The following is a 115,343-nucleotide window of genomic DNA, read 5'->3' as shown; positions in this document are numbered from 1 at the left end:
GATCAAAAACACCGGTGCAATGGAAGGCGATGAAGTGGCACAGGTATATGTGAATTATCCCGCTGTAGAAAGGATGCCGTTGAAGGAATTAAAAGGTTTTAAAAGAGTACATGTAAATAAAGATGGCGAGCAAACGGTGCAATTTTATTTGCCTGTTGCCGACCTGCAAAAATGGGACCTGCAGCAAAAAAAATGGATGCTCTACCCCGGAGATTACCATATTACCATTGGCAGCAGTTCGCAGGATATTAAACTGAATGCAGTGATCAAAGTAAAACCAGGAATGAAATGAGAAAGCCGAAAAAGATGCTACAACCAGCTCTGCAACTTATTGCAGGTTGTATTTTTTTATTAACAGCCTGTAATAATAATGCAGATAAAAATGCAGCGCAGCAATTAACAGCTCCTGTTGATCTTACACAATATGTGGACCAGATGATCGGCACCGGGTTTCATGGCCATGTATTTGTGGGCGCCAATGTGCCCTTTGGTGCGGTGCAGCTGGGGCCGGTAAATATTTCAGAAGGCTGGGACTGGTGTTCGGGTTATCATTATTCCGATTCCACCATCATGGGATTTTCGCATACGCATCTCAGTGGCACAGGTATTGGCGACCTGGGTGATATTTCGTTGATGCCCGTAACAGGCAAACCTTCATTACAAAGAGGCGTTGCGGGAAAACCATCTTCCGGTTTTTATTCCCTGTTCTCGCATAATGAAGAAAAAACAGCACCTGGTTACTATTCCGTGCATTTAAAACGCTATGATATCAAGGCAGAACTTACCGCAACAGAAAGGGTGGGTTTTCATCAATACACATTCCCTGCATCCGATAGTGCAAAGATCATTTTCGATCTCATCAACGGCATTGGCTGGGATGCACCGGTAGAAGCATTCATTCAGAAACTGGATGATACCACCATTGCCGGTTATCGTTATTCAAAAGGATGGGCGGCCGATCAACGCATTTTCTTTACAGCAGTATTTTCTAAACCCATTAAAGAGTTTTCGGTATACGACAGTACTGTTTTAAAAGCGGGAGATTCCGTGCATACTAAAAAAGTAATGGCCATTGCATCGTTTATAACTGCTAAAGATGAAAAAGTAAAAGTTAAAGTGGGCATCTCACCCGTAAGTATGGAAAATGCGCTTAAAAATATCCATGCAGAAATACCGGGATGGGATTTTGAAAAAGTAGCAGCCAGTGCAAATACAGCCTGGAATACAGAACTGAATAAAATAAAAGTAGTGAGTAATGACACAGCCCGACTGCGCACTTTTTATACAGCGCTTTTTCATACCATGATAGCACCCTGTGTGTTCAATGATTTTAACGGCGATTACCTGGGAACAGATAAAAAAGTACACCGCAATGCATTTTTTACCAACCTCACCGTTTTTTCATTGTGGGATACTTACCGTGCCGCACACCCGCTTTTTACATTGTTCCAGCGGGAACGGGTGAGTGATATGATCAATTCCATGCTGGCCATATACCAACAACAAGGTAAATTACCCGTCTGGCACCTGGCAGGCAATGAAACCAACTGCATGCCGGGTTACAGTTCAGTACAGGTAATAGCAGATGCTTACCTGAAAGGCTTCCACGATTTTGATACCACGCTGGCATGGGAAGCAGTAAAAGCCACCGCCATGCAGGATGAAAGAGGCTTGCGTTTTGTAAAACAATTGGGTTATATACCCGCCGACAGCCTGGTGGAATCTGTATCAATGGGAATGGAATATGCCATAGCCGATTGGGGCATTGCACAAATGGCAAAGCGCATGGGCAAGAAAGAAGAGTATGAATATTTTAGTAAAAGAGCGGAGAACTATAAGAACTATTTTGATGCCACTACAAAATTTGTACGGGGCAGGGTAGGGCAAAATGCGTGGCGCACACCTTTCAGTCCTTTTATCACAAGACACATGAAAGATGATTTTTCCGAAGGCAATGCCTGGCAATATACCTGGCTGGCGCCGCAGGATGTGGAAGGATTGATCGCATTACTGGGAGGAGAAAAAGCATTCACAGAAAAACTGGATTCATTGTTTACCGTAAAAGGAGATATGGGCAAGGAAGCCTCCAATGATATTACCGGGTTGATCGGTCAGTATGCACATGGCAACGAGCCCAGCCATCATATTGCTTACCTGTACAGCTTTGCAGGCCAGCCCTGGAAAACGGCAGATAAAATAAGGTATATACTCGACAGCCTTTATTTTGATAAACCCAGCGGCCTTTGCGGCAACGAAGATGTGGGCCAGATGTCGGCCTGGTACGTACTCTCGTCATTGGGCATATACCAGGTAAATCCATCCAACGGCGTATTTGTATTGGGCAGCCCGGTAATGGATGAAGCAACCCTCAACTTCAACAATGGCAAAGCATTTCACATCACTGTAAAAAACAACAGCAAAACCAATAAATATATCCAGTCGGTAACATTAAACGGTACAGCATACACGAAATTATATTTATTGTATAAAGATATAATCAGTGGTGGGGAACTTTCCATCACCATGGGAGCATCACCATCCACCACCTGGGGAATTAATAAAGAAAGCTGGCCACATTCCACAATGCCGGAATAAGTTTACATTTATAAAAAATAAGCAGCATGGTAACCCGTAAACATTTTATAAAAAGCGCCGGCATACTCACAACAGGATTATTGCTAAAGAACGGTACTGTATTTGCCGGCCGTTTTCCTGACTTTGAAAGCAAACGCCCGGCCCTGGCCGACCGGCATTTCAGCAGCGACGCAGTGGAAGCCATAATCAACAGGTTGCAATCAGGACTGAAGAATAAAGAACTGGCCTGGCTGTTCAATAATTGTTTTCCCAATACGCTGGATACCACCGTTGACTTTTCTGTACAGCATGGCCGTCCCGACACTTACGTCATCACCGGCGATATTGATGCCATGTGGCTCCGCGACAGCACTGCACAGGTATGGCCTTACCTGGCGTTGATGAAAGAAGATAAAAAACTGCAGCAGTTGGTGGCAGGTGTTATCAACCGGCAGGTAAAATGTATACAGCTCGATCCTTATGCCAATGCTTTTTATAAGGATGGCAGCAAAATAAGTGAATGGAAAGCCACCGATGTAACCGATATGAAAGCGGGTATCCATGAACGTAAGTGGGAGATAGATTCACTTTGCTATCCTATCAGGCTGGCGCATCAATACTGGAGACTCACCGGCGATACAGCGCCCTTTGATGCACAGTGGAAGGAAACGATCCGTTTGATCGTAAAAACATTCAAAGAACAGCAGCGAAAAGAAAACCTGGGACCTTATCATTTTCAACGCAGAACGGACTGGGCCACTGATGGCGTGCCGCTGGTAGGCTATGGTTATCCTGCAAAGCCCAATGGATTGATATGTTCCACTTTCCGCCCCAGTGATGATGCAACCGTATTTTCTTACCTGGTCCCATCTAATTTCTTTGCGGTACAATCATTGCGGCAGGCAGCCGAAATGCTGAACAGTATTCAGCATGATGCGGCACTTGCAAACCAGTGTACTGCATTAGCCGACGAAGTAAGCAAAGCACTGCAGCAATACGCCACTACCACGCATCCCAAATTCGGGAAGATATACGCTTACGAGACCAATGGTTTCGGCAGCTATCACCTGATGGATGATGCCAATGTACCTTCCTTATTATCGATGCCTTACCTGGGTACCGCTGCAGCAACAGACCCCGTATATAAGAACACCCGTAAATTCGTGTTATCTACCGAAAATCCATTTTATTTTAAGGGTAGTATTGCAGAAGGTGTGGGTAGTCCGCATACCGGGTTAAACCTTATCTGGCCGATCGGCATTATTGTAAGAGCACTCACCAGCACCGATGATGCAGAGATAAAAAAATGCTTACAAACCTTAATAGCCACGCACAACGGAACAGGTTTTATGCACGAATCATTCGATCCCGGCGATCCAAAGAACTTTACCCGTAAATGGTTTGCCTGGGCCAACACGATCTTTGGAGAACTGGTGATGGAAACTTATTTGCGAAAGCCGGCGTTGCTCAATTCCTTATAATAAAATAGAAGAAATATCACCTGCCCTCAGCCGTGAGAACCATGCATAAAGGCAGGGTTATAAAAATTTGTGCATGCTGATTATTTTATTTTACATTTGTAGTGTTGTAATAGTTACTTACTGTTGCAATAACACCATCACAAAAAACCTCTGAGTCCTTTATAAAGTTGTTGCATTGATCGCTTTCCGGCATGGAGCATCCAACGTAACGGCTCCCGCACTTAACCAATGGATTTTTGATCAGTTTAAACCTTGGCCCGGAACACTCACCGGCGCTTATGCCTTCCTGGTAGATCATTATTTGTTTATTACTATCGAATTAGTAATAAGAATTAACAATTAAATTCTTTAACAATGATGAAAATTTTATTTTTTTCAGGCGCCATGTGCCTGTCATTTGCGGGCCATGCACTTACTACCTGGATAGGCCCTGCTACAATGAATGCCGCAGCCTATAATACCGCCGGTAACTGGTCACCCTCCGGTGTACCCGGTGCAAGCGAGGCCATCAATATCAACACAGCCGTAACAATTACAGGTGCAGTACCAATAGGCGCAAACAATGCTGTAAGTATTTTGGGCAGCGGTACCCTCACCATCAATACTGGTGTAACAGTTACCACAGGCGATCTTTCTGTTACAGGTGCATCCGGTGCAATTGTGAACAATGGTACATTGAATGCACACAATGTGACCTACGGAAATACTGCAGGCGCTGTAATTACCAATAACAGTACTATGAATTTTAATAACCTGAATGTGGGCAATGGTACCATTGCAGGAACATTCACCAACAATGGCAACATGGCTGTAGCAGTGAATATCCTGGTGGAAGAAGGAACGGTCAATAATGCAGGCGGCGCAGTTATAACAACCGCAGGTGTATCTCTTCAAAACGGCGGAACCATCATCAACAGTGGTAATCTTACCAGTAGCGGTACTACCTCCAACGCAAAGATCGACATCAGCAGCGGCGGCACATTTACCAATCAAAGTACAGGAAGCCTTACCATTGATATTGCAGCTTCCAGCGCTTATGCACTGGACGTATCGGGCAGTTTTACCAATACCGGTACTGTAAGTATTGGCCACAATCCTTACAATTCCGGCGCACAGGGAATAATCGACCGTAACACAGGTAATATCACTAATACCGGGTCCATCACCTTCCAGATAGATCCCGCCAATTGTGTGGTAACCGATAACCATGGTGCCAGTGGCAGCTTTAATACGGTGGCCGTAACGATCATATCAGGAAAAGCCTGCGGTATAACAGTATTACCGGTAAAATTGGTTTCCTTTACCGGCACTGTTGATAATAATTGCAAAATATCTCTTAACTGGAAAACAGGAGAGGAGATCAACAACAGTTATTTCGAGATACAACAGAGTGTAGATGCAGTACAATTCACAGCAATTGGCAGAACTGCATCCAAACAACTTTCTTCCGGAAGTGATTACCAGTTTGTATGCGATGCTGCTGATCGCGGCCTGCAGTATTACCGTTTGGCAATTGTTGATAATAACGGCTTAAGAACATACAGCAATACTGTGGAAGTAAATAAAACCTGTTCAAATACCACGGTAAGTGTCTATCCCAATCCGGTTACAGATGATCTTATTGTAAGGAATATTACAGCTGGTACAGTTATACGCATAATGAATACCAGGGGGCAGGTGGTTGTTGAAAGAACTGCCAGTGCTGTCAACGAAAAAATAAATATCCGGGATCTTTCAAAAGGGCTTTATATCATTGTTGCGGTTGACAAAAACACCGCCCAAAAAACAACTTTTAAAATAGTGAAGCGCTAAAAAAACATGAATGAAAATAAAAAGTACCGGCAGTTTGAAACCGGTACTTTTTTTATGCAACAGCATGCCGAAAATGTAACAAGGGGTTTTGTTGCTGCTTTTTTTTAATTGTTGTATATTTGCACCCCGATAAAGGACCGGTAGCTCAGTTGGATAGAGCATCAGCCTTCTAAGCTGAGGGTCATTGGTTCGAATCCAATCCGGTTCACAAAAAAGGAATACAGCCACATTGTATTCCTTTTTTATTTTCTTCCACTGCGTCAAACTAAAATAATTTTCTATATTTGCGTTCTGCAAACTTTCAAACTATGAAGTTTTAATTACACTTAAGGAGTTGTTGGCCGCATTATAAATGCTGGCCTGTTATTACTTTCCCCACATCCTTAAGTTATCGTTATCAATATTCCGGGGTTCATCAATTTTTACTATTTTAAATTTTTTATACAATGTCAGAAACAGTTGTAATAACTAAGAAAACATCCATTTTTAAACTATTTGTACAGGCAATAAAAGGCCATGCAACAGATTTTACTACGGGCAGCATCAACAAGGCCATTTTTTTACTGGCGGTGCCCATGATACTGGAAATGCTGCTGGAATCGCTGTTTGCAATAGTGGATATTTATTTTGTGAACAAAGTAGGTAATGCTGCGGTGTCAACAGTGGTGTTGACAGAAGGATCGCTTACCATCTTATATTCCGTGGCATGGGGACTTGCAATGGGCGTAACCGCGATGGTGGCAAGACGTGCCGGTGAAAAGAATTTTAAAGCAGCAGGTGATACCGCTGCACAAGCCATACTGGTAGCAACCGGTTTTTCCATACTCATCAGTTTAATAGGCATATTTTTTCCGAAGGAAGTGTTGGGCTTTATGGGCGCCTCCGCCGACCTGGTGAAAGATCATTATCATTTCACACAATTAATGCTGGGCGGCAACATCGTTATCATGCTGCTCTTTGTGAACAACGGTATTTTCAGGGGTATCGGCAATCCCAATATTGCCATGAAAAGTTTGTTACTGGCCAATGCGATCAACATTATCTTAGATCCATTACTGATAATGGGGGTTGGACCGTTTCCAAAAATGGGATTAATGGGGGCCGCGGTAGCCACCACTATCGGCAGGGCTTGTGGCGTACTGTACCAAATGTATTTTCTATTCAATGGAAAAGCATTGATCACCCTCGTAAAAAAACAATTTGTAGTAAACATTTCCGCAATCAAACAAATACTCAATACTTCTATCGGCGGCATGTTCCAGTTCATAGTAAACAGCTGCAGCTGGATATTTCTGATCAAGATCATTGCAGAATCAGGCGAAGCAGTAACCACCGGTTATGGCACGGCTATCCGTATCTGCATCTTTACTATTTTACCGGCGTTTGGCCTGGGCAATGCAGCAGCAACACTGGTAGGGCAGAACCTGGGGGCACAGCAACCGGACAGGGCCGAAAAATCTGTATGGCGCACTGCTTTTATAGCACTTTGTTTTTTTGCACTGGTGGCGGTGGTGTTCTTCTTTTTTGGAGAAACACTGATGCGTTTATTCACCAGCGATCCGGTAGCAGTACAGTCGGGTACAGAATGCCTGCACATATTGGCCATTGGCTATATTTTCTTTGCTTATGGAATGATCCTCACGCAATCCTTCAACGGGGCCGGCGATACCAAAACACCCACTTATATCAACCTGGTCGTGTTCTGGCTGTTGCAGATACCGATCGCCTATACGCTGTCCAAATATTTCAAAATGGGACCCACAGGTGTATATGCTGCCATTGGCATTTCAGAGTCCATCCTGGCCATCATCAGCATCATCATCTTTAAAAAAGGAAAGTGGAAAACTGTGAAAGTGTAAAAATCTTTTATATATGTAAAAGGGTAAAATTTATGTAGTCGATTTTTGCCTTTACATGAATTTAACATTATATTTGCTTATTGAGAAATGTAAACTTTAAATCAAAACAAAGGTTATGAAACTAAAACTAACGCTTATTCTATCACTCATTGTCTTATCTGTAAACATTTTCGCTCAAAAAACGGCCGCAACTAAAAAAGGGCAGCTTTTTGGCGTACACTTCGTACTCGTAGACTACAACAGCACCGGTGGTGTTAAACACCCGGGTTCCGGCAAAGGATACACAGCTGTAAGGGATATGAGTAAAGGTATTGGTTTTTCTTACTGGAAAGGTTTGACCTCAACCATCGATTTCTCAGCAAAACTGCAGGGTTTCCTGCACGATTACAATAATGAACTGGACAACAAGACCGGTGTAGGCGCCGAATTTGAACCTACCATCAACATCAGGCCAATGGGCGATAACGCTAAACTGGCTCCATTCCTTACTGCAGGTGCAGGCGTTGGATACTATGGTGGCGATTTCGGAGCATATATCCCGGCAGGTTTAGGTCTTCAGTTAAACTTCAGCAGCAGCACTTATTTTTTATTACAGGCACAATACAGATTTACACTTACCAAAAAAGTAGTTGGGGATAACCTGTTCTATTCTGTAGGAATTGCTCAAAACTTTTAAAACAAACTACACATGAAACGTACACTTACATTATTATTGGCTGCCGGGTTATTATCAACAGGAGCCAATGCACAAAGAAGCACCGATCCACCTGTGAAGGGTACGCTTTTTGGCATTCATTTTAACCTTGCTGATTATAAAGGTCCGAATGGTCTGAAACACCCGAGTACAGGAACAGTTTACAACCCCGTAAGGGATATGAGTAAAGGTATTTCCTTCTCCTACTGGAAAGGATTGACCTCTACCATCGATTTCTCAACCAAGTTGAATGCAATGTTGCATGACTACGATCTGATCCATTATGGTACCACTCAAAAAACCGAGATCGGTCTTGAGATCGAACCAACGATCAATATCCGTCCATACAAAGACAATACTTTATTCGCACCGTTCTTAACTGCCGGTGTGGGTGCAGGTTACTATACCAGCCACTTCGGCGCTTATGTACCTGCAGGTGTTGGTCTGCAATTGAACTTCAGCAGCATTACCTACCTGTTTGTACAGGCACAATACAAATTTGCATTAACCACCAAAACACTGGATGATCACCTGTTCTATTCTTTCGGTATTGCTGAAAATGTAGGCAAGAAGAAAGTAGTGGTATTACCTCCGCCACCGCCACCGGTAGTGGAAGCGCCTAAAGACAGGGATGGTGATGGTGTACTGGATGTGGATGATAAATGTCCTGATGTACCAGGTCTGGCTGCTTTACAGGGTTGCCCTGATAAAGACGGCGACGGCATCACTGATGCAGAAGATAAATGCCCGGATGTAAAAGGTCTGGCTAAATACCAGGGTTGTCCTATTCCTGATACCGATAAAGACGGTGTGAATGACGAACAGGATAAATGCGTAGACGTACCAGGTCTCGCACGCTACCAGGGTTGTCCAATACCTGATACTGATAAAGATGGTGTAAACGATGAAGAAGATAAATGTCCAAACGAAGCAGGTCCTGCATCAAACCACGGTTGCCCTGTAATTGCACAGGCCGTTATTGATAAGGTTAACTTCGCTGCAAAAAATATCTTCTTTGCAACAGGTAGCTCTAAACTGTTACCAAAATCTTTCAAATCACTGAATGATGTTGCCAAGATCTTAAATGACGACAACACATTGCAACTGGATATTGATGGCCACACTGATAATACGGGTGATGCCGCTAAAAACCAGACTTTGTCTGAAACAAGGGCTGCAGCTGTAAAAGCTTACCTTGTAAGCAAAGGTGTTAGCGAAAGCAAAATGACCTCTGCTGGTCATGGTTCTGATATGCCAGCCGCTGATAATAAAACTGCAGCAGGCCGTGCCAAGAACAGGAGAGTGGAATTGAAAGTTAGGAACTATTAATAACAGTCGATTTCTATAAAGAAAAAGGCCTTTGAAATTTCAAAGGCCTTTTTCTTCATTATTACTATTGAAAAAAGTTGATCAATTCATCTTTTCTTCCAGCTGCATGATCTTTTCAAAAACGACTTCGTATTCGCTGTTCATTTTATCCAGTTCGGCAGCCGCAGTTTTATAATCATTCTCTGTAACAACAAACTTTGTCCTGTCATTGTATATTTCAGGAGAAGCCAATGCATTTTCCAGTTCCGCTTTTTTCTTATTCAACTGGGCGATCTTTTCTTCCAGCTGCTGAAAACGGTTCTTTTGTTTCTGCAGTTCTTTCTTTAATTCTTTATCAATACCTGCCGGTGCATTATTAACAGGGGCAGCAACAGGCTTAACAGGTTCCTGCTTTTCCACCACTTCCTTCGCAGGTTTAGCTGTATTATTTTGTTTGGAAGATTCCGCTTTCTGTTGTGCAGCATCCGCTTTTTCTTTTCTTTCCTTCCAGTCTTCCCACTCAGCATAAGTGCCTTTAAATTCGCGGATCTTGTAATTATCAATATCCCATATCTTATTGGCAATACGGCTGATGAAATAGCGGTCATGGCTAACTAGTACTATGGTGCCTTCGTATTTATTCAATGCTTCCACCAAAAGATCCACTGAGTGAATATCCAAATGGTTCGTAGGTTCATCCAGCATTAAAAAATTGGCCTTGCTGGCAATCGTCTTCGCCAACGCAACCCTGGCTTTTTCACCACCACTTAAAACTTTGATCTTTTTCTCCACCGTATCACCGCTGAATAAAAATGCGCCCAGTAAACTTCTCAGTTCAAGATCATTTTTTCCACTGCGGGCTTCTTTCATTTCTTCCAGTATATCATTTTCCTGGTTCAACGCTTCCAGCTGGTGCTGGGCATAAAAAGATTCATCTACATTATGGCCCCATTCCCGCTCTCCAAAAAAAGGTTCGGTATCAGCAATAATGCGTAATAACGTCGACTTACCCTTACCGTTAGCACCGATCAAAGCGATCTTGTCACCACGGTCAATTTCAGCACCCGTATCTTCCAGTATCTTTACATCACCAAAGCTTTTACTTACATGCTTTAATGTAGCAACGATCTTACCCGGTGTTTTATCAATGGCAAAATTGATCTTCATATTGGGTCGCTCCAGTTCTACTTCTTCTATTCTTTCCAGTTTGTCTAATTTTTTTACAATGCTTTGTGCCATGGCAGCCTTGCTTGCTTTTGCTTTGAATCTTTCTACCAGCCTTTCGTTTTGACGGATATAATCCTGCTGGTTCTCATAAGCCTTCTGCTGCATTTCAATGCGCAAAGCTTTTTCCTTTTCGTAGTAAGAATAATTGCCGGTGTAAAAATGCAGCTCCCGTTGATACAGCTCCACGATCTTTGTTACCATCCTGTCCAGGAAAAAACGGTCGTGCGAAACGATCACGACAGCACCGGGATAATGTATCAGGTATTTTTCCAGCCATTGAATACTCGGCAGGTCAAGGTGGTTCGTAGGTTCATCCATCAAAAGCACATCGGGGTTCGTCAGGATCATTTTAGCTAAAAGCACCCGCATTCTCCAGCCCCCGCTGAAATTCTTGTATGGTTTGCCCAGGTCGGCATTGGCAAAACCCAATCCCTGCAATATCTCTTCAGTGCGGTGGTGAATGCTGTAACCATCCAGTACATCCATTTCGTGTAAAAGATCCGCATATTTATTGGCCAGCGCTTCATCGCCGGTCTTTTCTAATTCATGTCCCAGCACTTCCAGTTCTTTTTCCAGTTCCTTTACTCTTTCAAAAGCGCCCAGCGCCACTTCCAGGATGGAGTCATCGGTATCAAAACCCAGCAGGTCCTGGTGCAAAAAACCAATAGTGGTTTCCCGGCCTTTTTCAACCGTTCCTTTGGCAGGACTGTATTGATTGGTAAGCACCTTCAGCAAAGTGGATTTACCCGTTCCATTGTAACCGATCAGCCCGATACGTTCATTGGGCTGGATATGCCATGTGGCATCTTCCACAATAGTGCGTGCGCCAAATTCAAACGTAACATTCTGTAATCCTAAAAGCATGGTAGTAAATTGTGAGTTGTAAATCAGGAGCAGTTTGTAGAAGTACGGCGCTTTTTACTCACCATTCAGTACTCACCACTCACCAAATTGGGTGCAAAAGTAGGTTAATCAGTAAACTTTTTAAAGTAAACAGGGTTATATCGTAAATTTGCCCAAATTTTTTAACATGATAAAAAAGATATTACTGGGAATACTGATCGTGATACTGGCAATTGCAGGTTATGTATGGTACAAATTTGCCAACAACAAAGGAGGAGGATTTGAAGGCGAGCCGGCTAAAAAGCTGGAACTGAAATCTGCCACACCGGTATTCGACAGCAGCATACAACTGGTAATGACGGCTTATTTTAACATGAAGGACGCTTTTGTGAATGCTGATTCGGCAGCTGCAAAACTGGCCTGCGGTAATATGATAAAAGTGCTTGACAGTATAAAGCTCGACGAACTGAAAAAAGATACTTCCGGCCTGGTTACAACCGTACAACCGTTGCTGAATGATGTAAAGTCAAACGCAGTGAGCCTGGTGGCACAACCTAATATAAAGGAAATGCGCAAAGATTTTAACCAGGTGAACCAGCAGATGTATTCATTACTGAAAGCCATCAATTATAAAGGAGCCAATATTTACTGGCAGTTATGCCCCATGGCTTTTGATGGTGATAAAGAAGGCTACTGGCTGGATACTCAATCGGGTGAAAAAAGGACCAATCCATACCTGGGCAAAAAAGATCCAACCTATGGCGGCGCCATGCTTAACTGCGGCGAAGACAAGGATTCGATCGTTGCCCGTACTAAATGATCTTATGCAGCACTTATGAAAATGAAGTTGTTGGCTTTACTGTTCCTCGCATTGCCCTGTTGCATTTTTGCACAGGATAAAACTTCATCTTCCAAAAAATACACCGTAAGCGGTTATATAACCGATTCACTCAATGGCGAAACATTGATCGGCGCCAGCATTGCCATACAGGGCCAGGCAAAAGGTATCAGCAGCAACCAGTACGGTTTTTATTCCATTACGCTCGAAGAAGGGGAGTATATATTTGTTGTATCCTTCATCGGGTTTCAACCCAAGGCATTTGCAGTAAAGCTGCGGTCCGATCAGCAATTTAATTTCAATCTCATTTCTAAAGTAACTCAATACCAGGAAGTTATTGTTTCATCAAAAAAGCGGGATAATAATGTAAAGAATGCCCAGATGGGCAAATTCACCCTACCGATAGAGCAGATAAAGTCCATCCCGGCATTTTTGGGCGAAGTGGATCTTTTAAAAACGATACAGCTGTTACCAGGCATCCGCAATGCAGGCGAAGGCAGTGCTGGCTTATACGTAAGGGGTGGCGGACCAGACCAGAACCTGATATTGCTGGATGATGCGCCGGTGTACAATACAGGCCATTTATTTGGTTTCTTCTCCATCTTTAATTCCGATGCCATCAAGAATGTATCACTCATCAAAGGTGGCATGCCGGCACAATACGGCGGCCGTTTATCCAGCGTACTGGATATATCGATGAAGGAAGGCAACAATCAAAAACTGCAGGTAGATGGCGGCATCGGGCTCATTGCTTCAAGAATATCCATACAAGGGCCATTGAAAAAAGACAAAGCCTCTTTTATTGTATCAGCCCGAAGAACTTATATTGATGCACTGGTAAAACCCGCTATTTCCAAGACCAGCCAGTTCTATGGATCAGGTTATTATTTTTACGACCTGAATGCAAAAATGAATTACCGCTTTTCTGAAAAAGACAGGCTGTACCTGAGCGGTTATTTCGGGCGGGATGTATTTGATTTTGTAAACGGCAGGCAAAGCCTGAACGTGAACATACCCTGGGGCAATGCCACCGGTACATTGCGCTGGAACCATGTGTTTAATAAAAGATTGTTCGGTAACACTACTGCTGTATACAACGATTATAATTTTACATTCAAAGCCGCCCAGAATAATTTTGAATTAAAACTGGCATCGGGTATCAGGGACCTGAGCCTGAAACAGGATTTTGACCTTTATCCATTTACAGGGCATAAGATCAAGTTCGGTGGCATTTATACCTATCATAAATTCACGCCATCCGTTATCAGTGGCAAACAGGATTCAGTTGTTTTTAACCCCAACAATGCCCAGGTAAAATATGCACACGAGGCTGCCTTTTATATACAGGATGACTGGGAGATCAACGATAAGATAAAGATCAATGCAGGTATCCGTTATAGTTTATTCCAGCAGATCGGTGCATTCAAGATCTATAAAACAGATGATAACGGCAACCGGCTGGATAGCACCGTATACAAAAAAGGGCAGCCCATTAAAACCTATGGCGGCCTGGAACCAAGACTAACGGTACGGTATGCACTAAATGATGAAACTTCTATCAAAGCATCCGTTACAAGAAACCTGCAGTATATACACCTGGTAAGCAACGCAGGCACTACCTTGCCAACTGATATCTGGGTGCCCAGCACTTATAAAGTAAAACCGCAGATCAGTTACTTGTATGCCGCAGGATTGTTCAAAAATTTTAAGGACAATACTTACGAAACCTCGCTGGAGTTCTATTATAAAAAAATGCAGAACCAGATAGAGTACCAGGAAGGATACACGCCCAATACACTGGAAGACACTGAGAACTTTTTTACGTTTGGCAAGGGCTGGAGCTATGGCAGCGAATTGTTCATCAATAAAACAAAAGGTAAATTGACGGGATGGGTAGGCTACACCCTCAGCTGGACCTGGAGGCAATTTGCCGCATTGAACTTTGGTGATAAATACCCTGCTAAATACGACAGACGTAATGATCTGAGCATTGTAGCCATGTACGAGCTGAATAAAAAATGGAAATTATCAGCGGCCTTTGTTTATGGCAGCGGTAACGCGGCCACTTTGCCACAACGTTTTTATATCATCGGTGGTGTACTAACGCAGGAGTATAGCCGCATTAATGAATACCGTTTACCCTCTTATCACCGGCTCGATCTATCTGCAATACTCACACCTAAAAAGAATGAAAAAAGAAAATGGAAAAGCGAGTGGGTGTTCAGCATCTATAATACTTACAGCCGCCAGAACCCTTACTTTATTTACTTCGACCAGAGCGGTAGTCCCTACAATGGTACACTCACCATACAGGCCAAACAGGTTTCCTTATTCCCCATCATACCGGCAGTGACCTGGAACTTTAAATTCTGAGATAAAAAAAAGCATCCGCCTAAGCGAATGCAGTTTACTGTGAGAGTTCGGATTAAGAACTATTTTAACTATCTAACAAATGTTTGATAAGTTTCTACTTTGGCGCCGGGGAAAGCCGGGTTGTTGGTGGATGTGTTCACTACCGTAAATAACTCGGTGGTCAGCGTAAGCATTTTCCAACGGTAAATGGTGGATGGGGTAGTGGCGATCAGCGAATCTGCACCCTTCCACACATACGTGCCGGAATTGATGGTAGGACTGCTGAAGCAATATTGAAAATCGGCATTGTTATCAAACTGCACAAAATTCTTAGGCAGGTTCTTAGCCGGTAAAATCGAATCTTTGTTGAACACACCGTTGTAGTAGATCTTGATCTGAACACGGTTGATGGACCAGGTGCCCATTGCCAGTTCTTCTTTAGGTTTACTTGTGGTGCTGTCTTTTTTGCCGCAGGAAGTCAGGCAGGTAGCTGTAATTAAGCAGGTTAGTAGTACGGAAGCCGTAATGAGGTGTTTCATCACTTAACAATATTGGTTTGACTATAAACGCCACTATTGTTATTTTATTGTGTCGATTTTGGCTTATGTACAAAACGGATTACCCCGCTTTTTTCCAGGTCCGAAGAAATGCGCACTTCGTAGCGGCTGCTGCCATCTGTAACCACCATTAAAGCGGTATTCGGCGGTATCTCTCCTAAATTTTCTGCATACATAACCAGCTCATTTACATCCTTACTGTCGTCTGTTTCCAGCGTAAGGCTGATGGCTTTGTCGGTAAGGCGCCTATGCGAAAGGATCAGTTTGCCGTTAAAAAATAAAGAGATCGTATCCCCGTCAATGGTACCATTGTCGTACAGGTCCACTTTAAAACTTTCGTTTTCTACCTGGATGGTTTTTATAACGGTGTTATTACGCTTATCCAGTGCTACATTGGGGCGCTGTTTTATTTCTGCCGGGTCATTTTTAACCACGGGTGGCGTAATGGTCTTGGGTTCTGCTTTTACCGGCGGGTTCGGCCTTTCAACCGGTGGAGTGACAGGCTTAGGCACAGTGGCAACCGGTGGCGCCACTGGTTTATTTTTATCTGCAAAATTAGGAGTGGTCTTTGTGTCCGGTTTTTTCTCAGGCTTTACTGTACGGGCAGTGGCATTGTTATACAATGGCGCATCTTTCTTTAAAACCCTTCTTGATAAAACTGTGGTGCCATAGCCACAATCACCTTCCTGGTTAGGCGCCGGAACCCAGCTGCCCTCCAGCGTTTGCGTATCGCCCTGTTTAAAATAAGTGAGTTTATGTACCTGGAAGCAATTGCGGATATGATTGGGCACATTGGTCTTGGTACGTTCCACTTCGGTTACTTCAATATAGCCGCTGCGTTTATTTAGTTTACCTTTTAACCTGCAGATGGTGTAATAGCGTTTGCCACCATCATTAAAATAAGTGTAAGAAAAACCGGTGACATCATTGCCGCTTGTTTCCAGTTCCAACACATAATCGCAACGCTCGCCGCCCCAGCCCATAAAAGTGGTGCTGTTATCAGTGAATTGTCCTTTCCATTGTCCTTTGAATTCCTGTGCAAAAACAGTAGAAGTAAAAAGAACAGCCGCAATCAATTGTATAATTTTTTTCATTTTGCTACAATCTTTTTAGTTAATTGTATCCTGCCATGGCCACATCGGTCCTCATCTGTATCCCAAAAACCTTCCAGCGACAATGATCTTTTTCCTTTGTTATAAGTTAATTCCATTGTTTGAAAACAATCATCCCCCGTATCACCTGCAAATTTCCTTACAGATTTTATTTCTTTCAGTGTTAACACATTGCTGGCAGTAAAGCTTCCTGTCAGGATGCATATTGAGGAGTCGATATCCTTCCCGTGTTTTACTACAGTTTTACTGAATGCCTGGAAGAGTGTATCACTCAATTTGAAGAACAATAAACTTATTTCCGTCTGCCCACCCATCACAAAAGCTGACCCGACTTCGCTTTTTGTAAAAGAACCTTTCCATTCTCCTTCCAGCTCCTGGCAAAATACTTTTTCACAAGCAATAAAAAGGCAAATTACAAGAACCAGTTTCTTTATCATAAACAAAGATATTTTAGATTAATTTTTCCATAGCTAATAGTTCGTTAAATTTGCAGTCTGTATTATTTTAAGACAGGTATATAAAGATATGATAAAGATTACATTACCGGATGGGGCCGTCAGGGAATATCAACAGGGTTCCTCTGCATTGGATGTTGCTAAGTCCATCAGTGAAGGATTGGCAAAAAAAGTATTGGCTGCAAATGTAAACGGCGAAGTATGGGATGCTACGAGGCCCATCAATAACGACGCCACTTTAAAACTGCTTACCTGGGATGATACGGACGGTAAATCAACATTCTGGCATTCCTCTGCCCACTTAATGGCCGAAGCGGTGGAAGATAAATTCCCGGGAGCAAAATTCTGGGTAGGGCCGCCTATTGACAATGGTTTGCAAAAAGGTTTTTATTACGATATTGACCTGGGCGACCGCAAACTGAGTGAAGAAGACCTGGCCGAGCTGGAGAAAAAAATGAACGAACTGGCAAAGCAGAACAACGCCTATAAACGTACTGAAAAATCGAAGGCGGATGCAGTAGCCTATTTTACTGATAAAGGCGACGAATACAAACTAGACCTGCTGCAGAACCTGCAGGATGGCAATATTACATTCTACACACAGGGCAATTTTACCGATCTGTGCCGTGGGCCGCATATTCCATCCACCGGTGCGATCAAAGCCATCAAGCTGATGAGCATTGCCGGCGCATACTGGAAAGGTGATGAAAAGAACAAACAACTCACCAGGATATACGGTGTAACATTTCCTAACCAGAAAGAGCTGGACGAATACCTGGCCCTTTTGGAAGAAGCAAAGAAAAGGGATCACCGTAAATTGGGTAAAGAGTTAGGCATATTTACTATGGATGATGATGTTGGACCTGGTTTGCCATTATGGTTACCCAACGGTACATTGATTATTGAAGAGCTGGAAAAACTGGCCAAGGAAACAGAAACTGCTGCCGGGTACAAAAGGGTGGTAACACCGCATATTGCCAAAGAAAGCATGTACCTCACCAGCGGTCACCTGCCGTACTATGCCGATAGTATGTTCCCGCCAATGGAAATGGATGGGGAAAAATATTACCTCAAGGCAATGAACTGTCCGCACCATCACAAAATATTTGATGCGGAACAGAAGAGCTATAAAGACCTGCCATTCCGTATTGCAGAGTATGGCACCTGTTACCGTTACGAACAGAGCGGTGAATTATTTGGCCTGATGCGGGTGCGTTGCCTGCACATGAACGATGCCCATATTTACTGCAACAGGGAGCAGTTTGCGCAGGAATTCAAAGCCGTTAATGAAATGTATATCAAGTATTTCAAAATATTTGGTGTAGATAAATATGTGATGCGCCTTTCGCTGCACGACCCTGCTAAACTGGGACAGAAATATGTGAACGAACCCGAACTGTGGAAAGAAACAGAAGATATGGTTCGCCAGGTATTGATCGATACCGGCACACCGTTTATTGAAGTACAGGATGAAGCAGCATTTTATGGTCCGAAAATTGACGTACAGATATGGAGCGCCATAGGAAAAGAATTTACCCTGGCCACTAACCAGGTGGATTTCAATTCGGGCCTCAAATTCAAATTATCCTTCACCAATCAGAATAACCAGCCGGAAGTTCCACTGATCATTCACAGGGCGCCATTAGGGACCCATGAGCGTTTTATCGGGTTCCTGCTGGAGCATTTTGCAGGTAAATTCCCAACCTGGCTGGCGCCGGTACAGGTGAAGATATTGCCCATCAGCGATAAGTTCATGGATTATGCAAATGCGGTATTGGAAAAACTGAAAAATGCAGGCATTCGTGCCGCTATCGACGACCGTAATGAAAAGATCGGCAAGAAGATCCGGGATACTGAATTATCGAAAACACCTTATATGCTGGTAATAGGCGAAAAAGAAATGAATGAGGGAAAAGCGGCTGTAAGGCGGCAGGGCAAGGGCGATATCGGTGTAAAAGATGTAGCTGAATTCATCAGCGAGATCTCGACAGAAATAAAAGAACGCTCAATAGTATAACGAAATTTCATTTCGTTCAAAAAAGGGTGTTTCAAGACGAAATTTCATTTCGTTTTGAAATACTAAAACGAAACGCTAATTTCGTATATATAAAAAGGCCAAAATTTCATTTCGGCAGACTTAACAAAAAGAACGAGATATAATTTCGTTGCACAAACAACATTGTAAACTAAAAATTGTAAATGGCATTTCCACCCAGACCGCCCCGCGGAGCGTTTAATCCACGTTTTAAAAAAGAACAACAGCAGGAACATCGTACCAATCACATGATTAAAGTACCCGAAGTACGTTTAGTTGGTGATAATGTAGATCCCGGAATTTACCCTACACCCGAAGCTATCCGCATAGCAAGAGACCAGGCTTTAGACCTGGTAGAAATTTCTCCGGGTGCTAATCCGCCGGTATGTAAGGTGATCGATTACAATAAATTCCTGTACGAAGAGAAGAAGAAGAAAAAAGAAATGAAAGCGAAATCCAAAACCAGCGAGGTAAAGGAAATTCGTTTTACACCCAATACAGACGATCACGATTTTGAGTTCAAGGTAAAACACGCCGAAAAGTTTTTGACCGATGGCGATAAAGTAAAAGCACACGTGCAGTTTAAAGGACGTGCCATCATGTTCAAAGAAAGAGGTGAATTATTATTGCTGAAATTTGCTGACCGGTTAAAAGATGTAGGCGCCCTGGAAGGCATGCCGAAAATGGAAGGTAAAAGGATGCTGGTAATGTTTGCACCCAAAGCGCAAAAGAAAAAATCCGGTTCGGAACTGGGTAAGTTAATTAAAGAAGATAAGCCTGCGGCACCGGTTGCCGCAGCGCCTAAAGCAGAAGGAACGAATTAAAATCAAAGTTCCTGATGCTGATAAATGAATACCAACGGGGAGCAATGCTTCCCGTTTTTATATCTCATCAATAATATACAATCTATCATAAATCTAAAATCGCAGATTCGAAATCTTAAATCGGCAATCGATGGATACCAGCCTCAACAAATACATCAGTGAAACCGGCTTCTGCAGCCGCAGGGAGGCAGATAAGTATATCGAGCAACTGCGGGTGACCATCAATGGCAAAGAAGCGCATAAGGGTAACCGTGTGGGCGAAAACGATGAAGTGCGGATAGATGGCGAAGTGATCAAAAAAAAGAAGAACAGCAGCGCCGTATATATTTTACTCAACAAACCCAAGGGCATTACCTGCACCACCGATCTTAAAGACAAGACCAATATTATTGACTTTGTGAATTACAAAAGCCGCATATTTCCTATTGGGCGGCTGGATAAAAGGAGCGAGGGATTGATATTTTTAACGAACGACGGCGATATTGTAAACAAAATATTGCGGGCGGGCAACAAACACGAAAAGGAATACATCGTGAGCGTTGATAAGCCCATCACCATCGATTTCATCAATAAAATGCGCAATGGTGTACGCATAGGCCACAACCTGGTTACACAAAAATGTTTTGTAAAGCAGGAGGGGCCCGACCGTTTCAAGATCATACTTACCCAGGGCCTGAACCGCCAGATAAGGCGCATGTGCGAAACGCTGGGCTACACGGTGGAATCGCTGAAAAGGATACGGATCATGAATATTACGCTGGCAGGTTTAGCACCGGGCAAGTGGCGGTATTTTACCCCCGCCGAAATTACCGTGGTTAACAATATGGTGGCCAACAGCAGTAAGACGGCAGAAGGGGATGGGGGAATGGATGAGTAGTGTACCGAAATTTTATTTCGGTCCCGTGTATCGAAATTTCATTTCGATGAACGATCGAAGTACAACTTCGATACACTAGACCGGCATCCGCATCTCTATCAACAGTTTTGAAAACCCTGCTTTTTCATACGCCGCAATGGCCGCCGCATTTTGATGATACACTTCCAATCTTAACTCCACCATATCTTTCGACGCCGCCCATTTGGATAATGCTTCCATGATCAATTTATTAATGCCTTTGCCACGATGCTGCGGCAGCACATACATAAAGCCGAGATAAGCATACCGGCTGTATTTTAAAAATGGTTTTGCTTCTTCAATACGTGCATAACCACTGCCCACCGGTGCGCCATTCAATGTTGCAACAACTAATTCCACCGTTTCAGAAAAGATCATTTTTTCAATGTCGTAATAGTTAATGCGGCTATCTTTTAACGTTACATCAAAGGGCCGTTCCGCAGCGATGACACCCTGCTCAAACTCAAGCAGGACGGGCATATCGTGGATGGTGGCGGGGCGTATGATTATATTATCCATAAACAATCGTATTTAAAACTATGGTTTTGCTTATACAAAACTTTAACAAATGCCGGTGTAGTATTTTTTAAACTTCTGTTACAGTAACAGGTCTATTATTACAAAGAAAGCAATTAAAAAAAACATTTATAACCAATAAAAAATTATTTTATGAAACAGTTCTTCTCAATCAAATTAAGTAAAGGTGAAAAGGTAGCGGTGATCGTTATCATGGCTTGGATCGTAGCTTCAATGTTTGTTCCTTTACCTGATGTGAATTCACTGGGTATGTAAGAATTTTGAACCAGCAATTATTATTACAGGCGTTAGAGATAACGCCTTTTTTATTTTTAAAAAGGAAGAAATATATTCAGCCTTTTTGCTGACCCAGTACCTGGTCCCGGTAAGCTTTAAAATTCGCATAGCCGTTTTTCTCCGGGTGCTCCAGGTCGATCATTTCGCCGCTGCCGGTATCATATATCTGCCAGCCATGTTTTTTAGAAATGGCCGCCAGTTCAAACAATCCCTCCTCGCCAAAAATACTCAACACCTTATAGGCTGATAACTTCCTGTCAGGAGTATATTCAATCCTGTAATTTGCGTTTTCTATCACTTTGTGATCTTCGTAGTGGATCATATTGCTGAAATGGGCTTCCAGCAGGCTGTCAAAATCAATGGGTATAAACTGGCTTTCGTCAATTGTTTCAACGGCGGCTATCTTTTGTGCAGAACTGAAAACAAATAGATCCCAACTCATTTTTTACTTTAATTTATTGATAATCAACTTATATTGCAGCGGTTTTAAAAACCATTCTTTCTAAAGAAAAAAGCTGTTGAGGTGATGATATCTGGCAATTTATCCTTATCTTTGCACCCCGAAAAAGAAAAGTTCTCTATTTCGACATTTCCCACAAGGTTCAAAAAGTTTCCGAAATTTCGGAACACCAGCAGGGAGTAACTAAAAAAAGTTATATAATGCCAAAGGTTAAAACCAACAGCAGCGCCAAGAAGCGCTTTAAAGTTACCGGTTCAGGTAAAATTACATTCCAGAAAGCTTTCAAACGTCACATTCTTACAAAAAAATCTACCAAGCGCAAACGTGCTATGCGTAAAGACGGCGTGGTTGCTGATGCAAACATGCACTTTGTAAAAAGGCTTTTAGGCTTGAAATAATTAACCATCAACTTTTAACTTTAAACTCATTTAAGATATGCCACGTTCAGTAAATGCAGTAGCCAGCAGGGCCCGCCGCAAAAGAATATTAAAAGCAGCCAAAGGTTTTTACGGCAAACGTAAAAATGTATATACCGTTGCTAAAAACGTTTTAGAAAAAGGACAAACCTACGCTTATGTAGGCCGTAAAGTAAAGAAAAGAGATTACCGTAGCCTGTGGATCGCTCGTATCAATGCGGCCGTTAGGGAAGAAGGGATCACTTACAGCGAATTCATTCACAAATTAGCCGCCAAGAATATTGATCTGAACCGTAAAGTTTTAGCCGACCTGGCCATGAACGAACCGGAAACCTTCAAAAAATTAGTGGCTTCTGTAAAATAATACAGGCTTAACAATTTATTAAAACTGTCCCCAAAAATTGGGGACAGTTTTTTTATGCCCAAATATTTTTCAATCATTTACATTTGTAAAAAATTTCACTAACCTATTAAGCAGTAAAGGAAATGGATAATACCTACAACGACCTGGTGAATCAAACCTTTAACTTTCCACAGGAAGATTTTAAAGTAAAGAATGATTACCTGCAGTACAACGATCTGGATATTAAAGCACTGATCGATAAGTACGGCACTCCTTTAAAACTCACGTACCTGCCCAAGATCGGCAAGCAGATCAGTAAGGCCAAGACGATGTTCTCCAATGCCTTTAAAAAACACAAATACGAAGGCAAATACAATTACTGCTATTGCACCAAAAGCTCGCATTTTTCTTTTATTGTGGAAGAAGCGCTGAAGAGTGATATTCACCTGGAAACTTCTTTCGCTTATGATATTGATATCATTAAAAAACTGTACGCCAAAAAGAAGATCACCAAGGATACATTTATCATCTGCAACGGTTATAAACAAAAGCCTTATACCAGCCGCATTGCCGGGCTGCTGAACAGCGGGTTCAAGAACGTGATCCCCGTACTGGATAATACGGAAGAATTAAGGGCTTATATCAAATCGGTGAAAGTGCCTTTTAACCTGGGTATCAGGGTGGCTGCGGATGAAGAACCGAACTTTCCTTTCTATACCTCACGGTTAGGCATACGTGCAAAAGATATCCTGGAATTTTATGTAGACAAGATAGAGGGTAATGAACACCGCTTCCAGTTAAAGATGCTGCATATATTTTTAAACAAGGGTATCAAAGATGATATCTATTACTGGAGTGAACTGAATAAAGTGATCAACCTGTACTGCCAGTTAAAAAAAATATGTCCTGAACTGGATTCCATCAATATCGGTGGCGGTTTTCCTATCAAACACTCGCTCGGTTTTGAATACGATTACCAGTTCATGATCAACGAGATCGTTCGCAATATTAAAGTGGCCTGCAAAAAAAGTAAGGTACCGATGCCGAATATCTTTACCGAATTCGGTAGCTACACCGTGGGAGAGAGCATGGCGCATATTTACAGCGTCATCGGCCAGAAGAACCAGAATGATAAGGAAACCTGGTACATGATCGATTCTTCTTTTATTACTACTTTACCCGATACCTGGGGCATTGGCGAAAAATTCCTGATGCTGCCCATCAATAAATGGGATAATGAATACCACCGTGTTGTACTGGGCGGTATTACCTGCGACAGTCATGATTATTATGACAGTGAGGAGCATATCAACGAAGTGTTTTTGCCAAAAGTGGGTGAGGGTGAACCTTTATATGTGGGCTTTTTTCATACCGGCGCTTACCAGGACCAGATAAGTGGTTATGGCGGCATTAAGCATTGCCTTATTCCTTCGCCCAAACACATTATTGTGGGCTACGATAAGAATGGAAAACTGGTGGACTGGGTGTATGCCAAGGAGCAAACGGCGCAAAGTATGCTGAAGATACTGGGGTATTAAAATAAATAAGCCCACAAGACTATTTCCTGCAGGTGGGCTATTTATAAAAAGTGGTGTTTTTTTGTCCACTCATATATCTAACGCATGGTTGCGTGATTTATTATGTGCTATTGCGTGGCCAGCTCTTCGGGCGCCTCATTTTTATGCTGTTTTTTAGCATGTTTCCTGGCCAGCCTGTTGTTGGGTTTGGTGCCCGTTTTATATTTATTATCAAGATAATACTTCCCATCCTGCGATCTCCAGTAGCGGTACCCTGACTGATCATCGTAATACATTTCGCCTTCTTTATTTACCTGGGCCTCTTTATCCGGAACCACGATGCAGAGCGGCGGGGTATAATTCTTTAAAGAAGCTACCTGGTTAGCGGCCTGCTTATCATCTTCAAAACGGGTATTGTCCACAGGATAATTCTTTTTATTACAGCTTATGATGAGCGCCGAGGCCAACAACAGCGTTAACCATTGATGTAATTTGCATTTTTTCATGAAAGATGGGTTATATATTTACCTCGCAATAATTTTACCAAAAAATGATCAATAACATTTTATGAAACAGTTTGTAATTTTTTTAACTTTTATCATACTATCTGTTACGGCTAACGCCCAATCGGCCGAAGATTCTGTAAAGGCTGTAGTGAACAAAATGTTTGATGCGATGAAGAACAGCGATGGTGCAACATTGAAAACAACTTTTGCCGACAGCGCCATTTTACAAACCATTGGCAGGAGCAAGGATGGAAAGACAATGATAGAGCATGATACGGTGGATGAATTTGCAACCATTGTTGGTAAAATGCCCAAAGGGGATGCGGATGAAAGAATTGTGTTTGATGTGGTGAAAGTAGATGGGCCTTTAGCGATCGTGTGGGCGCCTTACAAATTCTATTACAAAGGTAACTTCAGCCATTGCGGCATCGATTCATTTCAGCTGGTGCGGATAAACGGGGAGTGGAAGATACAATACCTGGTGGATACCAGGAGAAAAACGGGCTGTAACTAGCAGCAGCGCTATTTTAATTTAAGGTTAAGGGGTACAATATTCGCCTGCAAAAAACGTTTATTAGGCAAATCCTGATAAAATGAAAACAAATGTACCCCTTTTTAAGGCAGCAATATGCCTTACGATCTTGCTAAATGCTTGTGCATCAAGTAAAAACTCACTGGAATCTCATAATCCCGAAGCGGATAAGCCAAAAGAAAGCGCCGCCTGTTTTGTACAGCTGAAAGACGGTAGTTTTAAAAATTACACTACTTTAAAGCTGGTTACCGGACTTTTTAAAACACCGCATTTGCTGGGCGACGGTAATGTTGTGATCACCGCCGATGAGATCAAAGCTTACCAGGCCAATGAGCAGTACGCCATTTCTCAAAAAGAATTTACAGACAAAAAGCCAAGTTATGTTGCTTTGGAAGCCTTGCCTGGTTTTGCGGTGCGTATTGCCCGTGGTAAGATCAATGTTTACTCATTGAAATACTACAACGGCCACAATGCCACAGAAAAATTCTTCCTGCAATCGGGTGATGAAGGACAGATCAGCGCTTACAGCCCTGAACTGATGAACGAACTTTTAAAAGACAACAGCGAAGCCTACACTTTCTTTAATGAAAAGACCAAGTCGCTCGCTTTTAATAAGAAGTTGCTGACCTCGGTTGAACTCTACAACAATTCGAGGTACGTTTCTAAAAACTAATTATAAAGCCGGTTAATAGCCGGCTTTTTTTATTGCTTTGCTGCAACCGATTTAATGTAATTTGCCGGTATGAAAAATATTTTACTGGCAGCTGTTGTTATATGCCTTTTCTCCTGCAGCAGCAACCAACATCCCCGCATTTTGATCAGCACCAATTATGGCAATATAGAAGCTGAATTGTATCCTGATAAGGCGCCCAAAACGGTGGCGGCTTTTCTTTCTTATGTAGATTCAGGTTTGTTTAAGAACAGTTCTTTTTACAGGGTGCTGTTAGAAGAATCGATGGCATCGAATGATAATACAGGACTTATACAGGGCGGCATCTGGCAAAGCAACAGTAAAAAAGCTATGGCTTTGCCGGGTATTGAACATGAATCGCCGAGGCAAACGGGCCTGTCGCATACCAATGGCACATTATCACTGGCCAGATCGAAGCCAGGCACGGCCAATTCGGAATTCTTTATCTGTATCGGCAACCAGGAAGGGTATGATAAAAGTACAGGTGTGGATGGGGATGAACTGGGCTATGCCGCGTTTGGCAAGGTAACCAGTGGTATGGAAATAGTGCGGAAGATACAGGAACAACCGGCGAATGGCCAGTCGTTTACAAATCCCATATTGATCAAAAACATAGAACGGCTTTAACCAATAAAAAAGGGTTCTGCATGGCAGAACCCTAATAAATTGTACAGCAAGTATCGCTTAGAAAGCAACCACCGCCACTAAAGCTAAAAATCCATAAAATGCAGCGATAATACCTATTGCGGCAAAAGTGTCTGCGACAACAGGAGCGTAAATCTTTTTCATTTCTTACGGTTTAAATTGTTAAAAAATTAGGCTCAAAGACCTGATTTCCACGGGGATACACAAAAGAAATAGATTACAAAAAAGAGATACTAAGGGGAGATGGTATTGATAGGCATTGAATCGTTACTGCAAAGCTATGACTATTATTGATGTTTGCAAATTTTTTTGACGGAAATTTACCTAAAACCCAATACTGCATTCATTTTGATGGCTTTTTGCATGATTTATTTTGTTTACGCTAACATTTTTGCAATTTCTTAAATAAATAAGCTTGTAGCTTTGCAGCGCCCTTTTACCGGGAGTTTTTTAAACCAGCATGGCATATTTGGAAGAATTTATTGCGTCAGGCATACTGGAATTGTATGCGGCAGGGCTTACCAGTCCTGAAGAGAATGCAGCTGTGCAGCAAATGGTTTCCCTTCATCCTGCTGTTGCTGATGAAATTAACAGTATTACCGCAGCTTTGCAACATTATGCCGATAGCATGGCTATTGCACCTAATCCTGCTGTTAAGGCTTTTTTACTGGCTACAATCGATTATACGGAACGTATCTCAAACGGGGAGGAAGTAAGTTTTCCACCGGAGATCCATAATAATTCCACCATTGCGGATTACAGTAAGTGGCTTGACCTTGCTGATATGCAGGCTCCGGCAGCTATGCCGCTGCTGTACGCAAGGATCATTGGCTATACAGAAACCATGACAACGGCCATTGCATGGATTAAAGAAATGGCGCCACAGGAAGTACACGATAACGAGATAGAAAAATTTTTGATCGTGGAAGGTTCCTGCGATATCACCATTGGTTCTACAGTGCATCACCTGGTGGCAGGAGATGTGCTGAGTATCCCTTTACACGAACATCATTTTGTACAGGTAACTTCTCCAGTTCCCTGCAAAGTAATATTGCAGCGTATTGCAGCTTAGTTTTTATTTAAATGCCCAGACTCCAGCCATCGCGGTAAGTGCGTTTTACAAACTGGTTGGCCTCATCAAAATTAGTGATCTTCATATTGGCGCCATCCCATAACAGTTTAATGCCGCGTCCAGGGTAGTCGTAACTGTTAGTATCGGTCGGGCGGGGCTTTCTTATATCATAACTCCTGATGGCAAGATTTCCCATCAATACGGTTTCTGTCAATGGTCCTGCAATGCTGAAGGGTGAACTGAGGTTATTGGCTTCGGTGCTGTTGTAGCCGGCAATGCAGGCTTCCACCCATTGTTTATAGTGGCCATTGGCGCCGCCTGGTACTCTTGCTATTGTTACCGGTGTTTTTACTTCCTGGTTGCGGGAGAGCGGTAATAACCTTGCATTGGCGCCATAAGTATCGCACATCATTTTTCCTTTGGTGCCCACAAAGATCACGCCGTTACCTCCGTCGCCCATTTTTTCATTGGGTCCAAGTTCTTCGGGCCTTTCGGGTTGTATACCACCATCCATCCAATGCATCACGATGTGTTCCTTTGCTTTTTTTCCATCGAATTTTAAAGTTACATGCGATGCTGCAGGGGCGCTTTCGGGATAATAACCACGCTTGAACGGACCTGTATAGTAAGAGCTCACGCTGCAAGTGGCTTCTGTTGGATAGCCAAGACCGAGCACACGGAAAGGCGCTTCTATCAGGTGACAACCCATATCTCCGAGGGCGCCGGTGCCATAATCCCACCAGCCTCTCCAGTTAAAGGGTGCGATATTTTCCACGTAATCTTTTTGCGGTGCGGTTCCCAGCCACAGGTTCCAGTCCAGCTCTGCCGGTACCGGCGCAGATTTGGCGGGCCATGCAATGCCTTGCGGCCAAACGGGCCTGTCTGTCCAGATGTACACATCATGCACATGGCCTATCACGCCCGCATTAAACCATTCCCGCAACTGCCTTACACCATCGCCGGAAGAACCCTGGTTGCCCATTTGTGTTACCACTTTATATTTCAATGCTGCTTCAGTGAGCATTCTTGCTTCGTAAATATCATGCGCCAATGGTTTTTGCACGTACACATGCTTGCCCAGCTGCATAGCTGCCATGGCCTGTATGGCATGGTTGTGATCGGGTGTGGATACAGATACGGCATCAAAATTCTTGTGTTCTTTATCCAGCATCTCCCGGAAATCTTTATAATATTTTGCTTTGGGAAAACGTGTCTTGCTGTTCACTGCCTGCCGGTCGTCCACATCGCATAAAAAGGCGATATCGGCTTTTCCACTTTTAAAAAATTCATTCAGGTCGCCTTCGCCTTTGCCACCGGCGCCAATGCCGGCTACTATCAACCGGTCGCTGGGGGCAACAAATCCTCTGCCCAAAACATGGCGGGGCACAATGTAAAAAGCTGCACCCAGTGTAAGCGTGTTTTTAATGAATTGCCTGCGGGAATTATTTGCTGCAGTGATGGTCTTGTTTTTTTTCATAAGCGATGTTTAACCGTTAAAAAGCGTTTCTGCAATTTAATTTAAATCAAATTTCTATAAGCGACCTTATTTTTTAATTATTTTTAAAATCGAATTATTTAAATCAAAGAAGCTATAAGTTACTTACTTTTACAAAAAATATCTATATGAAGCTTTTTGTTGCTGGCTTGCCGTATGACCTGGATGATGCAGAGCTGGAAGAAATATTTGAAAAGTTTGGCAAGGTTACTTCTGCCAAAGTTGCTATTGACAAAGAAACTGGTAAGAGCCGTGGCTTTGGTTTTGTTGATATGCCCGACCGCACTGAGGCAAAAGATGCAATGGACAGTCTTAACGAGATCTCTTTAGGCAAGAAGCCTTTGGTAATAAAGGAAGCTGAAGAACGCAGTGGCCCCCCAAGCAATAACAGGGGTGGTGGCGGATATAATGGTGGCGGAGGCGGTGGTGGTTACCGTGGCGGTAACGACCGTGGTGATCGTGGTGGTGGTAATTTTAACCGCGACAGGAACCGTTATTAATTGAAACTGCTGCACATACCTTACGGGTATGCTGAACCATGTAATCATTTAATTTTAAGACCTACAGTAATTGCTGCATCTGCAGCGGGTATTGCTGTGCGGCCAATAAACCAAACCAATCATGAGTGATATAGTATTAACTAAAGGAGAGATACACACCAATAAGGGCGTAATGCAATTTGAATTGTATGATGATGATGCGCCGATAGCTGTGGCCAATTTTAAAAAGCTGATCAGCGAAGGTTTTTATAACGGGTTGACTTTTCACCGGGTGATACCCAATTTTATGGTGCAGGGCGGTTGCCCGAACGGCAGGGGCGATGGTGGACCTGGCTACACGATTAAATGCGAGCTGAATGGCAGTAAGCAATACCACGACAGGGGCGTGATCTCGATGGCGCACCGTGGTTTGAATACCGGAGGTTCGCAGTTCTTTATCTGCCATAACCGCAGCAACACCAAGCACCTGGACGGTGTGCATACCTGCTTTGGAAAAGTTACCGGCGGTATTGATGTGATAGATGATATAAGGGCAGGAGATGTAATGGAAAAAGTGATATTGCTGTAAGGCAGTATTTTAAAAGCATACGTTAAATGAAGGCCGGTTAACTCAATAACCGGCCTCACTATTTACATCACTAACTATAAAAAATTATAAGATCAGCACGCTGTTGCTGCCGCCGTATTCATTTGGTTGTTCGCTGTCTGCCTCCGGTTCGTTTACCCACACCGATTCATTGATCCTGTATTTGAACTGATGCTGAGAGTTTTTTGGTAAAGACACATCTACTGTAAAGCTGCCGTCTTTTTTCTTGCTCATAACAATGGAATTGTTCCAGTCGCTGTTAAGGCCGAGTACTTCTACAGTATTGGCATCATCAGCATTGTACACAAATTTTACCTTGCAGTAATCTTTGGTTTTGAAATACGTTTTCTGAATCATTTGTTTTCTTTTTAGTTAAAATAATACATTTTTTGTGCAGCAATATGCCGTACAAAAAAAACATAATAAGTTAATATAGCAGGCTGATAAGGTGATCGTTAAGCGAAACCCGGGGCAGAGATCTCAATGCAGTGCAAAGCCGTGAATAAAACCCGGGCGCTGGTTTACATACCTCTTAATACACTTTAAGTAAAAAGGTAACCCATAAATATGGTTACCGCAATACTTTTTGGTGCTGAAAGCGCCAATGGACTTACTTTATGCTTCGTTATCAATGAAACTGCTCAAAACAAAAAGAACTTATAAGCACCCTTGTAAAAGCACCTATAAGTTCAGTTTTTGTTTTTTGCGGGAAATACAGTATCGCCGGCAGGCTATTGTTGTTCCGGTAAGGCTTACAATACCACCATGTCATTTTCATTAACCGTAGTTTTTTCGATTAAACTGGTGGTTGCAGAAAAAGATTTGCTGTAAACTTTATTACCTGATAACAGTTTAAAGTTTAATTCCTGTCCGTCTTTCTTCTCGATTCTGAAAGTCTGTTGTTTCAAACTTGCTTTCCAGCTTTGAGAATATAGCTCGCCTTCTGATTTGTCGTTAATTTTCAGCATTGAAAAGTCGCTGCTTGGGTTGGTGATCTCTACCTGGAAATAAAGGTAGTCATCTTCGCTGCCAATGTACTTTACAGTAAATGGTTCAGTTGCTTTTACAGTTTTAGCTGCAGTTTGAGCAGAAGCGGTAGTTGCAAATAATACTACTGCTACCAGTGCTGTTGCGATGTTTTTGAGATTTTTCATTTTGTTTTAATTTTAAAGGTTACTAATTAATACTTATTTTTTAAAGGTTGTTTTGTCATTTGTTTTGCCGGTTGTACCATACAACCAACGGTTAAAGAACTTCGTTCATGCAGCAGGCTAATGTTAAAAGATTATTTCGATATGGCAGGCAAACGGATAAAGTGCGCAGGGCAACTTTTTATGAAGAAACAGTGTTTACAGGTGTTGTTGAAAATTTACCTGTTGTTGTAAGAGCACTGATTAATTCTGATGCAAACATACAACGGCATTTTGGGGCATTGTAATCGATTTACTACAAATTTTATTACTCCAAAATAGTTAAAAAAATCCTTAAAGCCTTGCTGGCAGCGGGTTTCAAAAAAATACTTTAATTACAGCCAACCCATTTTAAGGCCTTCAAAAAAGATGAAATTGTTATGTTTTTGCGTGGAAATACTTACGTAACCGGCATTTTGTATTAAAAATACGTAGTAGTGTGACAGCGTAGTTTAATCACATTTTTTTCACAATAAGCCTTTGAACCCTAACAAATTAACATATTATAGTAATTTTAAAAAAATATTTTACCCAGATGTTCCTTCCTACTAACCAAAAAAGATTTCTTACTGTATTCGTATGCCTTTTAAGTACCCTTTTTGCAAACGCACAAAACAGCTTTAAACTTAAATACGATAATTCATCCGTTTATGCGGGCATTGAAGTGGGTTCCAAAGGTGTGAAGATGAGTGTACTTGAAATTGGAAAAAATGCACAAAAGACCGGCGCTTTCAATGTTTTAAAAGACACTTCTGTTAACTCGGATTTCATCAGTTTTTCTCCCGCTACTTTCCAGGCTACTTTATCGGCGCTTACAAGTCTCTATAATACTGCCGCGAAAGAATACAACATTACACCCAACAGCATTTTTACCGTGGTGAGCAGTGGTGTAAAAGTGCAGGCAGAAAAAGATAATAAAGACAGCTGGATCAATAACCTGATCGACTCTTTTAAAGCAAGGATCAGCGATCCGCAACGCAATGTGGCTGTAGTGGATGTATTGCAGGAAGCAAGATTATCGCACCTGGGTATTGTACCGGAATCAAGAAGGTATACTACTTTCCTGATCGATATTGGAAGTGGTAATACCAAGGGTGGTTTCTTTCCTAACGGTGACACCAAGACGATGAAATTATTCCAGCTGAGCTGGGGTACCAAGAGTACTGCCAATGCCACTGAAAAAAGATGTGAAGACGATAAAACGATCGACAACTATAACAAACAGCTTACCAGGGTGCTTACAGGTGCCGAAAATTCGGAGATCATTTACATGGTGAATGAGAGCGGCGCTTACCCGATGAGCGATTATATTGCCTTTAGCGGTGGTATTGCCTGGTCGATCGCTACGTTGCTGTATCCTGAACTGATCAGCAATTCGGTAGTGCCGGTTACTTATGATGAAGTGTTGAAATTCAGCGAACGTATCTACAAGAATTATCCCTCAATATCCGAAGATGCCATGTTAAAATCCATCACCGACAAAACCCTGGACAAGGTTACTATTGGCAGGGAAGTAAAAAGGGTGAACCAGGTTTTTGATCAGCGCTCCTTAATGGCGGGTACTGGTCTCCTGTTAAAGATCATGCGCCAGTTTGAAGGTGTTTACGAAAAGAAACAATTCTTCCTTGTCAAGAACGGCCAGGTGGGTTGGATCTCTGCATACGTAGACCAGCATATCAAATAGCTTTTGGTTAAACAACTCCACTTAACGTGACAGTAGTTTTCATCAAGTAATATACCCGGAAATTAATGAGAGATACTAAATCTTTATCACTTTTATTGTTATCATCGGTGTTGTTCCTGCTGTCTATTATACTGCTGTGCACATGGGGTTATCAATACTATCACCAGATACAGGACGATAAGACAAAAACGCAGGCCGCTAAAACTGTTGCACCTACCATTCCGGATGGTACAAGAGATTCTCTCTTAAAGATATACCAGGTTACATTAAGCAGCCTGGATAACCGCCTGGATACGGCCTGGTATTATGCCGATTCTTTGAAAGGCAATCTTGATATCAACCTGAAAGAATTTTACCGCCTGCGGGATGAGATCGCGGCTTTACTGCAAACCAAAGCGCCTAATGCAGATGACCTCAACCTTGCCCGTAAAAAAATAATTGAACTGCAGCAAAGGGTTACCCAGCTCCGTTACCGTAACAGTGATGTGGAAGCGGAGAATGCCAAACTGCGTGCATTGCTGGAGCAATTGTCTAAAGAAACGCAGGGCATTGAAGATAACTCGAAGCAGATGGAGCGGGAGAATAAAACGCTTACTGCCAAAGTGAATTCGATGGTGTTTATGAGCGCTGCCAATCTTAACCTTTCTGCATTATCCAACAACGAACAGCAGGAAACGAATGAAGCCGGCCAGACAGAAAAACTGGTGGGTTCGTTCACTATTAAAAGCAATGTGAGCAGCAAATGTGATATTGTGGTGGTGGTGGTGCAACCCAACGGGCAGGTATTGCAGAAATCAGCGTGGGAATCGGGTAGTTTTGAAACAGCGGATGGTAAAAAAATATATTCCTGCAAACTGCATTGCGAAACTTCTAAAGGAGAACCCAAGCAACTTAACTTTTCTATTACCGCAGATAAATATTTAAAGGGTAATTACAGCCTGCAGGTATATCACAATGGTGTATTGATCGGCAGGGCCAGCAAAACACTTTCTTAAAGATAAATGCCTGCTATTAAGAATGCAGCACATAACAGCAGCAGTATTATCATCAAAGGATAAATGAACTTTAACCATGCTTTTAAACTTACGTTGGAGAGTGCCAATGCAGGTAATATCAATCCTGTTGGTGTAATGAATCCCATAATGCCCATTCCATACAAATAAGCATTCACAATTTCCCTGCCCGGCACGTTGATGATGATGGCCAATGCCCCCATGATGGGCATGGTTAAAACCGCCATGCCCGAGGAAGAGGAAATGAATAATGTAAAGACCATGTACAAACACATCAATATCACGATGAATAAGGCAGGCGGCATATTGCCTACCAGTTTTGCGGAATAATATAAAATGGAATCGCTGATATGTCCATCATTCAACACAATGGTAACGCCTCTTGCAACGCCCACAATAAAAGCCACTGCTAACAATTCTTTTGCCCCGTCGATGAATTGTGTCACGAATTTTTTCTCGCCCAGTTTTAATATAAAACCCAACAGTATGCTAGCAGCGAGAAAAAGTGTAGACATCTCAGTGAGCCACCAATCGAATTTTACCACACCGGTGATCATGGTGGCAAATGTTGCAAGAAAAAGCAGCAATAATAATTTTGTTCTTGTATCCAGTTTTGGTACGGCGTCGCCATCTTTTTCAATGGATGGATATAAAGATGGTACCGGGCCATCCACTTTCAGTACAATGGACCTGGAGGGATCCTTTTTTATTTTATTGGCATAACGAACGATGTACCATATAAAAATGATGGTGGATATTACTGCCATCAGCATTCTTTCCGTTAAACCATCCGCCCAATTCACCCCGGCTGCATTGGATGCAATGATGGTGGAGAACGGGTTGGAAACTGATGCCAGCGTGCCCAGTTGTGTGCCGCCGAATATTACTGCCACGGGTATCAGCAGGTCGTAACCCGCAGCCAGGAAAAGCGGCACCATGATGGGATAGAATACCATTGCCTCTTCTGCCATGCCATAGGATGCGCCTGCAAAGGAGAACAGGAAAGTGAGTATGATGATGAGCCACGATTCCCTGCCTTTCATGGTATGTGTGAGGGATTGTAAACCTTTTTCCATGGCACCCGACTGGTTGAAGATGTGCATGAAACCACCGATGACGAGGATGAATAAAATGATATCGATGGAATCCATGATGCCCTTGAGTGGGGCCTGCAATAGCGGAACGATGCCTTGCCCATTCCGTTCGAGTGCATAATAAGTGCCGGGGATGGAAACGGGTTTGCGAATGGCGCCTTCTTTAAATTTTAAAAGTGCTATTTTAATATGCAGGCTGTCTAATGTTTGTTGTGTAAAGGGGAGCGTACTGATGCTGTTGTTACCATTGACCACAAAATTATTGTTGTCGCCCACGGATAATGTATTGTATTTGCCAGCCGGTACCAGCCATGTTGCAATGGCGGCAATGATGATCACCACCATCAGGATGGTTATGGGAGAAGGCACTTTTTTGGTTGCAGCCATCAGTAAGATTTTATTAAAGTAAATAAAAATACTGAAAAAAACATTCTCTGTATTTTAGCAGCATGAAAGCAGCAACGATCAATGAACTGAAACAGGAATTACAGGAAATACAACCCGGCAAACTGGTAGAGCTTTGCATCAGGCTGGCACGTTTTAAAAAAGAGAACAAGGAGTTACTTACCTATTTACTTTTTGAAGCGCATGATACTGCTGCCTATATTGAAAGTGTAAAGCAGGAAATGCAGGACCAGTTTGAGGAAATGAATAAAAGCAATGTTTATTTTGTAAAGAAAACGCTGCGGAAGATATTACGCACTGCCGGTAAATATGCCCGCTACAGCGGTCTTGCTACAGTGGAAATTGAATTGCTGACCTTTTTTTGCAGGGAAATGAAAGCGCTGAACATCCCCCTGAATAAAAACCAGGTGCTGCTGAACATTTATAACAACCAATTGAAAAAGATCACCAAGGCAATATCAACCCTGCATGAAGACCTGCAATATGATTACCAGCGGGAAATAAACAAACTGACGGTTTGAATTTTAAACTATAAATTGCAAAACCGTTATCAACCGAACTATTTTTATGGCTTCTAAAAGCAATGCTGCTATAGGTTTTATTTTTATCACTGTATTGATCGATGTGATCGGTTTTGGTGTTATCATCCCGGTAATGCCCGATCTTATTTCTCAGTTAAAACATGTGCCCACCAATACAGCTGCCACTTACGGCAGTTGGCTGATGAGTGCTTACGCCGTTACGCAATTTATTTTTGCTCCCATTGTAGGAGGATTGAGCGATCATTTTGGCAGGAGAAAGATCTTATTAATTTCTTTGCTTGGTTTCGCTATCGACTATATTTTTTTGGCGCTGGCACCGAGTTATGAATGGCTTTTTGCCGGAAGGGTGATCGCTGGTATCACCGGCGCCAGCTTTACCACTGCCTCGGCCTATATTGCCGATATCAGCAATGCGGAGAACAGGGCAAAGAATTTCGGTATGATCGGGGCGGCTTTTGGTTTGGGTTTTATCATTGGTCCAGTTATTGGCGGTTTGCTGGGTAAATTCGGGTTAAGAGTACCTTTTTACGGTGCTGCTATTTTATGTGCTTTGAACTGGCTGTATGGCTATTTTGTATTGCCTGAATCATTGCCTGCAGCAAACAGGCGGCCTTTTTATATCAAGCGTTCCAATCCCTTGGGTTCTTTTAAGCAAATGAAAAAATATCCTGCCATCAGCTGGTTGCTGGTATCAGTATTTTTATTGTATATGGCCGTGCAGGCGGTTCAAAGCCACTGGAGTTATTTTGGTAAATACCGCTTTCACTGGGATGAAGCTACTATCGGGCTTTCGCTGGGAGAAGTGGGTTTGCTGGTGGCGCTGGTGCAGGGTTTGCTGATCCGTTTTATTAATCCTAAACTAGGTAATGAAAAAAGCGTGTATACGGGACTGTTATTTTATACTATCGGGCTGGTGCTGTTTGCTTTTGCAGGGCAGAGCTGGATGATGTTTGTTTTTTTGATCCCTTATTGCCTGGGCGGCATTGCCGGCCCGGCCTTACAATCCATTATGGCTGCCAAAGTACCGGCCAATGCGCAGGGCGAATTGCAGGGTATCATCACCAGCATTATGTGTATTACCGCTATTTTTGGTCCGCCGCTGATGAATAATCTTTTTTCTTTTTTTACGCATGATAAAGCGCCGGTGCATTTTCCAGGTGTGGCATTTTTATTAGGGGCGGTATTTATGCTGTCCAGCGCACTGGTGGCTTATTTTACGGTGCACAAAAATTATAATGAAGTACAGGTATGATAAACGATATCAAAGATTTTAAGAACGTTTTCTTTATCGGCATTGCCGGTGTGGGTATGAGCGCCATTGCGCAATACCTTGCCGGTATTGAAAAAAATGTGAGCGGCAGCGACCGTTATTTTAAAGCCGACGAATACAACGAAACAAAAGAAAAACTGGAAGCGGAGGGCATACAATGCTTTGTGCAGAACGGGGAGGGCATCACCAGTGCTACCGACCTGGTAGTGGTGTCTACTGCTATTGAAGATACCGTTGCCGAAGTGCAGAAAGCAAAGCAGCTGAACATTCCTATACTAAGGCGTAGTGAAGTGCTGGCTTTAATTGCAGCGAAGTAAAAAAACAATTGCCGTGGGTGGCACCAGCGGTAAAAGCACTACCAGCGCCATGCTGTTTGATATACTGCAATACGCCGGTTTGCAGCCCAGCATCATCAGTGGCGCCGGGCTTACCAGCATTATACGTGAAGGAAAGATCGGCAATGCGAAAGTGGGTGCGGGTGAATGGCTGGTAATTGAAGCAGATGAAAGCGATGGCAGTATTGTACAATATCATCCACAGGTTGGGTTATTGCTGAATATTGATAAAGACCACCAGGAGATCGACGAGCTGATGCAGATATTCGGCACTTTTAAGAACAATACCAAAGAATTGTTTGTAGTGAACCAGTCGAATGCTTTGGCAAAACAATTGTCGAAAAATGCCGCTAATGATTTTTCCTTGGAAGAAAATAGTGGTGCCGGGTATATTGCCACAGGATTTCACCAGGATGGCTTTGCTATTTCATTCAATATTGCGGGTACAGCTTTTCACCTGAATGCTATTGGCAAACACAATATGGAAAATGCGCTGGCGGCTACAACTGTAGCGCATCAATTGGGTGTAAGCGTGGATGACTGTGCAGCTGCTTTGAAAAGTTATGAAGGTATTTACCGCCGCAACCAGGTGCTGGGCAATAAGCATGGTGTGTGGGTGATTGATGATTATGCACACAATCCTGTAAAATGTGCGGCTGCTATTGCATCATGCCAGCCGGTTGCTGAAAAAGTGGTGGCGTGGTTTCAGCCGCATGGTTATGGACCCACCCGTTTTTTACGCAACGATTTTGTAAAGGAACTGGCAGCTGTGTTGCGGGACCAGGATGAGATCTGGATGAGCGAGATCTTTTATGCCGGTGGTACAGCGGTTAAAAATATTTCGGCCAACGACCTGATCAATGATATCAAAGCACTGGGCAAAAATGCTTTTTTTGTGGAAGACAGGAATGCATTTATTGAAACGGTAAGGCCGCATTTAGCTGGCAATGCTGTTTTATTGCTGATGGGAGCGAGGGACCCTTCGCTGGAAAGCTTCAGCAGGTCGGTTTTTGAAAAACTGTGATAGCACAGGGATAAATTATTTACATGACAACGCTTATTACCAATATACAACAACTGGTTGGCACGAGGGAGAAGAACGAACTGCTTTATGGCGCTGCACTGGCGCAACTGCCCTGTATTGAAAATGCTTTTGTGCTGATCGAGGATGGCATTATTGCTGACTATGGCGCTATGTACGAACTGGCCATAAAAGTACCGCAGCTGCCTAAGGATATCATTGATGCGGAAGGACAATTTGTACTGCCTTGCTGGTGCGACAGTCATACACACCTGGTTTTTGCTAAAAGCCGCGAGGAGGAATTCATTGATAAATTAAAGGGAAAGACCTATGCAGAGATCGCTGCAAAGGGAGGTGGTATTTTAAATTCTGCCGCCAGGCTGAATGAGACGAGTGAAGATGCTTTATTTTTATTTGCATGGAAAAGACTGGAAGAGATCAGTAAAATGGGTACCGGCGCTGTGGAAATAAAAAGCGGTTATGGGTTAACGTTAGATAGCGAACTCAAAATGCTGCGGGTGATAAAAAGATTGAAAGAACATTCCAGCTTAAGTATTAAAGCTACTTTTTTAGGCGCCCATACTTACCCGCAGGCTTATAAGGAAGATCACCAGGGTTATATTGACCTTATTATAAATGAAATGCTGCCGGTAATTGCCCGGGAAAAACTGGCAGATTATATTGATGTGTTCTGTGAGACGGGTTTCTTTTCACCTGCAGAGATGGAAACCATCTGCAAAGCGGGTATGCGTTATGGCTTAAAACCCAAGCTGCACGTGAACCAGTTGAACTCTATTGCTGGTATAGCATCGGCGGTGGATCTGCATGCTGTTTCTGTAGACCATTTAGAAACCATGACGGAAACTGATATTACTCAATTGCGCCAGGCCAGCGCTTCGCAGGGTATGATCGGTACTTTGTTACCAACTGCTGCTTTCTTTTTGCGCATGAATTACCAGCCTGCCCGCACACTGATAGAAAATAATTGTGCCATTGCATTGGCGAGTGATTATAATCCCGGTTCTTCGCCCAGCGGTAATATGAATTTTGTGGTGGCGTTGAGTTGCATACAAATGAAAATGCTGCCGGAAGAAGCCATTAATGCTGCCACCATCAATGGCGCGTATGCAATGGAGCTGCAGGAGGAAACGGGTAGTATCACGGTAGGTAAAAAAGCGAATCTTATTTTTACCCGGCCAATGCCTTCGCTGGCTTATCTTCCTTACGCCTTCGGTGATAACCTGGTGGATAAAGTAATGATAAAAGGAGAATTTATTTAAATGCCTGTTCGTGAAAAAAATGATCGCCATAATAATTGTGTTGCTGCTTCATCAGGAATTAACAGCGCAAATAGCTGACAGCAGTAATTGCCGGCAGTTTCACCGCGGAAAATTTTCCTATACCGATTCTTCGGGCAATACGGTCATGGTGGACCGGAAAAGACACTACCAGTACGATAAGAACCCCGCTACCGGGGTAAGATGGCAATACAAAATAAAATGGATCAATGATTGCCAGTATGAATTAACATTGGTAAGCACCAACAGCAAGGCTGTGAGGAAAAATAAATATAGTACTACAGGTGTGATCATTTCTAAAATACCGAATGCCAATAGCTACGAATATACCTGTGCATGTAAGGATGCCGATATGCCTAAAAATACAGGTGTAATGAAAAAGATCAACTAAACTAAAATAATACAGCCGATATGCAACTGATTGAATGTGTTCCTAATTTTTCTGAAGGTAATGACCTTAACATTATTAAACAGATCACTGACGAGATCGAAAAGATTGAAGGCGTGCGTTTGCTGAATGTAGATCCGGGGAAAGCCACTAACCGCACTGTGGTGACTTTTGTGGGTGAGCCATTACCTGTAATTGAAGCCGCTTTCCAGGCCATTAAAAAAGCCGGTGAACTGATCGATATGAGCAAACACAAAGGCGAGCATCCGCGTATGGGCGCTACAGATGTTTGCCCGTTGATACCCATTGCCAACATCAGCATGGAAGAAACAGCGAAATACGCACAGCAACTGGCTAAAAGAGTGGGAGAGGAAGCAGGCATACCGGTATACCTGTACGAAGCTGCGCAGCCCAAAAAAGAACGCAGCAATCTCTCAGTAATAAGAGCGGGTGAATATGAAGGGTTCTTTAAGAAAATAAAATTACCCGAATGGAAACCTGATTTTGGTCCGGCTGAATTTGATGCCAAAAGAGGCGGCACGGTAATTGGCGCCAGGGATTTTTTAGTGGCTTATAATGTGAACCTAAACACTACGAGTACACGACGAGCCAATGCCATCGCTTTTGATGTGCGGGAAGCGGGCAGGAATGTGGAAGAGAACGGTGTTAAGGTAAATAAACCGGGCACTTTAAAAAGCGTAAAAGCTATTGGATGGTTCATTGAGGAATATGGTGTGGCGCAGATATCGATGAACCTTACGAATATCAATATCACCCCCGTGCATATTGCCTTTGATGAAGTGTGCAAAAGCGCTACATCAAGGGGCATAAGGGTTACGGGCAGTGAACTGGTGGGGTTGATACCGCTGAAAGCAATGCTGGATGCCGGGAAATATTTTTTACAAAAACAACAACGCAGTATTGGCGTAAGTGACAAAGAACTGATCAGGATCGCCATTAAATCGATGGGACTGGATGAGTTGGGCGCTTTTAAACCGGAAGAAAGGATCATTGAATATTTACTGGCCGATAAAAGCAGCAGTAAACTGGTGAGTATGCCTTTGCATGATTTTGCGGATGAAACTGCCAGCGAAAGCCCTGCACCGGGTGGCGGCTCTATTGCAGCTTATGTTGGCGCACTCGGCGCTTCACTTGCTACCATGGTGGCCAATCTTTCTTCGCATAAAAAAGGATGGGATGAACGCTGGGAAGAGTTCAGCAACTGGGCGGTAAAAGGACAGCAATATAAAAATGAACTGGTAAAACTGGTGGACGCAGATACTGCTGCCTTTAATAAAATAATGGAAGCTTTCGGTTTGCCTAAAAGTACGGATGAAGAAAAAGCAGCCCGTACCGCAGCTATCCAGGATGCGACCAGATTTGCCATTGAAATCCCTTTTAAAGTAATGGAAACTGCCGCGGCCAGTATGGAACTGGTAAAAGCTATGGCCAGTATTGGTAATCCTAATTCGGTAAGCGATGCCGGTGTGGGCGCCCTGTGTATCCGCAGTGCGGTGATGGGTGCGTTCATGAATGTACGCATCAATGCCAGCGGTTATAATGATAAGAATTATGTGAAAGATATTATTGCCAAAGGAAAAGCAATTGAAGATGCGGTGATAGCTGCTGAAGCGGATGTACTGAAGATAGTGAATGAAAAAATAGGGGTGTAATCACTCTTTGTTTTTTGGTAAAGGCTGTATTATTTTTATTGAGGGATATATTTTTTACCGGTAAATCAACTGTCATGGAAAAAGAACATGAAAAACTTGAAGCCAAGTCATTAAGTGAATTCATCAAGATCGTTGACAGCATTCAAACCAGGTGGACGGAGAAAGAAGATGCGTATGTTTATCCCTGGTTCAGAGGGCACAGCCAGTGTACACATAAATTAATACCGGGATTATACCGCAATGATAAATTAGCGGAAAACGAGAACAGCTACCGGCACGATTTTCATCAAAAAGCATTTCCTTTTCTTGCAGACAGTACGTACAATGTAGTGCCTTCTTCTAATTGGGAATGGTATTTTGTAATGCAGCATTATGGTTTGCCTACCCGTTTACTGGATTGGACAGAAGGCAGTTTGATCGCTTTGTATTTTGCCTTGTTTTATAAAAATGATAATGATGAAAGTAATCCCTGTGTATGGGCGATGAATCCTTTTGATTTTAACCGCCAGCTGCACAACAGGGAAGAAATATTTCTTTTCTCGGATGCCAAAGTAAGATCTTATTTGCACGATATCTGGTCCGGCGAATCGCTTCCCAAAAAACCATTATTATTTCAACCTCCGCATAATTCAAAAAGAATATCAGCACAAAAAGGCTGTTTTATCATTTTCGGCAGCAACACCATTCCATTGGAGGAAATACCGGAACTGAAGGATTGCCTTATAAAAATTGAGATCAAATACTATTATATCGACCTGATAAAATCGGAGTTGGTAATGGCTGGTATTACGGAATCAACTTTATTCCCGGAGTTGAGCGGGCTGGCAAGGGAACTGAAGGAATACTGGAAACTGGATTAAAATACTTTTCAATTCATGTAATAAAATAACCAACTGATCACCTGCGATTTTCTTTATTGAAAAGCGCTTTATAATTTTAGCTCCATATCACTCATTCTTCCAAAACACTTATTGATGAAAAAATTATCGGTATTACTTTACACCTGTTTTATTATACAGGCAGGATTTGCACAAACGCAAAAAACATTTTCCACGCCTTACGGCAATAATCCCGCAGTTGGAAAATATGCAACCGTGAACGGTATTAAAATGTATTACGAAATCTATGGCGAAGGCATGCCGATGGTATTGATACATGGCAATGGTGGCAGTATTGCAGCGATGGCCAACCAGATCGATCATTTTAAAACAAAATACAGGATCATTGTTGCGGACAGCCGTGCACAGGGAAGATCGGAAGAAGGGAAGGCCAAACTTACCTACGAACAGATCACGGATGACTGGGCCGCTTTGCTTGATGAACTGCATGTGGACTCTGCTTATCTCTTTGGCTGGAGTGATGGTGGTATTGAAAGCTTATTAATGGCGATACGTCATCCGCAAAAAGTAAAAATGATGGCCATTATGGGCGCCAACCTGCAACCAGATAGTAATGCTGTTTATCAATGGGCCATAAAAATGGTGCAGAGCAGTGATAAATACCTGGACAGTATGATCGCAAAAAAAGATACTGCGTATAATTATGCGCTTTTCAAAAAACTGAATGACCTGCTGGGTAAACAACCGCATATTCCTTTACAGCAGGTGCAACAGATAAAGGCGCCCACACTGGTGCTGGCAGGCGATAAAGATGTGATAAAAGAAGCGCATACTTTACAGATATACCAGAACCTCCAGAAAGCATGGCTCTGCATTTTTCCCGGGGGCACACACATGATGCCCGAGACTGATCCTGAATTGTTTAATGCCACTTTAGAGAGATTTTTCAGCAAGCCTTATTACAGGCCGGATACGAAGATATTATTCGGGGTAAAGGATTAAAACAGTTGCTTCAATAAGCTGTTGTAAAGATTGGATTATGAGGCCGGTACTCTTTTTCTTATACCGGTCTCGTATTACATCTACAAGGCTTTCCCATCATAGTTTACGGAATGTTTTTGTATCGTGTTGCATCTTTGTACTGTTAAAGAAATCCACATATCCACTATCCGTTCTAACGTCCTTATCCTGTGAAAGCGAAAACCGATCCTGTGAATGCCGAACCGACTTTATGAAAACGGGTGCGCTGCAACAACAGCCATCTAACTAACCAATTTCTGTGAAAAGCCTTCAGCGATGAAGGTTTTTTCATTTTTAGCATTTGATAAAAAAGCGGAAATATTTTAACCGTTGGAAGCCTTTGTAATGGGGTTGTTATTTTCGTAACTGGCCGGAGGAATGATTTTGGCAGCTTCTTCTTTTATGATGTCCACCACCATGGCCCTGGAATTGTTCAATCCATGCCATTGTTTGCGTTCGCAAACTTCTGCCCAAAGCTTTTCGTAAAATGCATTGGTCCTCGATTCTTTCAACTGGTGAAAGATAGACTCTTTTTTCAGCGTGATGGTCTCTATTTCTGTATAGAAAGGAATGTAGTTGTCGAGTATGTATTCATTACCGGGTTGTTTATTTTCTTCCAGGTAAAATTTGTGCATGGTCTTGTTCACCTGCACCATGTTGTAAAAGCTGAGTATTTTATCTTTTGCGTTAGATCTTGCCTGCAGATCGTTTACCAGTAAATTATTGCAATAAACCGAAAGCGGTGCCGGTATATTGGGTATCAGTAAAAGGTCGGCTGCTTTAAAAATATTATCGTGCAATACAAATTTGCCCGGTGAGCAATCAATGATGCATACATCATAATCATCTTCCACTTCATCGAGCGTGATATTGATCAGGTCGTTGTTGATAAAATTCAGCGCCGTGATACGGGATGCTTTATTCATGAACTGGTCACTGAATTTTGAATCATTGCTGATCACGTCTATCTGGTAAGTATCGGTGGATTGTATTACTTCGTAAATGCTGATGTAACGATCGAATAATTTACCGTGGGTATTATCGTTCTGATTTTCGCGATTGAAAAAAAAGCTGCTGCCACCCTGGGGATCCATATCCCATAATAAAACACTGAGCCCTTGTTTGGCCAGCATACAGGAAAGGTTTACAGTAGTAGTGGTTTTGCCAACTCCGCCCTTAATGTTGTAGAGTGCAATTTTCTTCACGGGTATAAATCTAATAACAAAATCGCAAATTGCATATTAATTTATTGCAGTGGTTTTCTGCCCCCGTAAAACGCCATTAGAAAACCGGCTACAAAGCCTGTAGTACTGCGTTAAAGCGCCCCGTAGTATAACAAACCTATCTTTCCGATTTGCATTTTTTCTGCAATAGCAGCAGGGGGAGGCCGTTATGTGAAAAACCTTATTCGTGAAACAAATTTTACCCCTTATTTGTAAAGTACCGGCAATTGCTTTACTCTTCGTTTTACTAAGTAATTTTTCTGCAGCGCAGTTACCGGGCTTTATCAACCGCCAGGCCACCAGTGTGGCAGGGCGTGCCGTTTTAGATCCCAACAGTGATGGTTATACTTCAACCACTACTGCCGGTTTTGGCACCAACGATGTGGCCAATTCCGAATTGCTGTTCAACGGTATCAAAGCCTATCCTGTTGAACCTTTTGGTGATCTTACAAGAGGCCCTAATCATAATTTTTCTGATTTTGTACCCGACAGTTCCGGCAGCGGTGTGTACTATAAATTCACAGCTGCCCAGCAGGTGATATTCAGGATGCGTATGGGTTCAATCATGCCCGGTTCAAAGGGTTACAGCATTTTGATGGATACCGACGGAAAATTCGGCGCCAGCGGTACCAATGCAGATCCCAATTACCTGCCTGCCACCACCGGTGTTAACGGCAACCCCGGTTTTGAGATAGAGATCGTGCTGGAAACCAATTTCCGCATTGCTATTTATAATGTTGATGGCACTTCATCGCCGGTACTGGTAAAACAGTATACCAACTGGCAGGATATGTCACAGGTTTCTGTTGCTTCCACCAACGATAACGGAGACCCAGATTTTCTCATTGATTTTTATATTCCTTTTTCCGATCTGCAGGCAGCACCTTTTAATTTAACAGCCGCTTCCACCATCCGCATGACGGCCACAACAGTAATGTCGCCACAGGCTGCTATCGGCGGGCCACGTTCTGATATTTATGGTACGGCCGGCAGCACTTACGAAGATTTTATCAATGGACAGCCTGCCTGCTCCATTTTTACCACTACACCTTCGTGCCCCAGCACTATGTGTACAGCAGCACCGGTGGTAAATACACCGATAGGTACAGGCATTGTAAATATCAGCGGCAACTGGACCAAATCGTTATTGACAGGCGCTGCAACCACCGCCACCATCACGGTTTACAAAAACGGCATTGCGGTGGGTACTGTAGCAAATGTAAGTTCCGGCTCTACCTGGACGCTGAACAGTGTTGTATTGGTAAATGGCGATGTGATCACTGCAAAAGCGCAGGGTATTGGCGAAAGTATGTGCCTTATAAGTAATGCATTGACCGCATCTACCTGTGCAGCAGCCAATATACCGGCAACGCCTATACTAAGTTGTACAAGTGGCAGTAAAGGGGTAAGCGGTACTAATCTTGCTACCGGCTGGCTGGTACATGTAGATAATATCACCCGCAATGTGCTGGACAACAGCGTATCTAATTTGACCGGCTTGTTTGGTTCTTTGACTGGCACCACACCTAATATCAACTGGCTGTTCTCAGGCGGTTGCAGTTCGGGGGCGCCGCTTACTTCTGGTTCCTATAAAATTTATTATACAGATATCGTTACGGGCTGCAATTCATTACCTGCTTATTTCTGTGCTGCAGGTAATGGCGGCTCTGCTTTGGCTGGTACGCTTGCCGTTCCTGTTATCACTTCGCCTGTCGGCAGCGTATTCACCACGGCCACCAAAACCATCAGCGGCACTACCGATGCCAATGCAACGGTGTACCTGTACATCAATGGCATTAATGTGCAGACTGTTACTGCCACCGGTGGTATATTCAGTTTTACTAATTTAAATTTATTACAGGGCCAGCAATTATATATTGCTGTAGAGCTGAACACAGGTGTTGTTACCACCAGTAAGTGTGAGAATCAAACCGGTTTGTTCACCGTAGGTTGCTTTACACTTTCTCCATTGGTAAGTGCAGATAACAATAACCAGTTGACAGCAGGCGCAGCCATTACCGGTACTTCAACCGAACCTGCAGGCACCACCATCAGGGTATATACTGCAGCAGCTGTATTGGTTGCCACTACCACGGTACAGGCCAACGGCAGCTGGTCTACCGGCAATGCAGGTACCACGCCCGCCACTTATAATGCTGTTGCCGGTACATCTTATTATGCCACTGCGCAAAACGGCACCTGCGGCGCCAGTACCAACAGCGCCAGCTTTGCAGCCAGCACTGCCACTGCAGGTACCCGCTGCGGTACCATCAGCGGCGCCATTACTGCCGGCACCGGCAGTATTTCCGGTACACTCACGGGGTCGTTTACCACTACTACTGTTAACCTGTATCTTGATGGCCAGGTAATTGGCAGCACTACCACCAATAATACAGCCTGGGGGCCGATCACGGTGAATACAACGGTTACCAATACACTATATTCCAATGGAGTGCTGAGTATTGGTGTACAGGAAAGCAGCAAACAGGAAACGGGCTGTCCTTTATCAGCAGTTACCATCCAGTGTACACCGACACCGACTGCACCGGCTTACAGCATCAGCAGTGGTTCGGTAAACCAGTATCAAACCATTACTGTCAATATCACTAATGCAGTTACAGGAACGTTTTATGCACTGGCAGATTCTGCCACCGGTTTATCACTCGGTCAGGGCAAATGGGCTATTGCTAATGGTAATCTTAGTTTGCTTACCGATGCATTCAATACTGCCGGAACGTATAAAGTAAAAGTGAATGCCACTTCTATGAGCGGTGTTACTTTATGTTCGGCAGGATCCGCCACTGCAACTGTGGTGGTTAATCCTGTTATCCTGCCTTTATACCTTTCTGAATTCAGCGGGCGGAAAGATATTGCGGGTAATTTACTGGAATGGGTAACAGAAAATGAAGTGAATGTAAAGCAGTTCATCATTGAACACAGCACTACCAGTAATAATTTTACTGCCATTGGCAAAACCACTGCAGCAGGCACCAGCGCCGGCAGGAACAATTATAGTTTTACCGATGCCACACCTGCAACCGGGCTCAATTATTACCGCCTTAAAATGGTGGATAATAATGGCGCTTTCACTTACAGCAATATGGTGATCATCAATAACAGCAGCACGGCCAATATCATGGTGAGCAGCGCTGCCCCCAATCCATTTACAGAAAAGATCGTACTTACGGTTGTATTGAATAAAGCTGCACCGCTTACCCTGCAGGTAATGGATTATGCCGGAAGGATATATCTTACCAAAAATGCCGAAGGCAGAAAAGGTGTTAACAAGATAGAACTGGATGGCCTGGCAAAACTGGCACAGGGCATCTACACCGTTAAAATAAGCGACGCAGTAAATATATTACAGCAAAAGATCGTGAAGCTGCGGTAGAATTTACCAGGCAATTATAAGAACAGCAGGCTTTTCAGCCTGCTGTTCTTATTTTATAAAGTGGACAGGCAGCAACCACCGTACCGCTTAAATAAGCCCACAAAATCAACCTTCCTATTAGCACTTAAATGCATACCATCAATTGCTTTTACCCGCTCATCACAATTCTGCAGGTCAAATGAACGATTCATCAACTTTTATCTAAATTTGAATTTACCCGGTTTATACCGGTCATCAATTTTGAAACAAAAATTCATTATGAGAAGACATCTTTTTACAACGGCTTTCATTTCGTTGATAGCTTTTCCTGTATTGGCGCAGGATAAAAAAGTTTTAACTGCGGCAGATTACGACCAGGCGGTTAAGTTCCTGGGGCTTAACACCAATAAACTGGTGTACAATGCAGATGTACGCCCTGTTTGGCTGCAGGACGGCAGGTTCTGGTATTCAGTTACTACTGCCACCGGCAAACAATTTGTATTGATCAATCCTGCTGATGGCAGCCGGAAAACAGGCGCCGATCTTAAATCGATATTGCCCGATGCAGGCGCTGATAAAACACCCATGCCCGGTGGCCGTCGCGGTGGAGGAGGTGGTACAGAAGTAGCATCGCCTGATGGAAAGAAAACTGCGTTTATACGTGACTGGAACCTTTGGGTACGGGATGTGGATAGCAAAAAAGAAACACAATTGACGACTGACGGTGTAAAGGATTTTGGTTACGCAACGGATAATGCCGGCTGGAAAAAAAGCGACCGCCCGATATTGTTATGGTCACCCGATTCTAAAAAGATCGCCACATTTCAGCAGGACCAGCGCAATGTAAGTGATATGTATCTTGTAACCACCAATGTGGGTACGCCCAAACTGGAAGCATGGAAATATCCTTTGCCGGTTGATAAAGAGATCATACAGATACAAAGGGTGATCATTGAAGTGGACCAGCCTAAAGTGATCAGATTACAGATACCAGCCGATCCAAGAAGGGGCACGCTCTGCGATGATATTGCCTGCTCCGGTTCTTTTGATGATAACGAATGGAGCGCCGATGGCAGCAAGCTGGCATTTGTTTCTACTTCCCGCGATCATAAAGAAGAAAAAGTGAGGATCGCAGATGCTGCAACGGGTGTGGTAAAAGAGATCTTCCAGGAAAAAGTGGCCACGCAATACGAAAGCGGGCAGGGGAGTGTGAACTGGCATTTCCTGGCCAACAGCAATGAATTTATCTGGTATTCGGAAAGGGATGACTGGGGGCATTTATACCTGTATGATGCTAATACAGGAAAAATGAACCTGCAGATCACCAAAGGAGATTTCGTGGTTACACGTTTATTAAAGATCGATGAAAAAAGCCGCGTATTATTCTTTGAAGCGAATGGCCGTGAAAAAAATGAAGATCCTTATTTCAGTCATTTTTACCGCGTTGATTTCACCGGTAAAAATTTACAATTGCTGACACCTGAAAGTGGTAATCACACCATCAATCTTTCTCCCGATAATAAATATTTTACAGATAGCTATTCCAAACCCGATGTGCCACCGGTAAGTGTGGTAAGGGATATGAAAGGAAAATTAATTGCCACACTGGAAAAAGCAGATATCAGTAAACTGGTTGCTGCCGGATGGAAAGCGCCGGAACCCATCACCGTAAAATCAAGGGATGGCAAATGGGACCTGTATGGTTTAATGTTCACGCCTACTAATCTTGACAAATCGAAAAAATATCCTGTGGTGAATTATATCTATCCCGGTCCGCAGGGTGGTGGTGTTGGCAGCCGTTCTTTTTCCAGCGCACGCAGCGATCACCAGGCATTGGCTGAATTAGGCTTTATTGTAGTGATAATTGACGGTACGTGTAACCCTGACCGTTCTAAATCATTTCATGACGTTTGTTATGGTAACATGGGTGATAATACATTGGAAGACCAGATCAGCGGTATCAAACAACTGGCTTCCAGCAGACCGTATATGGACCTTGACCGTGTAGGAGTGTGGGGCCATTCCGGCGGTGGATTTGCCACTGCGGCAGCCATGTTCCGTTATCCTGATTTTTATAAAGTAGGTATTTCTGAATCAGGTAACCACGAGAACAGGAACTATGAAGATGACTGGGGCGAAAGATATATCGGCCTGTTAACGAAAGGTGATAACGGCAAGAATAATTATGAAGTACAGGCCAACCAGAATTTTGCATCTAATTTAAAAGGCAAACTGATGCTGGCACATGGTGGCATGGATAATAATGTACCGCCTTATAATACTTACCTGGTAGTGGAAGCATTGGAAAAAGCCAATAAAGATTACGACCTGGTGATATTCCCCAATGCACGCCATGGTTATGGACAGGACAGCTATTATATGATGCGCCGCCGCTGGGATTATTTTGTAAGATACCTGCAGGGCTCCGAACCGCCGAAAGAATTTAAAATAAGAACTGAATGATAAAAGGAAGGCCCCGGATACAGTCCGGGGTTTTTTATATAAAAAGTAATTGTACTAAGTATAAATTCGGTTTAAAATAGGGCCGCTATAGTTGTTTTATGACAGGTTGTTTTGTACATTTGAAACTCTGAAACCCATTAATTTTTACCTCTATGACACATTTATCCGTTCCACCCCGGTGGATCGTAAACCTTGAGACCGAGCAACTCAATAACGACAACACTTCCCATCCCTTTTATTTTGACGGAAAATTTGATGCACCGTTTGATATTCCTGTAGGTTATTCCTTTATCATCACCGATATCATTGTTAACCCGCTCAATACCAATTTTTCGCCCGAAGATTTTTTCCTGGCGCTGGTAACTATTGATGGCGGAAGATCGGTTACCGTGAGAGGTGACGGTCATTCTGCACACCTGCCATTGGCCGGCGGACTGGTGGTGCCGGGTCCGGATGTTTATTCACCCGGTATAAAAGGGCTTACCGGCCGCAATACCGCTTTCAGTACCGGACCGGTGGGCATTCAATTGCTGGGATATTTAGTAGCCACTGATACGGTGCTTGCAGTAGGACAATCATTTACATCTTAAGCAACAACTGATAGTTCAGCAGTTTTTCTTATTTTCATGAAAACTGGATATGAAGCAAACTGCGATAATTTGTTTATGGTTACAATTGTTGATGCTGTGTAAAACTGCCGGTGCCCAGAACAATACAGGTATTGATGTGCAGCACTACCGTTTTGAATTATCATTGTCTGATAATACCGATACGATCAATGGAACTGCAACCATTGGCATTCATTTTTTGCAAAACAGTAAACAGATCTCGTTAGACCTTGCATCCGTTAACAGCAGCGGAAAAGGCATGCAGGTAATGGCCGTAATGGTTGGCGGTAAAAAAAATACATTCAGGCAGGAAGCTGATAAACTGCGTATACCCGTTACAGTTAAATACGGCGATAGTACCGCGTTAACGATACAATACCGCGGTGTTCCTGCCGACGGGCTGATCATTTCGAAAAACATATTTTACAAGCGTACTTTCTTTGGCGATAACTGGCCCAACCGTGCCCGCTGCTGGTTGCCCTGCAACGATATTCCCGCAGATAAAGCCAGCCTGGAATTTATTGTAACTGCTCCTGCTCATTACAGCGTGATCAGTAATGGTATAAAAGTGGAAGAACGTTCCATCAATGACAGCACCAAATTAACGCACTGGAAAGAAGATGTGCCTTTGCCCACCAAGGTAATGGTGATCGGCGCCGCCAATTTTGCTGTAAGTGAACCTGTTTATGCCGGTACCGTCCCTGTAACCAGCTGGGTATATGCTGAGGATAAGGACCAGGGATTTTATGATTATGCAAAAGCAAAAGATATACTACAGTTCTTCAGCAACTATATTGGTCCGTATGGATATAAAAAACTGGCCAATGTACAATCCAAAACAAATTTTGGCGGCATGGAAAATGCCGGTGCCATTTTTTATTACGAGCAATCTGTTACCGGTAAAGGAAAAGTGGAGGACCTGCTGGCGCACGAGATAGCCCACCAGTGGTTTGGCGATATGGTTACCGAAACCAATTTTAAACACCTGTGGCTGAGCGAAGGCTTTGCCACTTATCTCACCGATATTTACCTGGAAGCGCAATACGGCAGTGATAGCCTGCAACGCCGCCTGGCGGATGAACGCAATAAAGTGGCAGCCTTTGCGGCAAGATCAACTGCTCCTGTAATTGATACTTCGTCTGATTATTTGAACCTGCTCAATGCCAATTCCTATCAAAAAGGCGCCTGGGTATTGCATATGCTGCGGCAGAATGTTGGCGACAGTGTTTTCCGCCAGATCATCTGGGAGCAGTATAAAAAATTTGCTGGCAAAAATGCTTCCACGGAAGACCTTATTGCTACAGCTGAAAAAATATCGCATAAAAAACTGCAACCCTTCTTTACCCAATGGCTGTACAAACCGGGCATCCCTGTATTGAACTGTACCTGGAACTATAATGCAGCGAAAAAAAGAGTAACGGTTTTAATTGAACAACAGCAAACCGGTGTTTTTAATTTTCCATTGGAGATTTTAATTGAGAGCGCCGATGGCAAACAACTTAAAACAGTGGTGGTACAAAAAAAGAGAACAGTAGTAAGTTTTACGGTAAAGAAAGCCGTGTCCGCTGTTATGTTTGATCCTGCTGTAAAACTATTATGGCAACCTTACACAAATAAATAGTTTTATTCTTTCATCAAATGTTTATTGAATCCTAGTTGTACTAAACGTTCAAACGCTTCCCAAACTTCTCCCGGAATTTCCTGGTAAACCTGGAAACCTTTTGCAGGATATTCTTTGATCCGCTGCAGATCGCCTACCATGATATTGATCACCCTTTCCATCGGTATCTCATCATTGGCATACTGGTCAAAAGGAATTTGCGGGGAAGTGACCAGCAGGTTTTTGCCGGGCCATTGCTTTTTAAAAGTGGCATAGGAGCGGCGTTCCATATAAGGCTTTTGCACCACGATAAAGTTTTGAAGGTTGAATCCCTTTTCCTGCAGCAATTGTTGGGTGAATAAAATATTCTCACCAGTATTGGTAGACTTGTTTTCTACCAAAATAGCCTTTTCGGGTACGCCTGACTGTTTGGCAATGGCGGCAAACTTATCTGCCTCACTTTCTGTCCACATGCCCTGCGTAAAATTGCCCAACCCGCCAGACATGACCACCAGCGGCGCCCAACCCTGCAGGTATAATTCTGCCGCCCGGTTAGCTACCCGCAGGTCGTGACTGCCGAGTGCGAGTATGCAATCCGATTTTTGTAATTGATGCCCCATGTGGTGATAATCCCATAATTGTTGTGCAAGTGCCAATACTTCCGGTGTGATCATATCAAAATCTGCTTTTTAAACAGGTGGCCAAAGATAAGAACAGTTTTTGTATAGGAAAATGCAGCATTTGAAACGCATACAGATATACAGGTAAGCGGAAATACTATTCCTTTCTTGTCACTAAATTGTAGATAGTAAGAATATTTTCCGGAGTAATATCAAGGTTCATCACCAGTTGATTAAGCTCCAAAAGTTCTGCAGAATTAAAATGATATTTTACCTTGACGGAGGCCAATAATTTGGTTGCTCCCTTAGCTTCCCTGATAAAGGCAATGACGGAATAGACTTCTTCCGTTTTACTGGTAAGCAAACTATAGGCGCCTGATGAGATTGTGCTGCATATTCCAGTTAACTTGTTAACGGCCACTCCGTATGCGCCACCGGCGAATATGTCTTCTTCAGGAGGTTGATTTTTATGGTCAACAAATATAAAATCGAAGTAAAAGCAATCGATATATTCCTGGGGATTTCTAATTGAATAGTATATACCGGGAAATATCTCTCCGAACGATTTTGCAAAATCTTCCGCTTTATTTTTTGCTTCTTCAATTGTCATTATCTATACAATTTTTATTGCGCAGTTAATTAAAAGACTGCCTGAATTCCAGCGGCGAAAAACTGGTTTTTGTTTTGAACAGTTTACTGAAGGATTGCGGATGTTCAAAACCCAGCTCATAAGCGATCTCGCTTACTGAAAGATCGGTGGTGGAAAGTTTTTCTTTGGCTTTTTCAATCAGCTTATCGTGTATATGTTGTTGTGTACTTTGGCCGGTAAGTGTTTTCAGCAGTCCGCTTAAATAATTGGGCGATACGTTCAGTGTTTCAGCAATGTACTGCACCGTAGGCAATCCTTTGCTGATCAGTTGTTCATCATTAAAATAATTGGCGAGCATGGCTTCCAGCCGGTCCAGTATACTATGGCTGGATATTTTCCGGGTGATGAACTGGCGCTGGTAAAAACGTTCGGCATAAGTAAGCAGCAATTCCAGTTGTGCAATAATAATATCCTGGCTGAATTTATCAATGTTGGAATGATGTTCCTGCTGTATGTTCTGCACAATGCCATTGATCACCGTTTCTTCCTTTGGCGAAAGAAATAATGCTTCATGTACCGAATAATCAAAATACTCATGCTTCCTGATCGTTTTTGCTAAATTGGTATTCCATAAAAAATCAGGATGGATCAGCAGGATCCATCCTGTATGTGTTGTTTTTGTATTAACGTTCACTTCCACACTGAACACCTGGCCAGGCGCTATAAAGAACAAAATGCCTTCATCAAAATCATATTCCTGCTGACCGTAGCGCATTTTTGCGGCAGCATTTCTTTTCATGGAGATAGAATAAAAATCCATCACCCAGCTTTTCAGGTGTGCTACGTGTTGAATGTCGGCATAATTGATCACGCTGATCAACGGATGCTGCGGTGCCGGCAATCCCCTTAAGCGGTGAAATTCGCTGATCGTCTTTATGCGGTATGGTTGCTGACTGGCCATGTGCAATAGTACTGATTATTGATTGAATACCGCTGCAAACTCTTTTGCAAAATCGGCCAGTTTTGTTTTGCCCAGCACCGGCGGATTGCGCCAGTAATCTTCGTATAATACACCGCTGGTCCTGCCCGCATTCATCTGCACCAAGGCATTGGCAATAAAGGGTGCCATGCCAACAGCAATATAGCGTTGTTCCATTTCCTCGTTGCTGATGGCAACCCATTTCAGCCCGGGTTTTCCTATAGCTGTACCAATGATGTTCGCCACTTCATCGCAGGTCAGTTCTTCACTGGCTACATAACGCACTTTTCTTCCTTTAAAAGGAGCAGCTATTTCTTCGGCAATCGCTGTGGCAATATCCTGCGTGGCCACCCAGGGTTCTTTGATGTTGCCATAGTTGGTTACAATGGCGTCCTGCATTTTAATAACAGGGATAAAAGCAAACAGGTTGTAATAAAAACCCACCGGCCGCATGAATACAATGGATACATCATCCGGCAACTGATTGAACACCTGCTCCACATCGTAGTGAAAGGCCAGCAGGCCGTTTCCCTTATTGGTATGGCCGCCAATACTGCTGAGGTGTACCACCTGCTTTACACCCGAACTGATAATGGCCTGTTTATAATTTTGCGCCAGCTTACGGTAGATGCCTAAGTGATCAATGCTGTGATCAAAAAAACTGGGTGGTGGTTCCATGCAGTACGCGGCATCTGCACCGGTGAATGCTGCGGTTAAAAATGCAAGATCTTCTAAGGAACCGATAGCGGCAATAGCGCCCAATGCTTCAATATCTTTTTGTTTGGCGGCATTGCTGCTGATAACGGTTACTGTATGTCCTTTACTCACCAGCTCTTTTGTAAGCGGCAGGCTGATATGCCCCAATGAACCTGTTACTGTAATTTTCATGTTGTTGTTTTTATAGTGCAAATTTCTGCAGCTATAAAAGAATGGGTGTAGCTGAATCTATGGTTGTTGTAGTCAAAAACGATTATTTGAATATTTCTGCATTAAAGTTTTGTAAGAAGCAAGAGAGTAGTATGATGTCTTAGAGGCTATATTCCAAGTAATAAGCCTTGCCGGATTGGGGATCAAACCATAGAAATTTATACAATTCATCCTCAATAGACATTATATATGGACGAATACTGTCAATTCTTTTTTCATTCCACCAGGGGAATTGATTGTCAAGATTACGGCCGCCCCGAAAATCCTGCTTGTAAAGTTTATTGACTGATATAATTTTATTTACTGTAGCTGTATCGCATTTGAAAGACATCTGGATTTTATAATCTGCTCCCAAAAAATCTGCATAACAAAAAACCTCCTTTACATTTTCATTGATATCAATCTTTAAATAATCCTTAAACCGCTCCCTGTTACTTTTTGTATCTGGTTTATCAATATCATAATCAACAAACAGGTTATAACCTCTTTCAGAATCAGCCGTATCCGATGCTAATTTTTTTGCAATAATATTCTCAGTCTTAGTATAAACCTGCTTAGCTGTATATAGAAATGTCCATAGTGTAAATACCAGGCAACTCATAAAGGACAATAAGCTAAACAAAAGCAGTCTTTTCTTTTTGCTCCTAAACCACATTGCAAACAGCAATACAGCTGTAAGAAAAAACACTCCCGAAAATGCTATCAAAACAAACATTTTTTGCATAAGCTAATATCTAAACGGGTTTTAACGTTGCAGATATAAAATAAACCTGATCTAAAATAACCCTTACTCACCAAATCCAAAAACATTTCACAAAAATCAGCCCGCAATTCGTTGTTGAATAATTAATGCTGATTTTCATTGATTGTTATTTATTTTAGCAAACCAATGCGAATAACCTTAACCTTCATTGCTGTATTGTTTACCCAGCTGCTATTTGCACAGGATGCAGGTTATTTTGTGGAGCAGTTAAAAGACAACAGCGATAAACAGGTACTCACCCGCTATGCCCTTCACGTAAGCCTGAATAAACTGGATACTATTGCACTTGTAAAACTCATTGATGCGATTGAAAAAGAAGTGGCAAGCTCCTCCGTAAAAATGAAGACGAGGGTAGCGGCATTAAAAGCAAGATCCTTATTTTATCAACTTGGTCCCGGTGATTCTTTGTATGCCGCACAGATGAAAGATGCCTTATACAAAGCCAATGAACTGGATGAACCGTACATGATCGCTGAGTACAGCCGCTGGTATGGCGAGATGCTGAACTCACTGGACAGGCGTAATGAAGCGGTGCAATATGCACTCAATTCCATAGTACTGCAGGAACAACTGGGGTTAAAAAATTTTCCCGAAGTGAATACTTTTTATTTTACGCTCGGCGAATTGTTTTTAAGAACGGGTAACAATGATGATGCTATAAAATGGCTGGGTAAAGGATTGACATTGCCCGGTACCGATTCGGTAACCGCCTTTAATTATGGCAATGCAATGAACAACCAGGCGCTTACTTACTTTCAGCTGAAAGAATATAAAAAAAGCCTGGACGGTTATGAAAAATGTGCCGCCTACAGCATGCAGCACAATGAAATGTCTATGTATTATACGGCTTTTTACAACCGTATCAGTCCTATGATAGAACTGGGGCAATATGATACTGCCAAATCATTGCTGAATGGATTATATGATAATGGTATGGAGCATCATGTTGTACATACACTTGCCGGCGCCTGTTATATGCTGGGACAGATCGCCAACCGGCAAAAAGATTTTACTACTGCTGCGCAGTGGCTGGTGAAAGCAGAAAAGTATGCGTATGAGACCGGGGTGAATTCCAACCGTACCCAGATATGCAAGGAACTGTCCATATGCTATGACGGCCTGAAACAGTACGATAAATCTTTGCTGTATTACAAAGAGTACCAACACCTGGATGACAGTATCAAAAAGGCTTATTCAACGGTGCAGAGTGAGTTCCTGATGACCAAGGCCAATTTTGAAAAAGAACAGCTGGCCTTTAAAACACTCAAAACAAAAAGGGCTGCAGATATCAGGCTGAGGAATATCGGCATATTATTGCTTGCCCTATTATCGGCCATCATTATCTGGTGGCTGAACCGCAAGCGTAAAAAAGCAAAACTGGATCAGCAAAATGCGGAGGAGCAACTAAAATTATTTACAGATAATATCATTAATAAAGACCGGCAGATAGAAGCATTACAAAGCGAATTACAACTTCAATCCAACAATGCGGTAACGGCTGCCAAAGTAGAGGAGCTATCGCAGCAAATGATACTGACCGAAGAAGACTGGCAACGCTTTCAATCCCTGTTCAATAAAACCTACCCCGGTTACCTGCACCGGCTTAAAGAAAAGGTAAGCGGTATTACCGAAGCCGAGATACGCATGGCCTGCCTTATCCGCATAAAACTGAACACCAAACAGATCGCTTCCATGCAGGGCATCAGCCCCGATAGTGTGCACAAAACCCGTCAGCGCCTCCGCCAAAGGTTCTCCACCGCCTCCACCACCGAACTGGAAGCCATACTCGATACCGTGTAATATCGTATTTTCTATTTTTTATCCCTCTCTATTATTTTTTATAAGCAATTGATATTCAATTGTTATTTCACTCCATTCCAGTTGACAGGTTTTTGTCAGCCTTAAAATGCACTATTCTTTTCTATCCGGGATAGATTTGGTTATAAACTTTTACGCCATGTTCTTTAAAAGATACAGCGACCAGATCATCGTCATACTTGTCGCCATTATCCTGGTGTTGCTGCTGATCCTTTATACCGATATGCACATCGCTAAGATTGACCGGCAGATGAAGGAAACGGTGCACCAACCGGCTTAGGTTTATCCGCCACAAACAATAGGAATGATTACGTATAAGATCAATTCAAACCAAAACGCTCAGTATGAAACCAAAACTATTCGTCCTTTTTTTAATTGCAGTCATTTTATGTAAAGGGCTATCAGCTCAAAATGTAGGTATCGGTACCACCACACCGCAAACAAAGCTGGATGTGAACGGGGATTTCAAGATCAGTAAAGGGGTTGCTGTGAACAATATAAGCGCCGACAGCAATTTTGTTTTTGTGGATGACAGTACACTGATCACCCAAAACGCCACCAAACGATACATGCGGAGTGGTAAATGGCTGCCATCCGCAGCACCTACCAGTTTATCGTTACTGAGTGATGTAACTACTCCTGCTTCCTCCGGAACCAAGTCTCTTATAGCAATTAATGGCAGCAACCTGTATACAACCACTAATACTCCGTCCTCCATCATCCGGCATGATATTACTAACCCTGCGCTGCCTGCTTTTGTAAATTCTGTTACAGTTATGGGTTCTACAACAATCAGCAGCATAGTTTCGCAAGGCAGTTATGTATATACAACCACACCGGACAATGACCGGCTATATATTTATAATGCTGATCTCACAGTACGGTCATTCACCAATGCCATGCTGGATGAGCCACAGGCTGTATTTGTACAAGGCAACTATGCTTATGTTGCTTCCCTGCTCAATAACAGGTTGTGCGTATTTGATATCAGCAACCCGGATAATATTGCGTTTGTAAGTTACATTACTACAGAATCTCCTTTTTCAGTAACCATAGATGGTAATTATGCTTATGTATTATCCAACAGCAGCAGGATATCCAAATACGATATCAGCGATCCTGCCAATATGGTTTACAAATGTTCTTTCGTGGATGCAGCCATGGGTTTAAACGCAAGCTTTGTTGAAAAACATTCTATTGCCATCAGAAATAATTTTGCCTACGTTCCTGCAAACCCCATTTACAACCGCCTGTACATATTTGATGTAAGTGCCACGGATACCATTAGCGAAACAGGTTTTATCAGTGTTGGCAAAGTGAGGAGTGCAGCTGCCCAGGGCAATTTACTTTATGTAACCACCGGGGCAGGATTTATGGAAGTAGATGATATCAGGGACCCCGCACACCCTGTGCGGATAGCCTCCAGCAACAAACAGGGAACTGATATTGTAGTAAAGAATGATTATGTATACACAGTGATCACCAATGATATATACACCCATTCTTTTAATCCTGCTACCGTTATTTCATTCGACGGGTCGGGCAACCTGGCCGTTACCAACCGGCTTAACCTGGGGGCCAGTGCAGGTATTGGCAGCAATGCCACAGGAGGAATAGATTTTACCACCAGCAACACTACCCAGATGGTCATCACCAGCACTGGTCGTATAGGCATTGGTACAACAACCCCTTCGGTGCCACTGGAAGTAAATAATAGTGTCAATTACAATGTGGGCAGCTATCAATATTTTAACCAAACGGGCAGTGGTTTTTTCAGCAGCACCAACTCGCCGGTAAGTATCAGGGCGGCTTCAAAAATAGTGGCATCCGAATTCAATGCCAACAGCGATGTGCGTATCAAAAGAAATATCAGCAGCAGTACTCCATCAAACGACCTGGCAACTTTATTACGGTTAAGGGTAACCGATTATCAATTGAAAGACAGTGTATACTATGGTAATGGAAAAATTAAAGGTTTTATAGCGCAGGAACTGGAGAAGATAATGCCGCAGGCGGTGCATACCAGTGCCGATTATGTGCCCGATATCTATTGCCTGAGCACGCTGACCGAATACAACGAAAAAGACCAGACACTCAAGATCTCCCTGTGCAAACCACACCAGTTAAAAGTAGGGGATAAGGTAAAAACATTTGCCGGTGACGGTATGCAGGAGCAATATGTAGTGGCCATTAATGATGCAAGCACATTTACCCTGGGCAACTGGCAGATAAAACAGGCCGGTATGAACCCGGTACAAAAAGTGTTTGTATGGGGCAAATGGACAGATGATTTTCATACGGTGGATTACAACCAGGTATTTGCTTTGGGCATCAGTGCCATACAGCAACTGGCAAAGGAAAATGAGGAACAGAAAAAGATCAATCAATCATTACAGCAACAGATAGACGAACTGAAAAAATTACTGCAACCTGCAACAAAATAATTAACCGTTAAATCATCCATCATGTTAACACCAGTACCAAGCGGATTCATACTGCTGCCTACCTGCAAAGGCGTGCAGGTAATAGACACACAAACCATCATAAGGGTGGAAGCCAGCAACAGCTACAGCAAATTATTTTTCAATAACGGCAAACACCTGGTGGTAGCCAAAGTATTAAGCCGGATGGAAGCGCAGTTATCATCCACGCAATTCATCCGCATACACCGTGCACACCTAGTAAACAAGCAATTCATACAGCAATACCTGCATGGCGTGCAATTGCAGGTGCAGTTACTGAATGGCGAAAGCATTCCTGTTGCTAAACGAAAACGCAGCAGTTTTCTCAAATACATCAGTGCAGCAGCCTGATCGTTAATTAACACCCGATAGATCCTTTAACCCCCGTTGACCATTTACTGTTGCCCTTCGTTTGGTAAGGGCAATGGTATTTTGTCCGGAATCCCCCTTCACAAAGTCCATTTTACGCCCTGCGGCTACCATTTTAAGAACGTATTTTTGATTCCATATTTTACAGATCAAATACACTTACAATGGAAACAGCTATACAGGATTATACCGCAACCATTACGGTAAACAACACGCCCACCGAAGCATTTAATGCCATCAACCATATTGCCGGATGGTGGACACAATCAGTTGAAGGCAGTTCCACCCAACTGAATGAAAGCTTTACTGTCCGCTTTGGCGAAACTTTTATCACGCTGAAAATCACAGAACTGGTGCCGGGCAAAAAGATAAGCTGGCTGGTAACAGACTGCTATAAACATTGGCTGCAGCACAATAAAAAAGAATGGCTGAATACCAGCATTCATTGGCAGATCAGTACAGAAGGTAAGAGCACCAGCATCAACTTTACACATGTAGGATTGTTGCCCGGTAAAGAATGCTACGATGGCTGCGAAAATGCCTGGAATGGTTATATAAAAGGCAGCCTATATAAATTATTAACAGAAGGAAAAGGAAGGCCTGAATTAAAATGATCATTATCCAACATTAAAATCATTATTATGTCAACAGCAGATTATACCACTACCATACTTGTATCACAAACACCACAACAGGTATTTGATGCCATTACTAATGTACGTGGCTGGTGGTCGGAAGAAATTGAAGGCAGCACCAGTAAGCAGGGGGATGAATTCGATTATCACTACGAAGATGTGCATCGCTGCAAAATACGCTTAACAGCAGTTGTGCCAGGTAAAAAAATAGAGTGGCTGGTACTGGACAATTATTTTAAATTCACTAAAGACAGCCATGAATGGAAAGGCAACCACATGGTATTTGATATAGAAGAAAAAGATGGCAAAACACAATTGCGCTTTACCCAGCTGGGCCTGGTGCCGCAATACGAATGCTTTGAAATATGCAGGGATGCCTGGACCACCTATATCCAAAAGAGCCTGTACAACCTGATCACTACCGGTAAGGGCAACCCGAACGGAAAGGGTAAGCCACAAACGGAGAATGAGCAAAAATTAAGTGCTAAATAATAAAATTACAGGCTTACAAAACGTTGTACCTGTTTACCCTCTTCGGCATGTTCGCTGAATTTGCCGCCACTGTATTCATGGATCACCTTGCGCCAGAACAGCTGCGCCGGTTTATTGGAGTTGCGCTGAAAAATTTCCCATTGTCCTTTGTGTAATTCAAATACGCGAAAGGCAATGGACTTACCGATACCGGACAAACGGAATTTTTTGAGTATAAAGAATTCTGCCATTGAAAAATAAGCACTGTCGGCATTGCTCACCAGTTTCACCAATACAAAACCTGCATATTTATCTTCGGCTTTAATGATGTAGGGAAATTTATTGCTTTCGGTCCAGTAGCTTTCCAACTGTGGATAGGAAGCAAACTTGCCATCATCTTTCACATCCAGGGACATGTATTCGGAAAAATCGTAGATATAAAACTGCAGCAGGTTTTCTATCACAGTTTTATCTTTTTCAGCAGCTTCCAGTAACTGAATATTCATGCAATTATCTTTACCAGTTGTACACCGGTAAAGATAATTATTCGCTTTTAAAAATGCAGTGTGTTTGCGATCAGTAGAAGAATTGTTCCGAAATGATCCTGCCATCTTTTACCTGGTACAGCATTACTTCGTTCAGTTGTATCCTGCCAAAGCCCTGCACGGTTACATCCATCTTTCTGCCTACGGCAAAATAGGTACCCGACACCACCGGCGCTGTGGTGGAACCGCTGTGAAAGGCTTCGATCTTTTGTACAAAATCCGCTCCCTTTTTTCTTACGGATGCTTTGCCTTCTGCATAACCCATATAAGGCGAGTGGGGGGATCGATACTCTTTACATCATCCGAAAAAAGTTCGTCGTGTATCTCGAACCATTTTTCCTGTTGTGCTAATTCATTAAAGCGTGTAGCTACCTGTTCGGTGGTCATTATTTCATTTGCTGCTGTAGTGATCATGATCTTTAAATTTTTTATAGTGAATGAATATTTTCAACTCAAAGCTATTGTCTCAATACGAATCAGAGAGGGTGCAAAATGGACTTTGTAACGGGTTGATTGAGACAGTGCAAATTGTTATCTTTATTCCATCAATAATAAACCATGAAACATATCACCATCCTTGTCCCCAACGGCCAAAGCGACCTGAGCACTATGGCCAGTATCATTGGCGCATACGAAATATTTCACCGTGCCGGCGACCATTGGAAAAAAAACGGTAACCGGGAATTGTACCAGGTAGAGCTGGCCGGTATTTCCGAAACTGCAGAAGTGGATAATGGCCTGGTGACCATTAAACCGCATTGCCATATTGCATCGATACAAAAGACCAATCTTATTATTATACCACCTACTTCCATACGCAGTTACGAAAAAGCATTACAAGGCAACCACCTGCTGATAGACTGGATAGCGAGGCAATATAAAGATGGTGCAGAGATCGCCAGTATCTGCACTGCGGCATTTGTGCTGGCATCATCGGGTTTGCTGGATGGCAAGAACTGTTCCACGCACTGGGTGGCCGCCGATGCATTTCAAATGCAGTTTCCCAAAGTAACGGTACAGGCGGAAAAATTGATCACGGATGAATATGGTATCTACACTAACGGTGGCGGGTACTCTTTTTTAAACCTGATGATCTACCTGGTGGAAAAATATTACGATCGCCCAACAGCCATTTATTGTTCCAAGATATTCCAGATAGAGATCGACCGGCAAAGCCAGTCGGCCTTTACCATTTTTACCGGGCAAAAACAGCATGGCGACGAAGTGGTGCAGCAGGCGCAGGCTTATATTGAAAGCAAACTGGATGAAAAGATATCGGTGGAAGAACTCTCCTCAAAATTTGCTGTAGGCCGCAGGAATTTTGACCGCAGGTTTGTGAAAGCGACCGGCAATACGCCTCTGGAATATGCGCAGCGGGTAAAAGTGGAAGCCGCCAAAAAAGCTTTTGAGACCAGCCGTAAAACCATCAACGAAGTAATGTACGATGTAGGCTATTCGGATGTAAAAGCATTCCGCGAAGTGTTCCGCAAGATCACCGGCATATCGCCACTGGAATACCGGAAAAAATACAATAAGGAAGCTGCTGCCTGATTTTATTTGCATTCAAAAGCGCCCAGGTCGGGTGCTTTGCCTTTAAAAGGGAAACCAATATCTTTTCCTTTATCAATGAACTGGCTGCCGGCTTTCAATTGCATAAAACCATTATCGGGCAGACTGCCATCTGCTTTACGGGGAGCAGTTAAAAGCGTTTCATCCAGGCTCACAAAATCTGCATCGGTTGCCTGCAGGTTCATGTCAAAATAATTATTGGCCAGTTTGCATTTTGCATTATCGATCTGCTGTATTTCTTTACCGCCTTTATAACCCAGGTTATTGCTCATCACATGGTCAAAGCCGGGCACATCCAGCACAGTATCGATCAGGCGGTTGAGCATATTGTAATTGCTGCCGTTGCGATAGCCTGAATTATTATACCAGTTGCTGCCGCCCGTATGATGATTGCTGTAAAAACCATTGGCTTTATTGCGCACTGCCAGGCAGAATTGTATGGTATTGCGTGGTACAGGATTGGGTATCTCTGCTGCCAACTTTCTTTAAACCATAACCACCGCTTTTAAAACCATTGCCATCGCCTTCGCTTACAAAATCTTTATTGAAGCCATTGTAAAAAGCCCAGCAATGATCAAAGGTGGTGGCTTCAGATGCGTTGATAAGATCAAAACCATCATCGCTGTTGAACCAGGCACGGCAACCGCGGAAAACATTGTTCTTACTACCTGCACGGGGGTGGCAGCCAAAACCATCGGTATTACCGCCGCGGCCATTCTCTGAAAAATAATCCCAGTTGCGGTACGCATCGCAGTTCAGTACCAGATTATCCGAGCCAGCCAATAAATAAAACCCAATGGCCATACCATCGTGCATACTTAATTGTTCATAAATATTATTGCTGCCGTGATTTTCAAAACATTCGCTTTGTGTATGCCCCTTAATGGTAACCTGCACAGCGGTCACCTCAAAACCTTTTAAGTGAATATAGGAACCGGTAACGTAAAAGGCCGCTACCCGCAAGCCTTCCGGCTTAACCGCCGCATATTCAAACACCGGTGTTTCGCCGGGATAGTTAACATAACTGATATACTTACCCGAAGTACCGCTTTTATCTAAATAGGTGACACAGGCATAGCCCCGTTCTTTTTTAGCGATCTGTGCTTCGGTAAGATGGTAGGTGCCGCCACGCAGGTACACGGTATCGCCGGGCTGCACTGCGGATTGTGCTTTTTGCACGGTGGCAAAAGGTTGGTCCCTGGTACCGGCATTATCGTCGCTGCCATTAACGGCTACATAATAAGTATTGGCAAAAGAAAGTTGTGTTGTAACAATCAATAAAAGGAATGCAGAGTTTTTTCATACAGCTATATATAAATCTTATAGACTGCTAAAATAACGGATAGTTAAAATGCACCGTCCTGCTGCGTGGGGTGGGGGTTTTATTGCTTTTTCCACTGCTGGTTGAAGCGGAGGTCAAAGATGAGCTGATGAAACCTTGCTAAACCATAGGTGCCGATGAGGCCATAATCCATAATGCTTTTTTCCTTGCCATTGTTGTACGTTATTTTTACTGAACCTATTTGGTCATCTGTCCAGTCAACGTAGTATCTCTCTTCCAATGTCGAAAAATCAATATAATTAAGAAGGTTGTTAATAGTTTCAAAGGTACTGTCATCTACAATAGTTCGGTAGCGGCCTTTCATTTCTCCGGTCTCTCTCTGCCAATCTTTGAAATTATAATAATCCGCATCCAGGAAAGACAACCTGTTCTTTTTGATCACTAAACTAAATGAAGGACAGGATCCCAGGCACCCGGATACTTCATACTCAATTTTTTCGATGCTATCGTTTGAAGGATGGTTGTTTAGTTCAACAAAGTCGCCAAATTTATATACTAGGTCTTTATATACTAAATTGAAAGTTGGTTTTGGTGTAGTGTAATCTGTGTTAAGATAGTAATATCTAATTACAGAATTATTCACAATCACTGGAAATGTACAATCCTGGACCATCCTATTGGTCAATGTTTTCATCATCACAGAATCATTTCCATAGTTAAAAACCACGAATATCTTAAAAGTATACGTTTCGCCAATAACAAGCAGGTCCGTAAAACCATTATTATCAATATCGGATTTATAAAATGCCTTGTTAATTTGAAGAGAGTCAGCAATTCTTTTACAGATACTACTATCAAATCGATAATTTCCTCCTTCTTGTATAGTCTTAATTTTAAAATTACTGTCAAGTGCATACATGAATTTTTCTACCTGGCTATCAGTAAAGAGACTATCTATCTTTGTAAGTTGATGTTGCGCAGTTGCAGTTTGCAACACACAGAAAAGCATGCATGAAAAGATTAACTGTTTCATAAAACATATTGAACATTAAATATTGAATATTGTCCCGCCTTAGGCGGGAGAACGTTTGCCTTCCTTACACGGTAATCTTCCTGTCCCTCGCAACATTCTTCCAGACACCAACGACTTTACCATCTTCCACAACATGCACCGATTCGTATAATGCCACGGTAGGGCAGATATGCCAGGGAATTGCATACAACAGATCGCCGGGTTTAAAAATGTGCCCGGAATTATTTTCCAATACCAGATGCTCTTCGCTTTGAGAGAATACTGTTAAATAAGGATGTTGCGGAAAAAATACTCTTTTTGTTTTTTCATTTTCGGCAGCAACAGATTTATGACCAAGATCGGTGCTCACCAATGTAGCAGTGGGTATTGCAACCACCCTTGTAATTAAAACTGCAGCCGGTACAAATGCCTGCTCAGGGCAATGGAGTAAATAACTCTGGTCCCAGTAAATGAATGTGCCCGGGCTGCATTCTATACCGGGCCTTTCACAATGAATGGAAAACGTAGGTGAACCTCCCATAATGATGTTGGGCGGAGGCAGTTTATTTGCTTTGATCTTTTCTGCAAGTAATTCCACTTGTTGAAAACAGGCATCGGCTTCTATTTTTCTTACTTCAAAATCACTGTTGGTAATATGGCCATCGTAAGCATGCAGGCCTTGTATGGCAATACCCGGTGCGGCGGCGCAAAAACGATACAGTTCCAAAGCAGCATCACCGGGTACAATACCAGTTCGGTTCATACCTATATTCAGATCGATATAAACAGGTACCGTTAAGCCTGCAGCGGTAAACGATTCAGCTTGTTCTTTTGCACTCGCTGTATTATCTGTTAAACAGGCATAAGAAGTACCGGGATATTTTTTTATCAGTTCGATAAAGCGTTGCAGTTTTGGTCCGCCGGGTTGGTAAGACAGCAATACATCTTTTGCACCGGCCATACCCAGCATTTCTGCTTCTGCAATGGTGGCGCATTTAAATTTATGAATACCTGCCGCGATCATCATTGCAGCAACTTCGGTGCACTTATGTGTCTTTACATGTGGGCGCAGCCGGTTCACATCACCCAGCATTGCAATAGCCGTGTCAATATTCTGTTGTACCCTTTGCGGAAATACCAGCAGGGCAGGGGAATCGATGCCTGCTGCATTATTGATATGAAACCATGCGGTTGAATCGTTCATGGATACAAATGTAGGGTATGAGAGGGGAATTGGCCCGCTGATTACGCAGATGACGCTGAATATTTAGTTCCCCCGCAGATTACGCAGATGACGCTGAATATTTTCTTTCCTTCTTCGCACTCCCCGAAATCTGTGGGCAATAGTTGCGTCGAAGATGCTATTAGAATTGGCCCGCTGATTACGCAGTTGACGCTGCATATTCTCTTCCCATCTGCGCACTCCGCGAAATCTGCGGGCAACATTTGTGTCGAAGACACTATATACTTTTCATAAAATAAAACTGCATGGGCCGCGAAACTGTAAAGCCCAGTCTTTTGTACAATGCAATGGCCCGCTCATTATCATCTCTTACATGCAAATAAGGCTGGGCGCCCTGTTGCAGGATGAGTTGCAACTGCTGTTGTAAAAGCGTGTAGGCGTAACCTTTACCTGTGCAATCGGGGTGCGTACATACCGCACTGATCTCGGTATAATTTTGTACATGTAGCCGCTGGCCGGTCATGGCCACCAGTTTTTCGCCTTCAAAAATGCCGTGATAGTGGCCGAATTTGATGGTACCGTTTGCAAAAGGGCCAGGCTTGGTAAGTGTGGCCAGCGCTACCATCTCTTCAATATGTTCGTTGTGGAGGGGTTGTACTTTGCTGAAGTCATCATTGAAAACTGCAGGGCCTTCGTATATAAACTGCAGTCCTGGTATATGTGCCAACAGTTGCCAGCCTTCGGGAATAGCAATGGGTTCAGGTTTTGCATAGAGTATCTTACGGCCGGTTGGCAATAGTTGATGCAGTTCTTTAAAACCATGGGTATTACCGGCTTCAAAACCGGCAAAGGGCGATACGCTTTCATCAAAATATTTTACCGATGCGGTGCCATTACTTAAAGCAGCATCGCCGGTACTGAGTGCATTAAAAACAGGGTTGTGCAGTATATGATCCACAATGCAAAATTAAAGGTTTTTGCGGGTCGGGACGTCCAGCCTTAGGCAGGACGGCCTGAACCGTTTTAACCACCGCTGAGAAAAAGAGAAGCTGAGTTTTGCGCAGAGAAATCTCTTTCTGTAGTTCGCGTCTTCAGGGATCAGGTGTCCACGGTCGGTGAAGACACTAACCATGGGTTTATGGTTCACCACATAGGCACATAGGAAACATAGAAGTATGTTAGTGCGCCGAAGTTGTACTTCGGCCTCTTCACACAATTAAACCCAGCAAAGATCATCACAACATAATATGCGAAGAAAAATGTTCGGTGGAGACACCGACCATGGGTTTTGGGTTCACCACATAGGCACATAGGAAACATACAAATATGTTAGTGCGCTGAAGTTGTACTTCGGCCTCTTCGCACAATTAAACTCTGCAAAGATCACCACAACATAACATGCGAAGAAAAATGGTCGGTGAAGACACCGACCATGGGTTCACCACATAGGCACATAGGAAACATAGAAAATGCGTGTATGGTTCGGGACGTCCAGCCTTAGGTCCGGACCCAGGCGGGGGACGGCCTGAACCATAATGCGCAACCTTCCATCCGTGGTTCGTGTCTTCACGGACCACAACGGTACGATCTATGAAACATAGATGGTTGGTGAAGACACCAACTATGAAAAAAGTATGTTGCAATATTTGATATAGCAAGGTTATGCCGCGGTTATAAACCGCTGGTATTAATAGACACCAGTCACTCTCACCTGAGGCGAGAAAGACTGGCGCCAGTAAAAATGGTCGGTGAGGACACCGACCATGAGATGGAGGACAACAATAATAAAGATACCGGCCATGAACACAATAAGCATAATGCAACCGCCGGTATGCTTTTCCCTTCGCGTTAAAGAATGTAATAGGCTTTAGCCGTAGCAATACTGTATACTTCCGTAATATCCTTTTCTTCTTTATGAGCAAATGACTGCGGATGACTGTTGTTATTAAGGCCGTATAATTGCAGCAGGTTCTTTTCAATGCCCGAAGCAATGGTCGACATGGGTGTATCAGTAGGCTTGCTTTCAAAAGGGTCCTGCAGGTGAATGGCCATTTTTTCTATCAGTAAAAAAGTTGCAGCAATGGCCACTACCAGGGGCACTTCCAGAAAGCCGAAGTACTCGATGACACTAAAAGGCAGCAACGCAATGAACAACAGCAGGGCCAGGTGAATATATAAACTGTAAGTGCTGGGGAATACCGTGTTCTTGATACGTTCGCATTTACCCATGGCATCGCACAGGCGTGCTAAGGTCCTGTCCAGCTCCATCTGCTGAAACCGGTTGATCCATCCTTCTTCTAAGGCAAGTTTCAACTCCCTGCTCATCAGCTCCAGCAAAGCAGCGGGCACATTATCCACTCCGTTTGCGTAACTGATATCAGCTTTGCTCAAATATTTTTCCAGTATGTGTTTGCTTTTTTGTCCACGCAAATGCGCCGCAAGGCAATAGTTCCAGGCGATCTGCCTTTTGATCATCCTTTCCTGGAAAGCAGCGACTTCCTCATTGTCATAATTATCGTGTACAAAGTTCATCACTTGTCTGCCAAGGGTGCGGGAATCATTTACAATAGCGCCCCAGATATGCCTTGCTTCCCACCAGCGATCGTAAGCCTGGTTGCTGCGGAAACCGAGCAGCAGTGATATAACGGTGCCGAGTATGGCAGGAACCGCGATAGGGATGGAGATGCGTGTAACATGGTAACTGCTGTACAGTGCCGCGATCAAAGTGGCATACAGGATGATCACGATCAGCTCGTACTTGATCTTTCCAAACACATAACTCAATGGTATATTCTTCTTAAGTAACATAGTACAGTTTTTAAAAGTGTATAAAACGACCGGCCGCAATGTTTAATTGGTAGGCACCAGTTGTACAGGAATGACCGGCGCCGGCATTTCTTTATGCTGCAAATCTTTTTTGCGTGGGCCGGAACGCTGCACCAATGCAATGCCCGATCTTTTAAAGAAAGGCCTTGGGTCAAGGCTTAAAGCATGTACCTGGCGGTAATCATATTGCTCGGGACAGAAGATGATATCAATATCATTGGCCTCCGCAAAATTTCTGAACAGGGCGTTGGTGCTGCCTTCCATGCACCTGAACTGGATGGCATGGATCACCTCGCTGTTCTGCTCTTTCACCAGCTTGCAGGCACGGTGAAAGCCGGCATTCACAAGGTCGTAATAAGGTTTGCGCCTGCTGCCCATCAGCATATCAACAGGGTCGGGCAACATAAAGGCATGAAATAAAATAATATTGGCTTTTTTGCATTGCAAAGCTCTTACAGCTTCTTCGGCCATTTTTACAGAAGCTATAGAAAAATCGGTGGGGATAAGAATGTTCGTCATATTGTAATGTTTAGGATACAAAGCTGCGGCCACGGGGTTAGAAAGGCCTAATAACTCCATTACAATGTGATTAGAATGATATTAGAAAGAGATTAGAAAAGGGGAGGACTGGTTATTTACCCAATGGCAGCATTATTTCCACCACGGTACCTTTTCCTTCGGTGGAAACCACTTCGATCTTTCCCTTATGCAGCCGGATGATATTGAACGAGAGCGGCATGCCGATACCATAGCCATCATATTTGCCGGTATTGGAAGCCCGGAAAAAGGGATCGTAAATATGTTTCAGGTCATCGGCGGGTATACCAATTCCTTTATCCATTACCGTTATGATAACGTATTTTTTATTGAAAGACAATTGCAGGTCTACCTGCTGGTTATTGGAATATTTACAGGCATTCAGTACAATATTTGTAACAGCGATCTTTAAAGTATTGTAACTGCCGCTGATGCTGATATCATTTTCATCTTCCGGAAAATTGCTGATGGATACCACGATATGGTTCTCGGGCAAAATATCGTCCATGCTTTCTTTTACATCAAACAGCAACTGATCGAGCCGTATCTTTTCCCAGGTGATCTTTTTACCATCAAAGCCTGTTTGTGCAAGATCCAACAGGCCCTTGGTAAGATGCTGCAACCGGGAAGCCTGCTGCTGGATATGCTCAATGCTTTGCCTGTATGCTGCTTCAGATCTTTCTTTCGATAAAATATAATCCGATTCGGCAACAATAGCCGTTAAAGGTGTTCTTAATTCATGCGAAGCATTGCTGATAAAATTGTTCTGCGATTCAAAAGCCACTTCAATACGGTCGATCATTTTGTTGAAGGTCTGCGTAAGTTCCGCCACTTCATCGGTGCCTGCCGTTTCTTCCAGCCGCAGGTGCAAATTATTTTCATTGATCTGGTTGGCTTTATCGGTAATGGTGCGGAAGGGGCGGAAACTTCTTTTGGCAAAATAATGGCCCACAATAAAGATCAGTATCACGGCGCAGATAAAAGTGATGATCATAATATCCCGCAGCTTATCCAGTAGTTCAATACCATAGGCATTGGTGGCAGATTTGATCACAATAAAATCACCTGTTTCATCATGGTACAATAACCCTGCATAGTGCCGGAATTTTTTTTGCCTGAACACGGTACCGCTGTCGGCCTGCACGATCTCATTTAAAAAACGCTGGTCAATTTCGGGTGGCGGCGCAGGACTGAATTGATGCGTGGCACTATCTACCTGGAACACATAGGCTTTTTCATCCGCCAATTTTTCCAGGTATTCTCTTTGTATCTCCCGGAAAGATTCGGTGGATACATGATCTTTTTCAAAACGGAATTTGGAAGATATTTTGGCCCTCAGTTCAAGCCGTTTATTAAAATCGTTGTGGGCAGCTTTATTCAGAAAATAATATACGGTGATATCCAGGATAATAAAGAAAGCGCCTGTAAGCACGGTAAACAACAGGGTGGTCTTGGTTTGAATTTTCATACAGCAGTCCTTTATATTTTCAACATATACCCCATACCGATCACGGTGTGAATGATCTTTTGTTCCGGGTCTTTATCCACTTTTTTTCGCAGGTAATTTACATACACGTCCACCACATTTGTGCCCAGGTTAAAATCAATACCCCATACATTTTCTAATAGTTCAATTCTTGATAATACCCGGTTTTTATTTTTAATGAAGAATTCCAGCAACCTGAATTCGGTGGAAGTGAGGCTTACAGGTTCTCCTGCATAATAAATGAGTTTGGCATCCAGGTCGATGGAGAGATTACCGGCACGCAAAACAGTATCTTCTTTCGGCAACTGCTGGTTGCGGCGGTACAGGGAGCGTAAACGGGCTTCCAGTTCGGCAAACTTGAAGGGTTTTAAAAGATAATCATCACCACCGGCATTAAGGCCGGCAACAATATTTTCGGTAGTGCCCAGGGCGGTTAAAAAAAGGATGGGAGTCAGTATCTTTTTCTGGCGCAGCTGACGGCACAATTCCATGCCACTCATATTGGGCAGCATAATATCCAGTATGATCACATCAAAGCTGTTATTCAAGGCCAGCTCCAGCCCCAGGCTGCCATCGGGCGCCACGGTAATGCTGTAGCCCTGTTCTGTAAGTCCTTTATTGATAAGGCCCGCTACATTGGGTTCATCTTCTACCAGTAATACCTTCATCATAGTGCAATATTACAACCGCGGTTTTTATCATACCATTAAAATCTGATTAGAGTCCCCGGGTCGGGACGTCCAGCCTTAGGCGGGGACGGCCTGAACCATACTTGAAGACTTTACTGTTTATCGTGAGACGTGAGTCGTGAGTCAGGGTCGGGACGCTACAACCTAGGTCGGGACAGGCAAGCGGCCTGAACCCTATTGTAGAATCTCACATCCATGGTTCGTGTCCCACGGACCATGCAGCGCAACATTACAACGAGAAATGATCGGTGAGGAGAAAAATTCACCACATAGGCACATAGATAACATAGATATTCTTTAGTGTGCCGAAGTTTTACTTCGGCTCCGTGGTTCGTGTCTTCACGGACCACAACAGCGCAACCTTTGAAGAGCAAAGTTCGGTGAAGACACCGACCATGGGTTTACCACATAGGCACATAGAACACATAGATATTTTTGAGTGTGCTGAAGTTGTACTTCGGCTCCGTGGTTCGTGTCCTCACGGACCACAACAGCGCAACCTTTGAAGAGCAAAGTTCGGTGAAGACACCGACCAAGGTTTTACCACATAGGCACATAAAACACATAGATATTTTTTAGTGTGCCGAAGTTGTACTTCGGCTCCCCGGGGCGGGACATGTAGTGGCCTGAACCATATTCAATATGCAAGTGATATACCAACTGCAGGGTATTGCAACAGCAACTGTACTGTTGTAGTTTTAAGAGTCAAAATATGTTGATCATGAAAAAGACTGTACTCCTTATACCGGCGCTTATTTTTTGCACCCTGTTTGCTACGGCGCAAAAAACAACTGCCACTGCTGCCAAAAAGCCTGTTGTTGATGCTGAAAAAGAGCCACCCATTACGGATACTTTTGCGTACAATATTCAAACCACCATTCACAAGCTGGCGCTTTTTGTGCAGGACGCAGAAAGGCCCATTGAGTTGCTCACACAAAATTACCTGGGTATTCAAAACTCCTGCCAGCCCTATTATACAGCTATTGTGCGTTTTCCCGGTGCGGCGGAAAATATCATCAGCAGGGTAAAGGCAGATCATGATAAAGGCGTGATATTATGGGAGTGGACCAGCTACCTGGTAAAAGCGCCTAAAGGAGAATTCAACAAACAATCCCTGTTAGACCTTACAACAAAGATGCTAGACATTGCAAAAAATATCAACACCAGCGGCGGGGATGACAAGAATGGCATACAACTCATTACAGGCTATACCACGGCCGACTGGGGCTTCGGCAACACCGATGAAGTGAAACTGATCGTTCAATTCTATAAACCGGGCTATCAAACCGAGCAGCAAAGCATTGATTCGCTCAAAGCATTGTACCTGCCCGGTTTTAAAAGTATTGAAACGGCGGGAGATGCCACTAAAAAATTCAGCGCTGCATTACTAGGTGAAGGGCTGAGCAAAGAAAAAGCAGTTGCAATACTGGGAGCGGAATTGCGCAAAGCTGCCGACATAGATATCAAGATTGCCTACCAAATGCTGATGGGCTGCGATTACGATCTGAAAGCAAAAGACCTGATGGCTGTTTTAGATGACAGCCAGCGGGAAAAGATACGGGTATTTGCACAGGCCTTCCTGGATGCTTACAAAGAACAACGGCCATTTGATATTAAAACATTTGATCCCAATCCGCCACCGGCGCCCGTGTACACGTACCAGTCAGGTGGCAATACTTATACCGGCACTGTTAACCCCAATTTGTTTGCAAAGCCTGCGCCGGAAGGTAAGCGGGTACATTGCCCTGTTTGTGGTGGCCGCGGCCAGGTGGAGATAGTGGATTACTCGCATACATATAGCGGCATCTTCAGCACCATTACCACACAATCCACCCACTGGGCTATGTGCAGCTACTGCGGCGGCGGGGGATGGGTTACGAAGTACAAGAAGTAAGTGAGTAGTGAGTGGTGAATCGTGAGTATAGGTCGGGATCCCGCCTTAGGTCCCGACCCAGGCGGGGACGGCCTGAACCATACTTGCAGAATCTTCCACCCATGGTTCGTGTCTTCACGGACCATGACAGCGCAACCTTTGAAGAGCCATGTTCGGTGAAGACACCAACCATGGAAGAAAAATATTCACCACATAGGCACATAGATCACATAGCACACATAGAAATATTTTAGTGTGCTGAAGTTGTACTTCGGCCCCCGGGTCGGGACGCTTTAAGCGGCCTGAACCATATTGCGGAACCTTCCACCCATGGTTTGTGTCCCACTGACCACAAAATATAATTAACCACATAGGCACATAGTAGACATAGAAATATTTAGTGCACCAAAGTTATACTTCGGCTTTACTGCCTTCTACCATTCATAATCAATGGCTCCACCAACCATTCCTACATCTTCTATGTGTCCTATGTGCCTATGTGGTAAACCTATTGCAGCCCTTACATAAAGAGCATTCCTCTCCGTAAACTCCTTTTTTCTGGCTCTCTGTCCCATGGACTTCTTTGGAGCATTAAAACTCCCGTTTACAAAGTGGATATGCTCATACACCACTATTTAAATACCTTCGGTACGGCCACTTTTTATGTGGAGGATTTTATAAAAAAGCCATGCGTAAACTCATTGCTGTATTGACTGCTGTATTTTTATTAGTTGTTGCTGCAGAGCATAACAGCCCTGTTATTGTAACTCAACACGGTAAAAGCAAACTGGCCAATCTGAAACCGGTAAAGGATGTGATATTGCCCGGCATGGGCAATAATAAAACGGTTGTAACAGATACCACTGCATTAAAACAAAGCAACTGGTACAGTACCGCCATGCAGGCCATTGCAACGCAGGAGTATAATATCAATTACCAGGAAAGTTGCAAAGCATTTGCATCGCCCAACCGCAACAACAATTTAAGATCTACCTACACAGCAGATAAATTCACTCTTACACCACGCAACGATAGTGCCGGTAAATGGAAACTGGAGCTGGCATTGCAGGGCATTTACACAGGCAAACAAAAAATAATGGCGCCGGATGATAATGCCATCATAAGCCGCTCGGCCAATACCATCCGTTTTGATAATGGGGCATTTGTTACCGAGTATATCAACAGCAGGGAAGGCGTACGGCAGAATTTTATTATACCACAGGAGCCGGCAACAACACCCAAAAATTTAACGGTAAAACTGCAGACCAATAGTGGCTGGTTGACCAATAAGGTAAACGATAAAGAACTGCATTTTGCAAAAGCCACTAAAAATGGTTACGATAAAAAAATCACTTACAATGGTTTAAAAGCATGGGATGCCAACCAAAAAGAGCTGACCGCTTATTTTAGTGTAAGCGGCAGTGTTATTAACATACATGTGCAAACAGCAGGTGCCGTGTATCCCGTTACAATCGACCCCATCAGCACTACCGCAGCCGCAATGGTGGAAAGCAACCAGGCAACCGCTTTTTTGGGTTTTTCGGTAGCATCGGCAGGCGATGTAAATGGTGATGGCTATAGCGATGTGATTGTGGGCGCTTACATGTACGATAACGGTCAAACCAACGAGGGTGCAGCATTTATATATCATGGTTCGGCAACGGGCATCAGCACTACTGCCGCTGTAATGCTGGAAAGCAACCAGGTAAGTGCCTATATGGGTTATGCCGTTTCCACCGCAGGCGATGTAAATGGCGATGGATACAGCGACGTAATAGTGGGCGCTTATTATTACGATAACGGCAACACGGATGAAGGTGTGGCATTTATATACCACGGTTCTTCCACGGGCATTGGCACTACTGCCGCCGCAATGGTAGAAGGGAACCAGAACAGCAGCAGGTTTGGCTGCGCTGTGGCCTGTGCAGGCGATGTAAATGGTGATAGCTACAGCGATGTGATAGTAGGCGCCTTTGGCTTTGGCAATGGCCAAACAGACGAGGGCGTTGCATTTGTGTATCATGGATCTGCAACAGGTATCAATACCACCTTTGCAGCAAGGGTGGAAAGTGATGTTGCACTGGCATATTTCGGCTGGTCGGTATCATCGGCAGGCGATGTAAATGGCGATGGCTACAGCGATGTGATAGTAGGCGCACAAAATTATGCCAATGGCGAAGCCGCCGAAGGCGCGGCTTATATATACCATGGTTCGGCAACGGGCATCAGTACCACGCCGGCACTCCTTATACAAAGCAACCAGGCCAATGCCTTTATGGGATATAGTGTGGGTGGTGCAGGCGATGTAAATGGCGATGGATACAGCGATGTAATTGTAGGCGTACCGAATTATGATAATGGGCAAACGGATGAAGGCGTAGCCTTTATATACCTGGGTTCGGCGGCAGGCGTAAGCGCTGTGGCAGCCACCACGCTGGAGTGTAACCAGGCCAATGCATTGATGGGCTACAGTGCTGCCAGTGCAGGCGATGTGAACGGCGATGGCTACAGCGATGTGATAGTAGGTGCCGTGCTGTACGATAATGGCGAAACAGATGAAGGCGTAGCATTTGTATACTGCGGATCTTCCACCGGCATTAATACCACCGCAATAGCAATACTGGAATGCAACCAGGCCAGTGCCGGTATGGGCCGCAGCGCAGCCTGTGCAGGCGATGTAAATGGCGATGGCTACAGCGATGTGATAGTAGGTGCTTACCAGTACGATAACGGCCAAAGCAACGAAGGCGCTGCATTTATATTTAATGGGGTACCCGCCGGCGTTAGTACCACGGCTGTGGCCATTGGAGAAGCGAACCAGGCCAGCGCATTAATGGGACAGTCTGTAGCATCGGCAGGTGATGTAAATGGCGATGGCTACAGCGATGTGATAGTAGGCGTATCTTATTACGATAACGGGCAGACCGACGAAGGCGTAGCCTTTATATACCACGGCACTGCAACGGGTATCAATACAGTAGCAGCGGCCATGGTGGAGAGTAATAAAGCAAATGCACAATTGGGCGCTTCGGTAGCCTGTGCTGGCGATGTAAATGGCGATGGCTACAGCGACATTATTGCCGGGGCGCCATATTATAATAATGGGCTTACCAATGCAGGCGCTGCATACATATATCATGGTTCCGCCACTGGTATCAATACGGTTGTTGCCACGCTTATTGAAAGTACACAGGCATTTATGCTGATGGGTCTTTCTGTGGCCGGTGCAGGCGACGTAAATGCCGATGGCTACAGTGACATCATTGTAGGTGTATTAGGATATACAAACGGGCAGAGCAATGAAGGAGGCGCATTTATTTATCATGGTTCGGCAACGGGGGTGGGCACGGTGGCTAATGCAATTGTGGAAAGTAACCAGGCCTCCGCTAATTTTGGCAGTTCAGTAGCAACAGCAGGCGATGTAAACGGCGATGGCTACAGCGATGTGATCGTGGGCGCCAATTTGTATGATAACGGCCAAACCAACGAGGGCGCCGCTTTTGTATACCACGGTTCGGCTACCGGCATCAATACTACAGCGGCAGCAATGCTGGAAGCCAACCAGGCCAGTGCAGCATTTGGATGTTCGGTGGCAACAGCAGGCGATGTAAATGGCGATGGCTTCAGCGATGTGATAGTAGGTGCCTTATTATACGATAATGGACAAAGCGATGAAGGCGCAGCCTTTGTATATCGTGGCACCGCCGCAGGTGTTAATACCACACCGGCAGCCATGCTGGAAAGTAACCAGGCGGATGCTCAATTTGGATTGTCTGTTGCATCGGCAGGTGATGTAAATGGCGATGGCTACAGCGATGTGATAGTAGGCGCTTATTATTACGATAATGGCCAAGCCAACGAAGGCGCAGCATTTGTATACCAGGGTAGCAATACGGGCATCAGCACCACGGCCGCGGCTATGCTGGAGTGTAACCAGGCAGGGGCTAATATGGGTTATTCGGTTGCCTGTGCTGGAGATGTGAATGGCGATGGTTTTAGTGATGTAATAGCAGGAGCCAGCCATTATACCAATGGGCAATCAAGCGAAGGCGCATTTTTTGTATACCTGGGCAATGGGGGTGCCGGCAAGCGCAGTAACCTGCGCCTGTACAATACCGACCTTACCACACCCATACAGGCCAGCAATAAACTCAACCCTAATTTATTCGGCGCAGGCTTATTTGCTAAATCATCACTGGGACGGGTAAACGCAAAACTGGTATGGGAAATTAAGCGGCAGGGCCAGCCCTTCAGCGGCAACCCCATTACCAACAGCACGGCATTTTACGATAAGGTTTCTTTTTTCAGCAATACCGGCATTAATGGTATTGAGCTGAAAAGCCAGGTGCAGAAATTATCACTGCAAAATAAGATCCGCTGCAGGATAGAATACAGCAAGGCCACCGCATTTACCGGCCAGGTGTACGGCCCCTGGCGCTACCCGGCGGGCTATACCATGGGCGCATTTGGCATTGGTGCAGTGGCCTTACCGGTAAGCCTAACCGCTTTTAATGCGCAGTATATAAATGCGGATGATGTACTGCTGAGCTGGGCCAGCACCAACGAGCTGGACCTGCAGCAATACATCGTACAAAAAAGTACCGACGGTATTCACTTTACCGATATTGCAACTGTACCTGCCAAAGCCATCAACGGCGGTGCACAGTACAATACCACCGATAAAAATGTAACCGCACCTGTAACTTATTACCGCCTGCAGCTGGTGGATAATGCAGGTAAAACAACTTACAGTAAAACTATCACTGTAAAAAGCAACCACACCATTACAGCCACTATTGCGCCTAACCCTGTAAACAAGGGCAGCAATGCACACCTGCTGATAACCGCTGTAAAAGATAAGCTGCCGGTGCAACTACAATTATTCAGCAGTACGGGGCAGCAAATACTTATACAAAATACAGTGCTGCAAAAAGGGCTCAACAATATGCTGCTTGCAGTAAGCACATTACCAGCAGGAGTGTATGTAGTGCATATAACAGGAGAGGGAATGGATGCCACCTGCAGCATGATCATCAACGGGTCAGTGCGCTGAAGTTTTACTTCGGCTTCTTACCACAAATAAAACCTGCAAACATCACCACAACACAACCTGCTAACAAGCATGTTAGAAGGAAACAATGAGGAAAGGTTCACCACATAGGCACATAGGGAACATAGGAAATACACTTTTCGTAATCGTAACACTTCAGGGTCGGGACGTCTCGCCTTAGGCGAGAACGGCCTGAACCATTCTTCCGCCGCGGAGAAAAAGAGATGCAGAGTTTACGCAGAGTGCCCACCGTAACACTTCAGTGTTACCCATCGTGTCTTCGCGCCTTTGTGGCAAATGCTTCTTGTCAGGGTCGGGACGTCCAGCCTTAGGCAGGACGGCCTGAACCGTTTTTCACCGCCGAGAAAAAAGAAAAGGAGTTTACGCACAGTGCCCAGCGTAACACTTTAGTGTTACCCATCGTGTCTTCGCGCCTTGGTGGCAAATGCTTCTTGTAAAAACTGCAAAGGCTTGCTTACTTGTCTTTATAATACTTGATCTTCGAAAACCGGGTGCGATATATAGAAGTTAATTTTTCAAGCGTGGAAAGTGGCTTTAAATTTCCATTCAGTAATTTTATCCGGGTGATCATCATGCCGATGGTTTTATTAAAGAACACCAAAAAGATAAACCGGTACAGGGTAACCAGCAACAGCATACCAATTAAAAATGCCACACTTTCGCCGCCCATGGCACGCAGCAGGTCGGGCAGGGGGCTGAACTTTATGGAGAGTACAATGTTCATGATATCAATTGCAAAATCGATACTGCTGCTGAGTACAGCCTGTAGCTTACTGGCCTCTGTTTCTTTAGGTACCAGGTCGGTAAAAATGGTGTCGTTATTATCCATGGTACACCGAAGTTACAACTTCAGTTCCAGTGCGCCGAAGTTGTACTTCGGCCTTTGGTGCGCTGAAGTTTTACTTCGGCCCCTTACCACAAATAAAACCTACAAACATCACCACAACATAACCTGCTGAGAAGCATTTTAGAAGGAAACAATGAAGAAAGGTTCACCACATAGGCACATAGGGCACATAGAAAAATATTTTTCCGGCTTGGTCAATCAGGAGTGGAATAAGTCTATGGCCTGAACCGTTTTTCACCGCTGAGAAAAAGAAAAAAAGAGTTTACGCTCCAAAGGAGTCCTAGGGACAGAGTGCTCAATAGTAACACTTCAGTGTTACCTTTAGTGTCTTTGTGCCTTTGTCCTTAGGACTCCTCTGGAGTGGCAACTACCGGGGCGTGAGAAGTAAGTGGTAAGACATGAGGTGTGAGTAGGGGAGGGCCGGCGAGGTGTGATGCTGCAATTTTTTTGTGCTGCAGGCACGGCCGGAAAGCGAAGAAAGTCCGAAGCCACTCCGAAGGATGACCGGGGGAATGTAGTGATTGCTTTAAGTGTGGTATGCTTCATGTACGCTGCAACTACGGCGCATGTACGGATGTGGTACGGGCCATATATGCTACAAAACCGGGGGATATCAAAAACCAGCATGGACAGCCTTTATTAAGCTACCGAAAGCCCCCTAACACTTTGGTGTTATACATCGTGCCTTTGTGACCTCAAAAAACACTTTAGTGTTTCCCAATAGTGCCTTAGCGCCCTTGTGGCTAATTTGTGGTGTGCAGCCGCTCCCGCCTGAGGCGGGGCAGAAAGGGGGTGGGCTTTAAGTAATGGTATGTTCCTCCCTGCGAGCCTCATCGGCACTTTCTAAAAAGTACACTAAAAAATACAGGTCTTCTATTATACTGCCAAAATTGTTGGGGGGCGGCTTTGCTGTGCATCAGGTAATTATAAAATACATGGTTAATGCTGCGGCGTAGGCTTTCGGGCGGCGCTGCCTCAAAGAGTGCTTCCAGTTGGGTGATGATCTTGGTGTTCATGATTGTACTGATTTGAGGTAAAGATAGTGAATATAGCAATCGGTGCACTATAATGCACCGATATTTTTATAAAATAGTTCTAACATTGGGATATGACGGAACAGGAAAAATTTATACGGGCTGTAGGAAAAAATATAGATAAAAAGAGGAAAGAAAAGGGGCTTTCTTTTCAGGAACTTGCTTTTGTATGCAATCTTGAAAAAGGTCATTTAGTTAGACTTGTTAGCCAGGGTGGCAATATTACTATTGGCACTTTATATAAAATTGCAAAGGGGTTGGAGGTGCCGGTGTGGGAGTTGGTGAAAGTGTAGATAGCAATATTACTTAGAATATTATTATATAGCTGGAGATTCTCCAAATAATCCCAGTTGACTACCTCCCTTACTAGGAAGTCCTATTAAGTCAATAAATCTTATGCGAGGTTTCTTCTCATTTATGTTTCCTTCATCATCCATTCTATCGATATAACCTTTTATTAAACAATTAGTGAATAATAAAGTTTTATAATTTTTGATGTTACCCTGTGAAGGTAAACACGTTAAAATGTGTCTTAAATACTCGAAGCCGATAGTGTTAGTGTTTTCGTTTCCTCTTGAAACATGTCCTTCAAGTTCTACATATTGGTTGTGCACTAATTCTGGAAATAATATTGTGTCATCCTCTTCTTTTTTTGTAAAAATATATTTGTCATTTATTCCAATTTTGACAGATTTTTCTGTATCGTCTTTGTCCAAAGGTTCATCTGGATTAAATCCAATTTCAAGTTCTCTTTCTTCTTCTATAATTTTTGTCAATTTCGAAAATAGTCGTTCAGGGCAATTTTGATATAATTCTAAATACTCTATAGGAACATAAATTGTTTCGCCCTCGGCATTTTTAACGCCAACAAGTGTTTCTCCATTTTCTTCTTTAAAATCTACTTCAACAAATTGTTTTTGAATCAAAGACTTCACATGAGTGGATATTTTTATTACCCACTTTATAGACTTTATTACTTTTTTAAGTACATCGGCAACGCCTTTATCTTTAAAGTCATTTTCTGCTATTTTTTTCAATGCAGTACTTGCATACGTTGTTAAACCTGCCCCTACAGCAGTTGTCAACCATTGTCCTAATGTGTGAGGAATCAAAGACTCCCAACTACCTTTTCGAATACGAATTGGGATTTCAAATTCAAGATTTTGAAAATCTCTGTCAATTTGATAAAGAAAATAACGCAAAACCTCATCAATGCCAATAAGTACTTCAGCAGATTTCCTTGCATCTAAGTAACCTTCCTCTACTAATGACCCTTCGTATTTAATATAAGCCAAGAAATCCATTTTTATAGTAGTTTATTTTTACTTCTGATGTTGGTTGAGCTATTATAAATTTATTTTAAGCTACATTTTTTAATTGAGAGATGTACATCATGTATCCATAAATAAATCTAGTTGTTTGTCATAAGGAAATGCGCCAAAAACATGCTTTAAGATATTCGAACTCCACGGCTCAAGATTATCTGAATAATTCTCAACAACTTCGGAAATATCTAAACTATGACCACTTTTTGAACTACCTGTTTTCTTTACCAATTCCTCTGTCACGATTTTAAAATTTTTATGATTAAAATCGTTTAGCCGAATAACAAAACAAACTGCAAGATGCTTTTTACTTTTATTATTTTCGCTATTATAAATTAAAAATGGTTCAATATCCTTTGGATAAATTGATTCTCCAATTTCTTCAAATATTTCTCTATGTAAAGTATTCTTAAAAATTTCTAATAAATTGTTATCAGCGCCATTTTTATCTTCATGACGAATATGTCCGCCAGTATATAAAAGATATCGATTTCTCTCAGGAGATCCTCTTTCTGCTTTTTTGTCAGATTTTCGTACTATTAATACCTTTGTTTTAGTTTCATTTGTGATTACCGCGATGGGTATTGGTTGTATACTATCTGTTTCTTCAACAACATCTCTATCCCCAAAATAGATTTTCTCATTTTTTATTATTGAAAAATCATTTACGCCTTCTTGTAGCAATCTTGAAACCGTAACAGGTAAATAGCCAATATCTTCCTTAATAAGACCTAATAAAGCATCCAATGTTTTTTCCGTCACAAGCCTATTTACTTCTTCTGGTCTTTCTTCATTTGAAGTGTCGAAAGTTACGATTTTATTGAATTTCGATTCATACTTCTTTAAACAACTTTCAATCGCATTATTAAAAGAGCACAAAACATTTTCATTCATTATAGATCCGGATTTTTCTGTAAGTAAAAATGAGAATTCTCTTTTCATACAAACTTCTGGGTTTGCTTTAAAAACCAAAGTTAAACTAAAGAGGCTCGATAACAGTTTGCTCCCAATTAATAAATTTTCATACGATTTAAAAGTCATATCGTCTAAGTAAGGAGCTTCGTCATTTGATGTATTTAACCATTGGAACCAACATAAGGCATCAAAAATTGAACGATCTACTATTATAAAATCAATAATATTGTTTGAATAGTGTTTTATTATTTCTGCTAAAGATGAAAAAAGAGTCCATGAATTAAAATGTGGATGAGTTTTATTAGGGATTGGGCAAATTCCCGCCATCTCGCCTACAAGTTCAGTATTAAATCCATTTCTTTTAAGAAAAATATTTAAGGCAGAGATTGATGTTGTTTTACCTGATTTAGGTGTGCCACAAAATTCTATTAAAACTGGCCGCCTTTTACCATGTTTATCTTTCAATTCTTTTAACTTTTTAGCTTTATCCTCTAAAAGTTTAATAGACTCTTTATTTAATGCCATATACTAATTTTCATTTTTTGTTTCGAAGCTACCTGCAACTATTTTTTTTCCTACTTTTTCAAATTTATCAATTACATCGCCAGATGAATAGCCAATAAAAAAAGAGAAAAACATACACGAATAAATAAAGCCATCATTTAATTCTGCAGATTTTGCCATTGCAGACACACCAATTTTAAAAGAGAGAAAAAGCAAAAGGCCAAATCCAATAGAAAAGATTGGCCTCAAAACAAAATAAAAAATAATTCCATCTTGTCGAATTCTATCTTCATTTGTAACAGGTTCAATAAGATCAAGGTTTATGCAAGCTTTATATAGTTTTCTTATGTAAAATAAGCTACTGCCAAATAAAGGAAATACAATGCATCCTAAAATTGCAGTTTTCTCTATATTTAATTTATTAATAAAATCATTTTTAAGAAAAATAATCAGGGCTACTGCAATTAGAGAAAACAAAAGCAAAAAACCTAAATACCAGTATAGGAATGTTCTGTTCCTTTTGTTGAGTTTAAACCATTCATTTTTATTATTCATATTTATTTTTTGGGACTTTGTGTTTATAGATTTAAAAGCAGCATTCATTAAATGTTATTCATGGATATAATTCTAACTATATCCAATCAAAATAGTATAACCTTATAGTAGCTATTCATAAGCTAATCATTCTGTTCCCGTAGGATGAAATTGTATAGAAGGAATAACTAATTCCCATTAAAACAATGGTAATCTGGTCGCAAAAAATATTGGATGATTTTATTAGGTGCCGTCAAGGTAAAAACTTTTTACTCAAAATACAATACGTAAAACCCGCAAATTTTGGACGGGCAGAATCAAAATCTGTTGCGCAATCTCAAAGCATCTGACTACGGATCAGAAGGTTTTAGCCAAAAGTCCCTAGCGGATTCGAACCGGCGGCAACCTTCAGTTATGGTTCAGGCCGCTGGGAGCGTCCCGACCCAGGCCCGACCCCAACTCACAACTCACTACTCACCACTCACCAAAATGCTTTACATTTGAAAAAACTGCCTGCCATCAATGACGAAGCTGCGAAATGCGATCCATAAAAACCGCTCGGTAATATTGTACGGTGCCTGCCTGGCCGTGCTGCTGTTTTTGCTGCGCTGGCTGGAGCTGCGGTTTATTTTATTCGATCATGCTTTTGAAATTTATATCGGCGCCATAGCGGTGATCTTTACCGGACTGGGTATATGGCTGGCGCTTAAACTTACCAAACCAAAAATAGAACGACAGGTGGTGATAAAAGAAGTGCCGGTAGAAAAAGCTGCCACCTTTGTTTTTAACGAGGCCGAAATGGAGCGCCTGGGCATCAGCAAAAGAGAGCTGGAAGTGCTGCAGCTGATGGCCGAAGGGCTGAGCAACAACGAAATTGCGGGGCGGCTGTTTGTTTCGCTCAATACCATTAAAACGCATGCTGCCAACCTTTTTATAAAACTGGATGTAAGCCGCCGCACACAGGCCATCGATAAAGCCAAAAGGCTGCGCCTGATACCTTAATGGCTACTGCTTTGGTATGAAAATATGGTGCAGCTCATAAAATCACCCGAAAGTATGAACGAAATGCCGCAGCCTTTGCGCAGTTTTACAGCATCATCAAAACTATCATCATGAAAAAAATTGTTCTTGTAAACGGGCTCATCGCCGGCTTTATCCCCATCAGCATTTTCTTTATCACCATGGGCCTTTACCACAAAAACGGCAACTTCGAAGGCGGCATGTGGATAGGCTATGCCAGTATGCTGCTGGGCTTTTCGCTCATTTTTGTAGGCATCAAAAACTTCCGCGATAAATTCAATGGCGGCGTCATCAGCTTTGGCAAGGGTTTTAAAATAGGCTTGCTCATTACCCTGGTGGCTTCCACGCTGTATGTTATTGGCTGGCTCATCGATCTCTATTGCTTCATCCCCGATTTTGCAGAAAAATATGCGGCCGCCATGCTGGATAAATTAAAAGCCAGCGGGGCAGATGCTGCTAAAATTGCTGCCGAAACTAAGGATATGGACAATTTTGTACAGCTGTATAAAAACCCGGTAATGGTGGTGCTGTTTACTTATGTTGAGATTTTGCCGGTGGGGCTGATCATATCTTTGATTGCGGCGGCGATATTGAAGAAGTCCCGCAGATAGCGCGGATTGCACAGAGGATATCTTAATTACCTTAATTTCTTAATGGTTAACTCTTCGTGTTTCTTCGTGCCTTCGTGGCTTAGTGGTTTAAAACATTTGCATTTAACAAAAATTACTGTACTTTTACTTCCGCTCCGGCCGGTACTGGCTTAGTTGCCAGCCGAAAGAACAGCATTGCCGGGGCCACTAAATACTACATATCTCTTTTTTAAAGGTGAATAAATACATAGCCCTGGCTCATTCTTGACCGGGGCTTTTTTATACCCCCTCCGCCCCCTAAAGGGGGAACTCATGAATACTCTGCGTAAACTCTGCTTCTCCTTTTCTCAGCGGTTTAAAAATGGTTCAGGCCGCTAAGAGCGTCCCGACCCACATTCGACATCATCTGTAGCGACTTTTCGTACAGCTATAGATATTTTTCTACATTTTTTGTAGATAAAAACGCAATATAGTATCGTAAAACTACGTTTGTTTGGGCAAGTTCAATATCCTGATTATATGAGAAAGCCCACCATTGCCCTTATTTGCCTGCTGTTTTTTTATTGCCGCGCCCAGGCGCAAAGCTGTACGCCGCTCGGCGACCAGGTAAGCTATGGCACCAATAATGTGTGGATAGGCTATGCCTACGATAACCCCGATTTTACCAATTACAGCGGCTATGTAAACGAGGGCAATACCGGCAGCCCCAATTTTGATGAAAGCTTTGGTGGCGATGATGTAACCTACAACACCAATGGCTGCGGCATATTTACCAGCACCTTCAGCATGCGCTATAAGCTTACCAAAACTTTTACCAGCGGCTATTATTTATTTACCGTGGGTGGCGATGATGGTTTTCGCTTAAGCATTGATGGCGGCAGCACCTGGATCATTGATCAATGGGCTGACCAGAGCTATACCACCCGCACTTACCTGGGCCTGCTGAACGGCACGTACAATATGGTACTGGAATATTACGAGAACCAGGGCGGCAACCGCGTAAGTTTTGATGTATCGGCCGCATGTGTAGGTACCGAAAATACCGCCCTGTACGGCAGCAATAATATATGGAACGGCTATATTTACGATGGCACCAACTTTAACCTGTACCAAGGCATGGTTACCGAAGGCAGCACCGGCAGCCTGAACTTTGATGAAAGCTTTGGCGGCAGCAATGTGTGGTACCCCACCAGCGCCTGCAATGTGCAAACCGAAACCTTTAGCGCCCGCTACCGCCTTACCAAAACTTTTACCAATGGCAATTATTTATTTACCGTAGGTGGCGACGATGGCTACCGGTTAAGCATAGACGGTGGCGCCACCTGGCTGGTAGATAGATGGTACGACCAATCGTACAATACTACTATGTCGCCGGTGGTTACGCTGAGTGGCACGTATAACTTAGTGCTGGAGTTTTACGAGAACGGGGGCGATAACCGCATTTCCATTACCGCACAACTGCTGAATATACTGGCGGTGGATGTGACCAGCTTTACGGCCACACTAAATAATAATGATGTGGAGCTGAACTGGGCCGTGGCTGCAGGCAGCAATCCGCAACAGTTTGCGGCAGAGCGCAGCAGCAATGGTACTAACTTTAATACGATTTTTACCACTGCCGCAGGTAATACTTTGCAATACAATGCCAGCGATAAAAATGTGCCCACCGGTACCTGGTACTACCGCTTAAAGATAACCGACCGTAATGGGCATATTACTTACAGCAACATTACGGCAGTGCATGTACGCACAGGGCAGGGTAGCAGCGAATATTTATTTTACCCTACTATTACCAACAGCAATTATGTATTGTTTAAAAGCGGCGCCGATATCAGCAATGCACATATTACCGTGCTGGATGTTAACGGCCGTATAGTGGCACAGCAAAGCCTTGCTAAAATATCAGCTGCGGTGCCCACACGCATACAGCTTACGCAGAACAGTAAACTGCCGGCAGGTTTTTATATCATTAAAATAAACGGGGGAGATGGGGAAGTAGTGACGGGGAAGGTGGTGGTGCAGTAGTAGGGATAAAGCTGTTTAGTATTTAACATCATCGATTACATGGGCAAAGCTGAACATTTTCCAGTTATCTCCAAGGCCCCATGTTTCATTTTTGTATTTATCTATTTTATAAAAGCCTTTTACATTCTCTGCTGAATCCCGGCTATAGTCAGTAAAGTTGTAAATGAAATATATTGGATGCTCCCCGGGCCAGTTTGTTTTTAAATAATACCAGCGGGGGCATATTTTGCAAATGTTTGGGCTGGATAAGGCTACTGTAACTCCCAGTTTATTTAATAGTTCATATACATCAGGATAAGCATCCTTAATATCTGGCAGGTCAGCTTCTCCTGTTTCCGGTTGTCGGTAAAAAAGAGAATCCAGCTTTTTATTATTCGTAAGTGTTGTTACCAGTTTATCAAAAAGTGCTTTGTTGGTATAGAACCTGGCGATTAATTTTTCGGGACTTTGTTGTTGCTTGCAGCCGGTTAATAAGATCAGCCCCAGCAGTAGTATTTTAAAACTTGTTTTGGTCATCGCATGCATTTAGGTTTATCTTATAGATGCCCAAAGTCCAAATTTTACCAAAACTTCCACCACGGTTTTTTAGTGGCCTGCAGGCGTTGCTGCCATCCGGGGTTTTCTTCGTTCCAGCGTTTTTCTTCTGCTTCGGAACTGCCGTTATCTTCATAAGTGATCCAGTCGTCGAAGGCAACATCGGCCTGGCCAATGGAGATAATGCGGTCTTTATGCGTCATAATGCCCATACCATGTTCTACGTCCCACTCGCAGCCAAATTCAAATCCTACATAGGCATGGTCTTCTTTATCGGCAGGCATAATGTGTATGATGGAAAGACCGATATTGTTTTTAAAATCTTCTATGCTGTTGATGATGGGCATGCCATCTTCGTAGGAGTCAACAAATGATGGCATTTCGGATAAGAGTGCGGCCAGTATGGCATCTCTTACCTTTTCATCGTTTTCTATTACATATTTTATGGCATTGGCCTGCTGTTGCGTATAGGCTTTGCCGGTATCCGTGTTTCGCCCATCGGCAAATACTTTTACGGTACCGTCAGATACTGCATCCTTATCTCTTCCATTATAAGATCCCTGCCTGCTTTGATAGCCTTGCCAGGCGGGCAGTTGTAAGGTTGCCTGGTAATTATCACCAATAAGGGTACCGGGTGTTAAGTGAGTGATGTTGTTCATAGTTTAACCATTAAGAAGTTAAGGGGCATTAAGGTGGAACCACTAAGGCGCGAAGGCAGAAAGAAACACGAAGAAATATAAACCATTAAGGAATTAAGGGAATTAAGGTTTATCTGTCCGAAGGACTCCTTTGGAGCGTAATCCGCGTTATCTGCGGGCCATCTCTACACCAACGCAATACATTCCACCGATATTAGTATCCCTGCCGGAAAAGGCATTACCTGCGGCGTACTTCTTGCCGGTGCATTTTCAGGAAAGAACTCTGCATACACTTTATTGACGATGCTGAAATCGTTGCCCGTAACCATGTAGATAGTGGTGCGTACTACCTTTTGCATGCTGCTGCCGGCTTCTTCCAACACAGTTTGAATGTTTAAGAAACTTTGCCTGGCCTGTTCTTCAAAGCTATCACTGGGTACCGTACCCGAAATGGGGTCAAGCCCCGGCATGCCGGATAAAAATATAAACCCACCTGCTATTACAGCCTGTGGAAATACCTGCGTCATGCGGGCTACCTTGGTGGTGTTGAAGTTGATTCTGCCTTCCATATTATCAGTTTAAGGTGATGATTATTTTTGGTGCTGTATCAATCGCATGCTGTATTGTGGCCGATGCGGAGCATGTGGCCATCGGGGCATTCCACCAGCATTTCCCGCATGTTCCATTCGTGCGTGGTGGGCGGGTGTATAATCTTTGCGCCGGTATCTTTTATCAATTCGTAATATTCATCCACATCATCCACAACCAGGCTCAGCCATGTGCCGGGATGCCCCTGGTTGTCTTTACAAAAAAACAACTCTACATCATTCATTACCACACCGCCAAAAGTAGGCGGTGCATCCCATTCCCATTGCTCTTCAAATTTTAATTGCTCCACAAAATAGCGGATGCTTAGTGATACATCTTTTGCGTAAAGGATGGGAATGGCTTTTTGTATTTTCATGGTATGCCGTTTACAGGCAAATGTAATTATTGTTGGCTGTTGTGGCCTACAATTGTATCCAGGCGGCTTTGCTGGTACTTTTCAAATGCCGCATTCAGTAGTTGCAATAGTTCGGTATGGCTGATGTTTAGTTCGTGGACAGAGATACAAACCGGCGAACCATATTTTTTTGCATTGGCTAAAAGCAGCTTTCTTTTCAGTGTATTTTTTTGCCTCGCTATGTATTTCTCCGGATCAAATAAACTGATCGTTATAAAATATTGTGTTGAAGCCTGTAATGGAAATGCTGTTTCAAAAATTGCTTCAATATCCGGCCACAAAATGAGTCCGAATTTAGCAGCTGTTATATTATCATAAATGCCCTCTTCGCTTATTACCAGGCCGGGCTTTTTATTGAATAACTGTTTGGGATAGATATAAACGCAAAAAAGGCCAAGCGCTATACCTCCCCAGGCAATAAATTGCAGCAATAGATCACCAAAAGATCTGTTACCTGTTTTTTGTGAAGCGATCATCCATATTCCGCATCCGAGGAAGAAAATACCTGAAATTAAAAATCTTAGAATCTTTTTTTTGCTGAGTGAAATTTCAATTGTATGGACAGGATTCATTCTTTTAATTTAAGGTCGCTCTTTCTCTATTATGGCGTTTATTTTTTTAATCAATTCCGCTTTATTTTGATGGAATACTTTAGGGAAATCAAGTTCTGGTTCTTCAGGTTTTATATTATTCTGTATGCAATTCCTTATTCCAATTAAATTATCCAGGTTGCGGGCATATAATTCCCGGCCTGCAATATCAATTTTATAATAATACAGTTTATTAGAGAATTGTATTGCTGCATGATAACCACAGGTAGAGCAGGTTGCTTTTCCATCAATTGAAGGACAAATATTAAGATTTTGCTCTCTATTCCAGGGAGATTCTGAATATCGCTTTACTGCCGCATACCGGACAGTTTATTATTACCACTGCTTCTTCTTCCATAATCACTTATTAGAAATCGTACGTTAAATGAAGGTTTTGTATCCGCATAAAGATACGCTTTGTACTGCTGTCGAAAAACTGGATGAGATAATTGCCGGAAGCTTCTTTTACAAGGTAGTTTTTAAAGCCGGCAGGCGTACGGTGTTTGTAATAATGGAGGAATAATGTATCACGGGTAGGGTTGAGTGCGATTGTGCCATGATAACCAGCCTTCGTTTTTGTACTATCGTCCATCACCATGCTGTAACTGAAATACTTTTCTTTAAGCACCAGGAACTGAACAGGATGTACCGTGTCTTCATTCCATGCAGAAAAACTGATGTTGCCGTATTTAATATCTTTTGTTGCGATTTGCGCAGTACCGGTGAGGGAAGAAAATACAAACACCAGGAAAAATAATTTGTTCAGCATAACCAGTATTGATACTTGTAGTAATGATTGTACCTGTTTCACACAGTCTTTTTAGTGCAATGTCGTACTAAATGGATTGTCACTTATTTCCCAGTTCTTTAAAATACTATCGGCCTGCATATTATCCAATGTTACAGAAGTAGTGCCTGGTATATCCTGCAATACAATGGTGGTGGTGCTGGTAGTATAGTCGTGGCTGGTGATCAGGTATTTTTTCTGCAGGGGATTTTTAAAATGATCTTCCTCTGTAGCGATCGTTTGTTTGGAGGCATCCAGCAGTATTATTTTGCGCAGGTAGGCCGGGGCTGCCAGTTCTGTTTCTTTTTTATGCAGGAAAATAAAACGCCTGTCTTCTGCCGAAATATCTTCGTTGCACTGCAGGCTGGAATCTACGGGCACGAGGTGCAGTTGTTGCCGCTCTTTATTCTGACCGGTCCCGAATTTTTTGTATACATCTGCCAGTTTGTTTTTGCAGGAACAAAAGAGGAGGAGCGGGGATAATATGATGATCAGTATTTTTTTCATCCAGGTTACTTCAGTTTACCGGTCACAATCCAGTAATGTTCCAGGTCGGTATAAGTGATCGCGGAGCAAAATGCAGACAGCTTTTGCTGCAGTATTTCTTTTGAAGGAAAATTCTTCAGCACCGTATGCTCCGTTCCATCTTCCAGTTTTCTTTTTTGATAGGTATTGCCATTATCGTCGGTTACAGCAATACTGCTATCATCATGCACGCCACCTGCCACCTGTTTACTATCGATAAACGCTATCGTTCCTCCCGGTAGTATCAACCGGGTAATGATTTGTAAAAAAACATCCAGTTGTTGCAGCAGTATATGGCTCCAAATAAATCCTCCAAAAAGGGCTTCGTATTTTGTACCCGTTTGCAATTGGTACATATCTGCCACATGGAACTGAATATTGGGCGCATTATTTTTTGCCTGGGCAATTGCAATCACGCTTGCGTTGATATCGGTTGCCAGTATGGAGCTGGCAACTACAGCCAATACTTTTGTCCAGTAACCTGTGCCGCAGGCAATTTCCAATACCGTTTTATCAGCAAATAAGGGCTGCAATATTTTTGTTGCGGCTGCAAGGTCCTGCTGTTCAGCAGGGATGGCATACACTTTATCGTATTCATTTGCACGCTGGTGATAGTAGGAGGAGAGATCGTTGTTCATGATGTTGGTTTAAACAGCACTGCTTATAATTTCCAATAATAACGGCGTAAATATTGTTTGCAGCTGGCACAAAAATCTTTTTCATCGTCAGTAGGATTTCCGCCTTCCGCATCACGCATGTAACAACCTGCATTGGGGCAATGCGGCAAACCAAAGTTATGCCCCAGTTCATGAATGGCCACTTTAAATAATTGTTCTTTCCCTTTGGTCATGTTCAACCGGAATGTGGAGGCAACGCAGGAACTGCCGGGGCAGCTTCCCAAACCCATTACGCCCCAATCGGGTATGGCATCTTTGCTGGTGCTGATATCATGAGTGGTCACGCCGATCAGTATCTCGTTCGGTTTGCCCACTGCTTTTAAATATTTCAGCAGGGAGTCGGCCTTGTATCTTCCCCTTGCAGCATAATAGGCAAACTGCGGTAGCTCCACAGCAGGACTAATGATGACCCTGGGAAATAATTTTTGTACAGCCCTGGCCAGTTGCTGCACTTCACCATTATCCATATCTGTAAAAGGCTGTATCCTTACAACCATGTCTGCATTGGGTTTTGGAGCACCGGGTTTATTTTCTTTTTGCCTGCAGCAGGGCAGTATAACTGTAATCAGAATAATGAGGCAATAGTATTTCATGAGGGAATTTATTTGATAAAGCTGTCTGAAACATACAACTGGCGCAGTAACATTATTGATCCTGTTAAAAACCAAAACGTACATTGTACCTGTTTTCACTTAGCTCATCCTTGTATAAGGTAAATACCATTGGAGAATAGCCTTTATCTCCATCGGAGAAAGTAGCGGTTGTTCTATCAGCTGTACGTTTAATGGTTTTTATTTTGCTGACTGCTGTAAATTTCTGAATAAAATAATTCAGCGCTTTTTCTGCATCCGTTTTGTTTTTAAACAGGAACACTATTCCCGGTTTTTCTATGCGGGGCAGGTAGCCTTTTACCTCTGTAGCCAGTATTTCAAATTTTCCCTGGATACATGTGATGTTGAAAAACGGGTGTTTGGTAAAAAGGAAATTATGTTCTGTTTTCTGTACAGGTGGAAAAGTATCCATATAACCTGGTGGATACAGGCTCCATTCATGCCGTGTTGTATCTTCTGCATATTGCGGGAAGTAGGTTTGAACAAAACCAAGTATCGAACTATCCGGTTTATGAAGAAAAACATTGAAGAACATTTTATGATACAATGTATCGTATTGTTTACCCTGCGCTTGGGATGCTGTTGTAAAAAGAAAGCAGATCAGTATTGTTGCCAGTATACGGTTCATAAAAGGCATAAGGAATGTTTTATTGATTGTTGTTTGGATCAATGTGTCAACTCAATTGCTGTACCAGTTGAAATATATTGCCTTCCGGATCTTTACCATCGCATGCAATATAAGCAGCGCCAGTAAAATGTTTTATGTCACCCATTGCTACTTTTTTATCCAGCAATGTTTGCCGGAAAGCTGCAAGATCAGTATCAATTTCAAACACCAGTTTTACATTGCTATCCTGTACTTTAAATTCCGCCGTTGATGAGGGCATAAATTGTTCGCCGATCTTATGAAAGGCCAGTTGCACAGCGCCTGCATCCAGCACTGTCCAGTGGGCATTTGCTTCGCCCATAATTGTTAATCCAAAATATTGTTGGTAAAACTGTACCAGCTTTTCAACGTCGGCACAAAATATAATGATCGTTTTAAGACTTGCCTGCATGGTTAAAGGTTTAATATTGTATTCAATCCAAATGGCCGGATAATGGTTTTGTTTTATCCATATCCGTTTATTGTAAACCACTCATCTTTCTGCCGGGTTAAATTAATTACTACCTGGAAAAAGCAACTGCCGCCATCATCTACTTCCACCAACTGTGTTTTCCAATAGTTGAACCCAAAGTCATCTATACAAAAGCAATTGATGTATACTTTTCTTTCTCCATTACTATCTATATAAGGCACATATTGCCGTTTATATTTTTTCAGATCAATAAATTCGGAAAATTCTTTGGTGGTATCCTGTCTGGCATTGTGTTTTTTGATACGATCAGTGAGCAGGTGTTCAATAGCAGCCAGGTCATTATTGGTCAGCTCCATTGGTTTGTTGCCATGGAAAATATAGGATCTTACTTTATCGGCAGGCAGTATTGCAATAATGTTGGTATCAAGGCGGAATGTTTTTTTAGGAGTATCCGTGCCAACTGGTTTAGTTAGATTAACATTTCCGGGGTTACCGGCATTGTGCTGACCGCAGGAACAAAATACGGTAAATAGGAATGTTATGGAAATGAATAATTGATTCATAAAAGCGTCTTGTAAAATAATGCGTTTGAAAATTCCTGTTAATAGAATTTCTCGAGACTTCTTACGTTAAAATATTTTTCTAAAAGCCTGAAATAATTTATTAAGGCACGGTAAATAAATGTACTGGTATTGTATTTGAGATTTAAATTTTCATGAAAGAAATCAGCCTCCAGTTGTGGAGGAAAATGAAAATCGAACAGATTGATGTGGCCGAAATGGGAATAACCTGATGAATCCATTGTTCTCAACCAGATATCATAAACGGGAGCATGATCTGCATTTTGCTGCACACTGTAAACCTTGATACTATCCTTAGTGGTTATGGAATAAATATTGGGGCAAATCCATTCATTGGCAGCCTTTTCAATACTGTCTTTAGTATAATGGCAAATATTATTGTCAGAAATATTCAGATTCCTTTTCAGTTTCAACTTAGCATGGTAGCTGTTTTCTGGATAATAGTATTCAAATTTCTTCAGAACGGTCTGCTTGTTTATCATGGAAAGTGTATAGAAACCTTCGCCACTTTCATACAATTTATTTCCTAAAGAATCATACATCTCAACACCGCCGGCTATGGATACTGAAAGTCCTATTATCCAATCATCACCTGAAAGACGGGTACTCTTAACGATACTGTCAGCAGGATCTCGATACTCCTGCGAAAAAAGGGGCGCAGTAAGAAAAAAAAAGGCCAACAGAATAAATGTCTTTTTCATTTTAGGGTAAAGTTTATTTTAGAAGCCATTTTTAAGCCAAACTGCTGGTAATGAATAAAGTTAGGAGTACGGCTCTGAAAATAATATAGTTAAAGTAAACGGCTTCGCCTACCTGAACCACAGTTCAATTACGCATCGGTTTAAAGATAATACACAACCTGTTAATTAAAAATGAAATTAATGCCGTTGCGCTGCTTGCTATATTGGCTTTTACTGCCTATATTTAACCACCCTAAACTCAAACCTACTATGGAACATACACCCGAACAGCAACAGGAAGCTGTGAACCAATTGTACAATTATGCCGCCAACATGATGGTTACTCAAAACAAAACTGCGTGGGAAACGCGGCAATCCCTTGTTGAACAGGGCCTGAATGAAAATGCCGCCCAAACAGTGGTGGACAATATTGATGACCAGATAAAAGCAGCCAAAAGGAAACGGGGCAATAAAGATATGCTGTATGGCGGCCTTTGGTGCGCCGGTGGCACCATCATTACAATTGCCACTTATTCTGCAGCCAGCGAAGGCGGCGGGCATTATGTAGTGGCATGGGGCGCTATTATTTTTGGAGCCATCCAGTTCTTCAGGGGTGTGGCTAATTCAATTTAAACCTGTTTTAAAATATAAAAGAAGCCGGGTTGTAAGCCCGGCTTTACTTTTATTATGCCTGGTTGATTATTGCACTCTTAATCGTTTCAATGTAAGCCTTTCTTCGTTCAGCTTCTGAGCTTCCACCTGCTGTACGGTATTGCCTTGTTTTTCTAATAAGTAGCCCTGGAAGACATGACTGAGATACAGCGGCGATGTATTTTGTGCACCGGCGAATGAGGGTGCATGGTGGCAGGAAAAACAATTGGCCAGCGTGGTCACATTTACTTTGCTGATACTTGTTTGAAAGGTTTGTGTAAATGTCTCCATCGTTACATTGGCGCAATTGATACTGCCCCGTGCAAAACTTCCTTGTGTGCCATTGCTGATATTCTGCTTCAGGCTATCAATGATCTTCGCCTGTTGCTGGGGCGTGGTGCCATCCATATTGAGCCAGAGCGACCCGTTGTAAAAATAATTCTTCCACACATCCTGCAGTTGCGCCTGCACACATTGATTGATGCCCTGCACATTGTTGAAGTTTATGGGCTCCTGTTGCGATGTGGTCATATAATTGCCGGTACTGTCAACCGGTACACCATACTGGAACAGGTCGAATACCTGGTAAGGTGGTTGCCCCAGTTTGGTAGTGGTATCATACACGATGCCGCCGATGCCGCTAACACTGCCGGTTTTAAATAATACTTTATCGGCGGTTGTACTGGCGGTGTTGGCTTTCCAGTTATAATTGGGCGCCAGGTCGCTGTGTTCAAAAGTAGCCCAGATGAATTCAGGATGATTCTGCACCACACCCACAATGTGCATACCTAATAAAGCCATGGTTGTTTTTGTAAATGTTTTGCCACCATCTCTCGATAATGATGCAGTCGCAGTATAATACATCGGCAGTTTAGCTGCTGGAATTGCCCTTGCTGGTACCCAGGATACTTTCATTTCAAAAGAACCGACAGGAAATGTAAGTTCATTGGCCGGTGATACGCCTGCTTTTACTATCGAATCTGCATAATTGAACATGATGGGGTTCATGTGGATGGAATAAAAAACAGTGTCACCGTTACCGTTATTATAAGAAGGATTGGTGCGGAGTACAGCACCTGCAAAACCTGCCTGCGCAATATCCTGCAATACCAACTGGGTGCCCGGTGGTATATTAACAGGATTCATCTGCGTGGTTACCTGCTTTACCAACTGCTGATTTAAAAAAAGCGGGGCACCACCTGCATCGGGTTTGGTAAGGTATAAGAATTTATTGAGCGACCACTGGTGAAAGATCTGGTTGGTGGTGCTGGAAGTATCAAAGGGGCTACCGATGCCTTCCATTGGCGGCGGTGTTTGAGTGTGTGGAAACCAGGAAGGCTGCACCAGGCAAAGTGAATCAGGTGCAAGCACCGCATTGATATAGGTTGCTTTATCTTTTTCGGAATTGGAATTGCAGTATACCAATAGCAGCATAAATACAATTGCCGACAGCACCAGCGTTGCATTTCGTTTCATGTTGGAATGATTTAAGGTGGTGCACAAAGTACAGTTTGCCTTAAAGGATTAATAGCGTAGTACTACCTGTTTTTGATTGCGGGAAGCGTGAGACGTGAGACGTGAATCGTGAGTAGTGAGTAGTGAATTCCGAGGTTTTGTTTAATGCTTAATTACCGGGGTTGTTTTCCATGATATCTTTTAACAGTAGCAGGCTGGCGTCCAGATCTTTGGGAAAGTTTTTTTCTGCCATTGGGATCATGACGTTCAATGGATATTTTAAAGTACCGGTATTGATAATATTCACTTTTGTTTGACCATCGGGGAGGGCAGTGGTTTCAAAGATAACCCTGGCGGATACACGCATTGGTTTTACAAAGCGGATCTCCGTCTCCACTTTTTTCCCTTCTACAAGATTGATGATCTCTTTTTCGCCCTGGCCGGCGCTTTTGTTGCCGCTCCAGGCGTAGATGAAGCCTACGGTTCCATCGGTTCCGGTAAATGTTTCTTTCCTGTTTTCTTTATCGGCTGTTGCCCATTTATTGAACTGGTCCTGGTTTTTTAAAAATTTTAAAAACTCAAATACTTTTTGCACCGGTGCATGGATGATGAGCTCGCGGTTTACATAATGTACCTTTCGCATAAAAAGCCCGCATATAAGCAGCACTACAATGATACCGGCAATTATAAACAATATGGTAAGGATGATGTGCATGGCAGTATAGCTTTAGTGATGAAGAGTACTGACAAATATAAGCTGTTGGCGGATAAGTTGGCTGCCGGAGTCTCATACAAACGCACAAAGCCATATAATGAAGACCCCGGCATTACCCAGAGGTTCCGGTCGGTGGGGGCACCGACCAGGGGAAAAGATACCAGTGGGCTCACTTTGGGGGAGAAACACTGGCGCCAGAGAAAATTATGATTTATTCTTTTGATTGCTGGTCCTTCTTTTTATCAAATAATACCGGGATGCCCCAGATCAATATCATCCATACTATTTCGAAAAAAATAAACATCGTAACAAAATCAGCAAAAGCTGTACCGGTAGCTCCGTTTGATTCGTTGATGAATTCCGCATTGGGGTCTATAAACAGGAAAGCGACAAATACAGATATGAAAACACTTACTACAGATAAAATAATCTGGATGTTTTTCTTTTTAAGTTTCATATCTCAGTGGAAGTATTTTTAAATTAGTTTATTCTTGTCTGTTACAAAAGTGCCAAAGTAATTGTTCATAGCCCCCGTTATTTTTTCAAATTTTCCAAGCGATACCATTTTTTCTATTATCCTCGCCCCGTCCGCGAAGCTTTCGTAAATATCCACTGGCAGCGGATGGTATTCCCGGGAGGTAAGGATATATCTTGTAAAAAAATAAGGATCAAGTTCGCCAAATTCGTTGGCAAATACCAGGCTGGCTTCTATCATTTGCCCGGTACGTTGTTTTTTAAAAGCGCAGTGGATGCCATGAAAAAAATATTGCCAGCCTTCTACCTTACCCCGTTGCTGATTGTTCCTGTAGGCAACTCCAAATGAATTTAAAGGATATTCCATGTCAATGGTAACAGCCATTTTTTGGGCAAGCTTATTAATTAATGCCGTAGCAAGATCGCGATAGTCTTTTGCACATTGCTCAAAAAACAGCTGATGTGTTTCTATTTCTTCATCGGTGATCAATTTGGCAATATTGATCTCCGGTTCAATAAGATGTGTACCTACTGTAAACCCGGTAAGCGCTCTTCGCAGATCCTCACCAATAGCTGTACGTTTGTGCTGTACAAGCGGACTGAAAACGAGTTTTATAGCTTTATGCCGCGGGGTCGACCGGATAAAGTCCATCGACGGTAGCTGTTCCAGGGAATTGATGGTAAATATTTCCGTTGTTCTGTTCAATGCAGCAAATATAAATAGCGCAACGATATCATCGAACATTAAAATTTGTTTATTACATTTTTCGGCTTATTTATCCCTTTCCCGGCGGATATTGTATTTATACGCATAGCGCCTGAGCTTGTTAAGAATGTCGTATTCACTCACATTCAAAGCCGAAATTTCAGTATAATATTCTTTATTCAGTGTATCTCCTCCAATAAATAATCTGTGCGTTATAATTCCCTTGTTAACCCTTAGTGTAGTACGGTACCAGGATATCTCGGTCCACTCAAATTGTTTTAAACCTGCAAAGGGTATGCTGTTCTTTCGCATTGCAATTCCTTTTTCGGAGATGATGATGAGCGGCTTCCTGTCAAGAAGCTGCAAAAAAAGAAACAGAAAGGCTATAAAAAAGAGCGCACTGAATAAAAGCATTGGAATACTTATAAATCCTTTTTTCTCATACTGTATACAAGTACCATAGATTCCAAGTGAAACAAAAAAAGCTCCGATCAAAGTTGGCAATAGCCATTTTTTCCAGCTCCTGGTTCCTACTATTGATTCTATGTTCATGCTTTATTACAGGAGCCTGAGTGCTGCTGTTGGAATTTAAATATACGACAAGGTTTTTGTTTGGGTAAAACATAACTGCCCCATCAACTATAGAAAAGCAATTCATGTCCTTCCACCTTACCTGTATTTATCAGCGACAATTTACCACATAGGCACATAGGGAACATAGGAGTGTAGAGGGATCTTTTACTTGTACACAAACCGGTAATCGGTTATGGTGCTGAAGTTGTTACCCATATAAGTATAGGTGTAGGTTATCTTTTCTGTTACAGGTAAATTGTCGGCATTAAACTGGAACTGTTTTTGAAACAGTGAATAAGGTCCGAAATAATTGATGTATTTTATGTCGGTGGCTATTGTACACGCATTGGTTTGATTGTAATAATCCAGTACGGGATAAAAATTGTTGGTGGTAAAGCTTCCAAAGTTGTTCAGATCAATGGGATAAAAATCAGACCTGCTGCTGGATAAGGTCGCAAAAAGATTCTGTTGATTATCGTACTGCGAAAACTTGCTGGTGTACCAATAATTCCACGTACCATATATGCTTTGGCTGGCGCCGGTATATACCCTGAGGCTGTCAATCTGCTGATTGCTACCGAGATACACCGTATCGGCTACCCAGTTATGCGATGTGTAATTGGCAAAATTCTGATCTTTTAATACTGCGATCCTGTTGGATGCATAATAATTCAATTTGATCACTGTATGATCGGTACTGCCGGGGAAATAGGTGGAATCGTATGTTTTTTGTTTATTGCTGTTGTACAAAAATACCGACGTGGCATCGGGGTTAGCATCCCAGCGATGATAATGCTTTTTCTTGGCAGGCATTGTATCACTTCCATTGTATTCATACACATTGCGTTCCTGGAGGGTATCTGCCACCTGGTACCTGTCTTCAATTACACGGCCCTGGGCATCGTACATAAAATGTATGCTGGAGTTACCGGATACAATACTATCCAGTTGTGATGCCACTGTATTTTGGGTACCGGGCGATTTTTGGCAGCTGTGCATTACAGCCATGCCACTAATAAAAAGTACCAGGATGATAATGTGCCGGGGGAGGGTAATAGTGCTTCTCATAAAGAAAATTTATACCATACAGATGATGGAAGAAAGAGAAATGCTGCCTGAAGGGAAATAAAACCATATGGGGACATAGTATTTCTTTTACAATAGTTTTTATTTCGATGCTGCATTGTAGCGCTAAGTATAAATATTATTGCTTTACTAATTTTCCAGATAACAGCATATTATTGCCTGATACAAAACTATAGTAATACACACCTGAAGCAAGCTGCATCAATTTGATCTCGTTGTGTCCGTCATTTATTATCCTGTCTTTTATAACAAGCTGCCCAAGACTGTTGTAGAGGTTCATGGTTACTTTACATATTGTGGCATTTTTATTTACGATAAGCATACTGGTGGATGGATTAGGGTAAATTTTGGTGGTGAGACTGATCCTGCAAGCGGAATCAATTTCCACCGGTGGCGTTTTTATGGTTTTGGCTTCCCAAAATAAGGCGTACAACTTATTGAGTATATTATCGTAACGGAACTCGATCAAATTATCTGATGCAATGCCTCCACCTTGAGGAATTGCAACCCTGTTTAGTAATTTACCGTTGGTAATATCAATGCTGTATAAATAAGTGGTGGTATCATTCCACTCTGTTGCTGAAAAAAAATACCTACCCCCGTTTTCATCCAGTGTTTCATTGCCTCCTATAAAAACGGCAATGTTTGCAATATCGGCCAGGTTGGTAATAGTGCCGGAATTGATATCTACCGAACATAGACTATATATATATTGGCCGCCTGATGGAGGGGTTCTGTTAGCAATAGCATAACATTTACCTGTCTGCTTATTATACAGCAGATTATTTATCCTTGGTGTATACACCTGCGAGATAATATTTCCACTGCTGATGTCCATCGTAGCCAGCATAAGCTTGCCAAGATTGTCGGGACCAACAATTATAAACCTGTTGTGTTGTTCATCTACGATAAATTTAGATACAACCGTCATGTTAGGGATACTGCGTAGGATAGAGTAGGATGCTGTTGCAGGGTCGACCGTGACCAGGCTGGAGGTGGGAGATTTCCAGTATATGGCATATAAAATATTGCCCGATGTTGCGTATTGACAACTACTAAAATCATTATGATTTGCAAATAACGGATCATACAATGTTCGACCGGTAACAGCATCCACCGTAAAGAGATAAAAAGGATTGCCACCGGCATCATCACCGCCCGTAAAAGTATAGCGATGGATGGTTTCGCAATAGGTGGGCATATAATATCCCTTGAGCCAGGTAACGCCCGGTATACTGTCAATTTTAGTAATGGCAGCATTGGCGGGATCTACTGTAACAATGTATTCTGTTTGTGCAATTGTTGATAATGATATTATCGTACAGCAAAAGTTTACTAAAATTATTTTATATGCAGGATGCAGTGCCATGCAGTGATTAATTGATTGGTATATAAATGGCAGCTAACGTTGGGTTTTTGCAAAAGGATATGCGGAGGATATAGCAGTTGAAGTTAATAATTAAAATTGAAAACAGGAAATGAGCAGGTTGTAAAATGGATAGATGACGAAAAATTGTAAGCGGGGTAAAGTGATAGGTACAACCCATGCTTTCATTTATACAGTTCATGCAACTGCTGCTTTTGTAATTTTTTAGCGCCATTATTTTTACCAAAATTGTTTTATGAAAATGCAGTTTAATAAAAGACGTTTATCATTTTTTGCAGGTATCATTGTACTTGCACTTGTATCGTGTAAAAAGGAAAAACAGCCAATGGCAACGCCGGATATTCCCAATACAGTGATGGAATATTTCGATCTGAACAACCAGGAAATAAAAGCAGGCGCTCCTGGCTTTTCCATCGATGTAGATCATGATAACCGTAATGACCTTGCATTTTCCACGCAGCTGGTAGGTGATCCTATCAACCAGGTGGATAAGCTGCAGTTTTTGGCAGGCAGCAATATCAAGGTCAATTTTGCTGTAAACAGCAACGAAGCAGTGCCTGTAATGGAGGCCGGTGATCTAATACCGCTGCAAAATTTTGATGGTTACGAGTGGTTTGAATTGTCTTCCATTGTATTGGTGCAAAAGATCAGTTCTTTAACGCAGCCGGCTTTTTGGGAAGGTCACTGGAAAAATGCTTCGCATAGGTATTTACCTTACCAGGTGGTGAAAGGAGATAAGTTGTACAATGGCTGGGTGGAGTTGAGTGTGGATACTATCAATGAAAAGTTGCTGCTGCACAGGGCAGCCATCAGTAAAGAGGCAGGGAAAGCTGTTAAGGCGGGAAATTGAATACCGGGTTTACAACTTAAAAGTGGTCACAACTTTATGCCGGTCGGTGGGACACCGACCAGGGTGGTGCCAAAACTGTACTGTTTTAAAATTACGTTAGCTATACCAGTTACTTTATCATTGGCAATGTTGTTTTCGCAATGCCGTTTACTGTTACGTACCTCAGCTTATTAAATTTGTAATCCTCATCTTTCACCAATGCTATTTTGTAGGTAAGTCCAAAACAACAATTGCAACTTGCAAAGGCTCCATAACCATGATACACCAGGTTAAGGGTGTTGTTATTTATCACTTCAATTTCGCCCAAAAAATGATAGCCGCAATTTTCATCTACATTTACACTCATCATTAAAGTGCTGTCGTTTGTTTGTTTGACAGCTGTTATTGTGGTTGGCAATGGTTTTTCCAATGCCGGTTGCAGGCATTCTGTAGAACTTAATTCCTCCAGGAATAATCCGTGTACCCATCGGGATTCCATATTTTTTTCACTTGCCTTGAGCACTGTTGTGCCAATTAATTCATTGTCTGGTTGCGATCCTGTTGTTGTTTTTTTGTCAATGAAAATCGTATCATGAATTTGTTGCACTGTATGAGTGCTTGTATTGGTACAGCTGAAATTGAGCATGCAAAAAAAGAGCAGGATTATTATCTGATATTTCATTGGGAATAATTGTTTAGGTAAAAGGAGCATCGCAATTTTATTTTGAAACCGGAACCATTTCAGTCTTAATGGTGGAATCTTCCCAATTTTCATTCCCCTTACCAAATAATCCCCTCCATTTCAAGACACCATTTTTTTTAATCTCAAATAATTCTTCAAGATAATTTCCGTATAATGGAAAAGCCCTGCCTCCAACCACGTTGAAATACTGCATAGGATAATCCGGATAAACAGTGTCTCCATCAAGATTAATAATCCTTGTTGGAAGCGATACACTATCCTCAAACACGATTTTTTCCGGCTTTATTTTTTTGTAGTCATAATACTTACTGTAGGTCGCAGCCCATCTATGATTTTTGGTTGGATAGACAGCAAAAAACTGGTACTTTTCGTGATAGTATTTCCCATTATATGCTGAAACAAAAAGCAGTACATTTTTGTACAGGGAAAAAACGGGTGTTCCATAATGATCAAAGACTTTAAATTCAATTGTATCTCCGGGAAATAATCCGTAAACCCTTTGCAGTATTTTATATTTGGCCATATATTTTGCATCCATTCCAACGCTATCATCTAAGATTTCGTTTAGTGATATCTTTTCACCAACAAATGCAAACAAAGTATTTTTCCTTTCGGCCATACTTGTCATATCCTTGGGAATTAAAGGTGCATTTCTATTATGAGCATTACAGCCAATTAAAAAAATCGCTATGGTTAATAATTGTATTTTCATACTCTTTTACTTTTGTCAAATCTAAAAAGCACCGTCATTCACATGATCTTCAAAAAGTAAAGTTAGTTTTCCTTTTTGATCGAAATAAAAGTAGTTGGCCCGGCGACCATCCGTTAAAAAACCATATTTCCAGTCCAGGCTCAACAGATACCATTGCAACGGTTCAAATTGGATTTGAGTTATTCTTTGTTTAGCGTTTCTTTCATTATATTTCCATTTATACCAGGAATAATATTTGTTTGGTTGTAGCACCCGGATAGTTTTTTTATACTTTGTTTTCTGAGTATTATCCGGGTTTGTGTTGTTATTCAATGCATCTTTTGATTCGCAATAATAAACAGCATCTATTTGAAACCTGGCAGGTAATCCCTTTGCAGAAAAACTATCCACTTTTATTTTATAGATCGAAAAGCTACCATCAAACCTGGAATTTTTATGAATTTTAGTACTGGTGATCTTTAAACGGGTTTGGCAGCTGGTTAAAGTAACAGAAAAGATCAAAATGGATAGGCACACTTTCATTTTTCAAAATTTCAGGTAACTTTTTATTCTTGCTGCTTCTAAAAAAAATACAGATATATTTCATTAAATGGCTGCCATTACAATAACCGCAACCTAACATCAGGTATAGGTATTATACGCTTCAATTAGCTTGTCCAGGTTTTTACTTTCTGTTCCCTTAAAATTCTTAATTCTTCTTCCGGTAAAATGGCCTTGTTGTAAACAGGATGTCTATAAGTGGAAATTACCTTTAGTATCTCAGACACTTCATTTATTAATCTCTTTATTCCAGGCGTTTGCATAATCTGTCAATGCCTGGTTATCATTAGGCCATTTTTTAAGTTCGTTATACCAGGTATTGAAGTTCTTTTTATCTTTTGCTATATAAAAATACTGAAGAATATTGAAGCAATTCTCAGCATTATACGTTCTGTCCTTAATAGTAGTAATTGACTTTAAAAACTGCGTAGTTGCCTTATCTATGTTCTTTGTTTTAGTTACGGTATAAATATACTCTTTGTTTACGTAGGCATTTGTTGGGTTTACTTTTATCTCTTCTTCAAGTATTTGTTCAGCATTATTATATTCGCCAAGACAATTATAGGAGAATGCAAGTTCAACATTTAAACCCTCATAATCAGGAGCAATTTGTTTTGCCCTTATTAAGTAGGTAAGGGCTTTTGAGCAAAGCTCCCAGCCGTTGTACATATAGCCCCATTTATAAAGTCTTTTCGCCGATGTCGTGTCTGTTTTGTAAAACTTTAACCAATCCGGCACGGATTCGATCTGCAGATCTTTATAAACAGCCGCAGGTATCCACGCAACTTTTACATTGTTAGGTTGAAGTCTTACTTTGATATTTGCTTCTTTCAGTTTCTCAACAGCAAATGTATGGTCGCTATTGATCTTAAATTTGCCCTCCCTGTTAAATGTCAGGCCAGCCTGTTCATCGATATAAATAAATCCATAGATGTAGCTGCTGTCTTTGTCCATTCCAAAAGCTACCCATTTATCTTCTGATTCAACAAAGCGTTTGTCAAACTTAAGATCAACCTGGGCTGTCAGTTTAAAAGTCAATAATGTTAAGATTAAAGCCAGAGTTCTCATAATAGTGTTTTAAGCAGGCAGCGGGTTATGGTTGCCTATGTGATATTGTATGTAATATTAGAACGAATCAATCAGAATTTTATATCTTTTGTTTTGCTTTTTCAGTTCGGTCATTGTTGGTTGATTTGTTTCGGAATGGCTTTTACATTACCGTTTTGGATTGATAATTCGATAAGTTCCAGTAAGCATAAATAGTAAAGGCAAAGATATGCAGGTTACTCTTTTTGCTTTTGCATAGTTTTTCCATCTTTCTCCAAATCATCCAGCTCCGGCGAAGCCGAAACCCTGGAAATAAAATCTACTGTTCCTTTCTTTTTCCAAACCCTGGTTGCAAAAATGATCCCTGCGATCAATCCCAAGGCGGCGATAAGTATCCCTACAACCAATCCTGTTGTTGTTGGGTAAATTCCATACACAATCAAACCAAAAACACACCCAAAAAATAGTGGCGAAAAAACGATCTGCAGCCATGCAATAAAAGATGTTATCCATGTAAGAATTTTCATTATTCAGGATTTAAATATTTTTATAAGAACTCCTTAGAATTTTATACTTCGTTTATGGCTTCGCCTTCCTAAGTCACATCTATCTGCCCAGGGTAATGAGTAATTAAATTAGTGGTTTATTTTTAATGACTCTCTTTGTTTAGCCAGACTTCGGAATGAATCGGTATATCTTCTTTTGTCAGGTTGGTATCTACGAGTATGCTACGAAATTCATCAAAGCTAATACCCCTGATAGTTGTTTCAATAATTGTCCGGTCGGGCCTTACTATTTTTATTGGATCACCTACTTTTGCTTTTTTGTCGCCAAGACCAGGAACTAAAACCAGTCCACGTTCTGTTATCATAAACCGTTCATTCACTTTAAAAAGGAACATACTGCTATTTAAAATTATTATCAGGTAACTCTTTATTGCCTGTGGTCACAGTGGCGTTTACATAGTTCTGCAAATAAATAAGAAAGCATTTATGCGAAATCAATTCATACCTTAATTTCTGCTTTTATGGTTTCTACAGATAATTTTATCCTTTTACCAAATGTCCGACTTCTGCATTGAAGGAAATATGTTCACCAAATAGCTTTTCTACCTGTTGTTTTTCTAATTCAGACTTTAGCGCTCTTTTAGGAATAAGTATAGCTTGTTCAGTACTTAAATATAAAAAATAATACTCCTTATTCTCTTCTTTCTTAACAATACCTTCCCATTGATATCTTGTTTCTGCAAATTGATTTTTTGAAAATATTCCTGTTTCAGCAATGTTAATTTGTATATCACTGAAAAAATTTGCATTCAATGGATTTTCTGAAAGCTGATTAACCTGCTTTCTATAAATATCTGCCATTTTAAATAAGGGTGATATAATGATTAGTATTACAATCAGGATGCTGTAGAAAAAATAAAGATCAAAGTTTTTTTGAGGGGAAAATATTTTTACAAAAAACAACATTGCTGTAAATACTATTGCCCTATAAACATAACTTTTTATTAGCCTTGTTTTCTTTTCGGGAGAAAGCCACGCTACCTGGAGAAAAAAACTTATATAATCTTCTTTTGTCAGCTTGTAATTTAAAGTAATCATTAAGGTGGTTTATTAAAATATAAAAAACTAATAGTTAAGTTTCAATAGAACCTAACAAATATATGCAGTATAATTGACAGACGTTATCAGTATTATTAACGAAAATAAAGTATGCATCCAATAAAAACGCTACACATTTTTCCTGTGTAGCGTTTCCAATCTATTCCAATAAATTCTTACTTCTTCTTCGGCGCCGCCTTCTTTGCCGGTGCCTTTTTAGCCGCCGCTTTAGTGGCTGCTTTTTTCGCCGGCGCTTTCTTTTTGTCAAAAGCTTTCGGGTCCTGTGCCAGTATCATTGCTTTTACTTCATCCAGGCTTACAGTAGCCAAGGCATCAGCAGTGTATTTTCCTTTGGGTAAGCGGATGCGTTTTTTGCTGTACACCACTTCCGGTCCCCAACGGCCATTTTCAATACTGATCTTTTCTTCGGGGAACTGTTGAATATACCGGTTGGCTTCTTTTACCAGTTTGGCTTCTATCAGTGCATTGATATCGGCCTGGCTAAGGTTATCAAAATTATAACGGGCCGGCACATTGATGAACATGTCGTTCCATTTAATGAATGGACCAAAGCGGCCTTTACCCTTTGTAACAGGTTTGTTATCGTAATGCGCCACCGGTGCATCAGCCAGTTGTTTTTCTTTTATCAGTTCAATGGCACGGTCCAGGTCCACATCGCCGGGCTCTTCGCCACGGGGGATGGAAATGAACTGATCGCCAAATTTTACATAAGGGCCAAAGCGGCCAATGTTCACTGAAATTTCCTGGCCTTCATATTCGCCCAACGGGGCACCCAGTTTAAATAATTCCAAAGCATCTTCCAGCGAAATGGTTTCTATACTCTGCGAAGCTTTCAGTTTGGCAAATTTTGGTTTCTCCTCATCATCGGCTATACCTATCTGTACCATCGGGCCATAGCGGCCCATGCGTGCAATAACGGGTTTACCGCTTTCGGGGTCGTTGCCCAACGCACGTTCACCCACGGCACGTTCCGCATTTTCAAGCGTATGTTCCACACCTTCATGAAAGGGCGTGTAAAAATCACTCACCATATTATTCCACACCATCTTACCATCGGCGATCTCATCAAATTCTTTTTCAATCTCCGCAGTAAAATTATAATCCATTACCTGGTTAAAGTGCTGGTTCAAAAAATCTGTCACCACCAAACCAAGATCCGTAGGGAATAATTTGTTTTTTTCTGCACCCGTGGTTTCCACTTCCGTTACTTTACTCAGCTTATCATCTTTCAGCTTCATAATGCGGTATTCTCTCTTCACACCTTCTTTTTCCTTCTTTTCTACATAAGTTCTTTTAATAATGGTGCTGATAGTGGGAGCGTAGGTGCTCGGGCGACCAATGCCCAATTCTTCCAGTTTTTTTACCAGCGATGCTTCGGTGTAGCGTGCAGTAGGGCGGGTAAATCTTTCTGTAGCCAGCATCTGGTTGAACACCAGTTCCTGTCCAACAGTCAGGTTCGGCAGGCGGCTATCGTCGTTATCTTCTTCTTCATCATCACTGCTTTCTAAATACACTTTCAAAAAGCCGTCGAATTTTATTACCTGGCCGCTGGCGGTCAGTTCTTCATTATTGGTGCTGATATTTATTTTAGCTGTCGTATTCTCCAGTTCTGCATCCGCCATTTGCGAGGCAATGGTGCGTTTCCAGATCAGTTCGTACAGGCGGTTGGTGTCATAATCATCCACCGAACGGTTTTCCATATACGTAGGGCGTATGGCTTCGTGTGCTTCCTGTGCACTGTCGTTCTTGTTCTTGTATTTGCGGACCTGTAAATAATTATCGCCAAAACTTTTTCCTATCTCTGCTTTAATGGAATCCATGGCAGTATCACTCAGGTTCACACTGTCAGTACGCATATAAGTGATCTTACCACTTTCGTACAGTCTTTGTGCCAGCAACATGGTTTTGCTTACACCATAACCCAGTTTACGGCTGGCTTCCTGTTGTAAGGTAGATGTGGTGAAAGGCGCTGCCGGTGTACGTTTGCCTGGCCTTACCTGTATATCTTTTACGCTGTATTTTGCACCTACACAGCTTTGCAGGAATTTTTCCGCATCGGCTGCCTGGTTGAATTTTGCACCTTCTGCTTTAAAATTCACGGAGCGGTTATTCATATCCGTTGCAGCCAGTGAAGCTTCTACTTTAAAACTGCTTACGGGTACAAACTGGTTGATCTCTCTTTCTTTTTCTACTATTAATTTAACTGCCACGCTTTGCACACGGCCGGCGCTCAGGCCACCCTTCATACCTATCTTGCGCCACAGCACCGGGCTTAGTTCAAAGCCCACAATACGATCCAGCACACGGCGGGCCTGCTGTGCATTCACCAGGTCCATATTAATGGTACGTGGATTCTGTACCGCTTTCTGTATCGCCGGTTTGGTGATCTCGTGAAATACAATGCGCTTGGTGGTCTTTGGGTTCAGTTTCAATACTTCCGCCAAATGCCAGCTGATGCTTTCTCCTTCACGGTCCTCATCCGATGCCAGCCATACTTCGTCGCTTTTTTTAGCGAGCGCCTTTAAATCACTTACCACTTTTGTTTTATCGGGGGAGATGATATACTTGGGCTCGAAATTGTTGCTGATATCAATGCCCATATCATTCTTCTCCAGGTCGCGGATATGCCCGAAGCAACTTTTTACTTCAAAGTCTTTTCCTAAAATGCTTTCAATGGTTTTAGCTTTCGCAGGACTTTCTACTATCAATAAATTTTTTGCCATACTTGGATTCTTTTTTATACCCGCCTTCGGCGGATTTGTGGGAACACGGATTTTTTCGGATTGAACGGATTTTAAGGATAAATTACCTGTGCTCTATTTCACACCCGCCTTCGGCGGATGGATTTAGAACGCTGATTTTTATGATGGTGATGATTTTTTATGATAAACCATCTGCGTAAATCATAAAAATCAGTGTCATCCGTGTTCCATTCTTATCCGCCGAAGGCGGATTTCCTGGAAAAATCATCCACAAAAATCCATCAAATCACGATCGTCCATGTTCCGTATTCCTAGTCGCCGGAGGCGGCCATTCCAACTGCAATATTAGTTTAAAATTGAAAAATCAAAATTTTTTGTATAAAACGCCCCAAATTTTTAAATATTTTACAGGAACTCAGCGATGGCTTTTTTTACATTTTTATCGTGGTAAATACGCCGGTGTCCCAGCCCTTTGGTGATCATAAACTGTATATTAATATAATGCTCCTTTTTACCTCCAACGCATCCTTCAGCGGCGTGATGTCATCATCTTCATCATGTATCCATAATAGCTGCGCTTTTATATTTTTTACAGCACGCTTTATCGAGAACCATTCCGGGTAGTGCCCCGCTTTTTCAAAAACCAACTGGTCCATTTCTTTTCGCACGGCAGCATCTTTTATGCCCAGCATGGCAAAAGCCCCGTCAATGGCCGACGTGGTTTCGGTGGCCGGTGCGATCAATACAATTTTAGTATCGGCATTATGCGGTATTATCTCCATCGCAAGGCTCAGGGCAATACCTCCAAATGAGTGTGCAATAAAACTGTCGATAGGCCCGTACAATTCCACGGCTTTTTGTATCATTTCACTATATTCAATGGCATTGGTGGTCTTACCGCCGCTATCGCCATGGGCAGGGGCATCAAAACTCAATACTTCATATCCTTTTTGTACCAGCATTGCCGCATAGCTGTCGAATTTATAAGCGGCAGAACTAAAGCCATGCAGTATCAAGGCTTTTTTTTGTTGTGCGGGGTTCCACTTGTACCCGTTGATAGTAATATTACTGCTAATAAACGTAGTAGGCACGGCAACTTCGGGCGGCGATTTTCGTTTATACCTTGCAAAGGGAGTGCAGAATATTTCAAAAGCCTTTTCAGCGGCTTTGCGTTTAGAAAGGGCAGCGATCAATTTTATTTGCGCCCTTATATAAGCAATTCCTAACTTTTGCTTTAATTTCATTGACCAAAGATACACCTATGAGGATAGTTATAATAGGATCGGGTAATGTGGCCACTGTACTGGGCCGGTTGTTCAAAAAATGCGGGCACGAGATCGTACAGGTAATGAGCCGCCATACCGAAAATGCCCAACAGCTGGCAGGCGAACTGGGCTGCGCTTTTACCAATTACGATGGGGTTACCGATATGTCGGCTGATATTTATCTCGTATCAATCACTGATGGTGTGCTGTTCGACCTTAATAAATCCTTTAAACTGGGCGATAAACTGATACTGCATACAGCAGGTTCGGTAAGTAAAGATGTGCTGAAAGATATTTCCACCAACTACGGCATTTTATATCCCTTTCAAAGCCTGCGCAAAGAAATGGAGGGCATACCCGAGATCCCGTTTTTAATTGACGGTAATACCGAAGCATCCACCACGCAGATAGAGGATTTTGCAAGAACATTGTCAACACAGGTAAAGCGTACCACCGATGAAGAAAGACTGAAACTGCATGTAGCCGGTGTAGTGGTAAATAATTTTACCAATCACTTATATGCCATTGCCGAAGATTTTTGCCAGAAAGAAGAGCTGGACTTTAAATTACTGTTGCCCCTGATACAAGAAACCAGCCGCCGTGTAAGCCTGTATTCACCCAAAGATGTGCAGACCGGCCCGGCCGTACGCAACGATGTATTCACCCTGGATAAACACCTGCGCATCCTCAGCGCCCATCCCAAATTGAAATACATTTACCTGAAGCTTACGGATAGCATTATGAACCCGTAGGGAGAGAGAAATGAATAATTATTTAATTAATAATGAATAATTAAGCAAAAGGGTATTTCCTTTTAATGTAGGAAGTTGCCTTTTTCATTATTCATTATCCATTATTCAATTATTCATTATTTAGTGCCAGGGAAAAATGATATCCGTCCGCACCTTATACGGATCAATGGGCTTGCCGGCAGCATCGATGGGATCGCCTACATAAATTTCGTAGGGCGCACCGGCAGCGGTTTTCTTTTCGTCTTTCATGCGTTCTTTCAGTGCATCATAGCCCTGGCTCAGCAGTGAGTAGGGACCATAAAAATGCGCTATATATACACTGTCCACACCCATTTCCCTTACAAATACATTGGCAGGCAGCTTGGCAGGTTTTTTACTTACAGGCACGCCTGCTTCGAAGAAATAAGGTGGTTTTTGTGTTTATACCAGGCCATAGGG

General features: G+C 42.5%; 116 protein-coding genes, 1 tRNA gene and 1 pseudogene (1 of these 118 running past the window's edge). 55 read left to right on the top strand and 63 right to left on the bottom strand.

Features of this window, described 5'->3' with window-relative positions; all coding sequences use genetic code 11:
- The 8 genes from QM738_RS21355 to QM738_RS21320 all read left to right on the top strand — a co-directional run.
- Window positions 1-292, top strand: partial view of a glycoside hydrolase family 3 C-terminal domain-containing protein gene (locus QM738_RS21355; RefSeq protein ID WP_462278790.1) — the end only. The gene continues 1,886 nt to the left of window position 1, outside the view; 292 of the gene's 2,178 nt are visible here — the last part of the coding sequence; the start codon falls outside the window, past its left edge; it ends in the stop codon at window positions 290-292.
- Between the two features lie 14 nt (window positions 293-306).
- Window positions 307-2,595 (top strand): GH92 family glycosyl hydrolase, encoded by a 2,289-nt coding sequence (locus QM738_RS21350; protein ID WP_462278789.1) that lies wholly within the window; start codon window positions 307-309, stop codon window positions 2,593-2,595.
- A gap of 26 nt (window positions 2,596-2,621) precedes the next feature.
- Complete coding sequence (locus QM738_RS21345; protein WP_462278788.1) at window positions 2,622-4,055, top strand: glycoside hydrolase family 125 protein; 1,434 nt, start codon at window positions 2,622-2,624, stop codon at window positions 4,053-4,055.
- A 354-nt stretch (window positions 4,056-4,409) separates the two neighbouring features.
- Entirely contained in the window at window positions 4,410-5,867 is a 1,458-nt protein-coding gene (locus tag QM738_RS21340; RefSeq protein WP_462278787.1) for a T9SS type A sorting domain-containing protein, read from the top strand.
- A 134-nt stretch (window positions 5,868-6,001) separates the two neighbouring features.
- A tRNA-Arg gene (locus QM738_RS21335) sits at window positions 6,002-6,075 on the top strand.
- A gap of 238 nt (window positions 6,076-6,313) precedes the next feature.
- Entirely contained in the window at window positions 6,314-7,726 is a 1,413-nt protein-coding gene (locus QM738_RS21330; protein WP_462278786.1) for an MATE family efflux transporter, read from the top strand.
- Between the two features lie 115 nt (window positions 7,727-7,841).
- A complete protein-coding gene (locus tag QM738_RS21325; protein ID WP_462278785.1) occupies window positions 7,842-8,402 on the top strand; it encodes a hypothetical protein in 561 nt (186 codons plus the stop codon).
- 12 nt (window positions 8,403-8,414) lie between these two features.
- A complete protein-coding gene (locus QM738_RS21320) occupies window positions 8,415-9,749 on the top strand; it encodes an OmpA family protein (RefSeq protein WP_462278784.1) in 1,335 nt (444 codons plus the stop codon).
- An 81-nt stretch (window positions 9,750-9,830) separates the two neighbouring features.
- On the opposite strand, the gene QM738_RS21315 is transcribed toward QM738_RS21320, so the two are convergent.
- On the bottom strand, window positions 9,831-11,819 hold the full coding sequence (locus QM738_RS21315) for an ABC-F family ATP-binding cassette domain-containing protein (RefSeq protein WP_462278783.1): 1,989 nt from the start codon (window positions 11,817-11,819) through the stop codon (window positions 9,831-9,833).
- Between the two features lie 166 nt (window positions 11,820-11,985).
- Here QM738_RS21315 and QM738_RS21310 point away from each other — a divergent pair, with 166 nt between their 5' ends.
- Both QM738_RS21310 and QM738_RS21305 read left to right on the top strand, forming a co-directional pair.
- Window positions 11,986-12,618, top strand: coding sequence for a DUF3347 domain-containing protein (locus QM738_RS21310; RefSeq protein ID WP_462278782.1), 633 nt, complete (start codon window positions 11,986-11,988; stop codon window positions 12,616-12,618).
- Window positions 12,619-12,633: 15 nt separating this feature from the next.
- Window positions 12,634-15,009, top strand: a complete 2,376-nt coding sequence (locus QM738_RS21305) for a TonB-dependent receptor (RefSeq protein WP_462278781.1) — start codon at window positions 12,634-12,636, stop codon at window positions 15,007-15,009.
- A 68-nt stretch (window positions 15,010-15,077) separates the two neighbouring features.
- Here QM738_RS21305 and QM738_RS21300 read toward each other — a convergent pair whose 3' ends face one another.
- From QM738_RS21300 to QM738_RS21290, 3 genes are read right to left on the bottom strand one after another with little or no spacing between them, the layout of a single operon-like run.
- Window positions 15,078-15,527 carry a hypothetical protein gene (locus QM738_RS21300; protein ID WP_462278780.1) on the bottom strand — a complete coding sequence of 150 codons (450 nt, stop codon included), beginning with the start codon at window positions 15,525-15,527 and terminating at the stop codon, window positions 15,078-15,080.
- A 44-nt stretch (window positions 15,528-15,571) separates the two neighbouring features.
- Window positions 15,572-16,639: a hypothetical protein gene (locus QM738_RS21295; RefSeq protein WP_462278779.1), complete on the bottom strand. Its 1,068-nt coding sequence runs from the start codon at window positions 16,637-16,639 to the stop codon at window positions 15,572-15,574.
- Complete coding sequence (locus tag QM738_RS21290) at window positions 16,636-17,094, bottom strand: hypothetical protein (RefSeq protein WP_462278778.1); 459 nt, start codon at window positions 17,092-17,094, stop codon at window positions 16,636-16,638. Before QM738_RS21290 ends, QM738_RS21295 begins: the two co-directional genes overlap by 4 nt.
- Before the next feature lie 88 nt (window positions 17,095-17,182).
- Here QM738_RS21290 and thrS point away from each other — a divergent pair, with 88 nt between their 5' ends.
- From thrS to rluF, 3 genes are all read left to right on the top strand, one after another.
- The gene (gene thrS, locus QM738_RS21285) at window positions 17,183-19,129 is read left to right on the top strand and encodes a threonine--tRNA ligase (RefSeq protein ID WP_462278777.1); all 1,947 of its coding nucleotides are present in this window, start codon (window positions 17,183-17,185) and stop codon (window positions 19,127-19,129) included.
- Window positions 19,130-19,311: 182 nt separating this feature from the next.
- Window positions 19,312-19,971: a translation initiation factor IF-3 gene (gene infC, locus QM738_RS21280; RefSeq protein ID WP_462278776.1), complete on the top strand. Its 660-nt coding sequence runs from the start codon at window positions 19,312-19,314 to the stop codon at window positions 19,969-19,971.
- A gap of 130 nt (window positions 19,972-20,101) precedes the next feature.
- Entirely contained in the window at window positions 20,102-20,848 is a 747-nt protein-coding gene (rluF, locus tag QM738_RS21275) for a 23S rRNA pseudouridine(2604) synthase RluF (RefSeq protein WP_462278775.1), read from the top strand.
- 75 nt (window positions 20,849-20,923) lie between these two features.
- On the opposite strand, the gene QM738_RS21270 is transcribed toward rluF, so the two are convergent.
- Entirely contained in the window at window positions 20,924-21,385 is a 462-nt protein-coding gene (locus QM738_RS21270) for a GNAT family N-acetyltransferase (RefSeq protein WP_462278774.1), read from the bottom strand.
- A 150-nt stretch (window positions 21,386-21,535) separates the two neighbouring features.
- Between QM738_RS21270 and QM738_RS21265 the strand changes: the two genes are divergently transcribed.
- Window positions 21,536-21,658, top strand: coding sequence for a hypothetical protein (locus QM738_RS21265; protein WP_462278773.1), 123 nt, complete (start codon window positions 21,536-21,538; stop codon window positions 21,656-21,658).
- Window positions 21,659-21,734: 76 nt separating this feature from the next.
- On the opposite strand, the gene QM738_RS21260 is transcribed toward QM738_RS21265, so the two are convergent.
- Window positions 21,735-22,121: a hypothetical protein gene (locus QM738_RS21260; RefSeq protein WP_462278772.1), complete on the bottom strand. Its 387-nt coding sequence runs from the start codon at window positions 22,119-22,121 to the stop codon at window positions 21,735-21,737.
- A gap of 218 nt (window positions 22,122-22,339) precedes the next feature.
- On the opposite strand from QM738_RS21260, the gene rpmI reads away from it, so the two are divergent.
- The 3 genes from rpmI to QM738_RS21245 all read left to right on the top strand — a co-directional run bounded on the left by rpmI (window position 22,340) and on the right by QM738_RS21245 (window position 24,436).
- Window positions 22,340-22,537, top strand: coding sequence for a 50S ribosomal protein L35 (gene rpmI, locus QM738_RS21255; protein WP_462278771.1), 198 nt, complete (start codon window positions 22,340-22,342; stop codon window positions 22,535-22,537).
- Window positions 22,538-22,574: 37 nt separating this feature from the next.
- Window positions 22,575-22,919: a 50S ribosomal protein L20 gene (rplT, locus tag QM738_RS21250; protein ID WP_462278770.1), complete on the top strand. Its 345-nt coding sequence runs from the start codon at window positions 22,575-22,577 to the stop codon at window positions 22,917-22,919.
- Between the two features lie 122 nt (window positions 22,920-23,041).
- Entirely contained in the window at window positions 23,042-24,436 is a 1,395-nt protein-coding gene (locus tag QM738_RS21245; protein WP_462278769.1) for a type III PLP-dependent enzyme domain-containing protein, read from the top strand.
- 107 nt (window positions 24,437-24,543) lie between these two features.
- Here the strand turns inward: QM738_RS21245 and QM738_RS21240 are convergent, their stop codons facing one another.
- On the bottom strand, window positions 24,544-24,921 hold the full coding sequence (locus tag QM738_RS21240) for a hypothetical protein (protein WP_462278768.1): 378 nt from the start codon (window positions 24,919-24,921) through the stop codon (window positions 24,544-24,546).
- 61 nt (window positions 24,922-24,982) lie between these two features.
- Between QM738_RS21240 and QM738_RS21235 the strand changes: the two genes are divergently transcribed.
- The 4 genes from QM738_RS21235 (at window position 24,983) to QM738_RS21220 (ending at window position 27,861) form a co-directional block, all read left to right on the top strand.
- Complete coding sequence (locus QM738_RS21235; protein ID WP_462278767.1) at window positions 24,983-25,435, top strand: nuclear transport factor 2 family protein; 453 nt, start codon at window positions 24,983-24,985, stop codon at window positions 25,433-25,435.
- A gap of 79 nt (window positions 25,436-25,514) precedes the next feature.
- On the top strand, window positions 25,515-26,126 hold the full coding sequence (locus tag QM738_RS21230) for a hypothetical protein (protein ID WP_462278766.1): 612 nt from the start codon (window positions 25,515-25,517) through the stop codon (window positions 26,124-26,126).
- A gap of 69 nt (window positions 26,127-26,195) precedes the next feature.
- Window positions 26,196-26,771 (top strand): peptidylprolyl isomerase, encoded by a 576-nt coding sequence (locus QM738_RS21225; protein WP_462278765.1) that lies wholly within the window; start codon window positions 26,196-26,198, stop codon window positions 26,769-26,771.
- 478 nt (window positions 26,772-27,249) lie between these two features.
- On the top strand, window positions 27,250-27,861 hold the full coding sequence (locus QM738_RS21220; RefSeq protein WP_462278764.1) for a cupin domain-containing protein: 612 nt from the start codon (window positions 27,250-27,252) through the stop codon (window positions 27,859-27,861).
- Between the two features lie 7 nt (window positions 27,862-27,868).
- Here the strand turns inward: QM738_RS21220 and QM738_RS21215 are convergent, their stop codons facing one another.
- Complete coding sequence (locus QM738_RS21215; RefSeq protein WP_462278763.1) at window positions 27,869-29,338, bottom strand: Gfo/Idh/MocA family protein; 1,470 nt, start codon at window positions 29,336-29,338, stop codon at window positions 27,869-27,871.
- Between the two features lie 146 nt (window positions 29,339-29,484).
- Here QM738_RS21215 and QM738_RS21210 point away from each other — a divergent pair, with 146 nt between their 5' ends.
- Both QM738_RS21210 and QM738_RS21205 read left to right on the top strand, forming a co-directional pair.
- Window positions 29,485-29,856 carry an RNA recognition motif domain-containing protein gene (locus tag QM738_RS21210; protein ID WP_462278762.1) on the top strand — a complete coding sequence of 124 codons (372 nt, stop codon included), beginning with the start codon at window positions 29,485-29,487 and terminating at the stop codon, window positions 29,854-29,856.
- A gap of 121 nt (window positions 29,857-29,977) precedes the next feature.
- Entirely contained in the window at window positions 29,978-30,424 is a 447-nt protein-coding gene (locus tag QM738_RS21205; RefSeq protein WP_462278761.1) for a peptidylprolyl isomerase, read from the top strand.
- 84 nt (window positions 30,425-30,508) lie between these two features.
- Here the strand turns inward: QM738_RS21205 and QM738_RS21200 are convergent, their stop codons facing one another.
- Both QM738_RS21200 and QM738_RS21195 read right to left on the bottom strand, forming a co-directional pair.
- The gene (locus QM738_RS21200) at window positions 30,509-30,799 is read right to left on the bottom strand and encodes an isoamylase early set domain-containing protein (RefSeq protein ID WP_462278760.1); all 291 of its coding nucleotides are present in this window, start codon (window positions 30,797-30,799) and stop codon (window positions 30,509-30,511) included.
- A 395-nt stretch (window positions 30,800-31,194) separates the two neighbouring features.
- The gene (locus tag QM738_RS21195) at window positions 31,195-31,596 is read right to left on the bottom strand and encodes a hypothetical protein (RefSeq protein ID WP_462278759.1); all 402 of its coding nucleotides are present in this window, start codon (window positions 31,594-31,596) and stop codon (window positions 31,195-31,197) included.
- Between the two features lie 107 nt (window positions 31,597-31,703).
- Between QM738_RS21195 and QM738_RS21190 the strand changes: the two genes are divergently transcribed.
- The 3 genes from QM738_RS21190 (at window position 31,704) to QM738_RS21180 (ending at window position 34,311) form a co-directional block, all read left to right on the top strand.
- Window positions 31,704-31,880, top strand: a complete 177-nt coding sequence (locus QM738_RS21190) for a hypothetical protein (protein WP_462278758.1) — start codon at window positions 31,704-31,706, stop codon at window positions 31,878-31,880.
- A gap of 287 nt (window positions 31,881-32,167) precedes the next feature.
- The gene (locus QM738_RS21185) at window positions 32,168-33,316 is read left to right on the top strand and encodes a hypothetical protein (RefSeq protein ID WP_462278757.1); all 1,149 of its coding nucleotides are present in this window, start codon (window positions 32,168-32,170) and stop codon (window positions 33,314-33,316) included.
- Between the two features lie 65 nt (window positions 33,317-33,381).
- Entirely contained in the window at window positions 33,382-34,311 is a 930-nt protein-coding gene (locus QM738_RS21180; RefSeq protein WP_462278756.1) for a hypothetical protein, read from the top strand.
- Here the strand turns inward: QM738_RS21180 and QM738_RS21175 are convergent.
- Window positions 34,308-35,810 carry a YfcC family protein gene (locus tag QM738_RS21175; RefSeq protein ID WP_462278755.1) on the bottom strand — a complete coding sequence of 501 codons (1,503 nt, stop codon included), beginning with the start codon at window positions 35,808-35,810 and terminating at the stop codon, window positions 34,308-34,310. The genes QM738_RS21180 and QM738_RS21175 overlap by 4 nt on opposite strands.
- A 62-nt stretch (window positions 35,811-35,872) precedes the next feature.
- Between QM738_RS21175 and QM738_RS21170 the strand changes: the two genes are divergently transcribed.
- The 9 genes from QM738_RS21170 (at window position 35,873) to QM738_RS21130 (ending at window position 44,196) form a co-directional block, all read left to right on the top strand.
- Window positions 35,873-36,349 (top strand): hypothetical protein, encoded by a 477-nt coding sequence (locus tag QM738_RS21170; RefSeq protein WP_462278754.1) that lies wholly within the window; start codon window positions 35,873-35,875, stop codon window positions 36,347-36,349.
- A 46-nt stretch (window positions 36,350-36,395) separates the two neighbouring features.
- Entirely contained in the window at window positions 36,396-37,622 is a 1,227-nt protein-coding gene (locus tag QM738_RS21165) for a TCR/Tet family MFS transporter (RefSeq protein WP_462278753.1), read from the top strand.
- Window positions 37,619-37,957: a Mur ligase domain-containing protein gene (locus QM738_RS21160; protein ID WP_462278752.1), complete on the top strand. Its 339-nt coding sequence runs from the start codon at window positions 37,619-37,621 to the stop codon at window positions 37,955-37,957. The genes QM738_RS21165 and QM738_RS21160 overlap by 4 nt, the downstream gene beginning before the upstream one ends.
- A 13-nt stretch (window positions 37,958-37,970) precedes the next feature.
- Window positions 37,971-38,999, top strand: coding sequence for a glutamate ligase domain-containing protein (locus tag QM738_RS21155; RefSeq protein WP_462278751.1), 1,029 nt, complete (start codon window positions 37,971-37,973; stop codon window positions 38,997-38,999).
- A 23-nt stretch (window positions 39,000-39,022) separates the two neighbouring features.
- Window positions 39,023-40,276 carry an imidazolonepropionase gene (gene hutI / locus QM738_RS21150; protein ID WP_462278750.1) on the top strand — a complete coding sequence of 418 codons (1,254 nt, stop codon included), beginning with the start codon at window positions 39,023-39,025 and terminating at the stop codon, window positions 40,274-40,276.
- 19 nt (window positions 40,277-40,295) lie between these two features.
- Window positions 40,296-40,685 carry a hypothetical protein gene (locus QM738_RS21145; protein WP_462278749.1) on the top strand — a complete coding sequence of 130 codons (390 nt, stop codon included), beginning with the start codon at window positions 40,296-40,298 and terminating at the stop codon, window positions 40,683-40,685.
- 20 nt (window positions 40,686-40,705) lie between these two features.
- Window positions 40,706-42,355, top strand: a complete 1,650-nt coding sequence (gene ftcD / locus QM738_RS21140; RefSeq protein WP_462278748.1) for a glutamate formimidoyltransferase — start codon at window positions 40,706-40,708, stop codon at window positions 42,353-42,355.
- Window positions 42,356-42,429: 74 nt separating this feature from the next.
- Window positions 42,430-43,215, top strand: coding sequence for an FRG domain-containing protein (locus tag QM738_RS21135; protein WP_462278747.1), 786 nt, complete (start codon window positions 42,430-42,432; stop codon window positions 43,213-43,215).
- A gap of 114 nt (window positions 43,216-43,329) precedes the next feature.
- The gene (locus tag QM738_RS21130) at window positions 43,330-44,196 is read left to right on the top strand and encodes an alpha/beta fold hydrolase (RefSeq protein WP_462278746.1); all 867 of its coding nucleotides are present in this window, start codon (window positions 43,330-43,332) and stop codon (window positions 44,194-44,196) included.
- A gap of 341 nt (window positions 44,197-44,537) precedes the next feature.
- Here QM738_RS21130 and QM738_RS21125 read toward each other — a convergent pair whose 3' ends face one another.
- Window positions 44,538-45,419, bottom strand: coding sequence for a ParA family protein (locus QM738_RS21125; RefSeq protein ID WP_462278745.1), 882 nt, complete (start codon window positions 45,417-45,419; stop codon window positions 44,538-44,540).
- Window positions 45,420-45,624: 205 nt separating this feature from the next.
- Between QM738_RS21125 and QM738_RS21120 the strand changes: the two genes are divergently transcribed.
- The 4 genes from QM738_RS21120 to QM738_RS21105 all read left to right on the top strand — a co-directional run bounded on the left by QM738_RS21120 (window position 45,625) and on the right by QM738_RS21105 (window position 53,499).
- A complete protein-coding gene (locus QM738_RS21120; RefSeq protein WP_462278744.1) occupies window positions 45,625-48,828 on the top strand; it encodes a T9SS type A sorting domain-containing protein in 3,204 nt (1,067 codons plus the stop codon).
- A gap of 258 nt (window positions 48,829-49,086) precedes the next feature.
- Window positions 49,087-51,270 carry a S9 family peptidase gene (locus QM738_RS21115; protein WP_462278743.1) on the top strand — a complete coding sequence of 728 codons (2,184 nt, stop codon included), beginning with the start codon at window positions 49,087-49,089 and terminating at the stop codon, window positions 51,268-51,270.
- 152 nt (window positions 51,271-51,422) lie between these two features.
- Window positions 51,423-51,860 carry a hypothetical protein gene (locus QM738_RS21110; protein WP_462278742.1) on the top strand — a complete coding sequence of 146 codons (438 nt, stop codon included), beginning with the start codon at window positions 51,423-51,425 and terminating at the stop codon, window positions 51,858-51,860.
- Between the two features lie 49 nt (window positions 51,861-51,909).
- Window positions 51,910-53,499, top strand: a complete 1,590-nt coding sequence (locus QM738_RS21105; protein ID WP_462278741.1) for a M1 family metallopeptidase — start codon at window positions 51,910-51,912, stop codon at window positions 53,497-53,499.
- A 2-nt stretch (window positions 53,500-53,501) separates the two neighbouring features.
- On the opposite strand, the gene QM738_RS21100 is transcribed toward QM738_RS21105, so the two are convergent.
- The 5 genes from QM738_RS21100 to QM738_RS21080 all read right to left on the bottom strand — a co-directional run bounded on the left by QM738_RS21100 (window position 53,502) and on the right by QM738_RS21080 (window position 57,299).
- Entirely contained in the window at window positions 53,502-54,152 is a 651-nt protein-coding gene (locus tag QM738_RS21100; RefSeq protein WP_462278740.1) for a YdcF family protein, read from the bottom strand.
- Window positions 54,153-54,255: 103 nt separating this feature from the next.
- A complete protein-coding gene (locus QM738_RS21095; RefSeq protein WP_462278739.1) occupies window positions 54,256-54,708 on the bottom strand; it encodes a hypothetical protein in 453 nt (150 codons plus the stop codon).
- Window positions 54,709-54,733: 25 nt separating this feature from the next.
- Complete coding sequence (locus QM738_RS21090; protein ID WP_462278738.1) at window positions 54,734-55,648, bottom strand: helix-turn-helix domain-containing protein; 915 nt, start codon at window positions 55,646-55,648, stop codon at window positions 54,734-54,736.
- A gap of 15 nt (window positions 55,649-55,663) precedes the next feature.
- Window positions 55,664-56,554 carry an NmrA family NAD(P)-binding protein gene (locus QM738_RS21085; RefSeq protein ID WP_462278737.1) on the bottom strand — a complete coding sequence of 297 codons (891 nt, stop codon included), beginning with the start codon at window positions 56,552-56,554 and terminating at the stop codon, window positions 55,664-55,666.
- Between the two features lie 139 nt (window positions 56,555-56,693).
- Window positions 56,694-57,299, bottom strand: a complete 606-nt coding sequence (locus tag QM738_RS21080; protein WP_462278736.1) for a hypothetical protein — start codon at window positions 57,297-57,299, stop codon at window positions 56,694-56,696.
- A gap of 183 nt (window positions 57,300-57,482) precedes the next feature.
- Between QM738_RS21080 and QM738_RS21075 the strand changes: the two genes are divergently transcribed.
- The 6 genes from QM738_RS21075 (at window position 57,483) to QM738_RS21050 (ending at window position 63,132) form a co-directional block, all read left to right on the top strand.
- The gene (locus QM738_RS21075; RefSeq protein ID WP_462278735.1) at window positions 57,483-59,156 is read left to right on the top strand and encodes a tetratricopeptide repeat protein; all 1,674 of its coding nucleotides are present in this window, start codon (window positions 57,483-57,485) and stop codon (window positions 59,154-59,156) included.
- 157 nt (window positions 59,157-59,313) lie between these two features.
- Window positions 59,314-59,454, top strand: coding sequence for a hypothetical protein (locus QM738_RS21070; protein WP_462278734.1), 141 nt, complete (start codon window positions 59,314-59,316; stop codon window positions 59,452-59,454).
- A 64-nt stretch (window positions 59,455-59,518) separates the two neighbouring features.
- Window positions 59,519-61,618: a tail fiber domain-containing protein gene (locus QM738_RS21065; protein ID WP_462278733.1), complete on the top strand. Its 2,100-nt coding sequence runs from the start codon at window positions 59,519-59,521 to the stop codon at window positions 61,616-61,618.
- Window positions 61,619-61,639: 21 nt separating this feature from the next.
- Complete coding sequence (locus tag QM738_RS21060; protein ID WP_462278732.1) at window positions 61,640-61,987, top strand: LytR/AlgR family response regulator transcription factor; 348 nt, start codon at window positions 61,640-61,642, stop codon at window positions 61,985-61,987.
- A 182-nt stretch (window positions 61,988-62,169) separates the two neighbouring features.
- Window positions 62,170-62,619 carry an SRPBCC family protein gene (locus QM738_RS21055; protein WP_462278731.1) on the top strand — a complete coding sequence of 150 codons (450 nt, stop codon included), beginning with the start codon at window positions 62,170-62,172 and terminating at the stop codon, window positions 62,617-62,619.
- Between the two features lie 27 nt (window positions 62,620-62,646).
- On the top strand, window positions 62,647-63,132 hold the full coding sequence (locus QM738_RS21050) for an SRPBCC family protein (protein WP_462278730.1): 486 nt from the start codon (window positions 62,647-62,649) through the stop codon (window positions 63,130-63,132).
- 5 nt (window positions 63,133-63,137) lie between these two features.
- On the opposite strand, the gene QM738_RS21045 is transcribed toward QM738_RS21050, so the two are convergent.
- Both QM738_RS21045 and QM738_RS21040 read right to left on the bottom strand, forming a co-directional pair.
- Entirely contained in the window at window positions 63,138-63,617 is a 480-nt protein-coding gene (locus QM738_RS21045) for a GNAT family N-acetyltransferase (protein WP_462278729.1), read from the bottom strand.
- Between the two features lie 70 nt (window positions 63,618-63,687).
- Window positions 63,688-64,043 (bottom strand): annotated as a pseudogene (locus tag QM738_RS21040) (SnoaL-like domain-containing protein).
- 171 nt (window positions 64,044-64,214) lie between these two features.
- On the opposite strand from QM738_RS21040, the gene QM738_RS21035 reads away from it, so the two are divergent.
- Entirely contained in the window at window positions 64,215-65,207 is a 993-nt protein-coding gene (locus QM738_RS21035; RefSeq protein WP_462278728.1) for a GlxA family transcriptional regulator, read from the top strand.
- Between the two features lie 2 nt (window positions 65,208-65,209).
- Here QM738_RS21035 and QM738_RS21030 read toward each other — a convergent pair whose 3' ends face one another.
- The 9 genes from QM738_RS21030 to QM738_RS20990 form a co-directional block, all read right to left on the bottom strand.
- A complete protein-coding gene (locus QM738_RS21030; protein ID WP_462278727.1) occupies window positions 65,210-65,704 on the bottom strand; it encodes a right-handed parallel beta-helix repeat-containing protein in 495 nt (164 codons plus the stop codon).
- Window positions 65,637-66,503, bottom strand: a complete 867-nt coding sequence (locus QM738_RS21025) for a right-handed parallel beta-helix repeat-containing protein (protein ID WP_462278726.1) — start codon at window positions 66,501-66,503, stop codon at window positions 65,637-65,639. The genes QM738_RS21030 and QM738_RS21025 overlap by 68 nt, the downstream gene beginning before the upstream one ends.
- A 104-nt stretch (window positions 66,504-66,607) precedes the next feature.
- A complete protein-coding gene (locus QM738_RS21020; RefSeq protein WP_462278725.1) occupies window positions 66,608-67,540 on the bottom strand; it encodes a DUF6438 domain-containing protein in 933 nt (310 codons plus the stop codon).
- A 64-nt stretch (window positions 67,541-67,604) separates the two neighbouring features.
- Window positions 67,605-68,723, bottom strand: a complete 1,119-nt coding sequence (locus QM738_RS21015) for a D-TA family PLP-dependent enzyme (protein ID WP_462278724.1) — start codon at window positions 68,721-68,723, stop codon at window positions 67,605-67,607.
- Window positions 68,724-68,979: 256 nt separating this feature from the next.
- Entirely contained in the window at window positions 68,980-69,660 is a 681-nt protein-coding gene (locus QM738_RS21010; protein WP_462278723.1) for a GNAT family N-acetyltransferase, read from the bottom strand.
- A gap of 890 nt (window positions 69,661-70,550) precedes the next feature.
- Window positions 70,551-71,510: a bestrophin family protein gene (locus tag QM738_RS21005; RefSeq protein ID WP_462278722.1), complete on the bottom strand. Its 960-nt coding sequence runs from the start codon at window positions 71,508-71,510 to the stop codon at window positions 70,551-70,553.
- Window positions 71,511-71,552: 42 nt separating this feature from the next.
- On the bottom strand, window positions 71,553-72,047 hold the full coding sequence (locus tag QM738_RS21000; protein ID WP_462278721.1) for a universal stress protein: 495 nt from the start codon (window positions 72,045-72,047) through the stop codon (window positions 71,553-71,555).
- Between the two features lie 112 nt (window positions 72,048-72,159).
- On the bottom strand, window positions 72,160-73,533 hold the full coding sequence (locus QM738_RS20995) for a sensor histidine kinase (protein WP_462278720.1): 1,374 nt from the start codon (window positions 73,531-73,533) through the stop codon (window positions 72,160-72,162).
- 11 nt (window positions 73,534-73,544) lie between these two features.
- A complete protein-coding gene (locus QM738_RS20990) occupies window positions 73,545-74,222 on the bottom strand; it encodes a response regulator transcription factor (protein ID WP_462278719.1) in 678 nt (225 codons plus the stop codon).
- A gap of 739 nt (window positions 74,223-74,961) precedes the next feature.
- Here QM738_RS20990 and QM738_RS20985 point away from each other — a divergent pair.
- Window positions 74,962-76,134 carry a DnaJ-like cysteine-rich domain-containing protein gene (locus QM738_RS20985; protein WP_462278718.1) on the top strand — a complete coding sequence of 391 codons (1,173 nt, stop codon included), beginning with the start codon at window positions 74,962-74,964 and terminating at the stop codon, window positions 76,132-76,134.
- A gap of 667 nt (window positions 76,135-76,801) precedes the next feature.
- The gene (locus tag QM738_RS20980) at window positions 76,802-81,166 is read left to right on the top strand and encodes an FG-GAP-like repeat-containing protein (RefSeq protein ID WP_462278717.1); all 4,365 of its coding nucleotides are present in this window, start codon (window positions 76,802-76,804) and stop codon (window positions 81,164-81,166) included.
- A gap of 472 nt (window positions 81,167-81,638) precedes the next feature.
- Here the strand turns inward: QM738_RS20980 and QM738_RS20975 are convergent, their stop codons facing one another.
- Both QM738_RS20975 and QM738_RS20970 read right to left on the bottom strand, forming a co-directional pair.
- Window positions 81,639-82,013 carry an RDD family protein gene (locus QM738_RS20975; RefSeq protein ID WP_462278716.1) on the bottom strand — a complete coding sequence of 125 codons (375 nt, stop codon included), beginning with the start codon at window positions 82,011-82,013 and terminating at the stop codon, window positions 81,639-81,641.
- 848 nt (window positions 82,014-82,861) lie between these two features.
- Entirely contained in the window at window positions 82,862-83,047 is a 186-nt protein-coding gene (locus QM738_RS20970; RefSeq protein WP_462278715.1) for a hypothetical protein, read from the bottom strand.
- A 92-nt stretch (window positions 83,048-83,139) separates the two neighbouring features.
- On the opposite strand from QM738_RS20970, the gene QM738_RS20965 reads away from it, so the two are divergent.
- Window positions 83,140-83,358, top strand: coding sequence for a helix-turn-helix domain-containing protein (locus QM738_RS20965; RefSeq protein ID WP_462278714.1), 219 nt, complete (start codon window positions 83,140-83,142; stop codon window positions 83,356-83,358).
- A gap of 24 nt (window positions 83,359-83,382) precedes the next feature.
- Here the strand turns inward: QM738_RS20965 and QM738_RS20960 are convergent, their stop codons facing one another.
- The 3 genes from QM738_RS20960 to QM738_RS20950 form a co-directional block, all read right to left on the bottom strand.
- Complete coding sequence (locus QM738_RS20960) at window positions 83,383-84,369, bottom strand: hypothetical protein (protein WP_462278713.1); 987 nt, start codon at window positions 84,367-84,369, stop codon at window positions 83,383-83,385.
- Between the two features lie 87 nt (window positions 84,370-84,456).
- The gene (locus QM738_RS20955) at window positions 84,457-85,830 is read right to left on the bottom strand and encodes an NUDIX hydrolase (RefSeq protein ID WP_462278712.1); all 1,374 of its coding nucleotides are present in this window, start codon (window positions 85,828-85,830) and stop codon (window positions 84,457-84,459) included.
- A 3-nt stretch (window positions 85,831-85,833) separates the two neighbouring features.
- Window positions 85,834-86,364, bottom strand: a complete 531-nt coding sequence (locus tag QM738_RS20950) for a hypothetical protein (RefSeq protein ID WP_462278711.1) — start codon at window positions 86,362-86,364, stop codon at window positions 85,834-85,836.
- A 501-nt stretch (window positions 86,365-86,865) separates the two neighbouring features.
- Here QM738_RS20950 and QM738_RS20945 point away from each other — a divergent pair.
- The 3 genes from QM738_RS20945 to QM738_RS20935 all read left to right on the top strand — a co-directional run bounded on the left by QM738_RS20945 (window position 86,866) and on the right by QM738_RS20935 (window position 89,978).
- A complete protein-coding gene (locus QM738_RS20945) occupies window positions 86,866-87,345 on the top strand; it encodes a helix-turn-helix transcriptional regulator (RefSeq protein WP_462278710.1) in 480 nt (159 codons plus the stop codon).
- A gap of 110 nt (window positions 87,346-87,455) precedes the next feature.
- Window positions 87,456-87,974: a DUF4199 domain-containing protein gene (locus QM738_RS20940; RefSeq protein WP_462278709.1), complete on the top strand. Its 519-nt coding sequence runs from the start codon at window positions 87,456-87,458 to the stop codon at window positions 87,972-87,974.
- Window positions 87,975-88,472: 498 nt separating this feature from the next.
- Window positions 88,473-89,978, top strand: a complete 1,506-nt coding sequence (locus QM738_RS20935; protein ID WP_462278708.1) for a T9SS type A sorting domain-containing protein — start codon at window positions 88,473-88,475, stop codon at window positions 89,976-89,978.
- A gap of 15 nt (window positions 89,979-89,993) precedes the next feature.
- On the opposite strand, the gene QM738_RS20930 is transcribed toward QM738_RS20935, so the two are convergent.
- The 13 genes from QM738_RS20930 to QM738_RS20870 all read right to left on the bottom strand — a co-directional run bounded on the left by QM738_RS20930 (window position 89,994) and on the right by QM738_RS20870 (window position 97,704).
- Window positions 89,994-90,494: a hypothetical protein gene (locus tag QM738_RS20930; RefSeq protein WP_462278707.1), complete on the bottom strand. Its 501-nt coding sequence runs from the start codon at window positions 90,492-90,494 to the stop codon at window positions 89,994-89,996.
- Between the two features lie 44 nt (window positions 90,495-90,538).
- Window positions 90,539-91,171: a DUF6985 domain-containing protein gene (locus QM738_RS20925; RefSeq protein WP_462278706.1), complete on the bottom strand. Its 633-nt coding sequence runs from the start codon at window positions 91,169-91,171 to the stop codon at window positions 90,539-90,541.
- 164 nt (window positions 91,172-91,335) lie between these two features.
- Window positions 91,336-91,719: a RidA family protein gene (locus QM738_RS20920; protein ID WP_462278705.1), complete on the bottom strand. Its 384-nt coding sequence runs from the start codon at window positions 91,717-91,719 to the stop codon at window positions 91,336-91,338.
- Window positions 91,720-91,757: 38 nt separating this feature from the next.
- On the bottom strand, window positions 91,758-92,114 hold the full coding sequence (locus QM738_RS20915; RefSeq protein WP_462278704.1) for a VOC family protein: 357 nt from the start codon (window positions 92,112-92,114) through the stop codon (window positions 91,758-91,760).
- 26 nt (window positions 92,115-92,140) lie between these two features.
- Window positions 92,141-92,725 (bottom strand): STM3941 family protein, encoded by a 585-nt coding sequence (locus QM738_RS20910; RefSeq protein WP_462278703.1) that lies wholly within the window; start codon window positions 92,723-92,725, stop codon window positions 92,141-92,143.
- A gap of 385 nt (window positions 92,726-93,110) precedes the next feature.
- Window positions 93,111-93,554, bottom strand: coding sequence for a hypothetical protein (locus QM738_RS20905; protein WP_462278702.1), 444 nt, complete (start codon window positions 93,552-93,554; stop codon window positions 93,111-93,113).
- Between the two features lie 9 nt (window positions 93,555-93,563).
- Complete coding sequence (locus QM738_RS20900; RefSeq protein WP_462278701.1) at window positions 93,564-94,037, bottom strand: hypothetical protein; 474 nt, start codon at window positions 94,035-94,037, stop codon at window positions 93,564-93,566.
- Window positions 94,038-94,042: 5 nt separating this feature from the next.
- Complete coding sequence (locus QM738_RS20895; RefSeq protein WP_462278700.1) at window positions 94,043-94,693, bottom strand: class I SAM-dependent methyltransferase; 651 nt, start codon at window positions 94,691-94,693, stop codon at window positions 94,043-94,045.
- A 23-nt stretch (window positions 94,694-94,716) separates the two neighbouring features.
- Window positions 94,717-95,325, bottom strand: a complete 609-nt coding sequence (locus QM738_RS20890) for a zinc-dependent metalloprotease family protein (RefSeq protein ID WP_462278699.1) — start codon at window positions 95,323-95,325, stop codon at window positions 94,717-94,719.
- Between the two features lie 64 nt (window positions 95,326-95,389).
- Entirely contained in the window at window positions 95,390-95,980 is a 591-nt protein-coding gene (locus QM738_RS20885; RefSeq protein WP_462278698.1) for a hypothetical protein, read from the bottom strand.
- Between the two features lie 37 nt (window positions 95,981-96,017).
- Window positions 96,018-96,401: a VOC family protein gene (locus tag QM738_RS20880; protein WP_462278697.1), complete on the bottom strand. Its 384-nt coding sequence runs from the start codon at window positions 96,399-96,401 to the stop codon at window positions 96,018-96,020.
- 53 nt (window positions 96,402-96,454) lie between these two features.
- Window positions 96,455-96,985, bottom strand: coding sequence for a hypothetical protein (locus QM738_RS20875; RefSeq protein WP_462278696.1), 531 nt, complete (start codon window positions 96,983-96,985; stop codon window positions 96,455-96,457).
- A 38-nt stretch (window positions 96,986-97,023) separates the two neighbouring features.
- Complete coding sequence (locus QM738_RS20870; protein ID WP_462278695.1) at window positions 97,024-97,704, bottom strand: hypothetical protein; 681 nt, start codon at window positions 97,702-97,704, stop codon at window positions 97,024-97,026.
- A 249-nt stretch (window positions 97,705-97,953) separates the two neighbouring features.
- Here QM738_RS20870 and QM738_RS20865 point away from each other — a divergent pair, with 249 nt between their 5' ends.
- Window positions 97,954-98,316: a hypothetical protein gene (locus QM738_RS20865; RefSeq protein WP_462278694.1), complete on the top strand. Its 363-nt coding sequence runs from the start codon at window positions 97,954-97,956 to the stop codon at window positions 98,314-98,316.
- 66 nt (window positions 98,317-98,382) lie between these two features.
- Here QM738_RS20865 and QM738_RS20860 read toward each other — a convergent pair whose 3' ends face one another.
- The 7 genes from QM738_RS20860 to QM738_RS20830 all read right to left on the bottom strand — a co-directional run bounded on the left by QM738_RS20860 (window position 98,383) and on the right by QM738_RS20830 (window position 104,712).
- Window positions 98,383-99,810 carry a hypothetical protein gene (locus tag QM738_RS20860; protein ID WP_462278693.1) on the bottom strand — a complete coding sequence of 476 codons (1,428 nt, stop codon included), beginning with the start codon at window positions 99,808-99,810 and terminating at the stop codon, window positions 98,383-98,385.
- A 148-nt stretch (window positions 99,811-99,958) separates the two neighbouring features.
- Window positions 99,959-100,504 (bottom strand): SRPBCC family protein, encoded by a 546-nt coding sequence (locus tag QM738_RS20855; RefSeq protein WP_462278692.1) that lies wholly within the window; start codon window positions 100,502-100,504, stop codon window positions 99,959-99,961.
- A 211-nt stretch (window positions 100,505-100,715) separates the two neighbouring features.
- Window positions 100,716-100,961, bottom strand: a complete 246-nt coding sequence (locus QM738_RS20850; protein WP_462278691.1) for a hypothetical protein — start codon at window positions 100,959-100,961, stop codon at window positions 100,716-100,718.
- 18 nt (window positions 100,962-100,979) lie between these two features.
- Window positions 100,980-101,723: a DUF6896 domain-containing protein gene (locus QM738_RS20845; protein WP_462278690.1), complete on the bottom strand. Its 744-nt coding sequence runs from the start codon at window positions 101,721-101,723 to the stop codon at window positions 100,980-100,982.
- Between the two features lie 27 nt (window positions 101,724-101,750).
- Window positions 101,751-102,236, bottom strand: a complete 486-nt coding sequence (locus QM738_RS20840; protein ID WP_462278689.1) for a hypothetical protein — start codon at window positions 102,234-102,236, stop codon at window positions 101,751-101,753.
- 186 nt (window positions 102,237-102,422) lie between these two features.
- Window positions 102,423-103,325 (bottom strand): hypothetical protein, encoded by a 903-nt coding sequence (locus tag QM738_RS20835; protein WP_462278688.1) that lies wholly within the window; start codon window positions 103,323-103,325, stop codon window positions 102,423-102,425.
- A 136-nt stretch (window positions 103,326-103,461) separates the two neighbouring features.
- Entirely contained in the window at window positions 103,462-104,712 is a 1,251-nt protein-coding gene (locus tag QM738_RS20830) for a T9SS type A sorting domain-containing protein (RefSeq protein WP_462278687.1), read from the bottom strand.
- A gap of 253 nt (window positions 104,713-104,965) precedes the next feature.
- On the opposite strand from QM738_RS20830, the gene QM738_RS20825 reads away from it, so the two are divergent.
- Window positions 104,966-105,580 carry a hypothetical protein gene (locus QM738_RS20825; RefSeq protein ID WP_462278686.1) on the top strand — a complete coding sequence of 205 codons (615 nt, stop codon included), beginning with the start codon at window positions 104,966-104,968 and terminating at the stop codon, window positions 105,578-105,580.
- A 109-nt stretch (window positions 105,581-105,689) separates the two neighbouring features.
- Here the strand turns inward: QM738_RS20825 and QM738_RS20820 are convergent, their stop codons facing one another.
- The 9 genes from QM738_RS20820 to QM738_RS20780 all read right to left on the bottom strand — a co-directional run bounded on the left by QM738_RS20820 (window position 105,690) and on the right by QM738_RS20780 (window position 114,132).
- Window positions 105,690-106,058 (bottom strand): hypothetical protein, encoded by a 369-nt coding sequence (locus QM738_RS20820; RefSeq protein WP_462278685.1) that lies wholly within the window; start codon window positions 106,056-106,058, stop codon window positions 105,690-105,692.
- A gap of 220 nt (window positions 106,059-106,278) precedes the next feature.
- Window positions 106,279-106,974 carry a hypothetical protein gene (locus tag QM738_RS20815; RefSeq protein ID WP_462278684.1) on the bottom strand — a complete coding sequence of 232 codons (696 nt, stop codon included), beginning with the start codon at window positions 106,972-106,974 and terminating at the stop codon, window positions 106,279-106,281.
- Between the two features lie 21 nt (window positions 106,975-106,995).
- Entirely contained in the window at window positions 106,996-107,496 is a 501-nt protein-coding gene (locus QM738_RS20810; RefSeq protein ID WP_462278683.1) for a hypothetical protein, read from the bottom strand.
- A gap of 246 nt (window positions 107,497-107,742) precedes the next feature.
- The gene (locus QM738_RS20805) at window positions 107,743-108,582 is read right to left on the bottom strand and encodes a tetratricopeptide repeat protein (protein ID WP_462278682.1); all 840 of its coding nucleotides are present in this window, start codon (window positions 108,580-108,582) and stop codon (window positions 107,743-107,745) included.
- A gap of 215 nt (window positions 108,583-108,797) precedes the next feature.
- Window positions 108,798-109,088 carry a hypothetical protein gene (locus tag QM738_RS20800; protein WP_462278681.1) on the bottom strand — a complete coding sequence of 97 codons (291 nt, stop codon included), beginning with the start codon at window positions 109,086-109,088 and terminating at the stop codon, window positions 108,798-108,800.
- A gap of 122 nt (window positions 109,089-109,210) precedes the next feature.
- Entirely contained in the window at window positions 109,211-109,462 is a 252-nt protein-coding gene (locus QM738_RS20795) for a hypothetical protein (RefSeq protein ID WP_462278680.1), read from the bottom strand.
- 145 nt (window positions 109,463-109,607) lie between these two features.
- Entirely contained in the window at window positions 109,608-110,165 is a 558-nt protein-coding gene (locus tag QM738_RS20790) for a YcxB family protein (protein ID WP_462278679.1), read from the bottom strand.
- Window positions 110,166-110,341: 176 nt separating this feature from the next.
- Window positions 110,342-112,909 (bottom strand): type I DNA topoisomerase, encoded by a 2,568-nt coding sequence (topA, locus tag QM738_RS20785; RefSeq protein WP_462278678.1) that lies wholly within the window; start codon window positions 112,907-112,909, stop codon window positions 110,342-110,344.
- Between the two features lie 458 nt (window positions 112,910-113,367).
- Complete coding sequence (locus QM738_RS20780; RefSeq protein WP_462278677.1) at window positions 113,368-114,132, bottom strand: alpha/beta hydrolase; 765 nt, start codon at window positions 114,130-114,132, stop codon at window positions 113,368-113,370.
- Between the two features lie 17 nt (window positions 114,133-114,149).
- Between QM738_RS20780 and QM738_RS20775 the strand changes: the two genes are divergently transcribed.
- Window positions 114,150-114,905, top strand: coding sequence for a Rossmann-like and DUF2520 domain-containing protein (locus QM738_RS20775; RefSeq protein WP_462278676.1), 756 nt, complete (start codon window positions 114,150-114,152; stop codon window positions 114,903-114,905).
- 120 nt (window positions 114,906-115,025) lie between these two features.
- On the opposite strand, the gene QM738_RS20770 is transcribed toward QM738_RS20775, so the two are convergent.
- Window positions 115,026-115,292 (bottom strand): hypothetical protein, encoded by a 267-nt coding sequence (locus QM738_RS20770; RefSeq protein ID WP_462278675.1) that lies wholly within the window; start codon window positions 115,290-115,292, stop codon window positions 115,026-115,028.
- Window positions 115,293-115,343: the final 51 nt, after the last annotated feature.

Source organism: Ferruginibacter sp. (assembly GCF_049840995.1).
GTDB lineage: Bacteria > Bacteroidota > Bacteroidia > Chitinophagales > Chitinophagaceae > Ferruginibacter.
This window is presented reverse-complemented; position numbering and strand designations above follow the sequence as displayed.

What these genes read in the sequence shown, in the direction of transcription:
- QM738_RS20780 (WP_462278677.1), bottom strand. Translation starts at nt 114,132, where the DNA reads ATGAAATTAAAGCAAAAGTTAGGAATTGCTTATATAAGGGCGCAAATA.
- QM738_RS20875 (WP_462278696.1), bottom strand. Translation starts at nt 96,985, where the DNA reads ATGAATCAATTATTCATTTCCATAACATTCCTATTTACCGTATTTTGT.
- ftcD (WP_462278748.1), top strand. Translation starts at nt 40,706, where the DNA reads ATGCAACTGATTGAATGTGTTCCTAATTTTTCTGAAGGTAATGACCTT.
- QM738_RS20970 (WP_462278715.1), bottom strand. Translation starts at nt 83,047, where the DNA reads ATGAACACCAAGATCATCACCCAACTGGAAGCACTCTTTGAGGCAGCG.
- QM738_RS21235 (WP_462278767.1), top strand. Translation starts at nt 24,983, where the DNA reads ATGAAACAGTTTGTAATTTTTTTAACTTTTATCATACTATCTGTTACG.
- QM738_RS20855 (WP_462278692.1), bottom strand. Translation starts at nt 100,504, where the DNA reads ATGCACATCATCCTTACCATATTGTTTATAATTGCCGGTATCATTGTA.
- QM738_RS20850 (WP_462278691.1), bottom strand. Translation starts at nt 100,961, where the DNA reads ATGAAACTTAAAAAGAAAAACATCCAGATTATTTTATCTGTAGTAAGT.
- QM738_RS21170 (WP_462278754.1), top strand. Translation starts at nt 35,873, where the DNA reads ATGAAAGCAGCAACGATCAATGAACTGAAACAGGAATTACAGGAAATA.
- QM738_RS21210 (WP_462278762.1), top strand. Translation starts at nt 29,485, where the DNA reads ATGAAGCTTTTTGTTGCTGGCTTGCCGTATGACCTGGATGATGCAGAG.
- rluF (WP_462278775.1), top strand. Translation starts at nt 20,102, where the DNA reads ATGGATACCAGCCTCAACAAATACATCAGTGAAACCGGCTTCTGCAGC.
- QM738_RS21055 (WP_462278731.1), top strand. Translation starts at nt 62,170, where the DNA reads ATGGAAACAGCTATACAGGATTATACCGCAACCATTACGGTAAACAAC.
- QM738_RS20860 (WP_462278693.1), bottom strand. Translation starts at nt 99,810, where the DNA reads ATGAAACGAAATGCAACGCTGGTGCTGTCGGCAATTGTATTTATGCTG.
- QM738_RS21020 (WP_462278725.1), bottom strand. Translation starts at nt 67,540, where the DNA reads ATGAAACAGTTAATCTTTTCATGCATGCTTTTCTGTGTGTTGCAAACT.
- QM738_RS20840 (WP_462278689.1), bottom strand. Translation starts at nt 102,236, where the DNA reads ATGAACATAGAATCAATAGTAGGAACCAGGAGCTGGAAAAAATGGCTA.
- QM738_RS21105 (WP_462278741.1), top strand. Translation starts at nt 51,910, where the DNA reads ATGAAGCAAACTGCGATAATTTGTTTATGGTTACAATTGTTGATGCTG.
- QM738_RS21190 (WP_462278758.1), top strand. Translation starts at nt 31,704, where the DNA reads ATGCAGCAGGCTAATGTTAAAAGATTATTTCGATATGGCAGGCAAACG.
- QM738_RS21265 (WP_462278773.1), top strand. Translation starts at nt 21,536, where the DNA reads ATGAAACAGTTCTTCTCAATCAAATTAAGTAAAGGTGAAAAGGTAGCG.
- QM738_RS21115 (WP_462278743.1), top strand. Translation starts at nt 49,087, where the DNA reads ATGAGAAGACATCTTTTTACAACGGCTTTCATTTCGTTGATAGCTTTT.
- QM738_RS20775 (WP_462278676.1), top strand. Translation starts at nt 114,150, where the DNA reads ATGAGGATAGTTATAATAGGATCGGGTAATGTGGCCACTGTACTGGGC.
- QM738_RS20845 (WP_462278690.1), bottom strand. Translation starts at nt 101,723, where the DNA reads ATGTTCGATGATATCGTTGCGCTATTTATATTTGCTGCATTGAACAGA.
- QM738_RS20925 (WP_462278706.1), bottom strand. Translation starts at nt 91,171, where the DNA reads ATGAACAACATCACTCACTTAACACCCGGTACCCTTATTGGTGATAAT.
- QM738_RS21340 (WP_462278787.1), top strand. Translation starts at nt 4,410, where the DNA reads ATGATGAAAATTTTATTTTTTTCAGGCGCCATGTGCCTGTCATTTGCG.
- QM738_RS21110 (WP_462278742.1), top strand. Translation starts at nt 51,423, where the DNA reads ATGACACATTTATCCGTTCCACCCCGGTGGATCGTAAACCTTGAGACC.
- QM738_RS21045 (WP_462278729.1), bottom strand. Translation starts at nt 63,617, where the DNA reads ATGAATATTCAGTTACTGGAAGCTGCTGAAAAAGATAAAACTGTGATA.
- hutI (WP_462278750.1), top strand. Translation starts at nt 39,023, where the DNA reads ATGACAACGCTTATTACCAATATACAACAACTGGTTGGCACGAGGGAG.
- QM738_RS20825 (WP_462278686.1), top strand. Translation starts at nt 104,966, where the DNA reads ATGAAAATGCAGTTTAATAAAAGACGTTTATCATTTTTTGCAGGTATC.
- QM738_RS20995 (WP_462278720.1), bottom strand. Translation starts at nt 73,533, where the DNA reads ATGAAAATTCAAACCAAGACCACCCTGTTGTTTACCGTGCTTACAGGC.
- QM738_RS21200 (WP_462278760.1), bottom strand. Translation starts at nt 30,799, where the DNA reads ATGATTCAGAAAACGTATTTCAAAACCAAAGATTACTGCAAGGTAAAA.
- QM738_RS20990 (WP_462278719.1), bottom strand. Translation starts at nt 74,222, where the DNA reads ATGATGAAGGTATTACTGGTAGAAGATGAACCCAATGTAGCGGGCCTT.
- QM738_RS20800 (WP_462278681.1), bottom strand. Translation starts at nt 109,088, where the DNA reads ATGAAAATTCTTACATGGATAACATCTTTTATTGCATGGCTGCAGATC.
- QM738_RS20985 (WP_462278718.1), top strand. Translation starts at nt 74,962, where the DNA reads ATGAAAAAGACTGTACTCCTTATACCGGCGCTTATTTTTTGCACCCTG.
- QM738_RS21230 (WP_462278766.1), top strand. Translation starts at nt 25,515, where the DNA reads ATGAAAACAAATGTACCCCTTTTTAAGGCAGCAATATGCCTTACGATC.
- QM738_RS21315 (WP_462278783.1), bottom strand. Translation starts at nt 11,819, where the DNA reads ATGCTTTTAGGATTACAGAATGTTACGTTTGAATTTGGCGCACGCACT.
- QM738_RS20835 (WP_462278688.1), bottom strand. Translation starts at nt 103,325, where the DNA reads ATGAGAAGCACTATTACCCTCCCCCGGCACATTATCATCCTGGTACTT.
- QM738_RS21305 (WP_462278781.1), top strand. Translation starts at nt 12,634, where the DNA reads ATGAAAATGAAGTTGTTGGCTTTACTGTTCCTCGCATTGCCCTGTTGC.
- QM738_RS20940 (WP_462278709.1), top strand. Translation starts at nt 87,456, where the DNA reads ATGAAAAAAATTGTTCTTGTAAACGGGCTCATCGCCGGCTTTATCCCC.
- QM738_RS21005 (WP_462278722.1), bottom strand. Translation starts at nt 71,510, where the DNA reads ATGTTACTTAAGAAGAATATACCATTGAGTTATGTGTTTGGAAAGATC.
- QM738_RS21350 (WP_462278789.1), top strand. Translation starts at nt 307, where the DNA reads ATGCTACAACCAGCTCTGCAACTTATTGCAGGTTGTATTTTTTTATTA.
- QM738_RS20945 (WP_462278710.1), top strand. Translation starts at nt 86,866, where the DNA reads ATGACGAAGCTGCGAAATGCGATCCATAAAAACCGCTCGGTAATATTG.
- QM738_RS20950 (WP_462278711.1), bottom strand. Translation starts at nt 86,364, where the DNA reads ATGAATAATAAAAATGAATGGTTTAAACTCAACAAAAGGAACAGAACA.
- QM738_RS21205 (WP_462278761.1), top strand. Translation starts at nt 29,978, where the DNA reads ATGAGTGATATAGTATTAACTAAAGGAGAGATACACACCAATAAGGGC.
- QM738_RS21240 (WP_462278768.1), bottom strand. Translation starts at nt 24,921, where the DNA reads ATGAAAAAATGCAAATTACATCAATGGTTAACGCTGTTGTTGGCCTCG.
- QM738_RS20900 (WP_462278701.1), bottom strand. Translation starts at nt 94,037, where the DNA reads ATGAAAAAAATACTGATCATCATATTATCCCCGCTCCTCCTCTTTTGT.
- QM738_RS21085 (WP_462278737.1), bottom strand. Translation starts at nt 56,554, where the DNA reads ATGAAAATTACAGTAACAGGTTCATTGGGGCATATCAGCCTGCCGCTT.
- QM738_RS21310 (WP_462278782.1), top strand. Translation starts at nt 11,986, where the DNA reads ATGATAAAAAAGATATTACTGGGAATACTGATCGTGATACTGGCAATT.
- QM738_RS20790 (WP_462278679.1), bottom strand. Translation starts at nt 110,165, where the DNA reads ATGATTACTTTAAATTACAAGCTGACAAAAGAAGATTATATAAGTTTT.
- QM738_RS20890 (WP_462278699.1), bottom strand. Translation starts at nt 95,325, where the DNA reads ATGAAATACTATTGCCTCATTATTCTGATTACAGTTATACTGCCCTGC.
- QM738_RS21195 (WP_462278759.1), bottom strand. Translation starts at nt 31,596, where the DNA reads ATGAAAAATCTCAAAAACATCGCAACAGCACTGGTAGCAGTAGTATTA.
- QM738_RS21065 (WP_462278733.1), top strand. Translation starts at nt 59,519, where the DNA reads ATGAAACCAAAACTATTCGTCCTTTTTTTAATTGCAGTCATTTTATGT.
- QM738_RS21345 (WP_462278788.1), top strand. Translation starts at nt 2,622, where the DNA reads ATGGTAACCCGTAAACATTTTATAAAAAGCGCCGGCATACTCACAACA.
- QM738_RS21070 (WP_462278734.1), top strand. Translation starts at nt 59,314, where the DNA reads ATGTTCTTTAAAAGATACAGCGACCAGATCATCGTCATACTTGTCGCC.
- QM738_RS20865 (WP_462278694.1), top strand. Translation starts at nt 97,954, where the DNA reads ATGGAACATACACCCGAACAGCAACAGGAAGCTGTGAACCAATTGTAC.
- QM738_RS21220 (WP_462278764.1), top strand. Translation starts at nt 27,250, where the DNA reads ATGGCATATTTGGAAGAATTTATTGCGTCAGGCATACTGGAATTGTAT.
- QM738_RS21090 (WP_462278738.1), bottom strand. Translation starts at nt 55,648, where the DNA reads ATGGCCAGTCAGCAACCATACCGCATAAAGACGATCAGCGAATTTCAC.
- QM738_RS21130 (WP_462278746.1), top strand. Translation starts at nt 43,330, where the DNA reads ATGAAAAAATTATCGGTATTACTTTACACCTGTTTTATTATACAGGCA.
- QM738_RS21295 (WP_462278779.1), bottom strand. Translation starts at nt 16,639, where the DNA reads ATGAAAAAAATTATACAATTGATTGCGGCTGTTCTTTTTACTTCTACT.
- QM738_RS21165 (WP_462278753.1), top strand. Translation starts at nt 36,396, where the DNA reads ATGGCTTCTAAAAGCAATGCTGCTATAGGTTTTATTTTTATCACTGTA.
- QM738_RS21270 (WP_462278774.1), bottom strand. Translation starts at nt 21,385, where the DNA reads ATGGATAATATAATCATACGCCCCGCCACCATCCACGATATGCCCGTC.
- rpmI (WP_462278771.1), top strand. Translation starts at nt 22,340, where the DNA reads ATGCCAAAGGTTAAAACCAACAGCAGCGCCAAGAAGCGCTTTAAAGTT.
- QM738_RS20930 (WP_462278707.1), bottom strand. Translation starts at nt 90,494, where the DNA reads ATGACCAAAACAAGTTTTAAAATACTACTGCTGGGGCTGATCTTATTA.
- QM738_RS21060 (WP_462278732.1), top strand. Translation starts at nt 61,640, where the DNA reads ATGTTAACACCAGTACCAAGCGGATTCATACTGCTGCCTACCTGCAAA.
- QM738_RS20910 (WP_462278703.1), bottom strand. Translation starts at nt 92,725, where the DNA reads ATGAATCCTGTCCATACAATTGAAATTTCACTCAGCAAAAAAAAGATT.
- infC (WP_462278776.1), top strand. Translation starts at nt 19,312, where the DNA reads ATGGCATTTCCACCCAGACCGCCCCGCGGAGCGTTTAATCCACGTTTT.
- QM738_RS21325 (WP_462278785.1), top strand. Translation starts at nt 7,842, where the DNA reads ATGAAACTAAAACTAACGCTTATTCTATCACTCATTGTCTTATCTGTA.
- QM738_RS20805 (WP_462278682.1), bottom strand. Translation starts at nt 108,582, where the DNA reads ATGAGAACTCTGGCTTTAATCTTAACATTATTGACTTTTAAACTGACA.
- QM738_RS21160 (WP_462278752.1), top strand. Translation starts at nt 37,619, where the DNA reads ATGATAAACGATATCAAAGATTTTAAGAACGTTTTCTTTATCGGCATT.
- QM738_RS21300 (WP_462278780.1), bottom strand. Translation starts at nt 15,527, where the DNA reads ATGAAACACCTCATTACGGCTTCCGTACTACTAACCTGCTTAATTACA.
- rplT (WP_462278770.1), top strand. Translation starts at nt 22,575, where the DNA reads ATGCCACGTTCAGTAAATGCAGTAGCCAGCAGGGCCCGCCGCAAAAGA.
- QM738_RS21075 (WP_462278735.1), top strand. Translation starts at nt 57,483, where the DNA reads ATGCGAATAACCTTAACCTTCATTGCTGTATTGTTTACCCAGCTGCTA.
- QM738_RS20795 (WP_462278680.1), bottom strand. Translation starts at nt 109,462, where the DNA reads ATGTTCCTTTTTAAAGTGAATGAACGGTTTATGATAACAGAACGTGGA.
- QM738_RS20815 (WP_462278684.1), bottom strand. Translation starts at nt 106,974, where the DNA reads ATGAAAATACAATTATTAACCATAGCGATTTTTTTAATTGGCTGTAAT.
- QM738_RS20980 (WP_462278717.1), top strand. Translation starts at nt 76,802, where the DNA reads ATGCGTAAACTCATTGCTGTATTGACTGCTGTATTTTTATTAGTTGTT.
- QM738_RS20920 (WP_462278705.1), bottom strand. Translation starts at nt 91,719, where the DNA reads ATGGAAGGCAGAATCAACTTCAACACCACCAAGGTAGCCCGCATGACG.
- QM738_RS20960 (WP_462278713.1), bottom strand. Translation starts at nt 84,369, where the DNA reads ATGGATTTCTTGGCTTATATTAAATACGAAGGGTCATTAGTAGAGGAA.
- QM738_RS20915 (WP_462278704.1), bottom strand. Translation starts at nt 92,114, where the DNA reads ATGAAAATACAAAAAGCCATTCCCATCCTTTACGCAAAAGATGTATCA.
- QM738_RS21260 (WP_462278772.1), bottom strand. Translation starts at nt 22,121, where the DNA reads ATGAGTTGGGATCTATTTGTTTTCAGTTCTGCACAAAAGATAGCCGCC.
- QM738_RS21135 (WP_462278747.1), top strand. Translation starts at nt 42,430, where the DNA reads ATGGAAAAAGAACATGAAAAACTTGAAGCCAAGTCATTAAGTGAATTC.
- topA (WP_462278678.1), bottom strand. Translation starts at nt 112,909, where the DNA reads ATGGCAAAAAATTTATTGATAGTAGAAAGTCCTGCGAAAGCTAAAACC.
- QM738_RS21175 (WP_462278755.1), bottom strand. Translation starts at nt 35,810, where the DNA reads ATGGCTGCAACCAAAAAAGTGCCTTCTCCCATAACCATCCTGATGGTG.
- QM738_RS21100 (WP_462278740.1), bottom strand. Translation starts at nt 54,152, where the DNA reads ATGATCACACCGGAAGTATTGGCACTTGCACAACAATTATGGGATTAT.
- QM738_RS21095 (WP_462278739.1), bottom strand. Translation starts at nt 54,708, where the DNA reads ATGACAATTGAAGAAGCAAAAAATAAAGCGGAAGATTTTGCAAAATCG.
- QM738_RS20870 (WP_462278695.1), bottom strand. Translation starts at nt 97,704, where the DNA reads ATGAAAAAGACATTTATTCTGTTGGCCTTTTTTTTTCTTACTGCGCCC.
- QM738_RS21290 (WP_462278778.1), bottom strand. Translation starts at nt 17,094, where the DNA reads ATGATAAAGAAACTGGTTCTTGTAATTTGCCTTTTTATTGCTTGTGAA.
- QM738_RS21245 (WP_462278769.1), top strand. Translation starts at nt 23,042, where the DNA reads ATGGATAATACCTACAACGACCTGGTGAATCAAACCTTTAACTTTCCA.
- thrS (WP_462278777.1), top strand. Translation starts at nt 17,183, where the DNA reads ATGATAAAGATTACATTACCGGATGGGGCCGTCAGGGAATATCAACAG.
- QM738_RS21145 (WP_462278749.1), top strand. Translation starts at nt 40,296, where the DNA reads ATGATCGCCATAATAATTGTGTTGCTGCTTCATCAGGAATTAACAGCG.
- QM738_RS21330 (WP_462278786.1), top strand. Translation starts at nt 6,314, where the DNA reads ATGTCAGAAACAGTTGTAATAACTAAGAAAACATCCATTTTTAAACTA.
- QM738_RS20880 (WP_462278697.1), bottom strand. Translation starts at nt 96,401, where the DNA reads ATGCAGGCAAGTCTTAAAACGATCATTATATTTTGTGCCGACGTTGAA.
- QM738_RS21050 (WP_462278730.1), top strand. Translation starts at nt 62,647, where the DNA reads ATGTCAACAGCAGATTATACCACTACCATACTTGTATCACAAACACCA.
- QM738_RS21180 (WP_462278756.1), top strand. Translation starts at nt 33,382, where the DNA reads ATGAGAGATACTAAATCTTTATCACTTTTATTGTTATCATCGGTGTTG.
- QM738_RS20885 (WP_462278698.1), bottom strand. Translation starts at nt 95,980, where the DNA reads ATGCCTTTTATGAACCGTATACTGGCAACAATACTGATCTGCTTTCTT.
- QM738_RS21035 (WP_462278728.1), top strand. Translation starts at nt 64,215, where the DNA reads ATGAAACATATCACCATCCTTGTCCCCAACGGCCAAAGCGACCTGAGC.
- QM738_RS20820 (WP_462278685.1), bottom strand. Translation starts at nt 106,058, where the DNA reads ATGGAATCCCGATGGGTACACGGATTATTCCTGGAGGAATTAAGTTCT.
- QM738_RS21015 (WP_462278724.1), bottom strand. Translation starts at nt 68,723, where the DNA reads ATGAACGATTCAACCGCATGGTTTCATATCAATAATGCAGCAGGCATC.
- QM738_RS20830 (WP_462278687.1), bottom strand. Translation starts at nt 104,712, where the DNA reads ATGGCACTGCATCCTGCATATAAAATAATTTTAGTAAACTTTTGCTGT.
- QM738_RS21225 (WP_462278765.1), top strand. Translation starts at nt 26,196, where the DNA reads ATGAAAAATATTTTACTGGCAGCTGTTGTTATATGCCTTTTCTCCTGC.
- QM738_RS20895 (WP_462278700.1), bottom strand. Translation starts at nt 94,693, where the DNA reads ATGAACAACGATCTCTCCTCCTACTATCACCAGCGTGCAAATGAATAC.
- QM738_RS21000 (WP_462278721.1), bottom strand. Translation starts at nt 72,047, where the DNA reads ATGACGAACATTCTTATCCCCACCGATTTTTCTATAGCTTCTGTAAAA.
- QM738_RS21320 (WP_462278784.1), top strand. Translation starts at nt 8,415, where the DNA reads ATGAAACGTACACTTACATTATTATTGGCTGCCGGGTTATTATCAACA.
- QM738_RS21215 (WP_462278763.1), bottom strand. Translation starts at nt 29,338, where the DNA reads ATGAAAAAAAACAAGACCATCACTGCAGCAAATAATTCCCGCAGGCAA.
- QM738_RS20935 (WP_462278708.1), top strand. Translation starts at nt 88,473, where the DNA reads ATGAGAAAGCCCACCATTGCCCTTATTTGCCTGCTGTTTTTTTATTGC.
- QM738_RS20965 (WP_462278714.1), top strand. Translation starts at nt 83,140, where the DNA reads ATGACGGAACAGGAAAAATTTATACGGGCTGTAGGAAAAAATATAGAT.
- QM738_RS20810 (WP_462278683.1), bottom strand. Translation starts at nt 107,496, where the DNA reads ATGAAAGTGTGCCTATCCATTTTGATCTTTTCTGTTACTTTAACCAGC.
- QM738_RS20975 (WP_462278716.1), bottom strand. Translation starts at nt 82,013, where the DNA reads ATGGATAATAACGACACCATTTTTACCGACCTGGTACCTAAAGAAACA.
- QM738_RS21185 (WP_462278757.1), top strand. Translation starts at nt 32,168, where the DNA reads ATGTTCCTTCCTACTAACCAAAAAAGATTTCTTACTGTATTCGTATGC.
- QM738_RS20955 (WP_462278712.1), bottom strand. Translation starts at nt 85,830, where the DNA reads ATGGCATTAAATAAAGAGTCTATTAAACTTTTAGAGGATAAAGCTAAA.